This is a genomic window from Nostoc sp. (genome assembly GCF_036917275.1).
Lineage (GTDB): Bacteria > Cyanobacteriota > Cyanobacteriia > Cyanobacteriales > Nostocaceae > Nostoc.
Map to the genome: position 1 here is coordinate 1 of NZ_JBALDF010000022.1, position 115,343 is coordinate 115,343.

Annotated in this window: 89 protein-coding genes and 2 pseudogenes (1 of these 91 running past the window's edge); 51 read left to right on the forward strand and 40 right to left on the reverse strand. The window is 42.5% G+C overall.

All coding sequences use genetic code 11. From position 1 onward, the window contains the following. Nucleotides 1-277 precede the first annotated feature (277 nt). Nucleotides 278-1,336: an N-acetyl-gamma-glutamyl-phosphate reductase gene (argC, locus tag V7K35_RS08000; RefSeq protein ID WP_335077830.1), complete on the forward strand. Its 1,059-nt coding sequence runs from the start codon at nt 278-280 to the stop codon at nt 1,334-1,336. A gap of 53 nt (nt 1,337-1,389) precedes the next feature. Here argC and eno read toward each other — a convergent pair whose 3' ends face one another. Beyond that, entirely contained in the window at nt 1,390-2,679 is a 1,290-nt protein-coding gene (gene eno / locus V7K35_RS08005) for a phosphopyruvate hydratase (RefSeq protein ID WP_335077832.1), read from the reverse strand. A gap of 265 nt (nt 2,680-2,944) precedes the next feature. Here eno and gloA point away from each other — a divergent pair, with 265 nt between their 5' ends. The 4 genes from gloA to rpmB all read left to right on the forward strand — a co-directional run bounded on the left by gloA (nt 2,945) and on the right by rpmB (nt 9,461). Then, nucleotides 2,945-3,379: a lactoylglutathione lyase gene (gene gloA / locus V7K35_RS08010; RefSeq protein ID WP_335077834.1), complete on the forward strand. Its 435-nt coding sequence runs from the start codon at nt 2,945-2,947 to the stop codon at nt 3,377-3,379. Nucleotides 3,380-3,940: 561 nt separating this feature from the next. Continuing rightward, nucleotides 3,941-6,583 (forward strand): ATP-dependent chaperone ClpB, encoded by a 2,643-nt coding sequence (gene clpB, locus V7K35_RS08015; protein ID WP_335077836.1) that lies wholly within the window; start codon nt 3,941-3,943, stop codon nt 6,581-6,583. A 506-nt stretch (nt 6,584-7,089) separates the two neighbouring features. Continuing rightward, a complete protein-coding gene (gene htpG, locus V7K35_RS08020; RefSeq protein ID WP_335077838.1) occupies nt 7,090-9,081 on the forward strand; it encodes a molecular chaperone HtpG in 1,992 nt (663 codons plus the stop codon). Nucleotides 9,082-9,224: 143 nt separating this feature from the next. Further along, nucleotides 9,225-9,461 (forward strand): 50S ribosomal protein L28, encoded by a 237-nt coding sequence (gene rpmB / locus V7K35_RS08025; RefSeq protein ID WP_273766461.1) that lies wholly within the window; start codon nt 9,225-9,227, stop codon nt 9,459-9,461. A 119-nt stretch (nt 9,462-9,580) separates the two neighbouring features. Here the strand turns inward: rpmB and V7K35_RS08030 are convergent, their stop codons facing one another. The 6 genes from V7K35_RS08030 to V7K35_RS08055 form a co-directional block, all read right to left on the reverse strand. Then, entirely contained in the window at nt 9,581-10,930 is a 1,350-nt protein-coding gene (locus V7K35_RS08030) for a deoxyguanosinetriphosphate triphosphohydrolase family protein (RefSeq protein WP_335077840.1), read from the reverse strand. A 114-nt stretch (nt 10,931-11,044) separates the two neighbouring features. Next, a complete protein-coding gene (locus V7K35_RS08035; protein WP_335077842.1) occupies nt 11,045-11,707 on the reverse strand; it encodes a hypothetical protein in 663 nt (220 codons plus the stop codon). Nucleotides 11,708-12,105: 398 nt separating this feature from the next. Then, a complete protein-coding gene (locus V7K35_RS08040; RefSeq protein ID WP_335077977.1) occupies nt 12,106-12,753 on the reverse strand; it encodes a Uma2 family endonuclease in 648 nt (215 codons plus the stop codon). Nucleotides 12,754-13,060: 307 nt separating this feature from the next. Beyond that, nucleotides 13,061-13,333: a hypothetical protein gene (locus V7K35_RS08045; protein ID WP_335077844.1), complete on the reverse strand. Its 273-nt coding sequence runs from the start codon at nt 13,331-13,333 to the stop codon at nt 13,061-13,063. A 384-nt stretch (nt 13,334-13,717) separates the two neighbouring features. Beyond that, nucleotides 13,718-15,235, reverse strand: a complete 1,518-nt coding sequence (locus V7K35_RS08050; protein WP_335077846.1) for a M16 family metallopeptidase — start codon at nt 15,233-15,235, stop codon at nt 13,718-13,720. A gap of 35 nt (nt 15,236-15,270) precedes the next feature. Then, nucleotides 15,271-16,866: a M16 family metallopeptidase gene (locus V7K35_RS08055; protein WP_442939702.1), complete on the reverse strand. Its 1,596-nt coding sequence runs from the start codon at nt 16,864-16,866 to the stop codon at nt 15,271-15,273. A 336-nt stretch (nt 16,867-17,202) separates the two neighbouring features. Between V7K35_RS08055 and V7K35_RS08060 the strand changes: the two genes are divergently transcribed. After that, entirely contained in the window at nt 17,203-17,817 is a 615-nt protein-coding gene (locus V7K35_RS08060; protein WP_335077848.1) for a TetR/AcrR family transcriptional regulator, read from the forward strand. 40 nt (nt 17,818-17,857) lie between these two features. On the opposite strand, the gene V7K35_RS08065 is transcribed toward V7K35_RS08060, so the two are convergent. After that, the gene (locus V7K35_RS08065; RefSeq protein ID WP_334794679.1) at nt 17,858-18,298 is read right to left on the reverse strand and encodes a DUF4332 domain-containing protein; all 441 of its coding nucleotides are present in this window, start codon (nt 18,296-18,298) and stop codon (nt 17,858-17,860) included. 719 nt (nt 18,299-19,017) lie between these two features. On the opposite strand from V7K35_RS08065, the gene V7K35_RS08070 reads away from it, so the two are divergent. After that, the gene (locus V7K35_RS08070) at nt 19,018-19,167 is read left to right on the forward strand and encodes a hypothetical protein (RefSeq protein ID WP_335077850.1); all 150 of its coding nucleotides are present in this window, start codon (nt 19,018-19,020) and stop codon (nt 19,165-19,167) included. Between the two features lie 8 nt (nt 19,168-19,175). Here the strand turns inward: V7K35_RS08070 and V7K35_RS08075 are convergent, their stop codons facing one another. Then, nucleotides 19,176-19,976: a PhzF family phenazine biosynthesis protein gene (locus V7K35_RS08075; protein ID WP_335077852.1), complete on the reverse strand. Its 801-nt coding sequence runs from the start codon at nt 19,974-19,976 to the stop codon at nt 19,176-19,178. Between the two features lie 227 nt (nt 19,977-20,203). Here V7K35_RS08075 and V7K35_RS08080 point away from each other — a divergent pair, with 227 nt between their 5' ends. The 3 genes from V7K35_RS08080 to V7K35_RS08090 all read left to right on the forward strand — a co-directional run bounded on the left by V7K35_RS08080 (nt 20,204) and on the right by V7K35_RS08090 (nt 22,673). Continuing rightward, entirely contained in the window at nt 20,204-20,437 is a 234-nt protein-coding gene (locus tag V7K35_RS08080) for a hypothetical protein (protein WP_334794683.1), read from the forward strand. Between the two features lie 213 nt (nt 20,438-20,650). Beyond that, nucleotides 20,651-22,033 carry an aminopeptidase P family protein gene (locus V7K35_RS08085; protein WP_335077854.1) on the forward strand — a complete coding sequence of 461 codons (1,383 nt, stop codon included), beginning with the start codon at nt 20,651-20,653 and terminating at the stop codon, nt 22,031-22,033. Between the two features lie 154 nt (nt 22,034-22,187). Beyond that, nucleotides 22,188-22,673, forward strand: coding sequence for a hypothetical protein (locus tag V7K35_RS08090; protein WP_335077856.1), 486 nt, complete (start codon nt 22,188-22,190; stop codon nt 22,671-22,673). A gap of 195 nt (nt 22,674-22,868) precedes the next feature. Here the strand turns inward: V7K35_RS08090 and V7K35_RS08095 are convergent, their stop codons facing one another. Continuing rightward, complete coding sequence (locus V7K35_RS08095) at nt 22,869-23,237, reverse strand: hypothetical protein (RefSeq protein ID WP_335077858.1); 369 nt, start codon at nt 23,235-23,237, stop codon at nt 22,869-22,871. A 264-nt stretch (nt 23,238-23,501) separates the two neighbouring features. Here V7K35_RS08095 and ffh point away from each other — a divergent pair, with 264 nt between their 5' ends. From ffh to V7K35_RS08120, 5 genes are all read left to right on the forward strand, one after another. Then, on the forward strand, nt 23,502-24,968 hold the full coding sequence (gene ffh, locus V7K35_RS08100) for a signal recognition particle protein (protein WP_335077860.1): 1,467 nt from the start codon (nt 23,502-23,504) through the stop codon (nt 24,966-24,968). A gap of 198 nt (nt 24,969-25,166) precedes the next feature. Further along, on the forward strand, nt 25,167-25,427 hold the full coding sequence (rpsP, locus tag V7K35_RS08105; protein ID WP_012409382.1) for a 30S ribosomal protein S16: 261 nt from the start codon (nt 25,167-25,169) through the stop codon (nt 25,425-25,427). Beyond that, a complete protein-coding gene (locus V7K35_RS08110; protein ID WP_334794693.1) occupies nt 25,390-25,824 on the forward strand; it encodes a KH domain-containing protein in 435 nt (144 codons plus the stop codon). The genes rpsP and V7K35_RS08110 overlap by 38 nt, the downstream gene beginning before the upstream one ends. 270 nt (nt 25,825-26,094) lie before the next feature. Then, a complete protein-coding gene (locus V7K35_RS08115) occupies nt 26,095-27,048 on the forward strand; it encodes a PhoH family protein (RefSeq protein ID WP_335077862.1) in 954 nt (317 codons plus the stop codon). A gap of 37 nt (nt 27,049-27,085) precedes the next feature. Continuing rightward, on the forward strand, nt 27,086-27,490 hold the full coding sequence (locus V7K35_RS08120; protein WP_335077864.1) for a ChuX/HutX family heme-like substrate-binding protein: 405 nt from the start codon (nt 27,086-27,088) through the stop codon (nt 27,488-27,490). A gap of 5 nt (nt 27,491-27,495) precedes the next feature. Here the strand turns inward: V7K35_RS08120 and V7K35_RS08125 are convergent, their stop codons facing one another. Next, nucleotides 27,496-27,834 (reverse strand): carbon dioxide-concentrating mechanism protein CcmK, encoded by a 339-nt coding sequence (locus V7K35_RS08125; protein ID WP_335077866.1) that lies wholly within the window; start codon nt 27,832-27,834, stop codon nt 27,496-27,498. Between the two features lie 305 nt (nt 27,835-28,139). Between V7K35_RS08125 and V7K35_RS08130 the strand changes: the two genes are divergently transcribed. Beyond that, nucleotides 28,140-28,937, forward strand: coding sequence for a DUF6816 family protein (locus V7K35_RS08130; protein ID WP_335077868.1), 798 nt, complete (start codon nt 28,140-28,142; stop codon nt 28,935-28,937). A 91-nt stretch (nt 28,938-29,028) separates the two neighbouring features. Then, nucleotides 29,029-30,837 (forward strand): ABC transporter ATP-binding protein, encoded by a 1,809-nt coding sequence (locus tag V7K35_RS08135; RefSeq protein WP_335077870.1) that lies wholly within the window; start codon nt 29,029-29,031, stop codon nt 30,835-30,837. Between the two features lie 639 nt (nt 30,838-31,476). On the opposite strand, the gene V7K35_RS08140 is transcribed toward V7K35_RS08135, so the two are convergent. Both V7K35_RS08140 and V7K35_RS08145 read right to left on the reverse strand, forming a co-directional pair. Beyond that, nucleotides 31,477-32,385, reverse strand: coding sequence for a hypothetical protein (locus V7K35_RS08140; RefSeq protein ID WP_335077872.1), 909 nt, complete (start codon nt 32,383-32,385; stop codon nt 31,477-31,479). A 403-nt stretch (nt 32,386-32,788) separates the two neighbouring features. After that, entirely contained in the window at nt 32,789-32,914 is a 126-nt protein-coding gene (locus V7K35_RS08145; protein ID WP_335077874.1) for a hypothetical protein, read from the reverse strand. A gap of 262 nt (nt 32,915-33,176) precedes the next feature. Between V7K35_RS08145 and V7K35_RS08150 the strand changes: the two genes are divergently transcribed. Further along, nucleotides 33,177-35,288 carry a M3 family metallopeptidase gene (locus V7K35_RS08150; protein ID WP_335077876.1) on the forward strand — a complete coding sequence of 704 codons (2,112 nt, stop codon included), beginning with the start codon at nt 33,177-33,179 and terminating at the stop codon, nt 35,286-35,288. A gap of 427 nt (nt 35,289-35,715) precedes the next feature. On the opposite strand, the gene V7K35_RS08155 is transcribed toward V7K35_RS08150, so the two are convergent. From V7K35_RS08155 to uvsE, 3 genes are all read right to left on the reverse strand, one after another. After that, entirely contained in the window at nt 35,716-36,171 is a 456-nt protein-coding gene (locus V7K35_RS08155; RefSeq protein WP_335077878.1) for a pentapeptide repeat-containing protein, read from the reverse strand. A gap of 291 nt (nt 36,172-36,462) precedes the next feature. After that, nucleotides 36,463-37,326: an alpha/beta fold hydrolase gene (locus V7K35_RS08160; RefSeq protein WP_335077880.1), complete on the reverse strand. Its 864-nt coding sequence runs from the start codon at nt 37,324-37,326 to the stop codon at nt 36,463-36,465. A 146-nt stretch (nt 37,327-37,472) separates the two neighbouring features. Continuing rightward, on the reverse strand, nt 37,473-38,429 hold the full coding sequence (gene uvsE / locus V7K35_RS08165) for a UV DNA damage repair endonuclease UvsE (protein ID WP_335077882.1): 957 nt from the start codon (nt 38,427-38,429) through the stop codon (nt 37,473-37,475). 137 nt (nt 38,430-38,566) lie between these two features. Between uvsE and V7K35_RS08170 the strand changes: the two genes are divergently transcribed. From V7K35_RS08170 to V7K35_RS08185, 4 genes are all read left to right on the forward strand, one after another. After that, the gene (locus tag V7K35_RS08170) at nt 38,567-38,677 is read left to right on the forward strand and encodes a DUF1206 domain-containing protein (protein ID WP_335077884.1); all 111 of its coding nucleotides are present in this window, start codon (nt 38,567-38,569) and stop codon (nt 38,675-38,677) included. A gap of 33 nt (nt 38,678-38,710) precedes the next feature. After that, a complete protein-coding gene (locus V7K35_RS08175) occupies nt 38,711-39,856 on the forward strand; it encodes a glycoside hydrolase family 10 protein (protein ID WP_335077886.1) in 1,146 nt (381 codons plus the stop codon). 12 nt (nt 39,857-39,868) lie between these two features. After that, entirely contained in the window at nt 39,869-40,300 is a 432-nt protein-coding gene (locus tag V7K35_RS08180; protein WP_335077888.1) for a DUF2358 domain-containing protein, read from the forward strand. A gap of 185 nt (nt 40,301-40,485) precedes the next feature. Then, entirely contained in the window at nt 40,486-42,057 is a 1,572-nt protein-coding gene (locus tag V7K35_RS08185) for an HNH endonuclease family protein (protein ID WP_335077889.1), read from the forward strand. A 74-nt stretch (nt 42,058-42,131) separates the two neighbouring features. On the opposite strand, the gene uvrA is transcribed toward V7K35_RS08185, so the two are convergent. Further along, nucleotides 42,132-45,020, reverse strand: coding sequence for an excinuclease ABC subunit UvrA (gene uvrA, locus V7K35_RS08190; protein WP_335077891.1), 2,889 nt, complete (start codon nt 45,018-45,020; stop codon nt 42,132-42,134). 244 nt (nt 45,021-45,264) lie between these two features. Between uvrA and V7K35_RS08195 the strand changes: the two are divergent. Beyond that, nucleotides 45,265-45,477 (forward strand): annotated as a pseudogene (locus tag V7K35_RS08195) (Uma2 family endonuclease); the annotation flags it as partial. Nucleotides 45,478-45,796: 319 nt separating this feature from the next. On the opposite strand, the gene V7K35_RS08200 reads toward V7K35_RS08195, so the two are convergent. Further along, nucleotides 45,797-49,963 (reverse strand): nSTAND1 domain-containing NTPase, encoded by a 4,167-nt coding sequence (locus tag V7K35_RS08200; protein ID WP_335077893.1) that lies wholly within the window; start codon nt 49,961-49,963, stop codon nt 45,797-45,799. A 69-nt stretch (nt 49,964-50,032) separates the two neighbouring features. On the opposite strand from V7K35_RS08200, the gene V7K35_RS08205 reads away from it, so the two are divergent. Next, a complete protein-coding gene (locus tag V7K35_RS08205) occupies nt 50,033-50,368 on the forward strand; it encodes a CU044_2847 family protein (RefSeq protein ID WP_335077895.1) in 336 nt (111 codons plus the stop codon). A 108-nt stretch (nt 50,369-50,476) separates the two neighbouring features. On the opposite strand, the gene V7K35_RS08210 is transcribed toward V7K35_RS08205, so the two are convergent. Together V7K35_RS08210 and V7K35_RS08215 are read right to left on the reverse strand one after the other, a co-directional pair. Further along, nucleotides 50,477-51,073: a transposase gene (locus V7K35_RS08210; protein ID WP_335077897.1), complete on the reverse strand. Its 597-nt coding sequence runs from the start codon at nt 51,071-51,073 to the stop codon at nt 50,477-50,479. 515 nt (nt 51,074-51,588) lie between these two features. Beyond that, nucleotides 51,589-52,062 carry a hypothetical protein gene (locus V7K35_RS08215; RefSeq protein ID WP_335077899.1) on the reverse strand — a complete coding sequence of 158 codons (474 nt, stop codon included), beginning with the start codon at nt 52,060-52,062 and terminating at the stop codon, nt 51,589-51,591. Nucleotides 52,063-52,237: 175 nt separating this feature from the next. Between V7K35_RS08215 and V7K35_RS08220 the strand changes: the two genes are divergently transcribed. The 3 genes from V7K35_RS08220 to V7K35_RS08230 all read left to right on the forward strand — a co-directional run bounded on the left by V7K35_RS08220 (nt 52,238) and on the right by V7K35_RS08230 (nt 57,216). Continuing rightward, entirely contained in the window at nt 52,238-54,664 is a 2,427-nt protein-coding gene (locus tag V7K35_RS08220) for a GH116 family glycosyl hydrolase (protein WP_335077901.1), read from the forward strand. Between the two features lie 267 nt (nt 54,665-54,931). Next, nucleotides 54,932-55,369, forward strand: coding sequence for a cysteine peptidase family C39 domain-containing protein (locus V7K35_RS08225; RefSeq protein ID WP_335077903.1), 438 nt, complete (start codon nt 54,932-54,934; stop codon nt 55,367-55,369). Between the two features lie 1,457 nt (nt 55,370-56,826). After that, nucleotides 56,827-57,216: a HetP family heterocyst commitment protein gene (locus V7K35_RS08230; protein WP_442939703.1), complete on the forward strand. Its 390-nt coding sequence runs from the start codon at nt 56,827-56,829 to the stop codon at nt 57,214-57,216. An 856-nt stretch (nt 57,217-58,072) separates the two neighbouring features. Here the strand turns inward: V7K35_RS08230 and rpe are convergent. After that, nucleotides 58,073-58,780: a ribulose-phosphate 3-epimerase gene (gene rpe, locus V7K35_RS08235; RefSeq protein ID WP_334794719.1), complete on the reverse strand. Its 708-nt coding sequence runs from the start codon at nt 58,778-58,780 to the stop codon at nt 58,073-58,075. Nucleotides 58,781-58,977: 197 nt separating this feature from the next. On the opposite strand from rpe, the gene V7K35_RS08240 reads away from it, so the two are divergent. Both V7K35_RS08240 and V7K35_RS08245 read left to right on the forward strand, forming a co-directional pair. Further along, nucleotides 58,978-60,573: a S8 family serine peptidase gene (locus V7K35_RS08240; protein WP_335077905.1), complete on the forward strand. Its 1,596-nt coding sequence runs from the start codon at nt 58,978-58,980 to the stop codon at nt 60,571-60,573. A 424-nt stretch (nt 60,574-60,997) separates the two neighbouring features. Next, the gene (locus V7K35_RS08245) at nt 60,998-62,329 is read left to right on the forward strand and encodes a serpin family protein (RefSeq protein ID WP_335077981.1); all 1,332 of its coding nucleotides are present in this window, start codon (nt 60,998-61,000) and stop codon (nt 62,327-62,329) included. Between the two features lie 79 nt (nt 62,330-62,408). Here V7K35_RS08245 and V7K35_RS08250 read toward each other — a convergent pair whose 3' ends face one another. Further along, nucleotides 62,409-63,584, reverse strand: coding sequence for an AI-2E family transporter (locus tag V7K35_RS08250; protein WP_335077906.1), 1,176 nt, complete (start codon nt 63,582-63,584; stop codon nt 62,409-62,411). Nucleotides 63,585-63,693: 109 nt separating this feature from the next. Between V7K35_RS08250 and V7K35_RS08255 the strand changes: the two genes are divergently transcribed. Together V7K35_RS08255 and V7K35_RS08260 are read left to right on the forward strand one after the other, a co-directional pair. After that, complete coding sequence (locus tag V7K35_RS08255; protein ID WP_442939704.1) at nt 63,694-64,119, forward strand: hypothetical protein; 426 nt, start codon at nt 63,694-63,696, stop codon at nt 64,117-64,119. Between the two features lie 286 nt (nt 64,120-64,405). After that, complete coding sequence (locus tag V7K35_RS08260; RefSeq protein ID WP_335077908.1) at nt 64,406-65,830, forward strand: LCP family protein; 1,425 nt, start codon at nt 64,406-64,408, stop codon at nt 65,828-65,830. A gap of 223 nt (nt 65,831-66,053) precedes the next feature. Here V7K35_RS08260 and V7K35_RS08265 read toward each other — a convergent pair whose 3' ends face one another. From V7K35_RS08265 to V7K35_RS08280, 4 genes are all read right to left on the reverse strand, one after another. Then, on the reverse strand, nt 66,054-67,127 hold the full coding sequence (locus V7K35_RS08265) for an anthranilate phosphoribosyltransferase family protein (protein ID WP_335077910.1): 1,074 nt from the start codon (nt 67,125-67,127) through the stop codon (nt 66,054-66,056). An 85-nt stretch (nt 67,128-67,212) separates the two neighbouring features. Beyond that, on the reverse strand, nt 67,213-68,160 hold the full coding sequence (locus tag V7K35_RS08270) for a LysR family transcriptional regulator (RefSeq protein ID WP_335077912.1): 948 nt from the start codon (nt 68,158-68,160) through the stop codon (nt 67,213-67,215). Nucleotides 68,161-68,459: 299 nt separating this feature from the next. Beyond that, a complete protein-coding gene (locus V7K35_RS08275; protein WP_335077982.1) occupies nt 68,460-69,758 on the reverse strand; it encodes a HEAT repeat domain-containing protein in 1,299 nt (432 codons plus the stop codon). A gap of 17 nt (nt 69,759-69,775) precedes the next feature. Then, on the reverse strand, nt 69,776-70,189 hold the full coding sequence (locus tag V7K35_RS08280) for a QcrA and Rieske domain-containing protein (RefSeq protein ID WP_335077915.1): 414 nt from the start codon (nt 70,187-70,189) through the stop codon (nt 69,776-69,778). Nucleotides 70,190-70,708: 519 nt separating this feature from the next. Between V7K35_RS08280 and V7K35_RS08285 the strand changes: the two genes are divergently transcribed. The 7 genes from V7K35_RS08285 (at nt 70,709) to V7K35_RS08315 (ending at nt 81,352) form a co-directional block, all read left to right on the forward strand. Continuing rightward, nucleotides 70,709-72,256 (forward strand): ferredoxin--nitrite reductase, encoded by a 1,548-nt coding sequence (locus tag V7K35_RS08285; protein ID WP_335077917.1) that lies wholly within the window; start codon nt 70,709-70,711, stop codon nt 72,254-72,256. A 322-nt stretch (nt 72,257-72,578) separates the two neighbouring features. Then, entirely contained in the window at nt 72,579-74,081 is a 1,503-nt protein-coding gene (locus V7K35_RS08290; RefSeq protein ID WP_335077919.1) for a NarK family nitrate/nitrite MFS transporter, read from the forward strand. Between the two features lie 539 nt (nt 74,082-74,620). Next, nucleotides 74,621-76,837, forward strand: coding sequence for a molybdopterin oxidoreductase family protein (locus V7K35_RS08295; RefSeq protein ID WP_335077921.1), 2,217 nt, complete (start codon nt 74,621-74,623; stop codon nt 76,835-76,837). Between the two features lie 399 nt (nt 76,838-77,236). Continuing rightward, a complete protein-coding gene (locus V7K35_RS08300; protein ID WP_335077923.1) occupies nt 77,237-77,689 on the forward strand; it encodes a phosphate-starvation-inducible PsiE family protein in 453 nt (150 codons plus the stop codon). Between the two features lie 382 nt (nt 77,690-78,071). Beyond that, nucleotides 78,072-78,524, forward strand: coding sequence for a nitrate reductase associated protein (locus V7K35_RS08305; RefSeq protein ID WP_335077925.1), 453 nt, complete (start codon nt 78,072-78,074; stop codon nt 78,522-78,524). Nucleotides 78,525-78,918: 394 nt separating this feature from the next. After that, the gene (locus V7K35_RS08310) at nt 78,919-79,521 is read left to right on the forward strand and encodes a DJ-1/PfpI family protein (RefSeq protein WP_335077927.1); all 603 of its coding nucleotides are present in this window, start codon (nt 78,919-78,921) and stop codon (nt 79,519-79,521) included. A gap of 451 nt (nt 79,522-79,972) precedes the next feature. Next, entirely contained in the window at nt 79,973-81,352 is a 1,380-nt protein-coding gene (locus tag V7K35_RS08315; protein WP_335077929.1) for a PrsW family glutamic-type intramembrane protease, read from the forward strand. 325 nt (nt 81,353-81,677) lie between these two features. Here the strand turns inward: V7K35_RS08315 and V7K35_RS08320 are convergent, their stop codons facing one another. The 4 genes from V7K35_RS08320 to V7K35_RS08335 all read right to left on the reverse strand — a co-directional run bounded on the left by V7K35_RS08320 (nt 81,678) and on the right by V7K35_RS08335 (nt 87,601). After that, nucleotides 81,678-82,325, reverse strand: a complete 648-nt coding sequence (locus tag V7K35_RS08320) for a hypothetical protein (protein ID WP_335077931.1) — start codon at nt 82,323-82,325, stop codon at nt 81,678-81,680. A 149-nt stretch (nt 82,326-82,474) separates the two neighbouring features. Continuing rightward, nucleotides 82,475-84,064, reverse strand: a complete 1,590-nt coding sequence (locus V7K35_RS08325) for a CHAT domain-containing protein (RefSeq protein ID WP_335077934.1) — start codon at nt 84,062-84,064, stop codon at nt 82,475-82,477. A 139-nt stretch (nt 84,065-84,203) separates the two neighbouring features. Then, nucleotides 84,204-86,483: a protein phosphatase 2C domain-containing protein gene (locus V7K35_RS08330; RefSeq protein ID WP_335077936.1), complete on the reverse strand. Its 2,280-nt coding sequence runs from the start codon at nt 86,481-86,483 to the stop codon at nt 84,204-84,206. A 758-nt stretch (nt 86,484-87,241) separates the two neighbouring features. After that, on the reverse strand, nt 87,242-87,601 hold the full coding sequence (locus V7K35_RS08335; RefSeq protein WP_335077938.1) for an NAD(P)H-quinone oxidoreductase subunit M: 360 nt from the start codon (nt 87,599-87,601) through the stop codon (nt 87,242-87,244). 890 nt (nt 87,602-88,491) lie between these two features. On the opposite strand from V7K35_RS08335, the gene V7K35_RS08340 reads away from it, so the two are divergent. Next, nucleotides 88,492-88,776 carry an Npun_R1517 family heterocyst differentiation transcriptional regulator gene (locus V7K35_RS08340; protein ID WP_335077940.1) on the forward strand — a complete coding sequence of 95 codons (285 nt, stop codon included), beginning with the start codon at nt 88,492-88,494 and terminating at the stop codon, nt 88,774-88,776. Nucleotides 88,777-89,618: 842 nt separating this feature from the next. Here the strand turns inward: V7K35_RS08340 and V7K35_RS08345 are convergent. The 6 genes and pseudogenes from V7K35_RS08345 to ctpB all read right to left on the reverse strand — a co-directional run bounded on the left by V7K35_RS08345 (nt 89,619) and on the right by ctpB (nt 93,444). Continuing rightward, a complete protein-coding gene (locus tag V7K35_RS08345) occupies nt 89,619-90,314 on the reverse strand; it encodes a response regulator transcription factor (protein WP_273766533.1) in 696 nt (231 codons plus the stop codon). Beyond that, complete coding sequence (locus V7K35_RS08350; RefSeq protein ID WP_335077984.1) at nt 90,315-90,578, reverse strand: WD40 repeat domain-containing protein; 264 nt, start codon at nt 90,576-90,578, stop codon at nt 90,315-90,317. It abuts the gene before it with no gap. 9 nt (nt 90,579-90,587) lie between these two features. Beyond that, complete coding sequence (locus tag V7K35_RS08355) at nt 90,588-90,803, reverse strand: WD40 repeat domain-containing protein (RefSeq protein ID WP_335077986.1); 216 nt, start codon at nt 90,801-90,803, stop codon at nt 90,588-90,590. Beyond that, nucleotides 90,801-90,878, reverse strand: a pseudogene (locus tag V7K35_RS08360) (hypothetical protein); the annotation flags it as partial. The gene V7K35_RS08355 and the pseudogene V7K35_RS08360, both read right to left, overlap by 3 nt. 103 nt (nt 90,879-90,981) lie before the next feature. Next, nucleotides 90,982-91,971, reverse strand: a complete 990-nt coding sequence (locus V7K35_RS08365; protein WP_335077942.1) for a glycosyltransferase — start codon at nt 91,969-91,971, stop codon at nt 90,982-90,984. Nucleotides 91,972-92,103: 132 nt separating this feature from the next. Beyond that, nucleotides 92,104-93,444: a carboxyl-terminal processing protease CtpB gene (ctpB, locus tag V7K35_RS08370; RefSeq protein ID WP_335077944.1), complete on the reverse strand. Its 1,341-nt coding sequence runs from the start codon at nt 93,442-93,444 to the stop codon at nt 92,104-92,106. 309 nt (nt 93,445-93,753) lie between these two features. Between ctpB and V7K35_RS08375 the strand changes: the two genes are divergently transcribed. Then, nucleotides 93,754-94,479: a YdcF family protein gene (locus V7K35_RS08375; RefSeq protein WP_335077946.1), complete on the forward strand. Its 726-nt coding sequence runs from the start codon at nt 93,754-93,756 to the stop codon at nt 94,477-94,479. Nucleotides 94,480-94,608: 129 nt separating this feature from the next. Here V7K35_RS08375 and V7K35_RS08380 read toward each other — a convergent pair whose 3' ends face one another. After that, the gene (locus tag V7K35_RS08380; protein WP_335077948.1) at nt 94,609-95,811 is read right to left on the reverse strand and encodes a 3-dehydroquinate synthase; all 1,203 of its coding nucleotides are present in this window, start codon (nt 95,809-95,811) and stop codon (nt 94,609-94,611) included. A 574-nt stretch (nt 95,812-96,385) separates the two neighbouring features. On the opposite strand from V7K35_RS08380, the gene V7K35_RS08385 reads away from it, so the two are divergent. The 8 genes from V7K35_RS08385 to V7K35_RS08420 all read left to right on the forward strand — a co-directional run bounded on the left by V7K35_RS08385 (nt 96,386) and on the right by V7K35_RS08420 (nt 105,902). Then, nucleotides 96,386-97,282 (forward strand): EboA family metabolite traffic protein, encoded by an 897-nt coding sequence (locus V7K35_RS08385; RefSeq protein ID WP_335077950.1) that lies wholly within the window; start codon nt 96,386-96,388, stop codon nt 97,280-97,282. Between the two features lie 68 nt (nt 97,283-97,350). Then, a complete protein-coding gene (locus V7K35_RS08390; RefSeq protein ID WP_335077952.1) occupies nt 97,351-98,259 on the forward strand; it encodes a TatD family hydrolase in 909 nt (302 codons plus the stop codon). 102 nt (nt 98,260-98,361) lie between these two features. Further along, on the forward strand, nt 98,362-99,291 hold the full coding sequence (gene eboC / locus V7K35_RS08395; RefSeq protein ID WP_335077954.1) for a UbiA-like protein EboC: 930 nt from the start codon (nt 98,362-98,364) through the stop codon (nt 99,289-99,291). Nucleotides 99,292-99,442: 151 nt separating this feature from the next. Beyond that, nucleotides 99,443-100,669 (forward strand): metabolite traffic protein EboE, encoded by a 1,227-nt coding sequence (eboE, locus tag V7K35_RS08400; RefSeq protein ID WP_335077956.1) that lies wholly within the window; start codon nt 99,443-99,445, stop codon nt 100,667-100,669. Between the two features lie 15 nt (nt 100,670-100,684). Then, nucleotides 100,685-102,061 (forward strand): alkaline phosphatase family protein, encoded by a 1,377-nt coding sequence (locus V7K35_RS08405; RefSeq protein ID WP_335077958.1) that lies wholly within the window; start codon nt 100,685-100,687, stop codon nt 102,059-102,061. 375 nt (nt 102,062-102,436) lie between these two features. Next, entirely contained in the window at nt 102,437-103,927 is a 1,491-nt protein-coding gene (locus V7K35_RS08410; RefSeq protein WP_335077960.1) for a catalase, read from the forward strand. Between the two features lie 237 nt (nt 103,928-104,164). After that, a complete protein-coding gene (locus V7K35_RS08415) occupies nt 104,165-104,347 on the forward strand; it encodes a hypothetical protein (protein WP_335077962.1) in 183 nt (60 codons plus the stop codon). Between the two features lie 367 nt (nt 104,348-104,714). Further along, nucleotides 104,715-105,902, forward strand: coding sequence for an FAD-dependent oxidoreductase (locus V7K35_RS08420; protein WP_335077964.1), 1,188 nt, complete (start codon nt 104,715-104,717; stop codon nt 105,900-105,902). 580 nt (nt 105,903-106,482) lie between these two features. Here V7K35_RS08420 and V7K35_RS08425 read toward each other — a convergent pair. The 3 genes from V7K35_RS08425 to leuC form a co-directional block, all read right to left on the reverse strand. After that, the gene (locus tag V7K35_RS08425) at nt 106,483-108,054 is read right to left on the reverse strand and encodes a calcium-binding protein (RefSeq protein WP_335077966.1); all 1,572 of its coding nucleotides are present in this window, start codon (nt 108,052-108,054) and stop codon (nt 106,483-106,485) included. Nucleotides 108,055-108,873: 819 nt separating this feature from the next. Next, entirely contained in the window at nt 108,874-109,482 is a 609-nt protein-coding gene (leuD, locus tag V7K35_RS08430; protein ID WP_335077968.1) for a 3-isopropylmalate dehydratase small subunit, read from the reverse strand. A gap of 172 nt (nt 109,483-109,654) precedes the next feature. Beyond that, nucleotides 109,655-111,058 (reverse strand): 3-isopropylmalate dehydratase large subunit, encoded by a 1,404-nt coding sequence (gene leuC, locus V7K35_RS08435; RefSeq protein WP_335077970.1) that lies wholly within the window; start codon nt 111,056-111,058, stop codon nt 109,655-109,657. A gap of 351 nt (nt 111,059-111,409) precedes the next feature. Here leuC and V7K35_RS08440 point away from each other — a divergent pair, with 351 nt between their 5' ends. The 3 genes from V7K35_RS08440 to V7K35_RS08450 form a co-directional block, all read left to right on the forward strand. Continuing rightward, nucleotides 111,410-112,759, forward strand: a complete 1,350-nt coding sequence (locus V7K35_RS08440) for an ATP-binding protein (protein WP_335077972.1) — start codon at nt 111,410-111,412, stop codon at nt 112,757-112,759. A 150-nt stretch (nt 112,760-112,909) separates the two neighbouring features. Beyond that, nucleotides 112,910-113,098 carry a hypothetical protein gene (locus V7K35_RS08445; RefSeq protein WP_298904329.1) on the forward strand — a complete coding sequence of 63 codons (189 nt, stop codon included), beginning with the start codon at nt 112,910-112,912 and terminating at the stop codon, nt 113,096-113,098. Nucleotides 113,099-113,159: 61 nt separating this feature from the next. Next, on the forward strand, nt 113,160-115,343 hold part of the coding region annotated (locus V7K35_RS08450; protein WP_335077975.1) for a WD40 repeat domain-containing protein (this coding region is incomplete at its 3' end). The annotated region continues 1,612 nt past the right edge of the window; 2,184 of 3,796 annotated nt are visible.

A 115,343-nucleotide genomic window follows, 5' to 3' on the forward strand; every position in this document is an offset into this window, starting at 1 on the left:
AACCCAATGGGGTTATCTCTCAAATGTCACTCATCCCTGAATATTTATACTCATTTCGAGTGAACGAATCGCACCTCAGGTCTTAAGACACTGAGTTTCTCACTTTCCGAGTTATTTTATGATTTGATAACGTGGCAAAAATTTTCACGTCCTCTTCCCTGTTTGCGTCCGAAAAAAGTAGAGGGGTTTCAGATGTTTTGTCCGCTGTGAGTCTAGTCGCTGATATTGTTGATAGCTGAGAACGAATTAATCATTCATGGGATAAGGATTTCAGATCATGGGCAAATTTAGACGCGTACCCGTTGGGATTGTTGGCGCGTCGGGCTATGGCGGAGTACAGTTAGTACGACTACTGATGGATCATCCAGAAGTTGAACTGGTTTATTTAGGTGGTGAGAGCAGTATCGGGAAATGCTTTGGAGATATCTACCCGCATCTGGCTCATGCAGCTAACCTGCCAATAGAGGCAGTAGAACCAGAAATAATTGCTCACCGCTGTGAAGTAGTTTTCCTGTCTTTACCAAATGGTCTGGCTTGCCAAATCGCGCCTAAACTATTAGAAAAAGGATGTAAAGTACTGGATTTGAGTGCAGACTATCGGTTCAGTGATTTGGCAACTTATACAAGTTGGTATGGGACACAGAGAAACGATCGCTCAACTGCTGCTACAGCGGTTTATGGATTACCAGAACTGTATCGCGATCGCATTGCTGAAGCTCAACTCGTTGGTTGTCCTGGTTCCTATCCCACTGCTAGTCTCCTTGCACTTTCGCCACTCTTAAAGCAAGGTTTAATCGTCCCAGAAACAGCTATTATTGATGCCAAGTCCGGCACATCTAGCAGTGGACGGCAAGCTCAAACCAACTTATTACTAGCTGAGGCGGATAACTCCATAACAGCTTTCAATATCGGCCGTCACCGTCATACCCCAGAAATTGAGCAAATTTGCAGTGATTTAGCTGGTCACGAACTCATGATCCAATTTACACCCCACCTTATCCCAATGGTGCGCGGTATTTTGGCAACGGTATATGCCACACTGCGCGATCCTGGTCTAGTGCGAGATGACTTAATCACAATTTTCTCAGCCTTCTACCGCAACTCTCCTTGGGTGAGAATCTGCGGTAGCGGCGTTTACCCCCAAACGAAGTGGGCAAACGGCAGCAATCTTTGTTACATCGGTGTGGAAGTTGACCCGCGTACAGGTCACGTGATTGTCATGTCAGCAATTGACAATCTAATTAAAGGACAGGCGGGGCAAGCGATTCAGTGTCTAAACCTGATGATGGGCTGGGATGAAACCTTGGGGTTACCCAAGTTGGGGTTTTATCCTTAATTGGGCATGGGGCATTGGGAAGAATTCTTGCCCCAGTCCCCAGTCCCCAGTCCCTACTTCGGTCCTAACCCCACAGCACCAGCATAAACGGCGCGATCACCTAGTTGATCTTCAATTCGCAGCAAGCGATTATATTTTGCTACGCGTTCGCTGCGACAGAGGGAACCTGTTTTGATTTGACCGGCACGGGTTGCTACGGCTAAATCAGCGATCGTTGTGTCTTCTGTTTCACCAGAACGATGGCTAATTACTGAACGAATACCGTTGCGAGTTGCCAAATCAATTGTTTCCAAGGTTTCGGTGAGAGAACCAATTTGATTGAGTTTAATCAAAATTGCATTAGCAGCTTTTTCCTGGATGCCTCTTTGCAAGCGTGTGGCGTTGGTAACAAACAAATCATCTCCTACCAACTGCACCCGCGAACCTAACTTCTGGGTGAGTAATTGCCAATTTTGCCAGTCTTCTTCGTGCAAGCCATCCTCAATTGACACAATTGGATATTGATCAACCAATTGTCCTAAATAATCAATAAACTCAGCCGGGGCATGAGGTTTACCATCGTAAACATATTGACCATTCTTATAAAATTCGCTAGCTGCCACATCCAATGCCAAAGCTACTTCTTCCCCTGGCTTATAACCAGCTTTCTTAATGGCAGCAACCAGCAATTCCAAAGCCACCTGATTGGATTCTAGGTTAGGGGCAAAGCCGCCTTCATCGCCTACACCAGTCAGCAAACCCTTTTCATCCAACACCTGACTGAGGGTAGCAAACACCTCTGCACCCCAGCGCAACGCTTCCCGGAAGGAAGTTGCCCCAATTGGGACAATCATAAACTCTTGAAAATCCACGTTATTTGAGGCGTGTGCGCCACCGTTAATCACGTTCATCAACGGCACTGGGAGCAAATTCGCTAAAGGGCCACCCAAATAGCGATATAGAGGAATTTCTAGAGACTCAGCACCAGCTTTGGCTGCTGCCAAGGAAACCCCCAAAATCGCATTAGCCCCCAAATTCGATTTGTTAGCAGAACCATCTATAGCGATCATTGTGCGGTCTAGCAATTCTTGGTTGAGAGCATCCAAGCCCAATAATTGAGGTGCAAGTGCTTCTTTGACGTTTTGTACTGCCTTGAGTACGCCTTTGCCCCCGTAACGGCTTTTATCGCCATCACGCAGTTCGTGAGCCTCAAAAGTGCCAGTAGAGGCACCACTCGGAACCTGCGCCAGTCCGACAACACCGTTGGCTAAATGCACCTCGGCTTCAATTGTCGGTCTACCCCGTGAATCGAGAATTTCACGAGATGCGATCGCCTCAATGGCAGTATCTAGAATGTTACTCATCTGTACTTTATCCTTTATTCAAGTCTGTTACGCACACAGTCCAGTTGCCTAACCCAATCGCTAGCATAGGCGTTTAAGAGACTTTATTGGCTGAGATTAAAGAAGATTTCCATTATATGAATCGGGAACAATGCCAAAAATGGGTAAAGTCACATTTATCTTGTCCTTTACCTTTTAATTCTTTCCCTGATGGCATTTTTACTTTAGACTTTCAGCTAGGTAAAATATTGGCAGAGAACACTAAATCAATTACAGAGAAAAGCTCATGCGATTACTACACACAATGCTGCGGGTGGGCAACCTCGAAAAGTCCTTAAAGTTCTACTGTGAAGTTCTGGGAATGAAATTACTGCGCCGAAAAGACTATCCAGGGGGAGAATTTACCTTGGCTTTTGTTGGGTATGGTGAGGAAAGTGACAACACGGTGATAGAACTAACCTACAACTGGGGGGTGGAAAAATACGAATTGGGTAATGCTTATGGTCACATTGCCCTTGGTGTTGATGATATTTACGCTACGTGTGAGGAAATCCGCAATCAAGCCGGTAAAGTCGTGCGCGAACCAGGGCCAATGAAACATGGTTCGACAGTAATTGCTTTTGTGGAAGATCCAGATGGGTATAAAATTGAATTGATTCAACTGGGAACTCAAGGGTCAGCAGTCAAACAGGAATCACAAGAGCAACTTGTGAGTCAGTAATTCTTATAATTAAGAATATAGGTGATGGATCTAAGCTTCAGTAGTGCTGAATCTTGAGTGCGGAGGAAAACCCTGTCTAAGGCAATAAAGGGATAAGAAAATCCACACCGATGTCTTAAAAACTTGAGCTAGATACGGAGAAACTAGTTTTTCCGCACACTGGCGTCTCGCACTCCTGTTACCCAGACGCGCGAGACTTTTCGCTTTTTGCCTGCCATTTTTAGGCGGGCTAGGGGATCTCCTCTGCGTAAATCCTATTAGTATTATCTCCATACTGTCGTGATGAGCAGCACTAATAGTAACGCCGAATAGCCCGTCGTCAACATTGCTCCAATAGTACCATTTGGCAAAGTCCGCTCAGAACATTGTTTTCGTTTTAAATTAGAAAATAGGTAATAGAGTGAACTATCACCAAATAACCAATCCTAAATTGCCACCGGAGATACACGCGGATATACGCTGAGAATGTCTGGATAATTAGTGACTAAGGAAGAGTTTTTCCAATCCTCAATCCCCAATACCCAATCCTAAACTAAAAATCAAAATTCCAAAATTCTAAAGATGCAACCTACAGATCCGAATAAATTTACTGATAAAGCCTGGGAAGCGATTGTTAAATCTCAGGATATAGTCCGTGCTTATCAACAACAGCAATTAGATGTTGAACATTTAATTCTTGCCCTGTTAGAAGAACCCACTAGTCTAGCAATACGTATCCTGGCTCGATCTGAGGTCGATCCAATCCGCTTGCAACAGCAGCTAGAAGCCTTTACCCAACGTCAACCCAAAGTTGGTAAAAGTGATCAGCTTTACCTTAGCCGCAATTTAGATGTTTTACTAGACCGAGCCGAGGAAGCTAGAACCAGGATGAAAGACTCCTACGTTTCTGTGGAACACATCCTCTTGGCATTTGCTGAAGACGATCGCATTGGACGAAAGATACTCAAAGGCTTTAGTGCGGATACAGAAAAACTAGAAGCTACCATCAAAACTATTCGCGGTAGCCAAAAAGTGACAGATCAAACCCCAGAATCCCGCTATGAAGCCTTACAAAAATTTGGCAGAGATTTGACAGAACAGGCAAAATCTGGAAAACTTGACCCAGTAATTGGGCGGGATGACGAAATTCGGCGGGTAATTCAAGTTTTGTCTCGTCGGAGCAAAAATAACCCGGTATTAATTGGTGAACCTGGGGTAGGTAAAACTGCGATCGCCGAAGCTTTGGCACAACGGATGGTAAACGGTGACGTTCCCGAATCTCTGAAAAACCGCAAACTCATTTCTTTAGATATCGGTAGTTTGATTGCTGGGGCCAAATTGCGAGGAGAATTTGAAGAACGCTTGAAAGCAGTCCTCAAGGAAGTTACAGAATCTAACGGTGACATCGTACTGTTTATTGACGAATTGCATACTGTAGTCGGTGCCGGTTCCACCCAACAAGGGGCAATGGATGCCGGAAATCTGCTCAAACCAATGCTGGCGCGGGGAGAACTGCGTTGTATTGGCGCGACTACCCTCGACGAGTTCCGCAAACACATTGAGAAAGACGCTGCCCTAGAACGCCGCTTTCAGCAAGTTTTTGTGGATCAGCCAAGTGTGGAAAATACTATTTCCATTCTCCGGGGATTGAAAGAACGCTATGAAGTGCATCACAACGTCAAAATTTCTGATTCGGCTTTGGTAGCAGCAGCAACTCTATCAGCACGTTACATTAGCGATCGCTTTTTGCCAGATAAAGCCATTGATTTAGTGGATGAGGCAGCAGCACAGTTGAAAATGGAAATTACCTCCAAACCAGCAGAATTGGAAACCATTGATCGCCGCCTCATGCAGTTAGAAATGGAAAAGCTGTCATTAGCTGGCGAAGAAAAGGGTACTCCCCAAACTAAAGAACGTTTGCTGCGAATTGAGCAAGAAATCGCCAGTTTAACCGGAAAACAGAAAATATTTAATGAGCAATGGCAAGGTGAAAAGCAGATATTGGAGGCGATAAGCGCCTTAAAGAAAGAAGAAGATGCGCTGCGAGTGCAAATTGAACAGGCGGAACGTGCTTATGATCTAAATAAAGCTGCCCAACTGAAATATGGCAAATTGGAGGGAGTACAGCACGATCGCGAAGCCAAAGAAGCGAGCCTTTTAGAAATTCAAAACCAAGGTTCCACGTTGCTGCCAGAGCAAGTCACTGAAGCCGATATTGCCGAAATTGTCGCTAAATGGACAGGAATTCCCGTCAATCGCCTGTTGGAATCGGAACGGCAAAAATTACTCCAACTAGAAAGTCATTTACATCAACGAGTCATTGGGCAAGAAGAGGCTGTAGAAGCAGTAGCAGCAGCCATTCGCCGTGCCCGTGCAGGGATGAAAGACCCCTCTCGTCCCATTGGATCATTTTTGTTTATGGGCCCCACAGGTGTGGGTAAAACCGAACTCGCCCGCGCTTTAGCTCAGTTTCTCTTTGATTCTGATGACGCATTGGTGCGCTTAGATATGTCTGAGTATATGGAAAAACACTCAGTTTCTCGCCTTGTGGGAGCGCCTCCAGGATACGTAGGATATGAAGAAGGCGGTCAACTTTCCGAGGCGGTTCGCCGCCGTCCCTACTCAGTGGTGCTATTGGATGAAGTGGAAAAGGCGCATCCCGATGTGTTCAATATTTTATTGCAAGTGCTAGATGATGGGAGAATTACTGACTCTCAGGGGAGGACAGTAGATTTTCGCAACAGCGTTATTGTCATGACCAGTAACATTGGTAGTGAACATATCTTGGATGTAGCTGGTGATGATTCCAAATATGAAAAAATGCGCGTCAGGGTAATGGAAGCTTTGCGATCGCATTTCCGCCCGGAATTTCTCAACCGCGTTGATGATATTATTCTCTTCCATACCTTAAATCGCACGGAAATGCGGCATATCATCCGCATTCAACTCAAACGGGTAGAAAATCTCCTCCGAGAGCAAAAAATCTTCTTTGAGATATCCCAATCTGCTTGTGATCACCTTGTCGAATCAGGCTATGACCCAGTTTACGGTGCCCGTCCACTGAAACGGGCAATTCAGCGAGAAATAGAAAATCCTTTGGCCACCAAGTTATTGGAAAATACTTTTATCTCTGGAGACACGATTATGATTGACAAAAATGAAAACGGTCTGTCTTTTAGTAAAAAAGTGCCAGTGAAGGTGTCAGTACCACAGATTGCTACGTAGTCTGATAAGGTGATTATAAATGGCAGCTACGCAGATAAAACCCACCTCCGTGGGTTTATTTTTCTTATTTTCTACGAGACATTGTGCGATCGCAGAAGCGCTAATGTTAAATAGGACTTACGCAAAAATTACCAAAAAGCTTAATTTATCGAACCGCCAAGACGCCAAGAGCGCCGAGAATTCGTAGAGTGTGCGTAAGTCCTATTAAAGACATTAAATCAGTGTCTAATACCAGTTTAATTTTTACAGCTTGGTTGGAGAATGCGGGCTAATAGACCTGCGGTGAAAATCGGGAGTAGGGAAATCCGAATCAGAAAATGGGGGCAAACAATCCTCAAAAAAGGAGCGTAGGCGCAGCCCGTCGTAGACATCGCCTAAGTTATGGTTTTAAAATCCTAATTGCTTGATACCTTTCTGTGTTCTCCGGGTTTATCCTGGAAAACAGAGGGTTAGGCTGTATTAGCCACTATCATCATTTCAGATACTAACGTCGAAGATTACCAATTATGCTAGAACAAGGCACTATCAGTATCCATACTGAGAATATTTTCCCGATCATTAAGAAGTCGCTTTACTCAGATCATCAAATCTTCTTGCGGGAACTGGTATCCAACGCCGTAGACGCCATCCAAAAGCTGAAAATGGTATCCCGCGCTGGAGATTACGCTGGAGAAATTGGCGAACCAGAAATTGAAATTGCCATTGACAAAAATAACAAAACCCTATCCATCTCCGATAACGGTATCGGGATGACCGCAGAAGAAGTTAAGAAATATATCAATCAGGTTGCCTTCTCTAGTGCTGAAGAATTTATTCATAAGTATGAAGGCAAATCAGATCAACCGATTATTGGTCACTTCGGTCTTGGCTTCTACTCCTCATTCATGGTGGCGCAAAAGGTAGAAATTGATACTCTATCCTACCGAGAAGAGGCACAGGCAGTTCACTGGACTTGTGATGGTTCCCCAGCATTCACCTTAGAAGAGTCGCCCCGGACAACTCGCGGCACTACTATAACTCTCAGCCTGCAAGGAGAAGAAGAGGAATTTCTAGAAGAAGCACGAATTAAGAATCTTGTCAAGACCTACTGCGATTTCTTGCCAGTACCGATAAAACTAGAAGGTGAAGTACTAAATAAGCAAATAGCACCGTGGCGAGAGTCTCCGAGTAATCTCAGTCAAGAAGAATATTTAGAGTTTTACCGCTACCTGTATCCTTTTCAAGAAGAACCGCTGTTATGGGTACATCTAAATACTGACTATCCGTTTATCATCAACGGGATTCTGTATTTTCCCAAAATGAGGCCGGATGTAGATGTTACTAAAGGGCAGATCAAGCTATTTAGTAATCAAGTTTTTGTTAGCGACAACTGCGAAGAAATTATTCCGCAATTTCTAACTCCAATGCGGGGTGTGATTGATAGCAGCGATATTCCTCTGAACGTATCGCGCAGCGCTTTGCAAGGCGATCGCACCGTGCGACGAATTGGTGATTACATTGCCAAGAAAGTAGGCGATCGCCTCAAAGAACTTTTCCGCGATAACCGTGAACAATACATTAGCGCCTGGAAGGATCTTGGTACTTTTGTAAAATTCGGCGTTCTCAACGACGAGAAATTCAAAAAACAAATTGAAGATATTATCGTCTTTCGCACCACCGCCAAGCTGACAGAAAAGCCTGCTGCTGAAACTCCAGTAGTCGAAGTCCAGTCTTCAGACGGAGATGCTTGGCAAGATGTCACTCCTCCTTCAGCCAGTCCTGATTTTTCAGAACCCAGCGCTCCCTATACTACGCTCAAAGAGTATCTAGAACGTAACAAAGAAAGTCACGAAAACCGGGTTTTCTACAGCACCGATGCAGCAACCCAAGCTACCTATATAGAACTACACAAAAATCAAGGCTTGGAAGTCCTGTTTATGGACTCCTTCATCGACACCCACTTTATCAACTTCCTAGAGCGGGAATATCAGGATGTCAAATTTACGCGGGTAGACTCAGATTTAGATAATACCCTGCTAGAACAAGACAAAGCTACGGAAATTGTTGATCCCAAGACGAACAAAACCCGGAGTGAGAGCATCAAAGAGTTATTTGAGAAATCCCTCAACAAACCCAAACTCAACATCCGCACCGAAGCTTTGAAATCAGACGATCCTCAAGGGACACCACCTGCGATCGTGCTTTTACCAGAAATTCTCCGCCGGATGCGAGAAATGAACGCCATGATGCAGCAGCAGACAGTAGATTTTCCTGAAGATCACGTTTTGCTCGTGAATACTGCTCACCCGTTGATTCAAAATCTGGTAAATCTTAACCAAGGTAGTATTATTCAAGGTGATGGTCAATCGCCTACAGATCAGTTAGTAAACTTGATTTGTCAACATGTCTACGATTTAGCGCTGATGTCTCAGAAAGGATTTGACGCTGAGGGGATGAAATCTTTTGTCGAGCGATCGAATGAGGTACTCACCAAGCTGACGGAGCAAGCTAGTAAATAGTGCTGAGTTTGGAGAGAGGCGATTAATCGCGTCTATATTTCTCCCCCTGTCCCCCATCTCCCCTCTCCTTCCTTTCCTACTTCTGTTGCCTAAGACCTAAAATGGAAAGGCTGTATTAAAATAACAATCTGGAGATACTTGCTATGTCCCGTCGCTGTGAACTAACTGGTAAGAAGGCAAATAACGCCTTTGCTGTTTCTCACTCCCACCGCCGTACTAAACGCCTTCAGCACGCCAATCTGCAAAGCAAGCGTGTTTGGTGGGCAGGCGGAAATCGCTGGGTAAAATTAAAGCTGTCTACTAAAGCAATCAAAACCCTAGATATTAAAGGGTTAGAAGCAATGGCAAAAGAAGCTGGTATTAACTTGAATCATTACTAAGTAACATGGATTTATAACCTGAGACTTTCGTAAGGTCGAATACAGGTGATTTGTTGGGGCGTACAGCTAACTGTGCGCCCTACTGCTTAATATCAAAATCTAGAAGGATAAACATTTAACTAGACTATATAGTCCATTACAGATCCATGATCTATACCTGTAAATCTACGGAACATCAGAATTGCTTCCATTTCACTAAAACTGGCAACTATATCAACTGCTATTCTTACTTTTTGATGTTTCTGGTCTCCCGTTGTTAATAATCTTTCCAAAGAGCCATGTTGTAAGAAATGAGCAGGTATCAAATTAACTTGATTAGTTTCAACTGCTTCCTTATAAACATCAAACAGTGTTTTGATAATTTTTCTTTGACCATATTGTTGAGTCGCAAGTCGTGGATTAAGGATCACATATTTCCATACGATTCGTTGTAGGAACTTTAGCTCTATTTCTATTTTTATTGGACGCTCTAGATAACCGTGTTCACCATAATCTTCTTTTAAGCTAACAGATTGAACATAGTTCTGAATTAAATTAGAACTAACGCTTTTTATATATGCAATTTGTTCAATAGAACCAGGATTATCTCCTTTCTTATTACTATATAAATTGAGTAGGTTTTTTAAACTAATTTTCTGTTTTGATTCATTAATTTGCTCTTTCAATTTGTTGTCTGATATGGTTTTTACCCAGTCATTTAAAAACTTCTCAAACTCATCTTCATTATTGATAATAGTTTCTAAAGGAATTAATCCAGCAAAATAAAAATCTTCTAGGTCATGAACACTATAGGTTACGTCATCAGCAAAATCCATTATACTGGCTTCAAGACTTTGTTGATAATTTTGCAACCCAGTTGCTGAAACTTCCCTCACAAACTCAAATGCTTTTCGATCTTGATCATAGATTGAGTATTTTTTTGATCTCTTTTTTGACTGAGTATTCCCATTATCTCTCTCACAAAACCAAGGATATTTTAAAGTTGCATTTAAAGTTGCTCTAGTTAAATCAAGCCCAGGATATTGAGGGCGGTGAGGTTCAAGCAAGGTTAATATCCTAAAAGTTTGTGCATTTCCTTCAAATCCATCAGATAGTCCATGACTCCTTGCAAGTTGATCAAGTTCTTTTTCAGCAATATGTCCAAAAGGTGGATGACCTAAATCATGTGCTATTGCAGCTGCTTCAACTACATCAGGATCAAGACCACCATATTTATTGATCAGGTTTGAATTTGAATTATTTAGTTCCTGTAACCTTTCTGCAAGTCGCCTTGCAACCTGTGCAACTTTTAACGAATGGGTTAAACGGTTATGAAAAACATTGCCCTCACTTGCACTTACAACTTGAGTTACTTGTGCAAGTCTTCGGAAATATGCAGAGTAGATTAGACGGTCTCGATCTATTTGAAAAGCTCGTCTTTGATCACCTTGCTTACCTGAGTTATACTGACGAATTTCTCTATAATTCATTTTCTGATTTTTTATACATTTACTACTTAATGTAGCAATTTATATATAAAAGGCAATGATTATCAGACGACCTTCAGCTGCAATATGATATTGGGCTGCCTACTGTGTAACTACTTAAACTGGCTGAGACACTTCCCAAAGTTGAAAGAATAATCGTAAGAAACAGTCATAGAACTCACCACCACGACGATGTTTGATTATGCGAGAATCTTTACCATGTGTATGTGCTGAGTATGGAGTGAAGTAAACAACTCGATCAGTGATTATGATTCTACCAATGTGAGGATAGTTAAAAAGTCTAAGTTCAATTTCTCCATTGCTTATATAGTTTTCTAGATACTTAATTGTCATCTCGATTTGATTGTGAAGTACCCCCCTTCCAAATGCAGGGTCGAAAGTAGCTAACTCTTTTTCCCGTTGCATTATCCAATCAGTACCAGCCGCGTTAGGTAAAGGTAACATTACTTTAAACTCAGACAATTTTCCACGTGGCTTGCGATGCAACACTTTACTGAATAACCCTCGTTGAATATCATTCCCTCGACCTGTTATCAAGTACACGAATGAAGCCTTTTCAAGTTCTCTTGTAATGTCTTCGTCAGCTTCCACTTTTGATCGAAATACATACTCAATATCAATATCAAGTAGCCGTCCTAAAACTCCAGTGAGCAACCATCTTATGTACCGCGAAACCAAACCACCAAGGACAATTAGGATGATGCTGCCTACAATAGATGCCAATACGCCATTAATAAGAAAATTAGCTATAGTTTCCACAAACTCTTAATTACCTCTAATTCATTAGTATTAATTGTCCACCGACAACCTAGAAATACTGTCCTCAACTGTAACCTAGCAGCCTAACTAATTAGTATATACAAAACTTTCCTATATCTACGTTATTTGGGATGATATCAAGGATTTATCCGTATATCAGTAAGGGATATTCAGAATTTTTTTGAATAACATTCTTCTCAGGGTATTTTGCAGTATGTTTCTATATATCATTTACTTTGTCGTGAAGCTGCCACGCTTCAAAAATAAAATATTTTGTGATCCACACCTGCAAAGTCTGGGTTGAGACTGATGGTGTCATTCATAAAAAATACCATCAATCTCCTAACTTACCTGCGGAATGTGGGTTTTAATGCTGATGGTAGCAAGAAACAAATAAGTCATTGCTGTTGGATCTGCTTTTGTAGCCAAAGACGAAAAGCTTTGAGTGTTGCATTTCTGCCTGCTGTTGTACTTTGCTCCAAATTTTGGGGAATCGTTTCAATTAGTGGGAATAGAGGAAAATTTAGGCTTTGCAAAGACTCTATATAATGCCCATCTCGTAGAACATTAATTTGCAAATTTCCTTTATTAAAACGCCAAAGCTCAGGTACTTTTAAAGCTTCATAAATATTAGGATGAGTGCGAGAAGTAATATCAATTTCTAGAGCTAAATCTGGAGGGGGGTCTACTGTTAAATCTAGTCGCTTCTTCGGGCGAATCTTAGATTCATTTTTTATATAAAAACACTGGTCAGATTCTATACCTTGAGCCATTGCTTGATTTTTGAAAGTGGTAGAACCAAGGCTGATGAACTCAGTATTTAGCTTTTCCAAAAGCGCTTTGACTAAATCGCCAATAATTTCTTTGTCATATTCATGTTCTGGCAGTGGTGCCATAATCTCCAGTATTCCCCTGTCATAAGCAATTCGTGCAGCACGATGTTCCCCTAAATCTTCTAGAATTGTTTCCAATTCCTGCCAGGTTACATCTCGCAGTAGCACTCTTTGTCCTGGTGGAACATGAATGCGCTTTAATTCCAACAACATCATCTCCACTCCCAGTAGCTCAAACCTAAATTTAGCTTACTCCAGTTGACTAATGCGCTACGACAATTTTTGCTGCTTCATCATTAAAATTGTTGGATGGTTGTACACACAGCAGCTTGTCGTCGGACATCAGCTGCTTAAAAAACCTCTTAGAGAAGTGTATACGGGAGCGCAGGGGCGATCGCTCCTACATAAATAAGTGTAGTTTAAAGAAAAACCTCTGGAGTTCCCAGAGGTTTTGGTTCCTGATTTAGTTTCTACTTGTTACTCCACCTTGTCCTCAGTCATTTCCCGATAATGAAGGAAATTATTTTATTTGAGTAGTTAGGGACTTCCAAGCAATTTCCTTACCAGAAAAAGCCTTGAGTGAACCCTGAAAATTACCATCAATGCTGCTGTAACTATTTAAATCATTTGTAAAATGTGCTGGATTTAGCTGAAAATGATTCTCTAGCTTTTGTCGCAATTGGTTTGTAATAGTCCATAACTGCTCAAATACAGATGTATTATCTGAGTTGAGTTTTTGGTAAATCATTGTTTTTTTACTGCGACATTGAGCATGAATAATAAAAACATTCATGATTGCTTCTTAATTTTAAGAACAAAGCAATCTAAGAGGATGTTTTAAAAGTCCATAATGATGTAGAAAATATTTTTTACCCCTCCCTAACCCTCCCCTTATAAAGGGGAGGGAACCGGATTTTTCTTGTTTCCCCCCAATACATCGGGGGGATTAAGGGGGGTAAGGATGTACTTCATTTAGATGCAAAATGCTGTATTAGAAAAAATCGTGTGAACCCTTGGTAGATAAAAGCTCTAGAATTCAGAAATGGCAAATCTTTTCGGAGAGTGACAGAACAGGGTTAGAGCCTAGTAAGGATGCTCAAGTAAGGAAACACTATCAAATTCATCATCGGCATTCGCTATCTAAAAGCAGGCTGAATTTCTGGCTCGCAATTTTTGATTAATTCTTCGCCTGCGATCGCAAACCAGGAATCGTTACATCTATTGGTGTCACCTGTGCTGCTAGCTGCGTCAATGGCGGTTGAATGGCGGTTTGATTCCCCACGACTAGAGTTACAATCCTTTCTGGCTTGAGGTATTCTCGTGCTACCCGTTGCACATCAGCGACGGTGGTGGCGGCGACGGCCTTTTGATAGCGAAAGAGAAAATCAGCCGGATAGCCGTAATATTCGTATCGCATCAACCGTGATAAGGTTTGGCTGGGGTCTTGAAAGTTGAATACAAAAGAGTTGAGTGTAGACTCTTTGGCAAAAGCCAGTTCTTTTGCTGTTACTCTTTGAGTTTGGATGCGCTTGATTTCAGCTTGTAAAGCTTTGACAAACTGCACAGTAGCATCCGATCGCGTTTGTCCACCAGCAATAAATATGCCAGGATAGTCGTAGCGGGGACTCCACTGGCCATAGACAGAGTAAGCTAAACCTTGACGCGATCGCACTTCATTAAATAAGCGTCCACCAAACCCATTTAACACCCCATTTAATACATCCAGCGCCGCATAATCGGGATTGTCGAACCGTCCGCCTAAATGCCCGATAAGCACACTACTTTGTGTTAGTTGTGGCTGATTTACAAAAAATACTCCACCTGTATTAGCTGGCGAAACCTTTGGTAATTTGGGTTTAGCAATACCTGGGTTGCGGTTCCAGTCGCCAAACTTAGCTTGAACGAGCGATCGCATTTTCTTCGCCTCAAAATCCCCCACAATCCCTAAAATCATATTATTGGGGTGGAAATATTGCTGATAGAACTTGAGCAAATCCTCACGGGAAACCTGATCTACCGTTGCATACTCTATCGTGCGAGCATAGGGACTATCTTTCCCATAGATCAATTTCTTAAATTCTCGACTAGCAATACTATCTGGATCGTCATTGCGACGAGCAATGCCACCCTTAGCTTGTGTCTTAGCTAAGTCTAGCTTTTCTTGAGCAAATACTGGCGATCGCACCACCTCGGCAAATAGCCCAAACACTGTTTCTAAATCTTCACTGAGTGCGTCAAAGCTAGCACTACCAGAAGCTTCAGCTATACCAACTTCTACAGATGCCGCCCGTTGTTCCAATATCTCGTTGAGTTCATCAGCCGAATGCTTCTTAGTTCCCCCAGTTCGCATTACTGCGCCTGTAAAACCAGCTAAACCGACTTTTTCCAGTGGTTCTAAGCGATTACCTGTCCGCACAAACGCCGTCCCATTCACCAACGGTAACTCGTGATCCTCCATTAAATAGACAACCAAGCCGTTTTGGAGAACAAACCGCTCATACTTGGGTAACTTAATCTCAGGTAGGGGTGGCAACTGCAACTCACTATAATGCTTTGCTTGTGCCGTCGCCGCTAGAGAAAAATTACAAGTTAAAAGTAAACACGCAAAAACTGCAACCAAAGCATAAATAAACCCCTTGCCATTTTGAATCTTGAACACCATCCGCTTTTTACCCTTCACCTTGTACCTCTGCATATCTCTCTACCTTTGCGTTCTTTGCAGTTCGTTTTTCATCCTTCTTTCGACAACAACTTACCAATCGAGCGATTTTCAGCTGTAAACGTCTGTTTCGCCACCCGTTGAATATCAGCCGTTTTTACCGCTGCAATATCATCCAACTGCTTAAACAAATTCCGCCAAGAGCCAGTTTTCACCTCATATTCCAACAATTGTTGAGCCATCCCCATATTTGAATCGAGGGTACGTAACAAACCCGCTCGTGCTTGGGTTTTCACCCGTTCTAAATCAGCCGCTTCTACAGGCTCAGTTTTTAATTTGTCAATTTCTTGACGCAAAGCTACCGCCAACTCATCAACTGTATGACCAGGAGCTGTGAGAGCATAGAAAAATATTAGGTTTGGGTACTTATCTCCAGGAAATCCACTGTAACCTTGAGCATTTAGCGCCAAACGCTGCTTTTCTACCAAAGACTTATACAACCGCGATGTGCGCCCATCACTTAATAAACTGCCAATGATTTCATAGACTGCATTATCTGGATGGGTAATTGCCGGACGATGATAACCTTCTAAATACCAAGGTTGAGAAGGTAGTTGTAAAGTAACTTCCCGTGTTTGTTGTTGTGGCGGTTCCGTCGGGATTTGTTCAACAGCTTTGGTTTTTGCTTGATAGCGGCCAAAATAAGTTTGCGCCAGTTTTTTCACCTCAGCCGGTTTAACATCTCCGACAATAGCGATCGCTAAATTACTTGGTACGTAGTGAGTATCAAAAAAATTTTGGACATCTTCTGGTGTTAGATTGCGGATATCTTCGTCGTAACCAATCACTGGACGCCTGTAGGGATGAACTTTATAAGCAGTATCAATAAACTTTTCCACCATCAGTCCAATGGGTGAGTTCTCCACCCGCATCCGGCGTTCTTCTAAAATTACATCTTTCTCTTTATAAAACTCACGACGAATTACAGGATCAAGAAATCGCTCCGACTCCAGCGACATCCAAAGCTCCAACTTATTGGCAGGAAAACTGTAAAAATAACGGGTGGCTTCAGTAGAAGTATTGGCATTTAAACCCACGCCTCCCGCTTGTTCCACAATTTGCCCCAGTTCGTTTTGCTTGACTAGTTTACCTGCTTGTGATTCTAGTTGCTTAAACTCAGTTTCTAACCGAGCAACTTCATCTTTTTTGCCATCGGCTTTCGCTGTTTTAATTTGAGTATCTAACTGCTGCAAGCGCTCTAGTAACGGTTTTTCTGCTTTGTAGTCTTGTGTGCCAATGCGCGTTGTCCCTTTGAAGGCCAAATGCTCAAGAAAATGAGCTACGCCAGTTTTACCATCTGACTCATCCACACCACCGACATTGGCATAAGTAAGAAAGGAAACCACGGGCGCTTGATGTCGTTCCAAGACAATGAATTTTAAACCATTGTCGAGGCGAAACTCCGTTAACTGCTTAATCACTCGATCCAGATAAGGTTGGATCGAACTTTGAACTGGCGGGGTTTGAGTTTTGACTGTTTGAGGAAGTACCGTTTGAGTTTGAGCTAGAGCAATTTCTGGCAGTAATCCGCACCAAAGGACGATCAAAGTCAACAAAGTAACAAACAACCGCCGCAATCTGACAAATACTTTATCTAACCAATCCAAAATCGTTCGATGGTTCCTGAGCGTACCTCTACGGGGAAGCAAGCTACGCGTAGCGTCTCGTAGAGAAGTCGTTCGCGTAGCGTCCCGCAGGGAAGTCCTTAATCTGTTTTGGAAAGTTCTAATCGCCGGGAACCAGCGCTCAGACTTTCCGCAAAATCTTAAAATTGACCGACTGATCTGGTTCATAAGCAAAAATTAAAATAAAGTTACACTACCTAAGAAACAGGATACTTAGCAAAAGGACATTAATCTTGTATTAAGCTTTCACTAGCTTTTTAACTTGATGTTAGACAATAATGCTACAAATCGTGTTCCGCAAATTTCACCATAACTGTTATGCGAGTTTTTAATTCTTCCCCACCCTCAGAGACTCAGACGCGCACCCGGATTTTACAGGCAGCACAACGATTGTTCGCCGCTCAAGGATTTGACGGCACTACTACTCGTGATTTAGCACAGGCGGCAGGTGTAGCTGAAGGCACTCTATTTCGGCATTTTCCCAATAAGAAGGCAATTTTGGTGGAAGTAGCTACGAGTGGCTGGGTAGAGATTCTTACAGATTTGCTGACAGAATTGAGTGAAATGGGCAGCTATAAAGCCGTAGCTCAAGTGATGCGTCGCCGGATGTGGAACTTCCAAAAAAATGCTGATTTGATGCGTGTTTGTTTTATGGAGGTGCAGTTTCACCCCGATTTGCGCGATCGCATCCAATTAGAAGTTATTACTAAAATGACCGATGTGGGTGAAGCGTTCTTTCAAACAGCGATGGACAAAGGCATTTATCGTCAAATGGATGCCAAGCTGGTTGCTAAAGTTTTCTTGGGAATGTTTGCGATCGCAGGTTTTTCTAACAACACCCTTATAGAACCTGACGCTTCCCCCCAACAAATGCAGCAAATGGCTGAAGGACTCGCTGATATCTTCCTTAATGGAGTCTTAGCCAAAGAGTGAAGAATTATAAATTATGAATTATGAATTTTACTTCTTATTCCTAACTAATGATTGCTTTGGCTTGCTGACTCCACTGTTGTACTAGCTCAATCGCTGGACACAAATCTCGTCGCTGCATTGTTGCTACTTGCAAACGCATAATTTGTTGGTGCAATCTATGAGTGGGAGTCTGAGCCAACTGTGCTACAGAACCGATACCTGCATGAAGCAATAAACCACAATATTGGACGCCTACACTGGGAATACGCGCCAAGTCAGCTAAAGCCATCCATTTATTTACATACTGAAGATGAATCTGTAGTTTATTTGCTAACGCCAGCCGTGCCTCAAGAGTCTTGCCTTGTTTGACTAGCGCTACTGTGCTAGTAATCCCACAATTTTGTAGTTGAGATTGTTCTTCGTGGCTCAGTCCGGGTAATTGCTCGATTGGCCAGTCACAAGATGTGAGCAGATTTCGACTATTTGTATTTTTAGCAGACATTTTTAAAACTAAATATAGACTTCTTTTAATATTCTGACAAATGAAAAAACTTCATCACATATATAGCAATCTTAAATCAAAAGCGTAGAAACAAGATCCCCGACTTCTCTAAGAAGTCGGGGATCTGAGCCTTTCAATTTTGGCATTGTTTTGCTGCTACCCTGCGGGAATGTTTCATGAACATACATCTAAATGCAATCTCCTGCAATGCGATTGTATTGACTGACAATGCGATTGTATTGACTGACAATGCGATTGTATCGAATAACAATGCGATTGTATCGAATAACAATGCGATTGTATCGACTGACAATGCGATTGTATTGACTAACAATGCGATTGTATCGATTAACAATGCGATTGTATCGACTAACAATGCGATTGTATCGAATAACAATGCGATTGTATCGACTAACAATAACATTTCACCATGTTAGTTTATTAATAGGACTTACGCACACTCTACGAATTCTCGGCGCTCTTGGCACGGCAGTTGCTTCAAGTCGGCAGAGCCGCCCAACGCACTGCCTCGTCTTGGCGGTTCGATAAATTAAGCGAAGTTGGCAATTTTTGCGTAAGTCCTAATTAAAATGAAGCGGTAATGAACTTATAGCAACAGCCAAGGTGGTTACGACATTAACAGATGATAAAACTTAGACACAAAAAAGCTTTTCACCCAGTCCCCAGTCCCTTGCTATATCTCGCATAACATTTACGGTTTGTCCGGCGAGAAAGACGCGATCGCCTCGTCCCCTAACGTTAAGATGGGTGTAAAAGATTTCAAATCTAGCTCGTTGATAGTGGAATGTCCTTATCCCATTGCCCAAGTTATCGATGCTGAGTTTTTGCCGGATACGATTGATTTGTAATATTAGGTTTATGCAGTAATTAACTCACCTCGCATAACAGTTACAGCTTGTCCGGCGAGAAAGACGCGATCGCCTCCTGTATAGCGTACTTTCACTACCCCACCGCGACTCGATGCTTGATAAGCCAATAACTCATCTTTGTGCAAGCGATCGCGCCAAAAGGGAGCGAGACAACAATGAGCAGCCCCAGTAACGGGGTCTTCATTAATACCTACTCCTGGTGCGAAGAAGCGAGAGACGAAATCATAATTTAAATCTGAAGAAGCAATGCTGGTGACTATGACATCAGAAACAGGCAACGTTTTTAGTAATTGAAAATTAGGCTGTATTTGCTGCACCAAGTCTTCCGATTCCAATTCCACTAAATAACCTAGTGAATTCTGCAAGGCAGATTTGTATGGTACACCCAAAGCCTTGCTCAGTTCTGGAGGAGCGATCGTTTCTTGTGAGTGATTCACAGGAAAATTTAACTCAATCCACTCACCTTGCAACTTTGCAATCAGCACTCCACTTTTGGTGTAGAAACGCGCAGCTTCATTCGGTGACAAATGTCCCTCTGACCAAAGTACATGGGCGCTAGCTAAGGTTGCATGACCACAAAGCGGTACTTCCACCGTCGGCGTAAACCAACGCAGATTGAAGCCATCATCCTGTCTAACTAGAAAAGCCGTCTCAGATAAATTCATCTCCTGCGCTACGTTCTGCATCCAGCGTTCGTCTTGGGGAGTAGGCAAAACACAGACAGCAGCAGGATTACCTGCGAAAGGTATATTCGTGAAAGCATCAACCTGAGTAATGATTTGTCTCATTAGAGTCGCTTTAAAAGTTAGACAGCATTATATTTCTCAGGAGTGCGTTGAAGATTTATGCCGACCGTTACGATTATTCTCAGACGGCTAATCGTTCGTAGGTTAGCACAGCCGTGTTAAAGCGCGTGTTACATCCAAATGAGAACCCCCATATACAGTACCTTATAAATTAGGAATACAATCTCCAAAAACTGGGGTCAATGTTCAAGCAAAACGAAAACATGAGGATGAAAATCTTCAGAAGCATCTTTGCAGCTGTCAACTTAGCGCTAATTTCTGGAGGATTAGTTAGTTGTGTTGTTGAGGTACCGCGGCCATCTGCTCCAACTGAGCAACAAAAACCAGTCCTACAACCTACCCAACAGCCTAACCAGACTAACCAGAAGGACAAAAATGGCGACGACAAACATCGCGATCGCAAGAATGATAAAGACGATGACGATAAAGAAGATAACGACTAATTGAAGAAGAATTCAGAAGTCAGAATTCAGGGGTCAGCAATATTTCAGTGGGGATCTGAATCCCCCACTGAAATATTGACCACTAAATCAGAGATTTAGTGGGGGTTTTAAACCCGTTTATTCATCCGCTCTTATCGTACAGAAAACATTTCTGAATTCTGACTCCTGAATTCTGTTTGATAAAGACAAAACTATAACCTTGAGTTTCCATTTATGCTTATCCAACAAACTTCTACTTCCCTCGTGGATACTTTACGTCTCCGACGCCAACAACTAGCCAACCTCATTGATTTTCCAGTAATTCTGTGGTCAGGTAGTAACAGTCCGCGCAACTTTGCCGCAAATCTTCTTCCGTTTCGCGCTAGCAGTCATTTCCTCTATTTTGCCGGACTGCCATTATCAAAGGCGGCAATTCGTCTAGAAGCGGGTAGGCTAGAACTATTCATTGACGATCCATCACCCAGCAGCGCCCTTTGGCATGGAGAAACGCCAACACGCGAGGAAATAGCCCAGAAGATTGGCGCGGATGTGGCAAGACCAATGGCAGAATTAGAATCTTTGGTAGAAGATGCCGCCACAGTTGCTGTACAAGATGCAGCTACTTGGACGCAACAATCGCAGCTATTAAATAGATGGGTGTTACCACAAAGTCCTCCCCAAGGAATTGATTTAGAGTTAGCTAAGGCGATCGTTTCTATCCGCCTTACTCACGATGATGCTGCATTAACCCAGTTGCGAAAAGCGGCGGCTGTCACTATAGAGGCGCACAAAGCTGGGATGGCAGCAACACCAAAAGCGAAGCTAGAAGCAGAAGTTCGGGCAGCGATGGAAGGGGTAATTATTGCCCACAACATGACCACCTCATACAACAGTATTGTTACAGTTCACGGTGAAGTTTTGCATAACGAACACTATCACCACCCTCTACAACCAGGTGACTTATTGCTTGCCGATGTTGGCGCTGAAACTGAGATGGGTTGGGCAGGTGATGTCACTCGCACTTGGCCAGTTTCTGGTAAATTTTCATCGACCCAGAGAGATATTTATAATGTCGTATTAGCAGCCCATGATGCTTGCATTGCCAAAATACACCCTGGTGTAGAGTATGAAGATATTCATTTGCTAGCTGCCACAGTTATCGCTGAAGGTTTAGTAGAGTTAGGCATTTTACAAGGAAATCCCCAAGATTTAGTAGAAATGGATGCCCATGCCCTGTTTTTCCCTCATGGAGTCGGTCATCTACTGGGTTTAGATGTCCATGATATGGAAGATTTGGGCGATTTAGCAGGGTATGAAGAGGAACGGGAAAGGAGCGATCGCTTTGGCTTAAGCTACCTGCGTTTAAATCGTCCTTTGCGTCCAGGAATGTTAGTCACAATTGAACCTGGTTTTTATCAAGTACCAGCAATTTTAAATGATGCTAATGTTCGCTTAAAATATCAGAATGTAGTGAATTGGCAACGTTTATCTGAATTTGCCGATGTCCGCGGAATCCGCATCGAAGATGATGTATTAGTCACTGAGGTAAGTAGCGAAGTTTTAACAGCCGCATTACCAAATAGTGCCAGTGATGTGGAAGATTTAGTGAGTTGTTAAAAAATATCGGCGTTGCTGATTAGATTAGAGACGTTGCAATGCAACGTCTCTACAAGAGTTTTGAAATCACTTGAATCTGTGCATCATGCCTTGCTAATTCATACTAATAAGATATAGTATTTGACCTCGTGATATCTAAAATAATTCCAAATTCATGATCAAAAACCCCATAGGATTACTACTCAACGGAGTTATTGTCAGTTTAGGACTATTGCCATTATTAGCTCAAGCACAACAGCCGATTTCTGATACCCAAGTTGCGGCGATGGTAGAGGCGTTGCGACAGGCTGCACCGCAAACAAAAAATCCCAACGATGGACTTTACAGCGAATGGCAAGTTAAACCAGAAACCCTCAAAGGCTGGTCAAAAACTTGTCTCAAACGAGAATTAACACCGACGCAGTTTGAAAACAGCCCTGCGATCGCTCGTCAAGTTGTATCCTGTATTACGCGCCGTGAGTTAAGCAATCAATTTCGTGCTACCAACAATAATGAAATTACATCTGTGCGTGGCGCAGCTTGTTGGTGGATGACTGGTAGTTATACAGGCTGTGACAAAGGTTTCACTGCTGAGTATGTGCAAAAAGTTGTCCGCTTTTATAAACAACAGCTCTCAAAACCAGGAGCAACTCAATCATAAAAGGGCGATTACAACAGTTTTCAAATCGATAAGCCATGCGTAAAGCTCTCTTTTACAGGACTTACGCAAAAAAATCATGATAAAACGTAGACGCAAAGCGGCTTGCCGCAGGCTACCGCAAAGGACGCAAAGGAATAAGAGTTTCAGAGAGTTATTACGTGAGTCCTGTTTTAGAAAAAGAGTGGCTTTATCCAGTCAAAGAGAAAGGCTTTCCCAGTAATTTAATGCCCATTCAAATGAACGCTTGTCAAACCTTTTACCAATTTGATATATCTCTTCCCAAGAATATACTTTTTTTGAAACCCTTTCCTGTGTAGCTGCTAAGTTGGAGATTATTATGTAGTATTTGCCTTGTCCATGAACCTGCTGCTTGACTGTATCTACTACTCTACCTGCTGGTCTAAAAGTCATTTGAACATCATCAACTGCTGGTTCCTTTTTGAGCATTACTGCGGGATGACCTTCTAAGCATATACAGTCTCCTTCATCTTCAGGGTCTTGTTTATCCTTAAAAATAGACCACTGATGCCCAAAGTCGCACATATATGCTCTATATTCTTTCATATATTTTTGCTCTCCTGCGCTTTCTCAACTATTCACACTAAAATCCTTAATTTATCTGTAGTGCTGGCATTTTTCCCTTTGAAAAATCAAAATTTACACCCAAAGGACGGTTTACTACTTCAATAAAGGTAGGTATCTGGTTGCTACAGTCGCGGTGAAAAATACTAAGCTGGTAGATAGCACGTTTAAACTTTAGCGGAAATTCCAAATCGCATTCATCGGCGGTTCAAACTTCCTCATTGACGAACTACCTGTAATTACATTATGTTTGATGCATTATCTGATCGTTTAGAATCCGCCTGGAAAAAACTGCGGGGACAGGACAAAATTTCTCAATCCAACATTCAAGATGCATTGCGCGAAGTGCGCCGCGCCTTGTTGGAGGCAGATGTCAATCTCCAGGTAGTCAAAGATTTTATTAGCGAAGTCGAAGCCAAAGCACAGGGAGCCGAGGTGATAACCGGGGTGCGACCTGACCAACAGTTCATCAAAATTGTTCACGATGAACTGGTGGAGGTGATGGGAGAAGAAAATGTTCCCATTGCAGAAGCCAAGGCACAGCCTACTATTGTGTTAATGGCTGGGTTGCAAGGTACTGGTAAAACTACAGCTACCGCTAAATTAGCCTTACATCTCCGTAAATTAGAGCGTAGCTGCTTGTTGGTGGCGACAGACGTATATCGCCCAGCAGCGATCGACCAGTTGGTGACGTTGGGTAAGCAAATTGACGTACCAGTATTTGAACTAGGAAGCGACGCAGACCCAGTAGAAATTGCAAGGCAAGGTGTAGAACGCGGCAGGGCAGAAGGTGTAAACACAGTAATTATTGATACTGCTGGACGCCTGCAAATTGACGAAGACATGATGGCGGAATTAGCCCGGATCAAAGCAACTGTCCAACCCGATGAAACTTTGTTGGTGGTGGACGCGATGACTGGTCAAGAGGCAGCCAATCTTACCCGCACCTTCCATGAGCAGATAGGAATTACTGGGGCGATTCTCACCAAGCTGGATGGTGATAGCCGTGGCGGTGCAGCGCTTTCGGTGCGAAAGATTTCGGGAGCGCCGATTAAGTTTGTGGGCGTGGGTGAGAAAGTCGAGGCACTGCAACCGTTTTATCCCGATCGCATGGCATCGCGGATTCTGGGAATGGGCGACGTTCTCACCCTGGTAGAAAAAGCCCAAGAAGAGTTTGATTTAGCAGATGCTGAGAAAATGCAGGAGAAAATCCTGTCAGCGAAGTTTGACTTTACTGACTTTCTCAAGCAGTTGCGGATGCTGAAGAACATGGGATCTCTGGGAGGCTTCATCAAGATGATTCCGGGGATGAACAAGCTCTCAGATGATCAGCTCAAGCAGGGAGAAACGCAGCTGAAGCGCTGTGAGGCAATGATTAACTCCATGACTCGCCAAGAACGCCACGACCCCGATTTATTAGCCAGTTCTCCTAGTCGGCGGCGGCGGATTGCTTCTGGCTCAGGCTATAGAGAGTCAGATGTGACTAAACTGGTGGGTGATTTCCAAAAAATGCGATCGCTCATGCAGCAAATGAGTCAAGGTGGCTTCCCTGGAATGCCGGGAATGTTCGGCGGTGGCGGTATGGGCAACGCCTTCGCAGGTGCAGGTAATCGTCCCGCAGCCCCAGGATGGCGGGGTTATGGTGGTGACGCCACAGGCACGAAAAAGAAAAAAACCAAAGATAAAAAGAAAAAAGGCTTCGGCAATCTTTAGTCATTAACTAAGGACTAATGACTAATGACTAATAGCAGCAAATGCTAGGCAGTGCTAAAATTAGCATTTCGACCTCAGAATTAATCAGCACAGGAAGCTGACCTTCAATTTCTCGGCAGCAGCCAGATTTAGGTTACTTCCTAATCAACTAGTTACTAACTAATATCTAACAACCAATAGGAGAATGATTCTTCAACCATGATCAAACTGCGCTTGAAGCGATTCGGTAAAAAGCGGGAAGCAAGTTACCGCATTGTCGCCATTAACAACCTCGCTCGCCGCGATGGCCGTCCCCTAGAAGAGTTGGGATTCTACAACCCCAGAACCGATGAAGTGCGATTAGACGTTCCCGGCATCGTCAAGCGACTACAACAAGGCGCTCAACCTACTGACACCGTCCGTCGCATTTTAGTAAAAGCCAATGTTTTTGAACAGGTCAGTGCCACAGCCGCATCATAATTCCGGAACAATATCCCCAACAGCTAGTCCCAACTATCTTGGGCTGGTTCAGTTTTTGGTGGAGCCGTTTTTAGAATCTCTAGAGACTTTAAGCGTCGATTGTGAAATTTCTCAAACCCTTAATCGGGTTTGGGTTCGCATCGCCTTTGATAGCACAGATAAAGGAAAAGTGTTGGGTCGAGGGGGACGCAATATTCAAGCGATTCGTACAGTAATTGCCGCAGCAGCTGCTGCTGCTGGGCAATCAGTATACCTGGATATCTACGGCAGCACCACGCCGGGCCGGGAGGGTATGTCTTTTGATGAAGACACAGAAGAGCGATCGCCACCGCCAACTAGGAGAGAACCTCGGGCAAATGATGGGCCTAAACCCATTGTTAAACCCCGTCTCCGCTAGGTTAAAACTACAGATATCTGAGCGGTTGTGATCACAACCGCTCAGAATTTTTGTAAAGATGGAAAGTAGCAAAAAGATTTTTGGATCTTTTTTTGAACTCTTCACCAGTACCATACTGCTGATAGTAGGGGCGTACAACTGTACGCCCCTACAGCCGATTTATTTGTTGCCAAGATTTTTTCAAAATGTAAGTAATAAAAGTTTAATTTCGCCGTTAGTGAGAAAAATTAACCTTTGTCAAACACAGATCCTCACCAATTAAGAAATACTATGGCAGGTGCCTTAACAATTCAGCTGCCGAATATTCCCAGTGCGATCGCTCTTGCCGGAGATGGAGAAGAAAATCTCAAAACCCTATCTCGACAAACAGGAGCCAGTTTAGTGCTACGCGGACAGGAATTACTGATTTGTGGTACCCAAGGGCAAATTGATCTGGCTTCTCGATTAGTGCGATCGCTTGAAGACCTCTGGATTAAAGGCAATGTCATCTCTAGTGCCGATATTTCAACAGCCCGTCAAGCCATAGAAAGCGATCGTCAAGGGGAACTGCAAGATTTACAGCGAGATGTCCTTGCTAAAACTCGTCGCGGTGAAGAAGTCCGTGCTAAAACCTTTCGCCAGCGCCAATATATCGACGCACTCCGTAGGCGTGACCTCACCTTTGGGATTGGGCCTGCTGGTACTGGCAAGACTTATCTCGCCGTTGTTGTCGCCGTGCAAGCACTCCTTGCTAACCAGGTTGAAAAGCTAATTTTAACTCGTCCTGCCGTCGAAGCCGGTGAAAAACTTGGTTTTTTGCCTGGAGACTTACAACAGAAAGTTAATCCCTATCTTCGCCCACTTTACGATGCTATTTATGAATTTATCGACCCAGAAAAAGTACCTAGTTTAATGGAACGTGGTGTGATTGAAGTCGCACCACTCGCCTATATGCGGGGACGCACCTTAAATAACGCCTTTGTAATTGTGGATGAAGCTCAAAATACTACACCCGCTCAGATGAAAATGGTTTTGACTCGTTTGGGCTTCCGTTCTCGGATGGTGATTACAGGCGACATGACACAAACTGATTTACCACTTCATCAACAATCGGGTTTAGGAGTGGCTTTACAAGTTTTAAAACAGGTTGAAGGCATTGCCTTTTGCGAATTTTCCCAAAAAGATGTCGTGCGCCATCCTCTAGTTCAGCGCATTGTCGCTGCTTATGAACAATACGAAAAATAGACATAGGGCATCAAAAAATAACAAAGGATAACAATTTATGAGTACTACTTTAAAAGAATTTTTAGCAGCTTGTGAGACTCTTGGAACATTGCGTCTAATTGTCACTAGTAGCGCTGCTGTATTAGAAGCAAGGGGTAAGCTAGAAAAGTTATTTTATGCAGAATTACCAAAGGGTAAGTATGCGAATATGCACACCGAAGGCTTTGAGTTTCACTTGAATATGGACAAAATTACTCAAGTGAAATTTGAAACAGGTGAAGCAAAAAGGGGTAATTTTACAACTTATGCCATTCGGTTTTTAGATGAGAAACAGGAGCCTGCTTTAAGCCTATTTTTGCAATGGGGGAAACCGGGAGAATATGAACCAGGTCAGGTTGAAACTTGGCAAGCTTTACGGGAGCAATATGGAGAGATTTGGCAACCTTTACCAGCAGAAATTTAATCCGGCTAAACTGATAGGGGTGGAGGAAATCGGATATCTGCACTGAACTGCTCTACATTAACGCTGCGATGAATCGGTAAAACATATTCTAAATTTTCGTGGGTGCGAGGAATAATATGATAAGAAAGTACCTCGCCGCCATTAACTCGTAGAACCGCCTTTAATGCTGCTGTTATCGCCACATTTACCTCACCTACAACCCCCCGGATTAACACGGTAATTCTTCCCAAATCAGTATTTTCATAACCAACAAGGGTGATCCGGGCAGCTTTACACATGGCATCTCCCGCTTCTACTGCTGTGGGAACGCCATAAACTTCAATCATACCTAATGCCAATGTCATGCTGTTACCATAATTTTGGATTGTGGAGTTAAGTATCTTTAACTATGTTGGCTTTTTGTGATGGTAAATTAGTGACTAAATGATATTCTGTGGGTGAATAGCTAGCAAAATAATACACAATAGCTGAAGTTCATTATTATCTCATAGATTAAGTAAATTGGCGCAAATCAATTCAACTGGACAAAAAAAAGTAAAAATCTGTGATTAGTTTTTAGTCAGCGCTTGAGTGTTAAACCACTTACTACAAAGTTTTAATTTTTTAAAAAAACTTACTTGATTTTTAATCGATAAATACGAAACTGCTAATGCGTACAATGAAGGTAATTTGGAGTTTTTGCTTGCTGGTTTTATTCCTATTGTGGAGTGGCGAAGCTTTTGCAGGAGAGTTATCTGAACGATTAGCAAATTTTCCCCAATGGGAAAAATTAACTTCAGTGCAACCGGCTTCGGGTGATTTGGTTTACCCTGAATGGATGGCTGGTTATTGGCAAGTTACAAGTACATTGGTAGATTTAGTTGCGCCTTTAGCACCAGATATCGTAACTCCAGGGTTTGAAGGTAATCGCCGACAATTAAATCAGCCTGTGAGTTTTGTAGTAAGATTTGTGAAAGAGCAACCACATGCTGCCAGGTTAAAAATATTTCCTCAGATAGATAATAAATCCCCAATTTTAGTAGCAGATAGAGCGTTTAATAGCTTAAATTTGGCACGAGCTTATTTAGGGGATAAAGTAGTGTTATTAGTTAAAGTAGATCCAGATTCACCTAATCGTCAGATTACTTTTTTGCGTAGCAGTCGCCAACTAGTTTCCATTGTGACTGCACGGGCCATAGAAACTACTCCTGATGACAAGTTCATCACCACAGAAGTGTTTCAACAACTATTTAAAGGTGGTTCACGCCCCTATTTAAACTCTGTAGAATCTACCACCGCTTATCATAAACTTCCAACAGGTAATCCGGCGATTGAGGCAGATCAAGTTACTGCTGTCTATCTTTCACCCCAAGATCCAGATTACTTTAAAGCTGGTTTTCAACCAGTTGCTCTCTATCGCTATCGCCTAGAATTTGTCCCCGCACAAATGCCTACTACTCCAAAGTAGTGATTTAAACCTATAACCTTTGACTATTCTGTACTACAAACGTAATACAAAAATTCCAAGCTTCCGATCGCGTCCTTGGACAGTGTGCATCATGGCAAAATTTAGAGATATTCTCAAATACTACGATCGCTATCGAGCGCTGATAATTTTCAGTATTACCGCAGCTGGCGTTTTTGAAATAATTGATTTGGTGGTGCCCTATGCCACAGGGCAAATTTTAAACGTACTTTCGGGACAACCCCTAGATCGTCCCATAGAGAATGCGATCGCTGCAATTAGCAACCTCACGCAACTACCACAAAATCGATTATTATCGCTAGGGGTACTAATAAGTATAATCTTCTTAGTAACCGTTGCCAGAGCACCGATTCAAATCTGGTCAACTTGGTGGTTTCATTGGGATATTGCTTTACGTACCCGACGAGATAACTTCACAAAGACGGTAATAAAAATACTCACTCTCCCTTTAGAATTTTACGATGAAAATAACCCAGGACGTGTTGCCGGAAAAATTTCTAAAGGTTTAGAAAATCATACCTGGGCTTATTCAGAAATTGCCGGACAATTAATTCCCAAGCTAATGCGAATATTGGGAATTTTTGTAATTATCTTGTTGATTGAGTGGCGCATTGCCATATTCTTTCTGATTTCGCTCATAGTCATTCTCCGCTTTACCCTCAGAAATTTAAACCAGCTGATGGAACGAGAACGACGGCTAGATAAATACATGGAAAATACCCAAAGCCGCAACTCAGAAATTATCACCAATATCAAAACAGTTAAAGCATTTGCAACAGAAGCGCTAGAACTAAAACGGCAAAACCAAAGGCTTAACCGAGAGTTTAAAGTAGTAGTTTTTCGCATCCATCTTGGTTACATCAAGCTGAGTACTTTCACAACGACAATCATTCAGTTTTGTGTGTTTATAGTGCTAGGTTTGACCCTTGCGGCTACACTAAAAGGTCAGATTTCTTTAGGACACTTTATCACCACTTTAACAGTTTCCAGCATGGCTTATGCCGAGTTGGAACCGATCAGCAACCTGGCTGAGATTTTTGCTCGTCGTTATGCCTCAATGTTGGGGTATCACGAATTTATGCAGCAACCAACAGGGGTAGATGCAGTCAGTTTAGAAGAAAGTACATCAGCCTATAGTTTCACTGGGAAAGTTGAGTTATCGCACGTCAGTTTTGGATATGATGCTAACCGTCAAGTTTTGCAAGATATCAACTTGTTGATTGAGCCATATCAAACAGTTGCATTAGTGGGGCGTTCCGGTTCTGGGAAGTCTACTTTAGTGAAATTGCTGTTGCGATATTTTGAACCTCAAGAAGGTCAAATTTTGATTGATGGTCAAGATATTCGCACTTTGGATGTGAGTAAGTATAGACGGAGGCTAGCGATCGTTCACCAAGAAGTAGACGTTTTTAACGGTACTATATTGGATAATCTCACCTACGGCAGACCAGATGCCAGTTTGGAGCAGGTTCAAGAAGCCTGTAGAATTGCCAGAGTCGATGAAGTAGTGCAGCACTTACCCCAAGGTTATTACACCATCGTGGGGGAACGAGGTGTCAGGTTATCTGGAGGACAAAGACAACGCTTGGGAATTGCCAGGGCGTTGCTAGTGGAACCAGACGTACTAGTTTTTGACGAAGCCACCTCTAGCTTAGATTATGAGTCTGAACGTTCGATTCAGCTAGCGATGCGATCGATTCAAGGTACTTGCACCACCATCGTCATTGCTCACCGTTTAAGTACAGTACGGGAAGCAGATAAAATTGTGGTTCTGGAGCAAGGAAAGATTGTAGAAGTGGGTAGTCACAATGAACTCTTGCGTCACGAGGGCATTTACCACCGCTTGCACTCCCTGCAAGAAACAGGAGAACTTCTGAGTTAATTTATATCTTGCACCTGCTCAATCTCCAGCCAAGAAATTTATTTCTTGGCTGATAGCCTTAGAGGTTGTTTGAAAAGTGGTTAACTGTGATTTTAATTGCGTTGTTACCCCCCTTAGTCCCCCCTTTCTAAGGGGGGAAACAAGAAAAATCCGGTTCCCTCCCCAATACATCGGGGAGGGTTAGGGTGGGGTAAAAAATATTTGATACATCAATCATTACTTTTCAAACATCCTCTTAGTAGACTTAAGTGGATTGAAATCCATGTTATCAAAAAGTTTAAATCCATTTTAGAGAAATGCAAGTTATCAGCCATAGGTTAGAAAGCTATGGCAGTTTTTGATCCTGGTGGAATATCTAAGTTAAGGGACTTGCAAATAGCGTTAAAGAACTGCTGAAAATCCAGCAACAAAATAAGATGCCAGGAGTTCAATTTCGCACCTATTCTGCGGCAAAATTAATATTACAATATGGGGAATTTGCTCCATTTTCCAAGAAAAGGGTCAGCTAGAATCGAAGCAGTGACATATTGAAATTCGTTTTCCGCGCTTAGGTGAAGTGCGAAAAGTAAATAAAATAAATAATCCATTCACCACTGCTAAAATACTAATCAGTACTCGAAGTCTTCCAATAATAAAAAACTAAGATTTACTCTTATCTGCTTCTTTCTGCGCCGCCTCACTGTATTTCTTATATAGTTGAGTACGAATCTTAGCTTCCTGATAACGGCTATGGTTTTGTGGCACCGTACCCATTAAATCTGAAGCTCGTTGCCACTTAGCAGCTATCTCTAACCACTGAGTTGAGGTTGTGGCTGTTTTACCGGATGCAGAAGCAAGGTTTGCAATTCGCACAGATATTGCAAATGGGTCATCAGATGGCTCAGAAAGGCTATTGTTAGCAGCACGGGATGGTGTCTGGGCTTTATTATCGTTAATATTTTCTGTAGTTAAAGATTTGGAAGTTTCTAGTTGCATTAGGTTTTTCAGGTTATTACCTAATTGGGCATAAACAACCCAACCAAGCAACAAAAGTGAGCATAAGCCAGCCGCTGCTAATATCTTTTTTTTCGGTTTATTTTCATGTTTTTCTTTATTGATAAGTACTAAAGGACGAGAGGCTGGAGCTTTAGGGAAATTTGGTTTTCCTAGTTCAGCTTGAGCTTCTGTGAAATCTTTAATTAGTTGCTTTAGAATATTGGGCTGAATTAATGTAATTTCCTGTGACCAAAGCAGTTGGTTATCGCGATCGCTATCTATTTCCTTTAACCAAAGTAATTGTTGTTCTCGAACAATCCGACTGTTGATATTGACTAGGCGAATGTGACGCGGGGCGATGGACTCAAGAATTTGCTGGATTTGTTCTACTAGGGGAGATTGCTCAAGTTGCTCTACCCTAGCCGCCTCGCACAGAAGTTGTAAGACACCATTAGAAAAAATGGCTCTAGTTCTGACACCAGACTTGGCTAGCTTTTCGTTCAATAGCTGAATAATCGCAGCAACGCTACCTTGGTGAGCCTGCCAAACGATATCATTTATCCGATCTACCATCTGAAATTTAATAATAGATCTTCCACTGTGACTGATTAACGTACTCATTAATTTAGGGACTCTTTTCTACTGACCTTGATCTTGTCTTCGATTTTACGAGTAAAAAGATGAGTTGCCAAATAAAATCATAAAAGTAGAGCCTCCCTTCTCGGTTCGGCAGAAACGGTTGATCACGCTAAGTTAATTGGACACTCTCACGCCTTGAAAGCGTGGGATTCTTGGACTGAAACTGTGCTTTCAGGGTAACGCCCATACTGGCGAATGAGCTACCTGTTTGACATAATACGTTATGATCTTTTTTAGCGATCGCCTTTGGTCAGGTTGAGGTAGGTGAATGGACTCTGCGATCATGCGAAGCACCCGCTAAGAGTGATCGCAAATCTATGGCTAAATAGTATCAGGGTCAACACCAAGCGATTAAAGTTGCCAGTAAAGCATATAAGTGAACATAACTTTCTGCTAAAGGTTCACCATCCGAGCTTGGGTAAAATACTTCTATTGGTTGAGAACTGGGTAAGAGGCTAATCATAATTAGCTAACTGGTTGAGAGGATGAGTGCATGATTATATTATTTCAGAGACTTTCGCTGATATTTCTGGAACTGTTACCTGTCAGGTATCGTTCACAAACCAAACAAAATAGCTGTATCAAGATAATTTTCTGAGTAACTCTCGTTTTTTTTGCTATATTGCCAGAATGACAAGACTATTTAGCACAGCGATCGCTACATTAGAAGATATATAAATAAAAATCATTATTGATTTTTATTCATCCGCAGTTCACACAAAACCATGAGTGCAAGTACTATTATTTCCGACAATCCCCTACTCCAAGGCGTTGGTTTACCTCCCTTTGCAGAGATTAAACCAGAACGAGTAGTACCAGCCTTCAATCAGTTGCTGGCAGAACTTGACCAGCAGCTTGCCACCTTAGAGGCTAATGTAGAGCCGACTTGGAGTGGTTTAGTAGAACCCTTAGAAAAGCTGACTGAACAGCTTACCTGGAGTTGGGGGGTGGTGAATCATTTAATGGGTGTTAAAAATAGCCCCGAACTGCGCGAAGCTCATGAAATCGTACAGCCACTAGTCGTACAGTTTATCAACAAGCTCGGTCAAAGCCAACCCATCTATAATGCTTTTAAGGCACTCCGTACCAGTGATAGTTGGGCAACTTTAGAATTAGCTCAACAGCGCATTGTAGAAGCCGCGATTCGAGATGCTGAACTTTCTGGTGTTGGCTTAGAAGGAGAGGCAAGAGAGCGTTTCAACGCCATACAGATGGAGTTAGCAGAACTTTCTACCAAATTCTCTAACCACGTACTTGATGCCACTAAAGCCTTCAGCCTAACCCTAACAACACAAGCGGAAATTGACGGTTTACCACCAAGCTTAGTGAGTTTAGCAGCCCAAGGTGCTCGTGCAGCTGGCGAAAGCAACGCCACACTTGAAAATGGCCCCTGGCGGATTACTTTAGACTTCCCCAGCTATGGCCCTTTCATGCAGCACAGCACCCGTCGAGATTTGCGCCAAAAGCTCTACAAAGCTTATATCACCCGCGCTTCTGGTGGCGATTTAGATAACAACCCCTTAATTGAGCGCATTTTGAAGTTGCGCCAAGAACTCGCAGATATACTAGGCTTTAAAAGTTTTGCTCAATTAAGCCTAGCTAGTAAAATGGCTCCCAACGTTGAGGCAGTCAACGCCCTGTTAGAAGAACTACGCCGCGCTAGTTATGATGCTGCTGTCAAAGACTTGGCAGAACTCAAAGCTTTTGCCGCGGCACAGGGAGCAGCAGAAGCTACGGATTTAAAACACTGGGATATCAGCTTTTGGGCAGAACGCCAACGAGAAGCAAAATTTGCCTTTACCGCTGAAGAATTGCGTCCCTACTTTCCCCTTCCCCAAGTGTTAGACGGCTTATTTGGACTAGTCAAGCGGCTGTTTGGCGTCACTGTCACCTCTGCCGATGGTCAAGCGCCAGTATGGCATGAGGATGTCCGTTATTTCCAAATTGCTGATGAAACTGGTTCTCCCATAGCCTATTTCTACTTAGACCCCTACAGCCGTCCAGCGGAGAAACGCGGTGGTGCTTGGATGGATGTGTGCATCAATCGGGGTAAAATCACTGAAAATGGTGTCACTACCATTCGCTTACCTGTAGCTTATTTGGTGTGTAATCAAAGTCCTCCCGTAGATGGTAAACCTAGTTTGATGACTTTCTATGAAGTAGAGACTTTGTTCCACGAGTTTGGTCATGGATTGCACCATCTGCTCACTAAGGTTGACTATCCCGGAGCCGCAGGCATCAATAACGTGGAGTGGGATGCAGTGGAACTACCTAGTCAATTTATGGAAAACTGGTGTTATGAGCGACCCACTTTGTTTGGAATGGCGAAGCATTACGAAACTGGTGAAGCCCTACCGGAGCATTACTATCAAAAGCTGCTAGCGGCGCGTAATTATATGAGTGGTAGTGCCATGTTGCGGCAGATCCACCTGAGCAGTCTTGATTTAGAACTACACTACCGTTATCGCCCTGGTAGTAATGAAACTCCGTCAGATGTGCGTCATCGCATAGCTAAGACTACTATGGTTTTACCACCACTTCCAGAAGATTCAATTTTATGTGCTTTTGGACATATTTTTGAGGGTGGTTACGCAGCAGGCTACTACAGCTATAAGTGGGCTGAGGTACTGAGTGCTGATGCTTTTGCCGCTTTTGAAGAAGCTGGGCTAGAAGATGAAGAAGCTATAAAAGCTACAGGTCAGCGTTATCGGGATACGGTGCTGGCACTCGGTGGTGGTCAGCATCCAATGGAGGTGTTTAAAACTTTCCGAGGTCGTGAACCAAGTACGATCGCTTTGCTCAGGCATAATGGTTTAGTCAGTGCTGCTGTAAACTAAACAACACTTCTGTAGGGACGTTGCATTGCAACGTCTCTACTCGTATCAAATCTTTCTAAACAATCCTTAGCTAGACATGGTTTTCCAACCTGCCAGACCTGATGGTGGGGTTGGTTAAGATTATAGGATATGTTTTGGGCTGCTGATTTGATTACACAACTACTTTAAAAGATGTTGAATAAGGCGTTAAAAAGGCTTGCTCTAGTTCGCTCCTTTTTAAGGAGGGTTAGGGAGATATCGGCTCAATTTCAATAAGAAACCCCCTCTGCTTTGATTATAGTAAAGTGATTACTAGGCAGAAGGGGTTCATTTTTTATTTTTGTTTAGGCAGATTTTAAGGATCATGCTGGCAAAAAACCAGTTTCTCTGATTTAAAACCCGCAAAAACCTATGTTGTGTTTATTTTAACCTGCCTACTATGTTCAGCCTATTTCCAATCGGGAATCTCGGCATCTTCTCCACCAATCCCGATTCCAGTGTTAAATATTTCAGCACCAGTGAGATTGAGATCATTCATTGATGCTTTATACACATTAGAATCGTGAATCGTCGCGCGAGTAAAATTTACTCCGTTGAGATTGGTTTGCTTCAAATTCACATTGGTTACGTAAGCTGATGTTAAGTTAGCACCTGCTAAGTTTGCACCAGTTAAGTCAGCACCTTCGAGGTTAGCCCCTACAAGGTTAGCTCCTTGCAGCTTTGAGCCTCTCAAGTCAGCACCAATTAAATGAGCGCCACTGAGGTTAGCTCCCGATAGATTACACTGGACACATTCCCCAGTTGAAAGCAGTTTTTGTAAGTCCTGCGGATTCTCGGCTCTAACCGAGCTAGCGAAAAATAGGGGAGTTGCTAAGGCCATGGCCGCTAATAGCTGGAGTTTCATAATTTTCCCCCTTTAATAATCAAGTTGCGTCCGTTCTGTCCCTCACAACTCTATTATCTCACTAAACTTTGTGAGGTCAATCTATGCCTTCACAAGTTGGTTGTGATATGAAACAAGGATAAAAGTGAGATCACAAATGCCATTAATTCTGATTTTTGGCGATTTTTACTCGATAAACCCTAAAAAACTGCCAGTGTTAAATCACTGTTAAATTTTTTTAAAAGCTTACACTACTCGCCATAATTTGGCTAATTTGATAAGTATTTATACTTTTTAGCAAATACTATTAGCTTAAGTCCTCAAAAATTCTCGCATATGCTGATTAACTAACTCTGGCTGTTCTTGCTGCACCCAATGGCCACAATTGGGAATGTATTTGATTTGAAAGTCCCTGACATAGGCTGCGGTGTCGTAGGTTAGTTCCTTGCCGAGTGCAGTGTCATTTTCTCCCCAAATCATCAGTGTTGGCACTTCCAGAACGCCCCAACTTGGATTTAGTATTCTCTGTTGAAAAATATTGCGGTAGTAGTTCAACATTGCTGTGAGGGCACCGCGTTTAGCAGCAGCATTTTTATAAGCGTCAATATCCGCTTTGGTGAAAGCACTTTTGTTAACTGCTGTACCTTTAAAAGCTGTTTCAATTGCTTGGTAGTCTGAAGATTGTAAAAGTAATTCTGGTACCCACGGTAGTTGAAAGACAAATACGTAGTAACTACGCAGCAACTGTTGGGGAGTACGTAAACCTTGGGCAAATTTGGCAGGATGAGGCAGGTTAAGAATAATTAATTGTTCTACCATTTCGGGGTGAGCATAGGCGAAATTCCACGCGATCGCACCGCCCCAATCATGTCCAACTAAAACACATTTTTGGTATCCTAATCCTTTAATTACTCCCTCAACATCTTTGATAAACTCATCCATTACATAAGCTGATTGCTCATTTGGTTTATCACTATCGTTATAGCCACGCAAGTCAAGGGCAACAACTTTAAAATCTTGGGCAAATTCTGGTATTTGATGCCGCCAAGAGTACCAAAACTCAGGAAAACCATGCAGCATCAACATTAAGGGGCCTTCACCTTGGGTAACGTAGTGTAGTTTCACCCCATTAGTAATTATATAATCGTGTTTCCAATAACTTTCTATTAAAGACATAATTAATCAAATATCAACATTATCAAATACTAAATAATCATACTGCACTTAATAAGTGTAATATTATTTTGAGCAGCCTCACATCTATTGGAAGACAGTATTATGATAGTAATGTACAGTGACAAATTAAAAAACTTCGTGTTAATTTAAATACAATTATTTTTCATTAACCACCAAGAGCGCAAATATGCGATCGCTTTTTCTTTTTGTTTGGCTTCGACTTCGATCCACGGTGCTTGGTGGTAGACGTTGGGCATATCGGTAATCAAGTCGCTGTGTTTTCTGTCATTGAAAGCTTGTTCACCATTGGAAATATGGACTAATTGCCAATCTGGATTTGTCCAAGTTTCTTGCGCTGCATAAAACATGGATGCTACACTCGGATGATCGTAGCTATCTAAATTTTCGTGGCAAATATGGTGATGGGCATCAAATACCATCGGCACGCCAGCTTGCTGACATACTGCTAAAATTTCATTAGCGTTATAAGCATATTCATCATTTTCTAGAGTCAAGCGGCTTTTGATATTTTCTGGTAGTTCGGAAATTACTTTTACTAGTTGTTCAGCACGTTGAGATTTGCCACCATGAATATTCATCAATGACCAAGGCGATCGCGGTAAGCCCAGTAAATCAAGTGTGTGGGAATGTCCTGCTAGATTATTGATACTTGCTTGTACCACTGAGGAAGAATCAGAACTCAACACTACAAATTGATCTGGATGCAACACCATTCTTATACTCAATGCATTTGCTCGTTGACCAATTATTGCTAAATCAGCGCTCATTGCCTCTAATATATTTGCACCGATTTCGTCTTCTAAGTCACTTAGAGGAAATAAATTAGAAGACATCCGATACAGCTGAATTTGATTCTGCTGACAAAACGAGAGGGCGTCATGCAAGCGTTGTAAGTTATGCCGATACAGTTCACTCAGGGCGCTTTCACGTTCAATAAGGGAAAGTTTTAAGTAACGTGTGCGCGTCATTGTCCGAAAGCGCACTTGTTTGTCAGAAGTGATGCAAACTAGCCCTAAGTTGGGCAGTTTAGTTTTTTGACACTGGTGTGGATTAGGTAAATTTTGGAACTCGATTACAGCCATTAACTATATTTACTAATTGTTGTTTATTTTGAATATTTTTTAATTTAAACAAGTTCTGCCATTGACTTACGACTACCTAAAGAATGAACTTTTAAGTCACGGCACTCTACTAATTTGACTTTGGTAAATAAAGTCCAGTGCTATCATTGGGACAAGCATGGCTTTTGGGTATTGTGGCACTAGGTTTAGTTGCCTATGGGATTTACACAATAATACAGGCGCGGTATCGTTGGCTAATCAATGTTTAGATAGTGCAGCGCCGAGAATTTCAATTTATAGAAATGGCAATAATAGAAACACGTGGTATCTGGCTGACCACTACTGATAGTAAAGTTCTCAGGTCAAAACAACGCATTGCTGAGGCGATGGATTTGCTTGCCGAGACAGGATTTAATGTGGTATTCCCCGTTGTTTGGAACAAGGCAGTAACTTTATATCCTAGTCAAACAATGCAGCAGACATTTGGAGTCGAAATTGACCCGATGTCTGTAGGCCGCGACCCTTTAGAAGAAGTGGTAGTTGAGGCGCGGCGAGTTGGGTTGAAAGTAATTCCTTGGTTTGAATACGGTTTTGCCAGTTCCTACAATTTGAATGGTGGTATACTTCTACAGAAAAAACCGGAATGGGCTGCTCGTGATTGTAAGGGCAACTTACTGAATAAAAATGGCTTTGACTGGTTGAATGCATTAAACCCGCAGGTGCAGGAATTCTTGTTGAACTTGGTGCTGGAGGTTGTGAAAAATTACGATGTGGATGGTATTCAAGGTGACGATCGCTTCCCAGCATTCCCCTGTGAAGGTGGTTATGATCAAGTAACTGTAGCACGTTATCATCAGCAATTTAATCATAATCCGCCACAGAACCCCAAAGACAGACAATGGTTACAGTGGCGGGCAGATATTCTCACTGAGTTGTTGGCGCGTCTCTACCGGGAGGTGAAAGCAGTTAATCCTAACTTGCTAGTAGCGATCGCACCTAATATTCATGATTGGGCATTCCGGGAATATCTGCAAGACTCGCCCGCATGGCTGAAGCGGGGAATAGTTGATATGATTCAGCCGCAGATTTACCGCCGTGACTTTAGGAGTTATCAGGCGATCGCTGATAAACTAGTAAACCAACAGTTCACAGATGCAACATTGCCAAAGTTAGCACCGGGAATTTTGATGAAGCTTGGTAGTTATTGTATTAGTCCAGAATATTTAGTGCAGGCAATTGAATACAATCGCCAACTTGGTATTCAAGGAGAGGTATTCTTTTTTTACGAAGGTTTGCGCGAGAATAACAATACCTTAGCTAAAGTTTTGCGAAATGGCCCTTATGCTAAATCTGCATCATTTCCTACTCTGTCTGATTTGAGTACGGATAGCGTGAGTAACAAGAGAACATCTTCAATTTGCCAACGGTTGTTAAAAAAGATTTTTTAAGGAAAAATGCGCGTGGAATCTCAATTATCGGTAGAACAAGTAATTAAAACTTTAAAAGAAGATTTACCAACACTTTTTAAAAAAGATATTTCTTATGACATTTATACAGACGATATCTACTTTAAAGACCCAGTAAATACATTCAAATATAAATTTAACTATCGCATTATATTTTGGACATTACGATTTCACGCTCGGCTGTTTTTTACCCAAATTTACTTTGATGTGCATGAAGTTTCTCAGTCAGCCGAAGATACGATTTTAGCAAAGTGGACAGTGCGGGGAGCGTTGCGGGTTCCTTGGAAAGCAGGTTTGCTTTTTAATGGCTATTCAACGTATAAATTAAACCAAGATAATTTTATATACGAGCATATCGACACATGGGATCGTAAACCAGGCGAGATTTTAAAGCAGTTTTGGCAAAGGGGAGAGATGGCTAATTAGCTGTTTTTCCCAAAAAAACTCGATTGATATTTACCCAAAATATTTGCCTGCACTGCCTCTTGGCGTTTTTTAGTTTCCTTGAACTTACGTTTAGTTACATCCCAACGATTTGCCTTATAAAAATTGTAATATTTGTAATGTATAATAAATTACTAGACCAATTTTATACTTAAAGAGTAGCGGAGATGGTAAAAGATAGCCCAAAAGTTAGCCTAGATGCACTTATACCTAGAGAAGCATTTGAGGTTCAAGGACAGCAATCTCAAATTATACTCAGTAATATTCCTATGATACAAATTCGTAATTTGGAGCAAAAAGATTTTTTCTATCCATTTTTACGAAAACCCGATTTTCAACGAGAAACCAATGAGTGGGATGCTCAGAAAATATGTGATTTTATTGAAAGTTTTTTAGATGGTGATTTAATACCGGCTGTTATTCTTTGGAGAAGTAATAGTGGTTATTTTTTCGTAATTGATGGCTCACATAGGCTAAGTGCTTTAATAGCCTGGATAAATGATGATTATGGCGATAGAGATATTTCCAATAAATTTTATGATGCATACATCACAGAAGAACAAAAAAATGCTGGTCAGGAAGTTAGAACACTAATTAAGAATAAGATAGGCTCTTACCAAGATTATGAATTATCAACACAGCACCTAGACAAAATAGATCAAAAAACACTTGAGAGAGCAAGAAATTTGGGTAGTTTGGGTATCCAACTTCAGTGGGTTGGTGGTGATGCATCTAAAGCAGCAGATTCATTTTTTAACATTAATCAAAAAGCAGCACCTATTAGTCCAACTGAAATGCGTTTATTAAAGGCTAGGAATAAACCTAATGGTGTTGCTGCTCGTGCAATTATGAGAAGTGGTAATGGTCATAAATATTGGTCAGAGTTCTCACAAGATAAACAAGACAAAATTGAAAAACTAGCTCAAGAAATACATCAACTGATTTTTGAGCCTAAGCTTAAAAATCCTATAAAAACTACAGATGTTCCAATGGTAGGAAATCTATCAACTTCACAGAAAAATGAATTTATCTTAGAATTCGTCAATATAGTTAACAATATAGAAGTAGAAAATGAACTTGATTTGAATGATGATCCAACAGGAGAAAATACTGTAAAATTCTTAACGAATTGTCAAAAATTAGCCCAGAGAATAAATGCTAATGATCCTTCATCTCTTGGACTTCATCCGCTCGTATATTTCTATACTTGTGATAGTCGATATAGAGTAGGTTCATTTTATAGTGTTGTTAGCTTGGTATTACATTTAGCAAAAAATAAATCTTATGATAAATTTATAAAATGCAGAAAAGATTTTGAATTTGTGATTTGGCAACATGATGATATAGTTCCACAAATTGTAAGTAAAAGTAGTGCAGTCAAGGCACGAGAAAAGGTTAAAGATTTTTATTTAACAATAGTTGATAAATTAACACAAGGTGTAGATAAAAAAAATGTTATGAAGGAAATCATAGCCGAAAAAACTTTTGGTTCCTTAAAAATGAAACCTAGAGTTAACACAAGTGAAACTCAAAGTAAAACTTTTTCACGAGAAACCAAAGCAGCAGCTTTTATCAGAGATGCTTTACCTAAAGTTCAAAGATGTAAAATCTGTGGTGGCTATCTTCACAGTCACTCTATATCTATAGATCACAAAACAAGAAAACAAGATGGTGGCTTAGGTAATTTAGCTAATGCACAATTAACTCACCTATACTGCAATACAACATTCAAAAATTAAATATTCTCAAACTAGGCATAAAAATTAGAGATAAGATTCTTTAGTTTTATGCAATGCAAATTACTTGGAAAAGACTAAGATTTAATTGCCGGATACTGTTTCAAAACTTGCTGCAAATATTGCCCAGTATAAGACCTGGGATTTTTTGCAACTTCCTCTGGTGTACCCACAGCAATCAATTCTCCGCCTTTGTCGCCACCTTCTGGCCCCAAATCTATTACCCAATCAGAACAACGAATTACATCTAAGTTGTGTTCAATTACTAATATTGAATTGCCTTTATCTACTAATCTTTGCAACACATCCAATAATTTATGGACATCGTAAAAAGATAACCCTGTTGTCGGTTCATCGATTAAATAAAGTGTCTTACCTGTGGCGCGTCGAGATAGTTCTGTTGCCAATTTCACCCGTTGCGCTTCACCACCAGATAAGGTAGTCGCAGGTTGTCCTAGTTGGACATAACCCAAGCCGACATCAAATAAAGTTTGCAAACGCGCGATCGCTTTGGGTATATTCTGGAAAAAGTCTAAACTTTCCTCAACTGTCATTCTCAGAACATCAGAAATAGACTTATCTTTGTACTTCACTTGTAAAGTTTCGCGGTTGTATCTTGCACCTTTACAAATTTCGCATTGCACGTAAACATCTGGGAGAAAGTTCATTTCAATCACATTCACACCCTGTCCACTACAAGCTTCGCAACGTCCACCTTTAACGTTGAAGGAAAATTGCCCGGGTTTGTAGCCCCTAGCTTTCGCTTCTACTGTTTGAGAAAATACATCCCGGATCGCATCGAAAATTCCTGTGTAAGTTGCAGGGTTAGAACGTGGTGTGCGTCCAATGGGAGATTGATCGATAACGATCGCTTTATCAATCGCATTCAATCCCTGAATTTTATCCAAATGTCTCGGTAAAGGAACTTTCTTAGTTAAATGGTGTTGCAGAGATGGATATAGTAATTCGTTAATCAGCGTAGATTTACCAGAACCAGACACGCCAGTAATAGAGACAAGTTTACCTAATGGAATGTCTACATCTATATTTTGTAAATTGTTGCGATGGGCATTTTTAATTCCCAAACTGCGCCCATTTCCTTCTCGACGTTCTGCTGGTGTGGTAATTACCCGTCTTCCTGATAAATATGCACCCGTCAAGGAATCTTCTGCTGCTAATAACGCCGGAAAATCACCTTGGGCGACAATATTTCCGCCGTGAATTCCTGCACCAGGGCCAATATCAACTATGTAGTTAGCTGCACGAATTGTTTCTTCATCATGCTCAACGACAATTAATGTATTACCCAAATCCCGTAATTTAGTTAAGGTTTTAAGCAATCTGCCATTATCTCGTTGATGCAAACCAATACTCGGTTCATCTAAAACGTAGAGAACTCCTGTTAAACCAGAACCAATTTGTGTTGCTAGACGAATTCGTTGGGCTTCGCCACCAGAAAGGGTCATGGCGGGACGGTCAAGGGTGAGGTAATCTAAACCTACATCTAACAAAAACTGCAATCTAGCTTTGATTTCTCTCAGGACTAAATCAGCAATTTGCAACTGGCGATCGCTCAACTTTAATTGCTCAATTCTCTCTCGACAATCTCGAATTGATACTCCAGTTAATTCTAAAATTCCATATTGTCCCAACTTCACCGCTAAAGCTTCCGGTTTTAACCGTTTTCCCTGACAAACCTCACACGGTTGATCAATTAAATACTGCTCTAATTTTTGCTTAACTAATTCAGAACCACCCTCATACTGCCGTTGCAAAATTGGAATAGCACCTTTAAAACTCTGTTTCCTCTGTGCCTCTGCGGCTTGTTCATCTTTGTCTCCATACAAAATAATTTGTTGTTGTTCTCCTGTCAGCTTGCTCCAATTTGTCTGTAACTCAAACCTATAAATCTGTCCCACGCTATAGAGTAATTCCAGATAATAAGAATTATCTTTTTCTGACCAAGGCGCGATCGCAGCATAAACTGGGGCTTCTGGGTCAGGTATGATCAAGTCTGGCGCAAATCTTCTTAAAGTCCCGATTCCATGACAGTGCGGACAAGCACCATAAGGTGAGTTAAAGGAGAACAATCGCGGCGATAGTTCCTCCATTACCGCGCCATGTTCTGGACAAGCAAAGTTTTCTGAAAATACTAATTCTTCTTCTTTTTCTTGTCCGTCGTCACCAAGTAGACTCACCAGAATGGCTGCAATCCCACCCGATTGCTTGAGACACGTAGACAGGGAATCAACCAAACGCTCCTGAATATCAGCCTTTTTCACCAAGCGGTCAATTACCACTTCGATGCTGTGGGTAAAATTTTTATCCAATTCAATGGAATCTGACAGTTCGCGGATCTCGCCATTGATCCGCACGCGGACAAAACCTTGAGAAGCCAGACTTGACAAAAGCTTACGGTGTGTGCCTTTTTTCCCTCTAACAACGGGTGCAAGAATTTGGAAGCGGGTGCGATCTGGTAATTCTATGATGCGATCGCACATCTCATCGATTGTCTGGGGTGCAATACAGCGATCGCATATGGGACAATGGGGTTCGCCAGCTCGACCAAACAACAGCCGCAAATAGTCGTAAATCTCCGTCACTGTACCCACAGTGGAACGAGGGTTATGAGACGTTGACTTTTGGTCAATGGAAATTGCTGGACTTAAGCCTTCAATCGCTTCCACATCCGGCTTATCCAGTTGTCCTAAAAATTGCCGTGCGTAGGCGCTGAGGGATTCCACGTAGCGACGTTGCCCTTCAGCAAAAATGGTGTCAAAGGCGAGAGAAGACTTACCAGAACCAGAAACGCCAGTAAAGACAATCAGGCGATCGCGTGGCAATTCTAAGTCAATATTTTTCAGATTATGCTGCCTAGCACCCCGAATCCGAATGGTATTCTGGCTGTTGTGGCTGGGGTAGGGAAGATGTCCATTCAAGGATGCTGCTAGCTGTTTGTCTGACATATTGGGGGGCGAAGAGGGAGTTTCCTGTGAAACAGTCCTTAATAATACTATCTTTAATCAGTTTATAGTAGAACAATCGTACTGTTATAGATAGTTATTCCTCCAGATTCATCCCGCAGACATCCTTAAGAGTCTGCTAATTTGGAAGCATCCCGATTTAAATCCTTCTGAGGGTGAAGCTATGGTATCGCAAATCCAACCGCTGACCCAGCCAGAGGTCATCTACCCCGATAGTGACGGACTTTTAGGCATTTGGCAGGGAGAGCGAGAAAATCGCACAGGTTATTGGTTGCGTTGGTGGAATGAAAATGGAGAGTTATTGTTGTGGGGTTCGGAGTTAGCAGCAAAAGTACAGCAAGAGAAAAATGCTGCTCAAGAGCGTGCAGAACAAGAACGTCAGCGTGCAGAACAATTAGCAGCCCAGTTAAGAGCCTTGGGAGTCGAACCGGAAGTTTAAGATATTACTTGCAGTTCAGAGGTCGGAGTTCCGAGTAAAAAGGTCGGAGTTTCGAGTAAAAAGGTCGGAGTTTCGAGTAAAAAGGTCGAAGTTTCGAGTTCAAAGGTCGAACTGCTAAGTAAAAAGGTCGAAGTTTCGAGTTCAAAAGTCGAACTGCTGAGTAAAAAGGTCGAAGTTCCGAGTTCAAAGGTCGAACTGCTGAGTAAAAAGATGGGACTGCCGAGTAAAAAGGTCGAATTGCCGAGTTCTGAAGATGAAAACTGGAGTTCTGAGCTTCAACATTGAAGATTAAAGGTTTATTTATCCTGTTTCCTTCTGATTAATCCTCGCTTTTAACTTCTTCTTTACTCCAAACATATTTACGGCAGACTTCGCAGGCGGCTTTTGCCTCCTCAGTTTGCGGATTGGTGAAGATGGGATGGTAACGCAACCTGTCACAGCAGACTTGTAACCATCCACGCCAGTCAGCTTGCCACAATCGCACAGTGCCGTCAAGACCGCCACTGACAATCGTCTGCCCATCCCGGCTGATGGCGACAGAATAGACTACACCCTCATGACCACAGAAGGGTTCAGCCAAGGGCAGACCTTGGAGATTCCACAAGCGCACAGTGCCGTCACTACCGCCACTGACAATCGTCTGCCCATCCCGGCTGATGACGACAGAATTGACCCCACCCTCATGACCACGGAAGGGTTCAGCCAAGGGCAGACCTTGGAGATTCCACAAGCGCACAGTGCCGTCATCACCGCCACTGACAATCGTTTGCCCATCCGCGCTAATGGCGACAGAATAGATTTTATCCTGATGACCACGGAAGGGTTCAGCCAAGGGCAGACCTTGGAGATTCCACAAGCGCACAGTGCCGTCAACACCGCCACTGACAATCGTCTGCCCATCCGCACTGATGGTGACAGAATAGACCCAATGCTGATGACCACGGAAGGGTTCAGCCAAGGGCAGACCTTGGAGATTCCACAACTGCACAGCGCCGTCAACACTGCCACTGACAATCGTCTGCCCATCCCGGCTGATGGCGACAGAAATGACTCCACCCTGATGACCACGGAAGGGTTCAGCCAAGGGCAGGCCTTGGAGATTCCACAAGCGCACAGTGCCGTCAAAACCGCCACTGACAATCGTCTGCCTATCTCGGCTGATGGCGACAGAATAGACCCTATCCTGATGACCACGGAAGGGTTCAGCCAAGGGCAGACCTTGGAGATTCCACAACCGCACTGTACCGTCTTCACCGCCACTGACAATCGTCTGCCCATCTGCGCTGATGGCAACAGAATAGATTCTATCCTGATGACCACGGAAAGGTTCAGCTAAGGTCTGACCTTGCAGGTTCCACAACCGCACAGTGCCGTCAACACCGCCACTGACAATCGTCTGCCCATCCGGGCTAATGGCGACAGAATAGACCCAACCTTGATCACCACGGAAGGGTTCAGCCAAGGGCAGACCTTGGAAATTCCACAACCGCACTGTGCCGTCTTCACCGCCACTGACAATCGTCTGCCTATCCCGGCTAATGGCGACAGAACTGACCCAACCCTGATCACCACGGAAGGGTTCAGCCAAGGGCAGACCTTGGAAATTCCACAACCGCACTGTGCCGTCATAACCGCCACTGACAATCGTCTGCCCATCCGGGCTAATGGCGACAGAACTGACCCCACCCTGATCACCACCAAAGGGTTTAGCCAAGGGCAGACCTTGGAAATTCCACAACCGCACAGTGCCATCAACACTGCCACTGACAATCGTCTGCCTATCCCGGCTAATGGCGACAGAATAGACCCCACCCTGATCACCACGGAAGGGTTCAGCCAAGGGCAGACCTTGGAAATTCCACAACCGCACTGTGCCATCAACACTGCCACTGACAATCGTCTGCCCATCCGGGCTAATGGCGACAGAATAGACCCCACCCTGATGACCACGGAAGGGTTCAGCCAAGGGCAGACCTTGGAGATTCCACAACCGCACAGTGCCATCAACACTGCCACTGACAATCGTCTGCCCATCCGGGCTAATGGCGACAGAATTGACCCTACCCTGATCACCACGGAAGGGTTCAGCCAAGGGCTGACCTTGGAAGTTCCACAACCGCACTGTGCCGTCTTCACCGCCACTGACAATCGTCTGCCCATCCGGGCTAATGGCGATAGAAATGACTCCACCCTGATGACCACGGAAAGGAATTAAGACCTCCATCGCTTGTTGCAGGCTATTCTGAACTGGAGTGAGAATTTGCTCCGGCATTTTCTCCAGATTCTCACCTATGACTTGTATTGCCATAACCGAAGCTTTGAGGGGTTGGACAGGGAGTATGTTCTTGATAGTTGCTATTTTCTCTTGCAAAGATTTTTTAATGCTGTCTTGGAGAACAAATTGCCGTTCGGCACTCCGTTCTTCTTCATAAGCAAGGCTGCGCTGATAAAATTTCTGGGTTGGAGATGATAAATCAGGCTTTAACTTTTCCCAATTTTTTTGCACCTCTGCGAACAATCCTCTTGGCATGAGGTATTTTTCATCTTCTTCCTTGTGCAACCATTCTTGGAAAACATCTGCTAATCTATCACTCAACAGCCGCAAGTCTCGATCTTGTTGTCGCCATTCTCGCAACCTCCGCCAACCATCAATTAAGGCTTCATGGGCTAAATCAATCCAAACTTCTTCTCTGGCTTCTGTGTCAATTACTATTAAGCGTCCTTGGATCAGCTTTTCTATAACTTGTTTTATCACTTGCTGCTCATCTGGGTTTTCACCAGCAAGACTTAACAATTCCTGTTTTGGTTGTCGCTGTCGGGTATCCTTACCTTCTGCACCAGTACGCACCAATTTTAAGAAAATTCGCTTTACCCACGCTTGCGGCTGCTCTGTAAAACTTACATACAGCTTTTCTGCATGACGCTCCAATGCCCCAATGACTCCACCAAGTTCGTTAAACTTAGCAATTGTTAACTGGTGAGTTTGTTTATCGCGCTGTTCCCAAAGTTCAGTCAGCGCAAACTGCAACAGAGGTAAGCAGCCTTTCTCTTGCCCCACTACTTCTTGCCGGATCGTTCCGAGTAAACCTCTTTGTAACTGATAACCTTGTAAGTTGGCTGGGGATTCGATCGCTTCTTCTAATTCTGCCCCTAGTAATGGCGGCATATACACAGCCTGTTCCTGAATTAGTTGTGTCAGCGATTTATATTTCAAACAGTATTCCAGAAAATCAGCTCGCATCGTGGTGACAATTGCTAACCGCCCTTCAGAAACTTGGGTTAACAACTCAATGAATCGCTGTCTTTCTTCTTCCTGAGAACCAAGGGTAAAAATCTCTTCAAATTGATCTACCACCAACAAGCAACGCTCAGAACCAGTCAGCCTAGAAATTACTGGAGATAAACCTTCTGTGTCAATGAGAGCCGAGATTTCCCTAATTTCCGTGCGTTCAAATAACTGTGTAAAGGCTCGTTTTAACTCTGCTAAAGGTTGAATTCCAGGCAAAATTGGTTCTAAGATTCGCCAACCATTTTTTTCTAACACTGGAATTAAACCTGCCCGTACTACGGAAGATTTACCACTCCCCGAAGCGCCAATGATCGGAATAAAGTTAGCTTGAGTGAGTTTTTGTTGAATTAAGCTAACTACTTTTTGCCGACCAAAAAAGAACTTGGCGTGTTCTTTGTCAAAAGCTTGTAATCCCCGATAGGGAGATTCTTCACTCACCACCCCAACCGCTACCGGATTCTTCGGTGGATACCAAACCAAAGGAATTGACCTACCGCCACCCATGTAAATTGCTTCTTGTCCAGTTTCCTTGAGTTCCCGCGATACAAAGCTTATCAAGTCGTTGACATTAATTTCCCCGGTAGCTTCATCAGCTTTATCTTCAGCAAGTCCTTTGAGAATTGCTTTGGTGAAAATCCCACCTTCGGCATCTTCCCGCGCTCTTTCAAAGGCACGAGAGGCTGTAATTAAGCTGTAGTCTTGTTTGCTGTTGAAAATAGAGAAACCAGAGTTGATAAAACTTCTTTCCAGAAAAGACCCAGCATAGCAGCAGTCCAGCAATACTACTAAGCTGCTGAGTTGAGATTTACTGATTAAAGTGTTGAAGTCATCAAAGGCGATCGCATTTTGCCCATCCTTGTTACAATCTGATGTTGCCAAATACCCTTTGGCTTCACCTGTCAGGCTGGGTGCTTCAAATCCATGTCCGGCAAAATAAATTAATGCCTCCGCACCTTTGGCTTTTTCTAACAAAAATATTCTCAGTGCTTGTCCGAGTTCTTTACCAGTTAACTTTTTATCAGGTGTGATTTGCCAGCGATTCTCACTCTCGATTAACTTGCCAGGTAAAGGCTGAACATCGAATCTACCTTGTTCGCGCAGCAGTTGGGCGATGTGTTCAGCATCATTGACAGCCTTTGGTAGGTTGGTGAAATTGTCATATTTAGCAATTCCCAACACCAATGCATATCTAGCCATATAATCTAACCTGGCATCCGTTTTGGCCTAATCTTACTAAGAATAACTTCAAGAGTAACTGAGGCTATTATGTCAGAAGTGCAACGTTTAATTATCAAAGAAGACGATCAAGAGTACGAAATCTATGTAGAATCAAATACCGCTCCTGAGATTCCAGAGGAAGAGGAACCGGGATACCGTGATGGTTTACCCACGCTAAACATTCAAGAATTTCAGGGCAGAATTCGTAATTATGCCAAGTTAGCTGTTGGTGCATTCAAGAATTTACCTGACGCTGAGGAGGTAACAGTTAAGTTTGGCATCAAGCTGGGTGGGAAAACTGGCATTCCGTTTTTAACTGAAGGGTCGGCGGAAAGTAATTTTGAAATCGAGGTTAAGTATAATTTGGCAAATAAAAAGCCGTAACTCGACGCATTACACATATTTATTATCAGGGCACGGCATTGCCGTGCCCCTACTATGTGTGGCATCTTCACGCGAATTGATATTGATGAAATCACACAGGATTTTTAATTAAAAAGGGATATCAAACAGGAAATATTTAATATCAGAATTATGTTGTGGCTTTTCTGGATCATCTGCCCAACGCTGGGGATTATTTAAAATATATTCTCGGATGTTATCTAGAGACTTTTCTTCTCTACCAATGTGTTCGTAAAAATTGCGTTGCCAGATTGATTGTCCTTTGGTCTGCCAAATTATATTAATGCCTTTGCTGACAACGCCTTTATAGCTACTAATAACTGTAGAAATGGAACCCCTTATAGGTTTACCGAATTTTTCTATGTTGTGGGTGAGATGTTGATTGAGGGCACAACAATGTTGTGCCCCTACAGGTTTGTCGGTGATGATTAAGATGCCATGTAGATGGTTAGGCATGACCACAAAGGTATCTAATTCAATGTGTGGAAAATGATCGGGTATTGCTTGCCAGCAGTTGAAGGCAATATGACCTAAAGAATTTAATTGCATTTCGCCATTGACCACATTACCAAATAAACATTGCCGCGCTTTGGTACAAATGGTGATGAAGTATGCACCAAGTTGGGTGTAATCATAACCTTTTAAGCGAATAGAACGGCGATGATGTATTTGTGGATTGTAAGGCATTTATTTATATATCCAGTTACTAGCAATGTATGTCTATTTGAATCAATAATTTTTACCTTTACCCATATACACAACGTAGGGGCACGGCATTGCTGTGCCCTCCTACCCATTAGGCATCCTGATGTGAAACAATATTGTTTTACACAATATCTTTTACATTAAAATGTTGCTAATTCCTCTAGGGAAAATTACAAACAAATTCTTGGCTGTGGTGAACATTTCTATCAGGGCACGGCAATGCCGTGCCCCTACGCAAAATATTTGTGGTGGCTTTATTTTTTAGGTTTATAAAGAGGGGATTTTAAGGAAAAGATTCGCCTTTTTTTCACCATCATTTACCTTTGGATCTCGGACGTTGGTGTTCAGAGCTTCAAGTTTCGTGTTTTCATCTCGAAACTTCATGTTCTGAGGGTGAAGCTTCGAGTTCAGAACTCGGAACGTCGAGCAATTTACTCCAACATCCGAGTTCTGAGCCTCAACATTGCACCTTTGAAGTGCAATCACCAAGCTATTTTCTACAACGCTGCTGCTTGAGGCTTGGATTTTCGTGATTTACGGGCGAACCTTTGCCCCATTTCCTCAACTACTCCATCTAAACCAGCGCCTTGTCCACTAGCTTTGGCATAGTTATACACCTGCAAGGCGGCTGCATAAGCTTCACTACCCACCGCTAGCGAAGTATCATCCAGCAACTCTTGTAATTGTGACAAAGACAGCAATACTGGATATAAAGCTTCAAATAATTGAACGTCTTTCCGCATCTCATTAAGGTCAAACGATCGCGGTAAAAACTCTGGATTCTGTGTCGCCACCTCCAATGCTTTGCTTACAAAGGCGCGGCTTTTATCTCCCATTTTGGGTAAAGCTTTCCGCTCCTCGCTACTCAAATCAATCAAAAATGGTAACTTTTCTTTAATTGTGGCGATCGCTTGTAACACAGCATCTCTCTCTGATTGCGCTAGTGCTGCACTAATTGGGGCTGTGGACATAAAAATTAATCTCCCGTAGGTTGCCTAATTTTAGAGTGCCCACATATACAACAAAACTACCAAGTTATAAGGTTCAACAACACGACGTAGGGGTATGGCAATGCCGTGCCCCTTGAGAAAAATCGCACATCGCGCTAGTCTTCATTGACGTAACTGCACGCTGTAACATTAGGCGATGACAAATCAACTCTCTCCAGAAATTCCCTCTTGCACTTGGAGCCGTCCCATCGGTTTAGGCTGGGACAAACCTTATACCGTCCGCTACGCAAGTAATGTCGATGATGGCCCTTGGCATGGTATGCCTTTAGGTGGCTTTGGTGCAGGTTGCATCGGTCGTTCTTCACGGGGAGATTTTAACCTGTGGCACATCGACGGTGGTGAGCATACCTTCAAAAATGTTCCTGCTTGTCAATTCAGTGTATTTGAATCCAATGGCACATCTTCCCAAGCCTACGCTTTATCTACGCAAGCGCCCGAAGATGGCACTCTCAAGGCTTGGCAATGGTATCCGACAGTTACCGCTACAAAAGGGACGGGCAATTATCACGCGCTCTACCCACGTAGCTGGTTTATGTATGAAAATATCTTTCAAGCACAGTTGACATGTGAGCAGTTTTCCCCGATATGGGCAGGAAATTACCAAGAAACTAGCTACCCTGTGGCAATATTCCTCTGGAATGCCCACAACCCAACAGATGCACCAATCACTCTTAGCATCATGTTCACTTGGCAAAATATGGTGGGCTGGTTTACAAATGCTCTCAAATCTCCCGAAGTGCGGGTACGCGATGATGGGAGTCCGGTTTACGAATACCAACCACGCTGGGGCGAAAGTCAAGGAAACTATAACCAAATAGTTGAGAATACACAACAGTTTGGCTGTCTTTTAGGTCGGGTTGGTAGTGATCAACCTTTGAAGGAAGGAGATGGAACTTGGTGTATTGCAACGCTGAAGCATCCCCAGGTGGAAGTATTTCACCATACCCATTGGAATCCTGAAGGTACGGGTGATCAGGTGTGGCAAAGCTTTGCGAAAGATGGTTCTTTGCCCAATAATATAGATACAAATCCAGTAGCAGAAGGTGAATTAGGGGCTGCGATGGCTACGCCGGCCGCAGGCATCGCACTCCGTTTCACTCTCCAACCAGGCGAAACTCTCGAAATCCCCTTTGTCCTCGCTTGGGATTTGCCCATTACAGAATTTGCCGCTGGAGTCAACTATTATCGCAGATACACAGACTTTTTTGATAAAAGTGGAAATAATGCTTGGGCGATCGCATCCACTGCGTTACAAGAATACCAAAGCTGGCGATCGCAAATTCAAATTTGGCAAAAACCCATTCTCGACCGGGAAGATTTACCCAACTGGTTTAAGATGGCTCTATTTAATGAGCTTTATGACCTCACTAGCGGCGGTACTCTCTGGAGTGCAGCATCAGAACTTGACCCTATCGGTCAGTTTGCAGTGCTAGAGTGCTTAGATTACCGTTGGTATGAAAGTCTAGATGTGCGGCTGTATGGTTCTTTTGCCCTGCTGATGCTGTTTCCAGAACTAGAAAAGTCGGTGATTCGGGCATTTGCACGGGCGATTCCTGAAGGTGATGACACACCCCGAATAATTGGCTATTACATGACAATCAAAGCTGAAAGTCCGATCGCCGTTCGCAAAGTCGCAGGTGCAACACCCCACGATTTAGGCGCACCCAATGAACACGTTTGGGAGAAAACCAACTACACCAGCTATCAAGACTGCAATTTATGGAAAGATTTAAGTAGTGATTTTGTCTTGCAAGTATACCGTGATTTTCTGCTCACGGGTGCTGACGATGTAGAATTCTTAGCAGATTGCTGGCCTGCGATCGTTCAAACCCTCGATTACTTGAAAACTTTTGACCTTGATGGCGATGGAATTCCTGAAAATTCTGGTGCGCCTGATCAAACCTTTGATGATTGGCGGTTGCAGGGTGTCAGCGCCTATTGCGGAGGGTTATGGTTAGCGGCGCTAGAGGCTGCGATCGCAATTAGTGATGTTCTATTAACTCACAACCTTGGCGACCTTGGCGTCTTGGCGGTTCAAAAATCCATCTATGAAGCTTGGTTAAAACAATCTCGCCCCATTTACGATGAAAAACTTTGGAATGGGCAATATTACAAACTCGATAGTGAAAGTGGTTCCGATGTAGTAATGGCAGATCAATTATGCGGACAATTCTACGCCCGTCTGCTGGATTTACCTGATATTGTACCGAGCGATCGCGCCCTCTCTGCCTTAAAAACTGTTTATGATGCGTGCTTTTTGAAATTCTGCAATGGTGAATTTGGTGCTGCAAATGGTGTTCGTCCTGACGGTTCACCAGAAAACCCCAAAGCTACTCATCCCCTGGAAGTCTGGACGGGGATAAACTTTGGGCTTGCGGCTTTTCTTGTGCAAATGGGAATGCAAGATGAAGCGTTTCGGTTAACGCAAGCTGTGGTGCAGCAAATTTATGACAATGGTCTGCAATTTCGCACGCCTGAAGCTATCACCGCAGCTGGTACTTTCCGCGCTAGCACTTACTTACGGGCAATGGCGATTTGGGGAATTTATTTAGTTATTAATTGATTAGCTTATCAAAACGCTTCTCGTTTTGATGCAACACACGTAGGGGTGTACAGCTACCCCTACTAACGGTCATATTCCACGGATGGTGTGTGGGTTGGCAAATTTAGCCTGTCTTCATCTGAGAAAGCAGAGTCTAGATTTGTGATTTTATTTTCCGAGTGTTTCCGGAAGCGAAGGAAAATTTCAGTAATCGTAATAGTTGAAGGATTGAGAATTCAAGACTACTGTTTCAAAAAATGCAAATATTACTAGCTTTATTCATAAATCTTGCTAATATTTCCCAGACTACATTCACAATCAAAAACTAGGCTATGGCGTGCCTATCCTTTTATACAACAGCAAAGTTCATCAGATTGTCGCGCTGCGTACTGGGCAATGACTAGCCAATACTGCCATATACGCTTAAACCACTACAATTTGCGTAACCTAGCACAGGTAGGTCGTAGAGGTGCATTTCTCCAGGCTTTAGCAGAAGCAGCCCAAGCTTTAAGATATGAAGTGCTACTAGTGAGGGCGAATCTTAGTAAGCTGGACTCATATTATAACCCGTGGGTAGCTCATTTGCAAGGAATTGATTATATAGTTGTCTGGCTTAAAGGCGATCGCATATTGATTAGTGATCCAGCCATCAGCAAGGACTGGCTTTCGCGTCCAGATGAAACTAGCTGGACAAGATATGTCCTACTTTTATACCCCCAAAGGTGAGAAACTCTTCTTAGAGGTTGTTTGAAAAGTGGTTAGCTGTGATTAAAGTCACCCCCCTTAATCCCCCCTTGTCAAGGGGGGAGACCGGAAATCTAGTTCCCTCACGCCACATGCTTCAAGTCGGGCATTGCCCGCCCAACGCAGTGGCTCCCCAATCTTCGGGGAGGGTTAGGGTGGGGTAAAAAATATTTGATACATCAATCATGACTTTTCAAACATCCTCTTAGATTGCTATGAGCAAAGCACTCATCCATGACTCATGGCAATTGGTGGTTTTTATTACCACTTAGCCCAACTACAACTACATTTGTAATCTCATTTATATAAATCTGTTAGATGTTAATACACAGACAAAATCTTACTGAATCAACTTAGCATTATTCTCTGTTAATTAACTTTCACTATATTAGAAAATTATTTAAATTTATACAGGTTTAGCCGGCTAAATTTTTGAAACCATTCCATAACTGATGTTTTTTAACTTAATTAATAATAATAAAAACCATATATATTACTATTAAAGGTTGTTTGAAAAGTGGTTAACTGTGATTTTAATTGCGTTGTTACCCCCCTTAGTCCCCCCTTATAGAGGGGGGAAACAAGAAAAATCCGGTTCCCTCCCCTTTATAAGGGGAGGGTTAGGGAGGGGTAAAAAAATATTTTACACATCATTATGGACTTTTCAAACATCCTCTTAAACACTAATTATTTTTCAAAAGTAGGCTATTTGTGATTTCTCAATCATGCTCATGAAATATTCATGAGCAGTTTATAGCGATTTCATTTAGATAAGCTAAAGCTATCATCTTTATAAATCAATAGAATCAAAGGTAATAAATTAAATTGTAATCTAATTGAAAATATTTAAATATTTTCAATCTACATAGCTGCTCAAATTTTTTCAGTCTCTATATATTACTATTTTTATAAGTTGTTTTACTTTCTGGTTAATGGTAATATTTTCTAGTGACTCAACAATAATAAAGGGTTTAAATTGATGTTGTGTGGGGGGTCAGACCCCTCATTAATTAGCAAAGAAGGACAAAATTAAAAGTTGCACAATCCACAAGTATATATCGAAATACATTCAGTAAATTTAACTTATAAATCTGCTAATCTAGAAAATGACATTAATAACAGAAAATAGTATATATACAAATAGTGTTGTTAACGCTTAAAGGTAAATAAATTTTCTCTACTAGCCCAAAAGAATATGTAAAATTCCCGGAAAATGCTTAATTGAACAGTAGTAAGAAATACAAGCAGGTAAACAGATAAAATTTATTGAATTAGGAGTTTAAAAAGTTTAAGAGGACAAATTTATATTTACCAAGAGCCATACGAGAATTTTGTCCTACCAGTCATCTGACAAGACCAAAGGTAAATTTTTACCTTTCACTCACTAACAAGCAAAAGCTATAGTTTCCTCTTTACTTCATCCCAGATCCCTAAAAACTATGATGAATCAAGACATGGCGGGCATTAGTAGTAACATAGATAAGACGGTGAAAGCTCAACAATTTGACAAAGTAGTTGAAGCAATTCTTGCTGGAAAATATTCCTGGGCATGTGTTTTAATGCTGCGATTTACTGGCTATAACCCTCTCCATTACATTCCATATCGCACCTATAATCGATTGCTAAAAGAAAACTCTAAAGCCAGTAGGACAAATCAACAGCAAAGTGAAAATCTCAAAATGTTGAAACATGCTAATGATTCAATATCTGATAGTAATAGCTCATCAAGCTGCTTAAGCAAAATTAAAGACCGAGCTTATCTGGAAGTAGTTGGAAAGCAAAAAACAGAAATTCGTGGTGGTAGTTTAGATCATAGATTGGCACAGTAAATTAACGATCATTAATCAATGAAATCGCAATTAAAACCAGAAAGCACTCAAGACATTTTCTTGAAACATTGTGGATCTAATTAAAAACTATTTGGAATCAATAGATTCTACCCTAAAGTTGATTGAGAGCCTGCTATGCTAATTTAAAATTTTTAGCATGGCAGGTTTTCTCTAGCAATGATTAATTTAATATTTTTTTAAAAAATCTGCCAAAATGGCAAATATATATTAATGAGATTGGTAAACTAATAAAAACTACAACTTCAACAGAAATAGAGGTGATTGGCAAGCAAGTTAATTTTAAAAAATAAAATCAATGATTAGTTCTGACTATGAAAGAAATCAAACTGATTATAAAAGTAGTCAGCATTTGATGGAGTAAATAACTCCTACACCAAGACCAATGATGCAACCGTTACTACTGGTGGTTTTATTTTCGAGGAAGTCTGAGCAAAAGAATTTGGAGCGGTAGCTTCTCCCAATCCAAACTTCACACAGCTTTCACCGACTGCAGAAGGTGCAAGTAATGCTTATAAAGCTTTCTATACTGTGGTTGGTGTTGCTTTAGTTAATAAAGCAAACGCTTAACACCAATACCAGAAACGGAAATAAAAAAGTTTCGGTGAAATCGTTGTCCTGGCTGGTAGAACTAGTAGCTCATACGCTTCTCTTTCGACTATTGTAATCCTAGTCCTCCCAACCTGGATTATCTCTGCTTTCTAAACTTTCAATTTATATAGCAACTACTGGAAGTTCAAAACTTGAATAGCTTCCAGTTTTTTTATGTGTAAATAAAAATAAGGTGGGCAATTTACCCACCTTACTTTTTGTAGAGAATAGTTAATCCAAAAATGAATTAAACCTTAGCTAATTCTGGGGTAGGACGCTTGCTGCTGCGAATTGATGTAATAGCCTCAGCATAATCCTTAGCGTTAAATACAGCTGAACCAGCGACAACTGCATTAGCTCCCGCTTCCAAAACTTGCCAGGTATTATTTGCCTTGAGTCCCCCATCCACTTCAATCCAAGGGTCAAGACCACGTTCATCACACATTTGACGCAGCTTGCGGATTTTGGGTAATACACCAGGGATAAAGCTTTGACCACCAAAACCAGGGTTGACGCTCATAATCAGTACTAAATCGCACAAATCTAGAACGTATTCAATTAGCTCTAGAGGGCTACCAGGATTAAGTACAACTCCAGCTTTCTTACCAAGTTCTTTAATTTGTCCTAACGTGCGGTGCAAGTGTGGGGAAGCATTATGCTCGCAGTGTACGGTGATATGATCGGCACCAGCCTTAGCAAAATCCTCTACATACTTTTCTGGCTCCACAATCATCAAGTGGACATCTAGTGGCTTGGTTGTAATCGGACGAATCGCCTCCACAATCAGAGGACCTATCGTAATATTGGGTACAAAACGACCGTCCATTACATCAACATGAATCCAATCTGCTCCAGCCGCGTCTATGGCGCGAATTTCGTCACCCAGACGACTAAAATCGGCTGATAGGATAGATGGAGCAATTACAATGGGCTTTTGAGATCGGTTTTGGGTCATGGCTAGTGGGTTTTAAGCGTCCTCGTCTGTACGCATTGTAACAAAACATTGAGCAAGACTCATAACTTTGATCCCGGCTTTTTTGGGGAGATGGGGAATAGGGGAGAATAAAACTCCTAATTCAACTCCTATCTCCTAACCGGAACTTCGGAAGCTTCCGGCTGCGCTCTTAACTTATAACTTCTAACAACTGATAAATGACTAAAAAACTAACCTGGATAATTTGGGGATTAAGTGCTTCTTGTCTGAGTGCGCCGGTAATTGCTTCAGTTTTAGAATCTTCTCTGGGAACTAACGGTATTGATGCTCTGAAGCTACACCAATCTCCTTATAATTTAATCGGTCGTAAGATTGCTATTGGTCAAGTGGAAATTGGCCGACCCGGAATGTTTGGTTGGGATAAGGCGGTGTCTAAAAATCGCGCCATATCTTTAGCGGCAGTATTTTTACGCGATGGGCCAGCTAAATCAAATACTGGTGTTGATCCTCACGCTTACAATGTCGCTGGTGTGATGGTGAGTCATGACAAAGCTTTGCCGGGAGTTGCTCCGGGAGCGCGACTGTATTCATCTGCGGTGGGTTCCACTAAAAACATGGGTCAGCCAGAAGAGTGCTTATCGGCCCAGCACATAGCGCTACAAAATAGTGGCGATGTCCGTGCGATTAACTTTAGCTTTGGTGAACCTCTGAGCCGCGATCCTAGACCAGAGGCGACTTTAGACGGCAATGCCTTACTAACTTTATGTGTTGACTGGTCTAGTCGCGTTCATGATGTTTTGTATGCGATCGCAGGTAATCAGGGTAAGGGCGGTATTCCCATTCCTACAGATAATTTTAACGGGGTGAACGTGGCTTTTTCATCCCGCAGAGGGGGAGTTTTTAACAAAGTAGACGTGGCTAATCTATCGGGTGCTAACCAAGGAGTGAGTGGAAAGTTAGCTGGAAGAGAATTTGATCTTAATGGGCGTCGCGCTATCAGTTTAGTTGCTCCTGGTAATAACATTCCCTTGCTTAATCCAGATGGCAAATTGAATAAGGTCACGGGGACAAGTTTTGCAGCGCCTCAAGTTACGGCTACTGTTGCTCTGTTACAGGAATTTGCTGACCGACAACTCCGAGCAAAACAACCCCACTGGAGCATTGATTCTCGGCATCATCAAGTGATGAAAGCTGTATTGCTGAATTCAGCAGACAAAATCCAAGATAGCGGTGATGGCTTGCGGTTGGGAATGAGCCGGACGCTGATTGATAAACAAAATCAAAACTGGCTAGATTCAGATGCTTATAAAGATCCTAAGATTCCCTTGGATGCTCAAATGGGAGCGGGTCATTTGAACGCGTTTCGCGCTTATCAGCAATTTAGTGCTGGTGAATGGCCGCCATTAGCTGCGGTGCCAGCTATTGGTTGGGATTATCGCACAGTCGATGTGGGAGCATCTGTTGACTATATTTTAGCAAAACCGTTAAAGCAGGGAAGTTTTGTTGCTATTACCCTAAGTTGGGATCGATTGGTGGAACTCAACGATAAAAATAAAAACCAGGAATATGACGTGGGCGAAAATTTTCGCGATCGCGGTTTGAATAATCTCGACCTATATTTAGTAAAAGCTGATGCTCAAAATTCAGATGCTGGTGCTGTTTGCTCCTCAATCAGCCAAATCGATAGTGTAGAACATATTTTCTGCCCGGTTGCTGCTACTGGCAATTACAAAATCCGTGTCCAGTTTCGGCAAAAGCTCAATGAAGCGACTCAGCCCTATAGTTTAGCTTGGTGGAGTGTACCTGTTAATTGAAATAGGGGCGCACAACTTTTATTTGTGTCAACTTACAGTCTTTTTCATCTATTTGAACAACACTCTCCTATTGGGGCGCATACTTGTGCGTCCCTAAAAAAATTGGTATTTCGTGAACTGAGAAAGGTGATTTTATCTTTAAAAACAAAAAAAGGTGGTTATTTTGTGATTAGGTAATCTACAATACTTTTATTGATAAATATAAAAATCGAGATTTTTTATAAATCGTCTGCATAGCCGCCTCAATTATGAATTAGCAGCTTTAATACGTTGTGTTTAATTCTTCTGAACTACTAACTTGCTGTTACAAAAACTGTAACAGTCCCATTTTTCTATTGGAGCAAATGCAATAGTTAATCATTGACACAGTGTCTGCGTCAACTCTGACCACAGATCGGGAATCTTTCGCAACTGAGGTAGTATGATGATTCGGCAAAAATATAGTAGTATGAGAGAAAATTTCATGCAAAGACGTTATGGTGTCAGTCTGGGCAGACGTTATGCTCTAGCAGCTGCAAGTGTTGTTCTATTTAGTGTATTAGGGTATTCTCAAATCGATAGTAATAAAAGTGCCCTTGCCCAATCTAGTTTACCTCAGCCAGAAACTCCATCGCAAAAAAAAACACTCAAGACTGATACAAAAATCCTTGAGTCTAGCAATAAGTTTGGCTTCAAACTATTTTCACAACTTCTGAAAAGTGATAATGGTAAGAAGAACGTTTTTATCTCACCTACGAGTGTCGCGATCGCTCTAGCTATGACCTATAATGGCGCGAGCGGCACGACTCAACTAGCGATCGCAAAAACCCTGGAATTACAGGGGGTAAATCTGGAAGAAATCAACTCTTCTTACAAGGAAGCATTAAAGCAGCTTTTAGACAATTCAGATCCAAACGTACAACTGAAGATTGCTAACTCACTTTGGGCAAATAAAAATGTTAGCTTTCGGCCAGACTTCCTCCAGAGAACGCAGGATTTCTATCAAGCTAAGGTCAGCAATTTAAATTTTAAAGATCCCGCAGCGCCTAGTATTATCAATAACTGGGTAAAAGAGAATACTAATGGCAAAATCGATCAGATAATTGGAAAAATTGAACCAAGTCAGGTGTTGTTTCTGATTAATGCCATATATTTTAAAGGAAAATGGAGTAAGGAATTTGATAAAAGTCAAACTGCTCAATACCCTTTTTACATCACATCTGGCAAACAAAAACAACATCCGATGATGTCACAAAGTGGTGACTATAGATATTATGAAAGCACACAATTTCAGGCAGTTAGTTTACCTTACGGCAAAGATGGCAAATTCAGCTTTTATATATTCTTGCCGAAACAGAACTCTAATCTCAAAGCCTTCTATCAAAACTTGAATGTTGAGAACTGGGATAAATGGATGACTCAGTTCGACAAGCAAAAAGGGTTTATTCGCCTACCCCGCTTCAAAACAGATTATGACGTTACACTCAATGATGCCTTAAAAACTTTAGGCATGGAAGAGGCTTTCAGCAGCAAAGCCAATTTTTCTGGCATGGGTAAAAATTTTGCCATTAGCGAAGTTAAGCATAAAACTTTTGTGGAAGTGAACGAGGAAGGCACCGAAGCGGCTGCGGCTACTTCAGTGGGAATAGTAGCAACAGCTTTGAGACAGGAACCAGAACCATTCCGAATGATTGTTGACCATCCATTCTTCTGTGCCATTAGAGATAATCAGACGGGAAGGGTTTTGTTTATGGGTTCAATCCTCGATCCGCAGTAAAAAATTCAAAATGAAGGAATTTTGAATTTTGTAGACAGCTGAAGGGCAGCTGATTGGAGAGTATTTTGAATTTTGAATTTTAGGGTAATGTCGCTTCAGAAATACTCAGAGTGTTGTTGGCATCAGCTTTCAGGGACTCGTTTGCTGCAACGGTTGCAGTTATTTCCCCAGTGGCGATGTCTTCCGTCTGACTGATTAACCCTCCAGGACGCAGGGCACTTAAAGCAGTCTTAATCACAACAGCTGTAGGTACTGCCACAATTACACCCAACAGTCCGCCAATTCTTGCCCCTGTTAAGACTGAAATCAAAATCCAAACTGGATTTAAACCAGTAAAACTGCCTAAAATTCGGGGGGCAATTAAGTTTTCGAGAATTTGCTGTACAATTACTGCTGCTATCAACACTCTCACACCCATTGAGAAATCTTGTAGCGCTACCAATAGTGTAGTTAAGGCGATGCCTACAGAACCGCCAAAGGGGACGAGAGCCATCAGGCCAATAGTTAGACCAAATAGCAGCCCAAATGGCACTTTCAGCCACAAAAAGGTAGGAATGAGGGCTGATGCCATGCAAGTAGACAAAATCAGCTGGGTGATGAAGAAGTTTTGGAAGCTGAGGCGGACTGTTTTGGAGAAAGGATCGCGAAATTTATTAGGTAGCCATTCCACTAAACTTTGCCAGAGTTCACCCCCATGCTGTAAAAGGTAGAAAGTCAAAACCATCGTCAAGAGAATATCTAGGAGACTCGTGACTGTAACTACCGCCAGATTTAAAACTTGTCCAGCGATCGCTTGTAATTGTCCCTTGACGCGATCATTGATTTGCACTACCAGAGCATCGAGATTAATCGGTAAGCCGAAAGTCTCGGCTTTTTCGTTTAATATCATTAACTGGGAGCGTCCAGAGTCGATCAACTCTGGTAAACGAGCCACCAGTTGTTGAGCTTGGGTAAGGGCCAGCGGAATAAGTGTAACACCCAACGCCAATAAAATTGATAAAGCCAAGAGAAATACTAGGATAGCGACTTGCTCTCGCCTAGCACCTTGATGCTCCATCCAGCTCACGGGGTAGTTGAGCAGAAATGCTAGCACTGAGGCTCCAACTAAAATGACTATGAGAGAATGGAAATAATTAAAAAATACCGAAAGTGCCCAACCATTTAGAACTAGCAGCGGTAGGAATAACGCGATCGTTACGATTCGCGCTATTGGTGTGAATGTTTGCCACCAGTCGAGTAGCTTGCGTGTCTGCATTTTGAGCTGATTGCGGGATAGAACTAAGTTAAATCTTTCTTTACAGCTTATTATCTCTGACTATATGAGACTTATTCATCCTTCTAATTTAGGAGTTAGACTAACCTACATGGAAAATTTTGAACCGAAAGAGAATAGGGAGTGGAGACAAGGGGGACAAGGGGACAAAACCATACCCGATGCCCGATGCTCCATGCCCAAAACACAGTTGCTTTTATATTTGATTCCGATCATCGGCTTTTTTCCATCCTTGTGGACTCTCTATCGGGGCCAGGGTAGTCGGGAACAACTTGCGATTAGTCGTTTGTCTATTACTTTGGCGCTTACTTGGCTGTTGGGATATCTATTATTATCTACCGGTGCAGCAACTTCAGATTTTTTAACGCTACGTCTATTTATCCTCAATAGCTTTCTCACATCAGGTTACTTTTTAGTAAGTGTCTGGTTGATTTTGCGCCTGATGCAGGGCAAATCTGGGCGTTTACCAGGGTTTAATACTTTAGCAGAACGAGTGCTGGGTAAGTATTTATCTTAATTTTTGCGGATGCTCCTTTTCCAGTATTTTTACTTATTTCCTAAAAAAATCTGGTTGATTTATCTATATATCTAGTCAAATCCAGTTTATTATTGCCATACTTCAGTAAAACATCTCTAGATTGGCCCAAAAGAAGGAAAAATGTTGCTATAAGTGTTGTGGTTGACACTACATTAAAAAAGTTAGCACTGATAATTAAGAGTTAGCTATTATGGGTTGATTTGTCTGCATGTTTTTAGTCTGCAAATTTACCGAATTTGATTAGTGAGTAAGTGTGAGGAAGTCTGTGACCATTCAAAGAAGTTCGGCAGAAGAAAACCAGTCGGGAAAAGCCTCTAAGTCCAGTAAAAAAATTTCTCAGAACTCGAAATCAGGACGTTGGCTGTGGTTTTGGGTAGGGATGAGTGGTATTGCTATGGTGTCAGCAACAGCAGGGGCGCTTTTGGCGGTGTCTTTAACCAGTACGCCTTTGCAACAAGCCCAGCTAAGTCCAAAGGATGAGGCGGCTTTTGATGGCGATCGCATCTCTGGAAGTGGGCTACGATTTTCACAATTAACTCGCCCAGTGAATCTCTTAGTTTTGGGGATGAGCGTACTTCCCCCGGATATCCAAAACCCTCCCCCAGAAACCAAAAACCTCAAATACCAGCCCCAGGTAAACTCCTTTGATGGTCTTTCCGATGTGATGCTCTTGCTCAAATTTGATCCAGAGACGAAAAAAATAATCATGCTCTCCATTCCCAGAGATACCCGCACAGAAATAGAGGGGTATGGAGTGAAAAAAATTAATGCTGCCAATGTTGACGGTGGGCCAGCTTTGACTGCTAGAACCGTCAGTAATCTCTTAGGTGGGGCGGGAATTGATCGCTATATCCGAATTAACGTTCTGGGAGTTGCCAAGCTAATCGATGCTTTAGGAGGCGTAACAGTCTACGTCCCCAAAGATATGAAGTACCAAGATGATTCCCAGCATTTGTACATCAATTTGAAGGCGGGTAAGCAGCATCTCAACGGCGATAAGGCATTGCAATTGCTGCGTTTCCGCCATGACGAACTTGGAGATATTGGCCGGATTCAGCGGCAGCAAATGGTTATGCGTGCTTTGATGGATCAAACACTCAACCCAGCTACTGTGGCTCAATTACCTAAAGTTCTTGATGTAGTGAAAGACCACATTGATACCAACTTGACGGTTGAAGAGTTGTTGGCGCTTATGGGTTTTGGGGTGCAGACAAATCGCTCTAATATGCAAATGTTAATGCTGCCAGGTCGCTTTAGCGAGAAGAATGAGTTTGATGCTAGCTATTGGTTGCCCAACAAAAATGGTATTGCCAAACTGATGGCTCAACACTTTGGGTTGGAATCAGAACAGGAACAGCAGGCGACTGCAACTGATCCGCGCTCTTTACGTGTAGCAATTCAAGATAGTACAGGTGGCGATCGCTCTAATCTCCAACCATTAATTAGAGCCTTGGAAAAATCTGGATATCGCAACATCTATGTAGCCAAGGCATGGGGTGAACCTCTAGACGTAACTCACATTGTCGCCCAGCAAGGAGATGGTGACACTGCCGAATCAGTTCGCAACACTTTAGGATTTGGCGAAGTGCGTGTGGAAAGTACTGGCAACCTCGGCTCGGATATCAGTATCCAAGTGGGTCAGGATTGGTTGCAACAAAAATCTATTTTAGAGGAGTCGCTGACCAAATAATTACTAATTTGTAATTTGTAATTAATAGGACTTACGCACGGGTAACGGAAAACGAACCACAGAGGGCGCAGAGAAGCCAGTGCGTCCTTGCGGTTCCCCGACTTGGAGCAACTGGCGCGTTACGAAGGAATGAGAGTTTGAGAGGGTTTTTGCGTAAGTCTTAATTAATTAGAAGTATGTTGACACCCTAAAGTGATCAGATCAATGTTTCTAACTGAACTGTTTACACTGGCACAAATGCTGCTGACAGTGAATTTACTACCTGGTTGAGTTCTTGAAGTTTAGCTGCTACCACACCATTGGTTAATAATTCTTCTGCCTTAGCTAAACCCTTTGACATATCTGGACAAATACCACTCCGCCATAAGTAAAATCCGCCATTCCACAAGGCTGTTTGCATCAATTCGCCTGGTTTACCTGCTAAAACCGCCTGAATATCCGCCATTAGTTCTTCAGTAGTTCCAAGGGGTACGTTCTTGGTAGTAAAGCCGTAATCACGCGGTACGAGATGCAATCGTTCTACCTCTTGGGATGCTACGGATGAAGATAAGCTGATGATCGCAGTGCGATCGCGCGGTAAGTCGCAACTACCTTCCAATCCTTTCACTAATGTAAATTTTGTTACTCCCCGCAGCCCCAGAGCTATCTGAAACATCCCTTCTGTCGGCGGATGCACAAACCCAGCAATTACGTGAGCATTCCCAGCATAAGGACACCATATTAGCTCCATTGTTGCCAAAGGCGGACGCTTGCCGAGTTGGTCGCGATACTCCCAAATGCTTTTAGTTAAGGGGAAATGCTGAGGTAGATAAATAAAGCCGATTCCCGTTTGCTCAAACACCTGCTGGGTTTTTGCTAGTGGTAGCGTAGTCCAATTGACTCCTAAACCCTGCCAAATCTCTATTAGGGGTAAACCGTATTTCGTTGGGAGGCGATCGCCACCGTGCATTACCACTGGTTGTCCAACTGCGGCGAGTAGTAAAGCTGTTACAGGACTAATTGGTGCTGTACGTGTTCTGCCATCATAAGGTATACCAAAAGCGATCGCTGGTCGTCCAGAAACCATTGGTTGTAGTTTTGGCCCCAGTTCATCATAGGCATCCAACATTCCCGCTAACTCTTCCCCCGTGGGACGCTTGATTCGATGAGCAATCAAAAATGCTCCGATTTGGGCTGGTGTCGCTTCACCTAGCAGCATCATTTTTGTAGCGGTGGCTGCTTGGGCGCGAGTTAAATTTTCAGATGTGTGATTTCCGCTACCTACTTTTTGCAGGAATTCCCTAAATACATTGCTCATTTGTCCTTTGTCCTTTGTCCACTGTCATTTGTCCATTGTCCTTTCTGAAAATGACTAATGACTAATGACTAATAATTAATCACAGTTAAGAAGCCGATCGCTGCTGATCAATTTGTAATGGTATATTTTCGCGCACGAGTTGCCAAAAGTGGTTAATAGGGGGGATTTGGAGCCGATCTTGAGTTGTTACCATAACTACCCGACGAGTCAAACTGGAACCATCTCCTAAACCACTAGTATTATTGCTGGCTAAGGAACGAATCGCCAGGGTAGGGTCTTGGCGTGCTTCTACTAATGCTGATTGAGGTAGCAAAGCTATCAGTTCTCCTTGGCGTACCACTCCCCGGAAGGCATCTAGGGTATTTACCTCTAAAGCTGCCTGGAGTTTAGCTTCCATTCGCTCAAATCTATCTTTTATTAAGCGCTGCATCCCATAACCATCTTTGAAAACCACTTGAGGATAGCGAATTAGCTCCGACCAAGGGATGCATTCATATTGGGCTAGTGGATGATTGGCTGCGGTTAGAACTTCTATAGGTTCATCATAAAGTACTTCTACTACCATTTCTCTACCAGTGGTTAAAAAGCGATTATTCATCACAATTGCTAAATCCACCAATCCATCTTTGAGGACTTTGAGGGCGCGATCGCTTCCCAATGAAGTTACGCGCAATTGCACATCTGGATAATCATGACAAAATTTTTGCAACACTGGTGGTAAGTAAGATCCACAAACAGAGTGAATCGCGGCAATGCATAGTTCTGGCTGCTTTCCGGCGATTAAATCAGCTAATTCTTCTGTAGCTGTCTGCCACTCTTGGCAAATTTTGCGGACACGGGGTAGTAAACATTCACCTCCGAGTGTCAATTTTCCATGACTTGTTCTGTGAAACAGTTCTACACCTAAATCTGCTTCCAATGCCTGGATTTGGCGACTAATCGTCGATTGGGTGACACCACATGTTCGCGCTGCTTGTTGAAAGCTACCGGTTTGGGCGATCGCTAGAAAGGCTTGCAACTGCTCTAGGCGCATTTTTATGTAGCCTGAATTACATTTATTGGTTTCATTAAGTTAACGGATTTTTAACCAAAGTTTGGTAGGGTTTGTTACAGGTCTTTTCCTGAGATTTATATTTGTGTAAATTAGGTTTTACTGCCTTTGTCGTCAATTATCACTTATACCAATTTAATGTGAAGCTGCACTAAATAAGTAACTCTCTATTCTTGGCGCTCTTGGCGTACTTGGCGGTTCGTTTAATATTCTGTGCATCTTTAGACAAAATTGGTATTAATACTGAACGCACACAGATAGCGCATACTCTTTGAAAAAATTTACCATTCAGCCAAAGCGATCGCTATTCCTTGCTGTAAATCTGGTGTGAGTGTGGCGTTATTTGCTAACTGCTGCAATTGTTGATGTGCGGCTTCCCTATCCAGATTTTTCAGTGCAGCGATCGCATGTAGTCTCACCGATGCATTAGAATCAGCTAGCAGCGAAATCAATGGTTCAATAGCTTGCATTTCGCCTAACTGTCCTAAAGATAAAGCGATCGCACAATTGATGCTGGCAATCTCTGTGGCTGAATGTTGCGATTGCAGTATTTGCAGTAATATTTCTGCGGCTGGTGTAGTTTGCGGCTTTTGCACTCGCCCCAAAACTGTGACAATTTCTTGCCAAAGTGGCTCGGATGTGATTTGGTTAAATGCTGTTTGTAAATATTCCAAACTGGATGGCGTCCCCATCCAACTTAAAGCGCGAATGGTTTCTAATTGCAGCGTTATCGATGTATCGGGTGAAATCAGCAAATCAAATAAGTATTTGGTAGCGTCATCACCACCCATTCGAGAAAGGGCAATTGCGGCTGCACAACCAACCTCAAGGTTAAAGTCGTACAGCTTAGGTTGCAATCTCGTTACCAAATCTAATGCTTGGCGTAAGTCGGGGCGAAAACCTAAACCAAGCACTGCTGCACGCCTAACTGTGGCGGCTGTATCATCTAAAGCGTTTAACAATACTGGTGGTACACGTTCGTCATGAAAACTGCTAAGGGCTTCAATTACGGCGACACGAATTGCTGCTTGTGAATCTTGCACTACACTCAATAGCGGTGCAATGGTTTCTGGCTGCGGAATACAAGAAAGCGATCGCACTGCTAAAAGCCGTGTATCTTCTTGTTTTAGGAGTTCAGAGAGGGCAGCTATCGCAACAGTACCCATTTGCCCCAGTGCTGTAGTTGCGATCGCTTTGAGTTCTTCATCCTCATCGGTTTTCAACAATTCTACCAAGGGGGCGATCGCTTCAGGGTGCTGAAATTCTCCCAAAGTCCGCGCTGCATACCAGCGTAATTCTTCTTCTGCATCTTCATCTTTTAAGATGTCAATGAGTGGTGGGATGGCAATTTTCCCCAAGTGAGTCAGCACTTTGGTAATTTCCCAGCGTTGTTGAAAATCTCCCATCTCTAACATTGAAAGTGTTAATGTCAGCAGATATTCTTGATTTTTAACTATCTCTGGATGTTTAGAATCTGTCCCTAAAATTAATTGTTGTAAATATTGAATTACTGATGACCAATCAGCTGCATCGTATGCTGTTCGGGCTTGCACCAAAAGCTGGTTGATATTACTCACGATACCCTGAATTGTATTGTTTAACTTGGCTTGACTACAACTGAATTACCCTCAATCTTGGCGGCGTAAGTTTTAAGCGCTTCTGTAGCTGGCCCTTTTTGGACTTTACCATCAACCCCAAATTCCGAACCATGACAGGGACAAGCGAATTTTTTTGCCTCAGCTTTCCATGCTACGGTGCAACCTGCGTGAGTACAGGTAGGGTTAACAGCTGTCAGATTTGCAGCTTTAGATGTGCCAACTACCAACACAGGCCCAGCAGGTGAGTTTTTAGCCAGCAATTGGCCAGTCTTATCTAATTCTGCCGAGGTGCCTACTGTTTGCCAATCCCCGGATGCTGAAGTTGTTTGAGAAGAACAGGCTGCGATCGCTACTGGTAGACAACTCGCTATCCAACCCAAACCTACCCAATTAATAAAATCACGACGTTTCATAGCTGTTGAAATAATATCTAAGTTTTAGTTAACATCTGCCACTCAATTTTAGATTTTGGATTTTGAATTAATCTATGGCAGTCCAAAATCGCTTCAGTTATTTCAAATACTCTTCATCAAAGGCTTTTTGTGGCTTATTTAGTGACTTTGATGCAAAAAATGCATAGGTTTCATACTTTTTCAGCAATTTTACCAAAAAATCGTAACATTTTATACGATTTTAACAGAAATCTCCCTTTAACTTATGAGTATCGAAATTGTTACATGAACAGTATCTAAAGCTGCTTGACAAATTTTCCAAATGTAAATAACGACAAGTTTTCTTTAATTAATCACGGATTGGGGTTTCGCTTTGGAATGCTCTTAAGTAAAAATAATCAACCGTAAGCAAATAAATATTAAGTTTTTATTCCTAAACCCTCGTAGATACAACACCTGATGGAACTACGGGTTGGTTGATGTTGGGTAATTATCACCACAAATTATCACTATATTCAGTAATTTGCAACGAACAGACTCATGACAGACACAGCAACTACCACCAGCCTTAATAAGTTTGAGAAATTAAAAGCAGAAAAAGATGGACTCGCCGTCAAGGGTGAGATAGAGAAATTTGCTGCCCTCGGCTGGGAAGCAATGGACGAAATCGATCGGGATCATCGATTCAAATGGGTGGGTGTATTTTTTCGCCCAGTCACTCCAGGCAAGTTTATGATGCGGTTACGGATGCCCAACGGTATTCTCACCAGCAGTCAAATGGGTGTTTTAGCCCAAGTGGTGCAGCGCTATGGAGATGATGGCTGCGCTGATATTACTACCAGACAGAATATCCAATTACGAGGGATCAGAATTGAAGATTTACCAGATATTTTTAATAGATTTGACACAGTTGGTTTAACTAGCGTTCAGTCAGGGATGGATAACGTCCGCAATATCACAGGCGATCCTGTGGCGGGGTTGGATGCAGATGAGTTGTACGACACACGAGAGTTGGTACAGCAAATTCAAGATATGATCACCAACAAAGGGGAAGGAAACCCAGAGTTTAGCAACTTACCACGGAAGTTTAATATTGCGATCGCAGGTGGAAGAGACAATTCAGTTCACGCCGAAATCAACGATTTAGCTTTTGTTCCAGCATTTAAGGAGGGGACTGAGCAAGAATTTTCAATATTTGGCTTTAACATCCTTGTGGGTGGCCTTTTCTCAGCTAAACGTTGTGAGGCGGCGATTCCTCTAAATGCTTGGGTGGCTCCAGAAGATGTGGTAGGTGTATGTAGAGCGGTTTTGGAAGTCTTTCGTAATCATGGGCCACGTGCTAATCGGCAAAAATCGCGGCTGATGTGGCTAATTGATCAATGGGGTTTAGAAAAGTTTCGAGCAGAAGTAGAAAACCGTTTGGGTAAATCATTGTTACCCGCAGCAGCAAAAGACGAAATCGACTGGGAAAAACGCGACCACATCGGGGTATATAAACAAAAACAACCGGGATTAAATTACGTAGGCTTGCACATTCCCGTCGGGCGACTGAATGCGGAAGATATGTTTGAAATCGCACGTGTAGCACAAGTTTACGGCAGTGGTGAGATCCGCTTCACAGTTGAACAAAACATCGTTATTCCCAATATTGCTGAATCGCGCTTAGAATCATTTTTAACAGAGCCTTTGCTGGAAAGGTTTTCCATTGAGCCAGGTTTGTTAATGCGATCGCTTGTTTCCTGTACAGGCGCACAATTTTGCAACTTCGCCCTGATCGAAACCAAAAACCGCGCTCTGGCAATGATTAAAGCCTTAGAAGAAGACTTAACCTTCACCAACCCAGTGCGAATTCACTGGACAGGTTGCCCTAATTCTTGTGGACAGCCCCAAGTTGCAGATATCGGCTTGATGGGAACTAAGACTCGCAAAAATGGCAAAACCCTGGAAGGCGTTGACATATATATGGGTGGCAAAGTCGGCAAAGATGCTCATTTAGGAACTTGTGTTATCAAAGGCATACCATGCGAAGACTTGCAGCCAGTATTGCAAGATTTACTAATCAAAAACTTTGGGGCCAAACCCAGGTGAGAAGCCTCAGTAGTTAGTAACTGTTGCTTATCGGCGGTATTAGTCAAAGGCTTAACGTTCAAGCTTTAAGACTTAACGTTCAAGCTTTAAGACTTAACGTTCAACCTTTAAGGCTTAACCTTCAAGCTTTAAGGCTTAACGTTCAAGCTTTAAGGCTTAACGTTCAACCTTTAAGACTTAACGTTCAACCTTTAAGACTTAACCTTCAACCTTTAAGACTTAACCTTCAACCTTTAAGACTTAACCTTCAAGCTTTAAGGCTCAACTTCCCCCTGCTCCCCCTACCTCTTCTCCGTATTTTATCCAATTTAGATAGATTGAAATGCTTAAAAATTTATTTTCATTCAGCGATCGCTACCGAATTTTACATCAGACTTGGTTTGCTTTTTTTCTCACCTTTGTTTGTTGGTTCAACTTTGCCCCCTTCGCTACAACCATTGGCAGAGAATTACATTTAGCACCAGAGCAAATCAAAACTTTGGGCATCTGTAACCTCGCCCTCACAATCCCCGCCCGATTAATTATTGGGATGCTTCTGGATCGTTTTGGCCCCAGAATCACTTATTCAATCTTGCTGATGTTTGCGGCTATTCCTTGTTTAGCGACAGCGCTAGCACAAGATTTTAATCAATTAGTTTTCAGTCGTTTGCTGATGGGAATTGTCGGCTCTGGGTTTGTTGTCGGTATCCGCATGGTGGCAGAATGGTTCCAGCCGAAGGAGATGGGAATTACTCAAGGCATTTATGGCGGTTGGGGCAACTTTGGGGCTTTTGGTGCAGAGTTTGTATTGCCGATACTTGCAGTTTCTACTAGCATTTTCGCTGGTGGTGCTTCTAACTGGCGGTTAGCGATCGCACTTACAGGGATTATTGCAGCTATTTACGGCGTAATTTATTACAACAGCGTCCAAGATACACCCGCAGGTAAAGTCTACAAGAAACCTAAAAAGAATGGTTCTCTGGAAGTCACTAGCATCAAAAGCTTCTGGGCGATGATTGTCTCGAATTTTGGTTTGATTTTCGCTTTGGGTTTATTAGCTTGGCGCTTAGAACAAAAGAATATTCGCTTCTTAACTTTGAGTCAAATGTATCTGACTTGGTTGCTATTAGCAGGATTGTTTGCTTATCAAAGTTACAAAGCTTGGCAGGTAAACCGAGAACTTCTAATTGGCAAAAAAACCTATGCTCCATCTCAACGCTTTCAATTTGGTCAAGTAGCTTTACTCGAATTCACTTACACAACTAGCTTTGGCAGCGAACTGGCAGTTGTTTCTATGCTCCCAGCATTTTTTGAGAAAACCTTTGGTTTAGAGCATGTTATAGCTGGGATGATTGCTGCTACCTATCCCTTCCTTAACTTAATTTCTCGTCCCAGTGGTGGTTTAATTTCTGATAAATTCGGTTCGCGTAAGTGGACAATGACAATTATCAGCGCTGGTATTGGTGTTAGTTATTTCATGGCACATTTCATTAATAGTAACTGGCCGATTCCGCTAGCGATCGCAGTTACAATGTTTGCCGCTTACTTTGCCCAAGCTGGCTGCGGTGCAACCTACAGCATCGTACCCTTAATTAAAAAGGAAGCTACTGGACAAATTGCCGGTAATGTGGGAGCTTACGGTAATTTTGGCGGCGTGGTTTACCTGACAATTTTTAGTTTAACTGACGCATCTACACTATTTAGCACAATGGGTTTAGCTGCTATAGTCTGCGCTTTCATGTGTGCCTTCTTCCTCAAAGAACCAAAAGGCTCCTTTGCTGCTGTTTATGAAGGTGAATTATCAGTAACTGCAACTGAAAACCCTACTTTTTTAGCGGAAGAATAGATTTATTGCATAAATCAAAAATAAGAATCCCACCTTGTTTTTGATTTACATCGAAGTCTCCTCTCCCCGTTTGCCTACAGTGTGTCTTGATCTACAATGCCAATGTATCGACCTGTAATAATTAACCCACCCTACGCAGTAGTAATAGGACTTACGCAAAAATCGCCCAAAAGCTTAATTTGTCGAACCGCCAAGACGCCAAGAACGCCAAGAGTTCGTAGAGTGTGCGTAAGTCCTAAGTAAATTGGGTTGAGGAAGGAATTCAACAATTAGCGTTTAATTTTGGGATGAGAGGAGGGAAACCCAACTTATAGCGCTTCTCGGTTTATTGGGGGGAGAAATAAATCTAGTTCCCTCCCCAATATATCGGGGAGGGTTAGGGTGGGGTATTTTTGTCCCTCACCAACTCGCAATCTGCTGTATATCCTTAACCCAAGCGTTATTGATATGTTTATCCAGAATTGGCGTGCAACACAGGAATTTCTGAAATCGCTACATCTGAAGTTGCACAACCAAAATAACAAAATAGTATAACTGCCATGAGTGAATTTATCAAAACTCTCTGTCCTTACTGTGGTGTTGGTTGTGGTTTAGAAGTTTCACCCCCAGCCCAACATGGCAAAGCAACTAATCGAGATAGCCAAGGAAATCCAAATTGGCGGGTGCGGGGCGATAAAGCCCATCCATCCAGTCAAGGTATGGTTTGCGTCAAAGGTGCGACGATCGCGGAATCTTTAGATAAAAATAGATTACATTACCCAATGGTGCGAGACTCCTTAGATCAAGAGTTCCGGCGGGTTAGTTGGGATGAAGCCTTTAATATAATCACGCAGCGCATTCAAACTGTGTGCTTTACCCAAAGACCAGAAGCCTTATGTATGTATGGTTCCGGTCAGTTTCAAACTGAGGATTATTACATAGCTCAGAAACTCATGAAAGGGTGTCTGGGTAGCAATAATTTTGATGCTAACTCTCGCTTATGTATGTCTAGTGCTGTCGCTGGCTATATTCAAAGCTTTGGCTCAGATGGCCCCCCATGCTGTTACGATGACTTGGAGTTAACTGACTGTGCATTTTTAATTGGTACTAATACAGCTGAATGTCACCCCATTGTTTTTAATCGACTGGAGAAGTATCACAAAAAGAATCGCAAAGTCAAAATGATTGTGGTTGATCCCCGTTGCACACCAACCGCAGAAGCCGCTGATTTGCATTTAGCGATTCGTCCCGGTACAGATATCGACTTGTTAAACGGCATCGCTCACTTGTTGATGCGCTGGAACTACATTGATACCATGTTCATGGACGATTGCACCAGCAACTTTCCCGCTTATGCTGAAGTGATTCGCCACTATCCCCCAGAAATAGTAGCTAATCAATGTGGAATCAGCATTGAAGATTTAGAAACAGCAGCTCGCTATTGGGGTGAATCAGAGCGAGTATTGTCTTTGTGGTCAATGGGTGTGAATCAATCCTCAGAAGGGACGGCTAAGGTCAGAACTATCATTAACCTGCACCTGATGACTGGACAAGTTGGCAAACCTGGCGCTGGCCCTTTTTCCCTCACTGGTCAGCCAAACGCAATGGGAGGACGGGAAGCCGGAGGTTTGGCGCATTTATTACCAGGTTATCGGACGGTGAAAAATCCTCAGCACCGCGCAGAAGTTGAGGAGTTTTGGGGACTCAAGCCAGGAAAGATTTCGCCCAATCCCGGTTTGAGTGCTTGGGACATGATTACTGGCTTGGAAAATGACGCTGTAGAGTTATTGTGGATTGCAGCTACAAACCCAGCTGTAAGTATGCCAGATTTGGAGCGGACGAAGAAGGCATTATTGCGATCGCCTTTTACCATTTACCAAGACGCATATTATCCCACAGAAACTTCTGCCTACGCTCACGTTTTGCTACCAGCAGCGCAGTGGGGTGAAAAAACTGGTGTGATGACAAACTCCGAACGAGTGGTAACTCTGTGTCAAGCATTCCGCCAACCGCCAAGAGAAGCTAGAGCAGATTGGGAAATTTTTGCAGAAGTTGGACGAAGGTTAGGTTTTGAGAGAGAGTTTGCTTTTGCTAACTCTGCTGAAGTTTATGCCGAGTTTGCTAAACTAACTAGCGATCGCCCTTGCGATATGACGGGTATCAATCACGCGCAATTACAATCGCAAGGCCCGACTCAATGGCCTCATCCTGAAGAAAGCAGAGGAGTAGGGGAAGTAGGGGGAGAAGCATTTGCCGATCGCTCTGGGAAACGGTTATACACTGATTTGCGCTTCCACACCCCTGATGGACGCGCTCGATTTGGGGCATATTACTCAAAGGGATTGGCAGAACCAGCAGACCCAGATTATCCGTTTGTGCTAACTAATGGACGCCTTTACGGACACTGGCATACGCAGACGCGTACCGGACGGATTGAAAAAATTTGCAAAATGCATCCCGAACCTTTTATCGAAATTCATCCTCGTGATGCGGCTAACTTAGGTATTGTAGATAAGCAGTATGTAGAAGTGCGATCGCGTCGAGGGAAAGCTAAGTTTCCGGCAAAGGTGACAAAAGCGATCGCGCCTGGTACAGTTTTTGTCCCCATGCACTGGGGTTCGCTATGGGCAGACAATGCCGAAGCTAATGCCCTCACCCATCCCGAATCTTGTCCTGATTCGCTGCAACCAGAATTAAAAGCCTGTGCAGTGCAGCTGATACCAATTTCTGTGCAAGTAACAGTCAAAGATTATCAACTCCAGTCCTCACAATCGTAAGCTTTTAAGTGTACCGCTCAATAAATAATTTCTAACCAGCAATAGGTAATTTAGTCAATAATCAATAGTCAATAGTTATTATCATTTTTTCTGACTATCTAATTTTGCCTGTTACCAATTACTATATCTAAAGAGGTTATACCAATTTAATGTGAAGCTGCACTAAATGAGTAACTCTCTATTCTTGGCGCTCTTGGCGTACTTGGCGGTTCGTTTAATATTCTGTGCATCTTCATACAGAATTAGTATTAAATATCTCGTAATAAGAGGTTTTACTAATATCTATTTTAGCTATGGATAAAGAATAAAAAACTTACAAAGTTTTAGCAACTCCTCGTTTTTTAATCCTTTAGATTTATCTATAGGATTTTCTTTTATTTGAGAATTGGGTGCAGCATTATGAGAAAGCTACTGAGGCAAATTAGAGAAACTACCAAAGATGAGAACTTCATGCACATCATCGAAAACATAGAAGTGCTAGTTTCTAAAACTCTATCTATTTTCATGGTAATTGTAATTCTGGTAGCGATCGCAGATTTAGGAATATTTATTTTAAAAGAGCTATTTACAGCGCCTTATGCAAGGTTTAACACAACATTGTATAAAATTTTTGGGCTATTTTTGAATGTTTTAATTGCTTTAGAAATCTTAGAGAATATCACAGCTTATTTACGAAAACACGTTTTTCAAGTTGAATTAGTTATTGTCACATCTTTAATCGCTGTTGCCAGAAAAATTATTATTCTTGACTTAGAAAAAGTTCCAGGTCTTGATATAATTGGTTTAGGAATTGCTATTCTTGCCCTCTCAATTAGTTATTTAATAATTCGTCTAAGTAATTCTAAAAATTGACGTTAAAAATAAAGATGTAACCATCTGTTTCAGGCATCAATATAGTTAGATATAGCAGTCCTAAATCATTTGTGAAAATTATATGTCTCTTTCTTCTTTCTTCCCTTTGCGTCCTTGGCGTTCTTGGCGGTTCGTTTCATTATCTACATTTTTCACAACTCAGATAGGATTGCTATATAAGTTATAATAAGATTTTTGTCTATAACATAATATAGTATACTTGATACTTAAAATTAGCATAAACTGTATTTTGGACAAATAATTAATGTGCGATCGCTAGAAAAGTATTATTTTTAATTCATAATTTATATAAATGAGATATAAAAATTATCGATGATTAAAAACCCTTAATTTTGAATGCTCAAATTTTGAATACTTACTTATGGCAGATTTCTTTGAATTTGAAGCAGACTTTGTTGATTCCCTGCGTTGCATCCCCATGCAGGTGCGTTGTAAATTAGATACTTGTGGCATCAAGCTAAAATTGTCTGATTGGAATCAAATGACTACAACAGAGCGTCAAGCTTTAGTCGAATTACCTTGCACTACAGAAACGGAAATTCAGTCTTACCGCGAGTATATCCAGCAATTAATTTTACAACGCACGGGTCTAGCAACTACAAAATTGCCCATCGAGCCTCATCCTGCATGGCTAGACTCTGCCACTGTACCACCTAGCATCCAGGAAAAAACTCAAGAAATAGGTGTAACGCTGACACAGCAACATTGGGCAGCTTTAACGCCCTTACAGCGTTTTGCCTTGATTAAACTCAGCCGCCCCGGACATGAAAATAAAAACTTTCCTAAAGCGATCGCAGAATTCCATCTGCTTTAATTAGTCAATAGTCATTAACAGAACAAATCTGTAAAATGAATTACACTTTGTTAACTTGCCGCCCTTAAATGATACATTACAGCATAGCTAGTGCCGTAATGTATCAGAAATTACCGCATAGGCTAACGTTTAACATAGCTGACTCTAAATTAATATTTACTTTTTGAAGAAGAATTCAGAAGTCAGAATTCAGGAGTCAGAATCAATCAGTCAGGGATTCAGACCGCGCAGGAATTGAAGACCACCAAATTTTCAATTTGGTGGGGGTGCAAAAACGCCGATTATTCATCCGCCAGTCATACAGAAAACATTGCTGAATTCTGACGACTCACGCCTCTATTCTGTTCGATAAACAACTATTAACTATTGACTAATAGGTGAGGGTAACAAAAATATGGCTGCAAAAAAACTTTTGATGCTTATTGGGGACTATGTAGAAGATTATGAAGTAATGGTTCCTTTCCAGGCGTTGCAAATGGTGGGACATACTGTCCATGCAGTTTGCCCCGACAAAAAAGCTGGCGACAAGGTGCGGACAGCAGTTCACGACTTTGAAGGAGACCAGACTTACAGCGAAAAACCCGGTCACAATTTCACTTTAAATGCTACGTTTGCAGAAGTAGAAGCGGCAACCTATGATGCTTTAGTCATTCCCGGAGGACGAGCACCAGAATATATCCGTCTGAATCAGCAGGTGCTAGAAATTACCCGTCACTTTGCCCAAACGAATAAACCGATTGCTGCCATCTGCCACGGCTTGCAGTTATTGGCTGCTGCTGATGTACTGCAAGGCAAGAAATGTACAGGTTACCCTGCTTGTAGCCCAGATATCAAGAGTGCTGGAGGGATTTATGTCGATATCCCTGTTAATCAGGCAATAGTTGATGGTAACTTGGTGACAGCACCAGCTTGGCCTGCTCACCCCCGTTGGCTGGCAGAATTCCTCACAGTACTTGGAACTAAGATTGAACACCCAGAACTGGCTACAGTTGTTTGAAGCAAGATACGGGAAATCTTTTGATTCAATCTTCGGAGCAATTTCTTTCACTACTCCCTGCCCCGAATCAGCTTAGTCAATTATTAGTCGCAAAAACAACAGACAACAGACAACTGAAAATCATATAGTTTTTTGATGAAACTATATGCAGTAAAAACTACTATTTTTTGATAAATTGCCGTGGGTTTAATTTGCAACTAGAATGTCAAGAGTACAGCACCGATACAATCTGATTTATCCCCCTAGCAAGCCAGGTTGAGGAGAAACTCTCAGCAAATGGAATACTTATTTACATTAGGTGAAACAATTTGAAATTTTGCATCAGAAATTTTAAATTTCTTAGCAGGAAGTGAAGCTATAGTGGATTTAGCAATGCTGCTGTTAATGTGGCTAAGGTTAGTCCTGCTGCCAAATTATATGAAGAATTAGTTTAGAAACGCACTTCTTATCGATGACAGGCAAAAACGCAAGACATAATGCATTTCTGCGGCTAGTGTCTGGTAATGGGGCAGCTTTTGAATCAGAATCTCGCTACTCGCTGCCCCCCAGTAAAGAGATGGTAATTGGACGCGACCCCAGCTGCCAAGTTGTCTTGGATGCCATGACGTATCGAATGGTATCTCGTCGTCATGCAGTGGTTCGTCCCCTCTCTCTATCCCCAGATAGCAAATTCAGCTGGGTGCTTTGTGATTTAAATAGCGCTAATGGCACTTATTTGAATGGACAACGCTTGTATGAATGTCAGGAACTGCACCCAGGCGATCGCTTTTCTCTAGGTGCTGATGGTCCACAATACGTTTTTGAGTACGAGTTTACCTACCAAACCCCGGCCACGACAGTTAACCAAGTTACACCATTACCTTCGGCAACAAACTACCACAACCACACACAATTAAAGCAGCCAGATTCTGTTAGCTTCACTCAGCTTTTTCCGATTATTTCTACTGGTAAAGATTTAACTCGTAAAGCTTACCTCATACCGGGAATACTGACCGTAATTTTTGTAGTGCTAATGTTTGCTACAGTTGGTCAGCCCCGAGCTAATCAAGTGATCGTAGCAAGTTACATCGCCTTCGCTGCCTACTATTTTGTTTACCAACTTTGCGGTAAAGAGAAACCTTGGTGGGTGCTAATGGGTGCGGCATTGGGTACAACGCTGATTTTACTCAGTCCGCTGTTGGATTTATTTATCTTTGTGTTTCGCATCCTACCTAGAAGCTTGCCCTTACCCCAAGAATCTATTACCTTCACAGAGTTGCTGGTGCGGATGTTTTTTGGGGCTGGGTTGATGGAAGAATTGCTCAAGGCATTGCCTGTACTAGCGGCGTTTGCCATCGGTAGAATGTTGTCTTCACCTTGGCGGGAACGGATAGGCGTCTGGGAACCTCTAGATGGTATTCTCCTGGGAACAGCTTCTGCTGTAGGTTTCACTTTATTAGAAACTCTCGGTCAATATGTACCCGATATCACTCAAAATGTCGCGCAACAGGTGGGTACAGGCGCTGCTGGTCAACTGGCGGGTTTACAGCTGCTAATTCCGCGAATTTTAGGCTCTGTAGCCGGACACATGGCTTATAGTGGCTACCTGGGTTATTTTATCGGGTTAGCTGTCCTCAAACCCAGTAGAAGTTGGCAAATTCTTTCTATTGGTTATCTTAGTGCCTCTGCTCTCCATGCCCTGTGGAATGCTACAGGATCAATTAATGCCTTGCTGTTGGTAGTTGTAGGGGTGTTATCTTACGCCTTTTTGATGGCGGCAATTCTCAAGGCACGGGCGCTGTCACCGACGCGATCGCAAAATTTTGCTACCCGATTTCTGGGCCCAAAATAAGAGGGGAGGGAGGGAGAAATAATCAATGTCTAATGATTATTGAATATTTATCTCTTAGGATAGATGACCTAGTTTCAAAATTAGCCCACTGTAAATTTATACTGGTATAACTCTACCTAAAAAATAAAAATCATTAAACCTCTTGCAAAAGTCTTGATTTTCGACTCTTTCTTTGCGCCTCTACGTAAGACAAATCAACATCTTTCCAAGAGACGCCTCTGAACAGAGTGAGTACAAAGGGCGGGCTACGCAAATACAGCGCCCGATGAAAAAATTTAGCTTTCTCTACTTTTCTATTCCCTGTCACCTGTCACCTGTTCCCTATTTATGGTTCAGACTGAGACTTGTTGAGTTGAGTAAAAGCACAGTAAGCGATCGCCAAACTAACCTTTGCTTTCTCTACTTCTGATAAAGCTGTCCACTCACTATTGTTAAGATTACTAATCGCAGATGACGCGTTTTGTGATTCGCTACTCCGCATCGCGTAAGCAAAAGGACGAGCTAAAACTAAAAGATCCTCTGTTCCCCAAGTTGGTAGTACTGTCTGAACGCACTCAACCAGTTGCTCACCCATTGATTGCTGGGCAGCAAAAATTTCAGCAGCTTTGGTGGCGATGGTGTTGAGCAATCCTTGGGGGATACAGGCGGCAAAAGTAGTGCGTAATGTTTCTTGAAGATTAAGCACTACTATTTGTTGTAGGTTGCTATTGTAGTCTGGGGTAGAAGCAATACCAGACCAAAGTGTGTCTAGATGGCTATAAAAATCTTGCGATCGCGTTGTCAGTTCTTCCTCAAGCAAATCTTGCATTCCAAACTGTTGTTCTAACTCGTGAAAATAAGCTTCTGACTCTTCATCTGCTGGATTCCAGGGATAAGTAGCATCGTCTGGTTCCAGTAACGCTTCCAATAACTCTAAATCTATTTGAGACGGCAAAGAAGAGTAAGTGTCTGAGCCGTTACTTTTATTAGCCATTTTTCTTGCCTCACAAATATTTGGTGGTATTGACAGCTACAATTCCCAAGAAGAGATTTCCGCAAAAACAATTGATTTTTTATCTATTAAAAATCAATTGTTTTAAAGGCTGATGCTAAAAACCAAAATGCATTTATGCAATAGCTCTGCTAGGAGTTTTCAATAATAAACTCCCAGATTTCACCTCTAGCACTTCCAAACTTTAACTGCATTCCTGATTTCAAAGGGACTTCCTCTCGGAGGATTTGTTGCCAGCCATTAGGTCCTAAAAACCAGGTTGTTCCGTAAGTGGAAAAATCTTCTAAATAATAAGTTCGCACCAGTGTAGCATCAGTAAGAGTGTTGCGGCAGAAGATTTCGGCGTGGCGTTTAGATACTGATGGTTCGGGGATGACAATCTCATTATCTCTCGTGCGGCCGATGCGGGTGACTCCATAAGGCAGTAACCAGGTTTTCCCTTTTGAGGTGAGCGATCGTAAACTTGCAGTCGGAAGCGCGGAACCTACATCAGGGATGGCTGTGTCTGGTAGTTCGGTAATTCCTTCATCCAGATTTTTAATGAGTTCGCCGTCAAAATCTGGATGCAGGTAGAGAACAGGCAAAGTCCAAGCAGGTTGATTAAATTTATACAATGTTAATAACTCTTGCCTAGCCTGTGCTACCGCTTCATCAATTGGTTTGTGCGATCGCAAAGCTTCGGTAAAGGCTTGAATAAAACTGTGGCTTTCGTGGTCAGCGATTTCATCGCGCATCCCCAAAACCGCAGGCACACCATGACGAATAAGTACTTCTGCTAAACTGCTCGCAGGTATAGCTTGATGATTGATAGCAGCTGGTTGTGCGCCCCAACAGGCGTTGAAAACCGCTAGTTTCACACCTGTACGGGTCAATACTTGCGCCAATTCTATCCCATTCAGGGGCATGTCTGGTCGCAAAAATAGTAACCCCCCGTCTGGGTCTGGCAAACCATGTCCAGCATAAAAGAAAACATTGTATGCTCTGGTTTCTAATTCTTGAATCAACTCTTGTGGAGTTGGTTGTATGAGTTGATTCACTATACAAGGTGCATACCTTTGGGAATTACCACCCACAGGCGTATCTGCAAGAGTTTGCTGTAAGATAGCAGCTTCTTGTTCCAGTTCCAGGTTTTCATCATGACCTAAAACCAGCAAGATACTTAAAGCCTGGTCAGTTCGCAAATACTGTAAGGCATCAACTTCACTGCTGGTGCGACTAAAGAGCAAATCTGGGGAGAGAGACATAGCCGATTGACCAGGCTGACGCTGCATAATTTCCCAAGGCAGAGCAATCAGATCCGGATCACGAATTTCTAGTCGAAAGCGCAAACGTGTATTCTTACCCATAGCAATACCGAGACTGCGTTCTAGGCTATTAAGAATTTGCTCGTCGAATACCCAGCGCCATAAATTCATTCCTAAGTGTTGCATCAGACGACTGCTGTAGGGGCTAGTAGTTTGACCTGAAGGTGGTGAAATCCAATCTATGGGCAATGGGTTGGACTTTTGAGATGTTAAGTTTGGGGAAATATCTAGGCGACTATGACCAGCAAACATCTGCTGCCATTCTTGCCAGACTTGATTGACTTCAACAGACCATACACAGTCACGTAAAACGTAGCCACTGGGATATGGAGCCTTGACCACCCAAATGGCGAAGTTGTCAGTGCCAGTGTTTAGGAGACGGGCGATCGCCAAATTCAGGGTATGGCATGAATTCATTAAATTAAAAGCTAAAACAAATAATTTAAAATAACAATTCTTCAAGGTGAAAATTTTCTACTTTTTGACCTTGTAAGTTTTTCATTTTAGTTGTTACCTGTTATTATTCCAGGTTTTTACCAGTTTATCGAGTATTTAACTAAGTTGGACTGGTGTCAGGTGCAGGTGATGGAATCGCTGGTGGTGGGGTGACGGTTCTACATGGATTTGGTGTGTCTGATTGTAAAACTAAGACCCCAAAGGGTTTCAGTTGAGATAAGTCCAGCAATACTGTTTTCTCTGTTGACGGCAAAGGTATTGAATTTGGTGAAATTGAGGAAGTTACTGCTGGGTTAGTAGTATTAGCTGGAGTTTGCGTGCTTTTATTGCCACAGACTCGCATAGACACCGAATTACCAGAAGCAGGTTTGGGATTTGGTTTTGTGTTAATAACTTCTAAAAAAGCTCCAGGGGGAAGCGATTGGTTGTTTCCCAAAGAGATTTGATTGTTGGTTTTAATTACCCAGCCAGGAGAAAGGTTAGCAAGCGATCGCGGTACAGGTGTCGCTTTGATGGTAGGGTTTGGAGTTGTTGTCGGATTGGAAAAAAATGGAAATTGCCATGATTGCGATCGCAGTTGCTTCACGAACAATCCTAAAAAACCTGCTGCTACCACAAATATTAACGGAACTATCAACTGTAGCGGTATGCGAGTTTTAGCAGGCTCAGTGTCTGGAATCACCTGAGTTTTGTGGTTGGGGCGATCTAAAAGTGTCGGAGCTGCCACTCTCGAAGTTAAATCAACAGTTTTGGCAGAATAACTCTCTGGAATGACGACCTTGATCGTGATTTCTGGTTCCCAGTACTGGACTTGATAGTGGACTAAAGCGACGGTGACATTATCGTGTCCATTTTTAGCATTAGCGATTTCGACTAATCTATCCGCAACATCTGCTATACTTGCTTCCCCAACTAAAATCGGCAAGATTTCTGTTTCCCAATATTCTTCCACCCGATCAAAATCACTCAAACCATCAGATGTGAGCAGAAAAACAGCATCTTCGTCGAGCATAAACCGTCCAGATGTAGGATGCAATGAAGTGCTCGGTCCCATGCCCAAAGCTTGAACTAGAGAGCCAGCAGCACTCTGTTGTACAGCCTCACGATAAATGGCATAACCTAGCCGCACCTCGCGGGAAGCAACATCATCGTCGAGGGTAACTTGATAACAGCCGTGGCGGGTAATCCAGTAAGCACGACTATCGCCAACGTGGGTAATGTACATTTCATGAGCAACTGGCAATGCCATTACTAAAGTCGTACCCATGCGTTGACGCCCTTGACGATTTTCACCGTCATTGCGCTGACTAATTTTGTCATTAGCAATTGCCACTGCCTTTTCTAAGTCATTAAGCAGGAGTGAGGGGTCTATGTGGTCATAGGGAACTTTTGTTAGTTGCTGTACCTGCTGCTGGATCGTTTCAATCGCCAAATTTGAGGCGACATTGCCACCCTCGTGTCCACCGATGCCATCACAGACAATTGCTAAGGCTGTTGGCTGGGGTGGTTTGCTGACAATAGTTCCACTGGGTGGGCTACAGGCATCTTCGTTCCGTTGGCGACTTGGCCCAGTGTCGGTTTTGGTGATAATTTTGATCGTGGGTGTTTGCGATCGCCCTAACCCAGCTAGTCCCCCATCTAAAACTGTGATTAATTGATCGGTTGAATTGATCTCTCCCTGAATTAAGGAAAGGCTAACGTGATCAATAAATTCAGCTATGGCTGGTTTGGCATCACTAACCAACTGCTGCCAGAATCCACCTAATTGGGGCAATTCTGGTGATGTTGCGGCGTCAAAACGCAATTCCAACAAACGGACTAATGATCCTTCTACCCGTAATACATAGGAGTCAAGCAAGCTAGAGGCGACACCTTCACTCACAAGAGGTTGCCACAGATGAGCTATCTGCCATAACCAATTGAGTTGGCGCATCGATGTAGCATCACGCCAAGCCGTAGTTAACTCGCTGCCTAACTGCACCTGTTGGATTGTGTCATCTACTAATAGTGGCGGTTTTTCTAAGAGTAATATTTCTTGATTGGGGAGGTCATCAGCTCGAAATAGCACTCCATATACCTGCGGTACGTGTAAACGGTAGGGAATGAGTCTCAGGTAAGCTTTTAAAGGCTGTAAATTATCTAACTCAGGCGTTAGCGCTAATAAACCAGGCTTCGTATCTAAAAGAACAGATTTCTCAAGGACTAAATAGCGATCGGCTAATATTTCTCCAGGGCTACCCACACTCGGGCCATCTACTACAGCCCAGAGGTAATTTTTCGGTAGGGGCGTTGAGCATCGCTGGCAAAACTTGTGAGTCAGGGGGTTGGCAGCCTGACAATTTTCATTTGGACAGTAGAGCGTTGCCGCGTCATTTTCCATAGTTTTCGCACCGATCAGCGATTGGCAATTTCTTTAACAGCATTAGTAGGGACAATCTAGACCGCTCATCTTTCTTAAACTTGACATACCCAGACTTTAGATGATGATTTTAGCTGGTGGATATCAGCAGGTGCAAATACTTACTTATCCAAAAAATACGCTCCCAAGTCAACCCTACAGCCTCATCATAGCTTCTATTGCTCTGTGACTCTCTATCGCCAAAGCAACTAACTCCAACCCTGTTACCAAAGCATAACCCAAGCATAACTGCGCTATTTGCTTTTGCTGAATTACCCGATCATCAAGAAGCAGATGATGTTGGTATTTATTTAGTTTATAAGTAGGATAGCAACAATTAACTTTAATTAAGAATTAAGAATAGCAAATATAATAATTTTGGCAAAAGTACCGGACGAATCAAGAAAACCTCACTTATATTTCTCTCTCCTACCAGGAGGAGCCACTGCGTTAGGCAGCCAGCGCTCTGGAGAGGGGGTTTCCACCCCACTTGACGGCAGTTGCTTCAAGATAGTCGAAGAAACCGCAAAGGCGCACTGCCTCCTTTATGCCAACCCGTCCACCGCAGTGGCTCCCCATGAGCCACTGGCGTCCGGCGAGCCACTCGTGGCGTCAGAGATTTGAATTTTCTCCCTTAGAGCGTTGGGAAGGGGGTTAGGGGGCTAGGTTTTTTGTGGGCTTTTCCAGATGACCTATTGTCAAAAGGGTTCAGCCAGTCAGCCTGCTACTAACTCATTCGCTTATTTTTTGTCGTTAATTGCAACTTGGGGGACTCCCATGCTGTAGTTGGTAACGCGGGCAGAAAGATTGTAGCTGAGTTCGCCGAGTTGTAGGAGCGATCGCAGATAATGCTCTAAATCTGACCCCACACGGCGCAAGTTATAGTCTGTGAGGTCTGCGCCACTAGATGCTTCTACTAGTTCATCAAATTTTCGATAAACTTTTTGCAGCGCATCTTCATTCCAGTTAAATTCGTTATCTGGGTCAATATCTAACGTTAAGACCTGTTGACTGGGAATCAGTTCGCCATCCCGGTCAATTTCGCCTGCAAAAATGCGGACATGCCGGGTTGTGGACTTGAGCAGCATCGGGTTAGCCATAAAAGGGTGTAAGATTTGGGTGGATTACACTGAAATTATTGTAGCCGCTATCTCTGAGCTTGAATGCTCTCAATTTACAAGCTTTGAACGCAGTTTCAAAAGGGTATATTGAATGGGCATAAGTAAAAATATCACCTGTACTGACTAATTTACTACTTTTGTTAGGAGTTGAAGACGCAGTTAGCTGTTAGTACTGACAGTAGTCCAATTATTTTCCTGTAAAAATTATTGGAGAGAGTGTTTTCATTTGAGGTATACAAACAAGTCAAAGCGGTCTACTAATCTTACCTACTGCTAAGATTTTTGTACTCCTCAAGCCCAAAAGCCAGTAGGGAAAAGCACTCACCAGGAATAATTTGATCTGTGTACGTTTTTTTATGGAGAACAAAAGTTTTTACCTTGATAATTATGCTCATCAATTTTTTCGGAATTTTCTATTGCAAAAAACGTACATCAAGTAATTTTACTGAATAGCGCTACATCCACCTCTGGCTTTAGTAAATTCAAAAAAATTAAGCGGTTTTACTTACGTATAAACACCAAAATTAGAGTAACAAGTAAACATATTATTGACGCTAACATAAAGTTGATGTAAAAACCTTTAAAAAGGTTGCACAACTTCTTACAGAAACTTTATTGTGTAGAATCTTAAAAACTGAATAATAGTTATGGCTTACCATAAGTTACATCTGGCACAGTTACATCAAAATCTAGACAGTGAAAATTTAGCTTGTAAATACAGCACAGGAGAGTGAAATGGAATACAAAGGTGATTGATGAAGAAAAATTCTTAATTCAAGCACTTTGGATTCAAAAGAGATATAAAGAATTTTTGCTTACCATCTACCTCCTTACCCTCATGACAACCAAGTAAAGGAATCTCAATAGCTATGAACTCCAAAGTATTACCACGCCAGATAAATAATCTTGAAGTAGGTGTTTATGAGTGCGAAATCCATCTCAAATTCCGGTTGATTGAGGAAAAGAGTCTATTAGGCGATCGCGAACAACTCTTACAGGTGCTACTTGATGCCTTGACTGTGGGTTCGGACGACTTTCTAGAGACGTTACAAGCATCCGTTAAAGCGCAGGAAGTGTCTGAATTCAAAGCCTCACCTCAAATGCGACGCCAGCTAATGCGCTTGCGTAATGCTGCCGAAAGCACTCAAGATTAAGGGTATAATTTAACTAGTGAAAAAACATGAGTTGGACATCAAATCAAATGTTGATCTCACACCCCAGTTGCAATAAAAACTAATCAGTAAGTAGAATTCATAAAATATTATGATTTCTACTTTGTGAAAGTCTTATTTAGCAGCACAAAGTCTCAGGAACAGTTTCCTTTATTAAAAACTTTGTAGCAAAGGGTACTGGTAGAATCAGAGAGCAAATTCAGCCGGGTGCATTTTACCGAGTTTTTATCAAAACATTGCAGGAATAACAAAACCCTGTGTCTTTACAGATGGAAAATTGGACAACAGGCGCGAATCCAATGAAAACCTAAAAGACCAAAGTAAAAATAAATAACCTTTCTTTTAGCTTTTTACTTTAGCTAAGTGCCTGATTTGCTGAAATACGTATGTTTTATCTATTACTGGTAATAGGTGACAGTTTAGCAGCCAGTTACCTATTACCAATTACCTACAGTCAAAAAACCTCTAAGAGGTTTTGCCAGGCAAAATTGTCCCTCTCTGAGTTCCAGAGGTACAGACTTGAACTAAAGTTAAAGGCAGCGAGAGGTTCGTCGAACTTACGTTGACGAAGTGGACGCGGGGAATACCAGAAGCGGGACGTAAGAAAAAAAAGGACAAGGGGAGCAAAAAAGATGAGGGAGTGGGGGAGAAGATTAATAACCAATGACACCAGTTGCGTCTCCTGTCGGAGTTGCTACGCGAACAACGGATAGCGTCCCTTGCGCGTCCGGTAGAGAAGCGTAGCGAGTCAGACGCTACGCGCAGTCGCTAACGCAACGCTTACGAGCGTCGGGAACCTCCGCAACGCACTGGCTCCTCAATGTCTATTTAGCCAGACCGTGTTCTAGAGCAAAACGAACTAACTCTGTACGGCTATTGGTGCCAGTTTTACTAAATAAGCGGCTGACGTACTTTTCTACATTGCGGACGCTGGTTTCCAAACGACGGGCGATTTCTTTGTTCATCAACCCTTCAGCGACCAAGTTTAAAACACTTTGTTCTCTGGGAGTCAAATCAATTTTGAAAGGGGCTGGCGATTGGGAAATGGCATTTCTTTGAGTTAACAATGCCTTAATTTGGGCAATCTGATTGGCTAGTTCAGCAAGATCGGGGGTTTCAGCGTCATCTCCGGTAGTTGCGGCCTTAGCGGCGCGGCGGGCTAGTAAATTTTCGACTATAGCCACTAACTCGTCTGGATCGAAGGGTTTGGGTAGATAGGCGTCAACGCCAGCATGATAGCCTTGGATGCGATCGCCTGTCATACCCTTAGCAGTTAAAAATACTACCGGGAGTGCTTGGAAGCGGGGGTCTTCTCGCAGTTGCTTCAGGAACTGATAGCCATCCACCTGGGGCATCATGACATCAGAAATCACCAAATCAGGTGTATTCATCTGCATCCATTCCCAACCTTCAAGGGCGTTACTGGCGACTTGAACGCTGAAACCGCTCTCTTGCAAATAGTCTTTCACGGCTTCCCGTATCCCTGGTTCATCATCCACCAGTAACAATTGTGCTGACATTTAAAATTCCCTTGAGTTTACCTTTTTCCAATTTAGCGAAAGTTGACATGTATTGAACAATCTGAATTCATCTCTACGTTTAACTATCTTTTCATAGCTACTGCTGATCAGAGTTTTGCCGTCTGGGCTAAAAGCGATCGCCAGCACACAACCAGGATGTCCCGGCAATGTTTGCAGACATTCACCAGAATGCACATCCCAAATCTTTACTGTGCGGTCATAGCTGCCACTAGCAAGGAAGTTACTATCTGGACTGAATGCGATCGCCCAGACCTAACTACCATGACCATACAAGGTTTTGAGGCATTGTCCTGTATGGGGACTCCAGAGTTTAATGGTGCGATCGGCACTAGCGCTAGCTAGGAATTGCCTATCGGGACTGAAAGCAACACTGAAGACACGATTGCTGTGTCCGTGGAGTACACGAAAAGGCTGGAGGTCAACTTTTAAACGTTGTGGAGCATTCAGGTTGACATCCCAAAGTTTGATTGTCTGGTCTTCATGTCCACTGGCTAGTAAGTTTTGTTGCCAACTGTGGGCGATCGCGTAAATAATATTGCTATGCCCTGTAAAATTGACTTTTTTACGTTGAACTCAGGTTAAAAATGAGCAATTATATTGCTCATTACGAACCGCGCAAAACTCATTACACAGACTACTAGTATTTTTACAGCCGATCAATTATCTTGGCATTCTCTGGCAGCTTGGCGTTTCGTTGCCCAGCAGTCCGCGCTCTAGCAGTAAATAGACCAATAGGAGTATTTAATAAATCTACAAGGGTAGCTTGAGCCGCGATGCCTGCGGCGGGCTGCGCCAACGCCTTTTTAATACTCCTTGGTACTTCTTTCAATAACCAGCGTCCTAAACGATAGCCGCATTCTTGGGGTGTCATATCTCGCATCAAATCTACACCGTGCAGTTCGTGTAGATAGCGATTTGAGCGTCCATAGCGCCGCCATTGACTTTGCAGTTCTTTAAGTGTGGCGCGGTGGCGATGCCCAACGATCGCATTTGCGGCAAATTCCAAACGCCCGATGTTTTCCCCCAAAATCCGCCAGCAAATGTCTGCATCGCCACCAGTGGTAAGATAGGGACGAAATAAACCCGCTTTTTCTAAGGCAATGCGTCGAATCGCCAAATTGGCGGTTTGACCATAGGGACGAAAGGAATGGGCAAGGGTATGCTTTTGCGACAAAGTTTCTTGACGGTCTGCGTGTTGTTCTAGCAAAGTTGTGCCTGGTAATGCCAAAATTTCACCAGGGACAATTACCACTTCTGAGTTGACAAAAGGCTGAATTAATGCATCTAACCATTGCGGTTGCGGACGGCAATCAGCATCGGTAAAAACTATAATTTCGCCTACAGCGGCGCGAATCCCAGTATTGCGAGCAGCATAAGAGCTTTGAATTTGGTTTTCGCTCAATGGGTGAATTGTAATTGGGCAATTTTCAGCAGATGTTTTGAGAATGGTGAGAGTGCGATCGCTACTGTTATTATCCACCAACAAGTATTCTACCCGGTCTTTTGGGTAGGTTTGAGACAACAGACAATTGATTAACTCTGGTAAATCTGTCTCACCGTTATAAATAGGAACAACCACCGACACCATTGGTAAAAAGCTGGTGGCGGTGGTTGCATCAACTGGCTGATGATTCATAAATCTGAAATTTTGGAGATGGGATTAGTAGCTAGTATTCCCAATCCAAAATCCTAGAACGGTATATCAAGCAGTTTTCATAACTCCAAAAATTTGGATTTGGGAATGACGTAAGATGAATTTTTGTTTTAGCTAAAATTTCAGGTTATCAGCGCTGCTCATGGGTCGAGTGGGTTGAGTTGCTGGTGGCCGGGCAAAGTTGTTACTTGATAGAATTGTGATCGCCCGGGCATATTGCGGATCACTCTTAGTTCCGATTAAATCTGGATTAGAAGCCAACTGACGCTCTTGCGCCTCTGTCAAGTCTAGCTTGATATCTGGCGTAATCCCTTTATGGTTAATATCCGTTCCCGCAGGGGTGTAGTAATGGGCAATGGTAACTGCCAAGCCGGAACCATCTGCGAGTTTATGAACTGACTGGACTAAGGCTTTACCAAAGGTTTGACCACCTACAACTACCGCCCGCTTATTATCCTTGAGTGCCCCTGTGAGGATTTCGCTAGCACTAGCTGAATTTCCATCTACTAATACCGCCAAGGGACGATTTGTCAGAGAAGTGCGATTGGCTTTAGTTTCTTCACTGCTGCCCACACGGTCTACTGTCTTGACAATCGCGCCGTTATCATACCACATCCGGGCAATTTCAATGCTCGCGTTCAACAACCCGCCAGGATTTCCCCGCAAATCCAAGACATAAGAATCTACTTTCTTATTGTTCAAATCGCGGATGGCTCGTTGCATTTGATCTGCGGCGTGGGCGCTAAATTCCCGCAAACGAATATAGCCAACGCGGCGATTCCCTTCTTGCCTAAGGGTATAACGTACTGTTGGCACTTCAATCCTTGCCCTTGTCAGCTTCAAATCAAAGGCATTTAGCCCTGTCCGTCCCACCCGTAGCTTGATGGGAGTACCCACTTGGCCACGAATTAACTTGGAAGCATCATCCACTTTCATTTTGAGAGTGGGTTTGCTATCAATTGCCAAAATTTCATCGCCTGCTTTGATCCCAGCTTTCAGTGCTGGAGAATTTTCTATGGCTTCGACAACAGTGAGCCGCTGAGTTTTTTGGTTCACTTCCATCCGAATGCCAATGCCAGAGACTTCCCCATCTGTTTGGCTAGTCAGGGCTTCAAACTGTTTGGGGTCCATAAATCGAGTGTAAGGATCTCCCAACTTTTGTAAAGCTTCGCGGATGGCAGTATAAGCTTCTTCCCGAGTAGAATAGTCTTTGCTCAACAGGCTTTGTCTGGTTGCTTGCCAATCTTGTTGATTAAATTTGGCATCAACATATTCACGATTTACCACTTGCCAAACTTGGTCAACTATCACTTTCGGGCTGTCTTGTAGGGCTAGAGCAGCACGGACACCACGAGTCCAAACGGGGCCGAACACAGACATAGTAGCAGTAGTGGCGATCGCTCCACCAATCAAGGCTACTTGGAGCGGCGAGTAACTTTTCGGAGATTTGTTCATGTATATTAGCTGGAATAATTGTGTTTTTGACAGTTTAGCAATCAGGCTTTCCAGAAAATTTTAAGTTTTTATACCCCAAACTAAGCTATGCTTCCTTCATCATTTTTATCGTTGAATGATGCCGAAAATACTGCATTATTAACAACCATTTCTCGGTTTGTTAGCCTTCTCCGGAAGGCTCTTCTGACCATGTGACACTTTGATTAGCGTCATGTTTACACTTATTCATTACTTTTACAAGATAGCACTTTGTTCACTCAATTGCAGCACTGTTAGATAGTCATTAAATCAGCTTTTATTACCTAAGTCATGAAACGCAAATTTACCATCAAATCGTTAATTTCTATTAAAAAAATTTTTGCTAAACCGTGGCAATTATTACAAAAGCTAACTGGCGGATTGTCCGTTGTCCTGGGTGCTTGGCTGATTTTTACTACTATAACCTTAGTTTTTGCTTCTTCGCAGCCAGTAGATACCTTCTTTGTACTTGGTGGCAGTATTCATCGAGAAACTTATATTGCCCAACAAGCAAAACAATACCCGCAAACCCCAATTTTAATTTCTCATGGTTCTCCAGACCCCTGTATATGGTTAATTTTTCAGGCAGAATTAGCAGGGTTACAAAACGTTTGGTTAGAAAAGTGCGCGAATTCTACATTTGAAAATTTTTATTATGGTATACCGATTCTGCGGCGTTGGGGAGTGCATAAAGTCATGTTGATTACCTCGCCAAGTCACTTACCCAGAGCTAAATGGATGGCACAGATTCTTTTGGGCGCTCATGGTATTTGGGTAGAGACAGAGATTGTTCAGGAGTTGGGTGTTCCTGGTAATCGTGAATCTTGGCCCAAAACTGGATTAGATTTAACACGCAGCCTATTTTGGGCGATTGTAAGTCAAATTATTCAACCGCAATGCTCGAATGTGACAAAGCTTACCCAAGTAGATATGCAAGCTTGGAAGAATCGAGGTTTTCATTGTGAACACCAAGTGGCGTGGGTTAAGGAGATAACAGATGAGAGTTCCAAACTATAGACCCCGATCACATCCAGGTGAAATATTACTTAAAGATTTTCTAGACCCAATGGGAATAATTTTATCTATGTCTGGTACGACTGCCTTCGTCGATTGGCAGGCATTCAGCTGATTGCATCCAAATGAGAATTAATGCGAAAGTTCACAATCTTGCAATATCAAAATAGCATCTCTATACAAAGACAAATCCACCTGATGAACTTCTATTCCCTGTCCGATTCCTTGTAGAAGGGTGATTGTCAATTTTCCTCCCAAGTGTTCACGGAACTCGGTAAGCCCCCTAAATAGACAATGGGGATGGTCTAATTGATCTAATTGCTCTGTCAACGCTGATACGTACAAGGTAAAACCTAATTTCTTCAGTGTACTTATAACCTTTTGCCACTCAGATTGTAAGAGTTGCCCTGTTAAATATGAATAGGTCGTATCTAAAGCAATGCCAATCGCTACAGCTTCACCGTGACGTAGGCTGTAATTAGTTAAAAGCTCCAGTTTGTGAGCAGCCCAGTGTCCAAAATCCAAAGGACGCGATGAACCCATTTCAAAGGGGTCGCCGCTACCAGCAATATGCTCTAAATGCAATTGAGAACAGCGATAGATCAGCCTTTCCATGATGTCCATGTCTCGATTAGCCAATTTCTCGGCATTAGTCATAATGAAGTCGAAGAAATCTGCATCTTTAATCAACGCTACTTTCACTGCTTCTGCAATACCCGATCGCCAATCTCGATCGTCAAGGCTAGTAAGAAAATCAAAGTCATTCAAGACAGCATAAGGTGGCATGAATGTACCCAAAAAGTTTTTCTTGCCAAAGGCATTAATTCCGTTCTTTACCCCTACACCTGAATCGTTTTGCCCTAGTACTGTTGTCGGTACTCGTAATAACCGAATTCCTCGGTGAGCCGTTGTTGCTGCGTATCCTACCATGTCTAAGACGGCTCCACCTCCAATTGCTAAGACGTAGGAGTGACGGCACAATCCAGTTGCATTGATCCGTTGATGAATTTGCTCTATAAATCTAGAATCGTTCTTGACTACTTCTCCACCCGGAACTACTATCGGCTCACCGCTCAGTGTTAGTACATCTTCATAATACTGGGCATAGACTGATAATTCTTTGAGTAACCCATCCTGGTACTGTAAAAATCCTGCATCTACCACCGCTAACACTTGTTTTGGGGTTGTCCCCCCATCCGCGGCAATCACTTGTGCCAGTAAAGGATTATCTAACTGAAACAAACCTCTAGTGAAGTGAACATCATAATTGAAGGTCACACTGACACATTGGTTAATTGGTTGCAGATCAAGAACATTTTTTTGTTGAATAGCCATTTGAATATTATTACTTTTTAACTACTTGTAAATTGATGCACTACTGCAATTATGCTTAACAGTAAATTAAACCCAATAAATCTATTGTAGGACTTACGCAAAAATTGCCAAAAAGCTTAATTTGTCGAACCGCCAAGACGCCAAGAGCGCCGAGAATTTGTAGAGTGTGCGTAAGTCCTACATTGATAACTTTAACTTTCAAATAATTTGCTAGACCAATTTAGCTACTCAATCAATCATACTTTTAAAGTTTATTCACTTTAATATAGAAAGTTTAAAATAATATGATTTCATAATTTTATTGATGTTTAGTTTTTATATATAAAATTGACAATAGATATCATGATTACATAATATTTTAATTTTTTTCCGTATGATAATTCGATGATTTATCTAATCAAAATGATATCTTTACAGTATCTTATTTAAAATCGGGAGATTTTTATAGTTTCAGTGAAGTTATGATCTCAGTAGTATATTATCTAGCTACCTCAATCACAAAATATCAAGTTTAGTGCTAGATTTTATACTTAGTTGTCACAAAAAAGTTGGGCAACTTCTCCTGAAATTCATCATGAGTAAAGTAAACAAATTACTGCATCACTGGCTGTTAAAATCTGTTTCAGAGAAAGCTTTTGCTTGGCTGGAACAGAAGCAGGCACAAATTGCTAGCGGCGCTGCTGAGAGAGTGTTTTTCACGGCATTTAGTGCTGTACCGCGTTATTTAGGCAAACAGGATTTGCAGCTAACATTCCAGGACTTGGAAGCAGCACAGGATGTGATTCCCGGTTGGTATCCTGGTCATTGGAGTGTAGATCAAGCAGGTCGTACACTCTTGCTTTTAGCGTTGCCCCACGATGATGCCCAGGGGTATGTGCGATCGCTTGATCAAGTCTTCTCCACTGCCGATATGGGGGAGTTAGTTGTCCTTTATCAAAGTTTGCCGCTATTACCATATCCAGATTTACATCGCCATCGTACTGCTGAGGGAATTCGCAGCAATATGAGTAATGTATTCCAAGCGATAGCACTACGTAACCCTTATCCAGCGGATTATTTAGATAATGCTGCTTGGAATCAGATGGTGCTGAAGGCTGTGTTTGTCGGCAGTCCGTTGCATCTAATTTGGGGTCTGGATCGGCGTGCTAACCCAGAATTGGCGAGGATGTTGGCAAACTATGCCCATGAACGTTGGGCAGCTAAACGCTCAGTTACACCAGAACTTTGGCGACCGGTAGGGCGGTTTGCGGATAGCGCAATCATCACAGATTTGGAAAAAGTACTGGCTAATGGGGATATAGACGAACAACAAGCAGCAGCGTTAGCTTGCGCCCAATCGCCTTTACCCCAAGCAGAAGCATTACTTTCCCGTTACCCAGATTTACAGTCATCCATTCAACAAGGTAATCTGACTTGGAGTAGTTTTAGCCGCGATGCCTGCGGCGGGCTGCGCGATCGCCTCTTTGTTTAAAAATGAAAGGGACTGAGTTTTCCAAGTACCTAATCCCTAATAAAATTTATTACTCATTAAACCCCACCATGATGTTTATCGATCCTCACATTCACATGTGTTCCCGTACTACTTACGATTACTTAGTAATGCGAGAATATGGAATTGTTGCCGTTATTGAACCAGCCTTTTGGTTAGGACAACCTCGAACCAACGCTGGCACATTCAAAGACTACTTCAGTAGTCTTGTGGGCTGGGAACGGTTTCGTGCTAGTCAGTTTGGCATCCAACACTATTGCACAATTGGTCTAAATCCGAAAGAAGCTAACAATCAAGCGCTAGCAGCAGAAGTTATAGAACTGTTACCACTTTATGCTTGTAAAGAGGGAGTTGTTGCCATTGGCGAAATTGGCTACGACGATATGACAGAAGCAGAAGATAAATACTTTTGTCAACAGTTAGCATTAGCCAAAGAACTCGATATGTTAGTGCTAATTCATACCCCTCACCGCAATAAAAAAGCAGGTGCTAGTCAGAGTATGGATCGCTGCATTGAATATGGCTTAGATCCCTCACAAGTAATTATTGATCACAACAATGAGGAAACTGTTGAGGAAGTATTAGGACGGGGCTTTTGGGCAGCTTTCACGATTTACCCACAGACGAAGATGGGTAACGCCAGGATGGTAGAAGTTGTCCGCAAGTATGGACGCGATCGCATCATTGTAGATAGTAGCGCTGATTGGGGTATTAGCGATCCTTTAGCAGTCCCAAAAACTGCTCAGTTGATGTTAGATAGGGGCATTCCTGAAGAACATGTGCGAGCAGTTTGTTATGAAAATGCCCTAGCTGCTTACAGTCAAACTGGGCAGATGAAAGCATCAGACTGGCTCAATCCCCAATCTGTTGATCAGCGTCAGATGTTCAGTGGTAATTCTGTATTGCGGGGACAGGAACCAGGAATCAAATCAGTTTCAGATTATGTGTTGATTGAGTAGAAAATTGGGAGTGGGGAGTGGGGAAGAGGAATTACATAAATATCTGATTCATCTATAATATGCGGTTTTTTTTGATAAATTACTCGGCAATGAGGCAGACGAATGAATGTTGCAAGCTTAAATTTTCAAGGCTGGAGGGGTTATCTAGAATTGATGCGTCCTGCTAATATTGTTACTGCTTGGGCGGATATTCTTGTTGGCTTTGCTGCTTCTGGTGGGATGATTTTTGCTAAATTAATCAATGGAGAAGCAAGTTTTTCGATACTAATTCCATTAGCTTGGTTGTTGTTAGCTACAACTGGTTTATACGGCGGCGGGATAGTTTTTAATGATGTTTTCGATGCTGAATTAGATGCAAAAGAGCGACCAAATAGAGCAATTCCCAGTGGTCGCGTATCTCGCCAAAATGCTACTTTATTGGGGAGTATACTGTTTGCAATTGGAATTATAGCTGCTTTTCAAGTATCCTGGTTGAGTGCTGCGATCGCTATATTTATCACTCTTTCATGCCTCCTGTATGACGCACTCGCCAAACATCATCCTTTTTTTGGCCCACTTAATATGGGTTTATGCCGTGGTAGTAACTTATTGTTAGGCGTAAGTGCTGTACCTGCAATCATAGGAGAACGTTGGTATTTAACACTGATTCCTATTCTTTACATTGCTGCTATCACCGCAATTAGTCAGGGTGAAGTTCATGGAGGTAAGAAGATTACCGGAGTCCTAGCATTACTACTAATTTCGATAGTTTTGATGGCAGTTTTAGCTTTAGGATTATTGGGAGAGTATACAGCGATCGCAGCACTACCATTTGCTGTTCTATTAGCTATCCGAGTGTTACCTAATTTTATCAAAGCTGCGCGTCAACCAGTAGCCGAAAATATCCGAAATGCTGTAAAAATAGGCGTGTTATCTCTAATTGTCTTAGATGCAACAATTGCATCTGGTTTTGCTGGTTTGTATTACGGTTTATTAGTTTTAACCTTGCTGCCAATTTCGATGAAATTAGCACAACTATTTGCCGTAACTTAAATTTGAATATACATATCCAGTAATACCATGAATCGGATGTATGGGCGTATAGATGTGCGCCCATACCCATGAATATGTAGTAGGTATTTTGTGAAATTGTATAAATCGAAGAAAACAGATTATTAGCATGTATAGGGTATAAAGCTAAAAAATGAAAATTACAAAAGACAGCAACTTTCATTTAACTTATTGCAGCAATATTCATCCTGGTGAAAGTTGGCTAGAGGTTTTCGCCAATTTAGAAAAATATGTTCTCAATCTCAAGTCACGTTTATCACCTACAAAAACTTTTGGGATTGGTTTGAGGTTAGCAGATATTGCTGCCAAACAACTTTTAGAAAGTAATAATTTAGCTCAATTCCAAGCTTGGCTGACTCAAGAAGATTTATATGTTTTCACCTTAAATGGATTTCCTTATGGCGGATTCCATCGACAGGTGGTAAAAGACCAAGTTTATGCACCAGATTGGTCTATACAAGAAAGGGTAAATTATACATTAAACTTGACACAAATTTTAGCTGCTCTGTTACCAGAAGGACTGGATGGCGGAATTTCTACACTGCCATTATCCTATAAACCTTGGTGGGGACAAGACCAAGCAACTTTTCAAACAGTTATGAAAAAGAGTTGTTTGAATATAGCATCAGTTGCCGCAGAAATGATTCGCATCTGCGAAAAAACAGGAAAGATCCTCCATATTGATTTAGAACCTGAGCCTGATGGATTAATTGAAAATACCTCAGAAATAATTGATTTTTATCACAATTGGTTATTACCAATTGGTGGAAATTACTTATCAGAAAGATTAAATATTGAGCAGAGTTTAGCAGAGACTAAATTGCTAGAACATATTCGGGTTTGCTATGACACCTGCCATTTTTCAGTTGAATATGAGCAGCCTCAGTCTGTGTTTGCGCGTTTGCAATCGGCAGGAATTAAGATTGGCAAAATTCAAATCAGCGCTGCAATTAAAGTAAAAATACCTGCTGAGGTTGAGAAGCGTAGTTTGATAGTTGAGCGTTTACGTCCTTTTGCTGAATCTACTTATCTTCACCAGGTAATAGAACGTCGCAGTGACGGTACACTAGCTCACTATCCTGACTTAATAACTGCATTACCAAACTTAGAAAAATCTTTAGCTGAAGAATGGCGCACTCACTTCCATGTGCCAATTTTTATTCATGATTATCAAATTTTGCAGTCTACACAAGATGATATTGCTACTGTTTTGCATCTACTTAAAACAAACAATGCTTGCCAACATTTAGAAATTGAGACTTATACCTGGGATGTATTGCCATCAGAAATGAAGATAGATTTGCTGACTTCTATTCAGCGGGAATATGAGTGGGTATTAAAAGAATTTACCGCCAATTAAGAGGAAATTAATTTTATGCAGAAAACGGTTGTTCTAAATGTCGTGGGATTAACACCCAGTTTACTAGGAGAAAACACGCCGTTTTTATCTTCTTGGGCAGCTATTGGGCAGGTGGTTCCGATCGCAACAGTGTTACCTGCTGTGACTTGTTCGGTTCAGGCTACTTATTTAACAGGAAAATTGCCTGATGAGCATGGAATTGTCGCTAATGGTTGGTACTTTCGCGATGAATGTGAAGTTAAGTTTTGGCGACAATCTAATAAATTAGTACAGGCTCCCAAAGTTTGGGAAATAGCTAAATCAATAGATCCAAACTTCAGTTGTGCCAACCTTTTTTGGTGGTACAATATGTATTCCTCAGTCGATTATGCGATTACACCGCGTCCGATGTATCCCGCAGATGGCAGAAAATTACCTGATATTTATACCCATCCTAGTGATGTGCGATCGCAAATTCAATCTGATTTAGGTAACTTCCCTCTATTCGATTTTTGGGGGCCAAAAACTTCTATTAGTTCTAGTCAATGGATTGCCAATTCGGCAAAATGGATTGAGGAACGTTATAGCCCGACTTTATCACTAGTTTATCTGCCACATTTAGATTACTGTTTGCAACGATTTGGCAATAATCAAACACAGATTCAAGCTGATTTGCGAGAAATTGATGCTGTTTGTGGCGATTTAATTAAATATTATCAAGCACGAAATATCCAGGTAATTATTCTTTCTGAGTATGGCATCACGCCAGTCTCCAAAGCAGTCGATATCAACCGCATATTAAGGGAAAACGGTTTGATAGCTGTGCGGGAAGAATTAGGACGAGAACTGCTCGATTTTGGTGCTAGCATTGCCTTTGCTGTTGCCGATCACCAAATTGCTCATGTATATGTGAATGATCCGGCGTACATCCCAAAAGTGCGATCGCTTTTAGAAGCAACTGAAGGTGTGGCGCAGGTATTGGATGAAGAGGGTAAGCAAGCCTATCACCTTGCTCATCCTAGATCGGGAGAGTTGGTGGCGATCGCTCGGCCTGATGCTTGGTTTACCTATTATTATTGGCTCGATGATGCCAAAGCGCCCGATTTTGCTAGAACTGTAGATATCCACCGCAAACCTGGTTACGATCCTGTAGAACTTTTCCTCGATCCGCAGCTAAAATTGCCTCAGGTAAAAGTTGCTCTCAAGTTACTTAAAAAACAACTAGGTTTTCGCTACTTAATGGATGTGATTCCTCTGGATGCTTCCCTAGTACGTGGCTCTCATGGTCACATTACCACTTCTTTAGCTGAAGGGCCTCTATTTATCACCCATCAAACTCACTTAGTTAATGAAAATCAAATTGAGCCTACAGATGTTTGCTCGTTGATTCTCAAACATTTAAATCAGGAGTAAAAAGGGCGGTTATAAACCGCATCTACACGAAACTTTAACCGCGCAAATGGTTTCCACACAAGGGGCTTAAGTCCTTTGTTCAGTGTAGGCAGACTACCCTTCTCTTTTAGGAAAAGGGCTGTAGGGCGAACGTTTGTCTGAGCCGCGAATGAACTTTGCTCTGGCTTTAAGTTGACAAATATGCACAAATATGCATAAATATACATTCCAAAATACAAAAGAATTTTGTAGCAATTTGTAGTCATATCGAGTATGCTTTGTATGTGAACTCGTCATGACTATGAATTAATTTGCTCTATCAGTAGGAAACCATCTATCTACTGACTAAAATTTACTTTTTCAATTCCAGTAACTTAACGCAGAACTTCTTTACCCATGACTGAACCCCAAAACTTGACAACTGCTGACGGTATCCCTGTTGCCAATAACCAGAACTCCCTCACAGCCGGCCCGCGTGGCCCTTTATTAATACAGGATTTCCACCTGATAGAAAAGCTGGCTCATTTCAATCGGGAACGTATTCCTGAGCGCGTTGTCCACGCCAAAGGTGCGGCTGCTCATGGTACTTTTACTGTTACCAATGACATCACTAAGTATACGAAAGCGAAACTTTTTTCTGAGATTGGCAAAAAAACCGAAGTCTTGCTGCGCTTTTCTACAGTTGGCGGAGAAAAGGGTTCAGCAGATGCCGAGCGTGACCCTAGAGGGTTTGCCATCAAGTTTTATACTGAAGAGGGCAACTGGGATATTACAGGCAACAATACCCCTATTTTCTTCATCCGCGACCCCCTGAAGTTTCCAGATTTCATCCATACCCAAAAGCGCAATCCTCAAACCAATTGCAAAGACCAGAATGCAAAGTGGGATTTTTGGTCACTTAGTCCAGAATCGCTTCACCAGGTGACGATCCTGTTTTCAGACCGGGGAATCCCAAAAACCTTTCGACATATGGACGGTTTCGGTAGCCACACCTTCAGTTTGATTAATGCTCAGGGCGATCGCGTTTGGTGCAAATTTCATTTTAAGACTCTGCAAGGGCATCAAACCTTGACGGAGGAAGAATCGACCCAGATCAAAGGAGAAGATCCCGATCATGCAACTCATGATCTGTTTGAAGCGATCGCTCAAGCAGACTATCCCAAATGGCGGATGTGTATTCAAGTGATGACAGAGGAGCAAGCGTCAAAACATCCAGATAATCCCTTTGATTTAACGAAAGTTTGGAAGCAAGGAGAATATCCCTTAATCGAAGTCGGGATATTAGAGCTAAATCGGAACCCTGAGAATTATTTTGCCGAAGTTGAGCAAGCCGCTTTTAGCCCTAGTGCGGTAGTCCCAGGTGTTAGTTTCTCTCCAGACAAAATGCTTCAAGCTCGCATCATCTCTTACTCAGATGCTCAACGCTATCGTTTGGGTGGTAACTATCAGCAACTACCTGTCAACCAGCCCAAATGTCCAGTGATGCATTACCAGCGAGATGGTTTTATGGCGTCAGGAAACAACGGCGGTAGCACTCCTAACTATGAACCAAATAGTGCTGAGGGTACGCCTAAAGAGAATCCAGCCTATGCAGAGCCACCTACCCATCTGGGTGATGTCACCGTTGATCGTTACAATCATCGTGAAGGAAACGACGATTACACCCAAGCAGGTAATCTCTATCGGTTACTGACTCCTGAGCAGCAAAAGCGTCTTGCTCATAATATCGTCGGCAGTCTCAGTCAAGCAAGGCTGGACATCCAAATGCGTCAACTTTGCCACTTCTTCCGAGCGGATGTTTCCTATGGTCGTCGTGTAGCTGAGGGGTTAGGCATTTCAATTGATCCGTCAATGCTGGGTGCTACTGCTCAACCTGTAGGTATTTAGTACCGCTAGGCAAAAGTTAATTAGAGGCAGGGGCTTGTACTTAAAATCGTTTTTCTCTCTTGCCCCTTGCCTCTTTTTGTCAACAACTTAGTACAATTTGGTGTAGAAGCGTAGCGTTTTTAATGCAGAGGAACGCATTGGCATTGTATCGGGATGCATTGGCATTGTAGGGGAACGCATTGACATTGTGTCGGGATGCATTGGCATTGCAGGGGAACGCATTAACATTGTGTCGGGATGCATTGGCATTGTAGGGAACGCATTGGGATTGTATCGGGATGCATTGGCATTGTAGAGGAACGCATTAACATTGTATCGGGATGCATTGGCATGATACCAATTCTCTATGAAGATGCACAGAATATTAAACGAACCGCCAAGTACGCCAAGAGCGCCAAGAATGGAGAGTTACTCATTTAATGCAGCTTCACATTAAATTGGCATAAAACTTAATACTTTTGGTTAACCCAGCACTTGAGGAGGGCGTTTGTTCATTAACCTATTGCCTACTATAGTTGTCCTAAATAACTTATGAATTTTTCTGTTTCTTTTCTTGGTGTCTTCTCTGCGATCTGCTGCATGTTGGCGGTTCATTAATTTTCATAACTCAGATCCGATTGCCATCTCTCAGAAAAGTACTAAGAAATATTTATGCTTCTAACGTAAGATGTAGTCTCTTAATAAGACTTATATAATCAATCTGCAAAAATCTAATGTTTTAAAATCTTTATCCAGGATTTGATATAATTTGCTGAGATTTTTTAGCTCATAGAATTAATCTCACAATATGAACACAAATCTAACTCAGAAATTATCCAAACCGATAGTAAAGATTGCCATTGTCGGTGCTGGACTAGGCGGTTTGGCTGCTGCTATAGCACTGAGAAGCCAAGGGATAAACGTTCAAGTTTATGAAAAAGCCCAAGAATTTCGTCCAGCTGGAACTGGATTAGGACTGGCTCCTAACGGCTTGAATTTTTTAGATGCGATCGCGCCGGGAATAGTCGAAACCCTCAAAAGTTCAGGATGCGAGGTTTACCATACGGTTTTAAAGAATATTCAGGGAGAAACAATCCGAACTAATGCAACCAAATTCTTGGAGCAATACGGACAACCGTTGTTGACTGTTTGGTGGTATCGTTTGCAGCAAGTTCTAGCCTCTAGATTGCCATCTGACATCATTCATCTCAATCATCGCTGTATCGGCTTTAAGCAAGATGAAAACGGTGTGGAAATTCATTTTGATGGCGAAAAATCGGTATATGCAGATTTGCTGATTGGGGCTGATGGCGTTAACTCTGTAATTAGAGAAACTTTATTTGGCGAGGGTAAGCCTAATTATATTGGTAGTATGTGTTGGCGTGCCGTCATCAAGTATCATCACGAGCTATTTAATGATTATGAACTAGTTTTTGTTAAAGGCAATAAACAGTTCATGTACATTCTCAATGTGGGTGGCGGCTATACCAGTTGGATTAGTCGGAAGTTATCACCTGAGTACTCTCTTTCCCACAATGCTGATCAAGTGAAATCTCGTATTCTCCATGAATTAGCCGACTGGGATGAATCCTTTCGGGCAGTGGTCGAAGCGACACCAGCCGAACAAATTTGGGAGGGGCCGATTTGCCATCGCCCACCGTTAACTCACTGGAGCCAAGGCAGAGTCACACTTTTAGGCGATGCTGCTCATCCAATGGCACCTGCAATGGCACAGGGAGCAAATACCACTTTTGAAGATGCATACGAACTGGGAGAGTGTTTTTCCCAGTCAGCTAATCTGCAAGAAGCTCTCATCAGCTACGAACAGCGTCGCATAGAGCGGACAAAAATCATCCAAGCTCGTAGTGCTTTGGGTGAGATGCGCTACTATGACGACACATCGACATCTCCTGGACAGCCAGAGCAACGGCAAATGCCGCTCAATGAAGATTTTTCTAAATGGTTGTATAATTACAAGCCATCTCTAACAAGTTAAATCTTAGTGATATAAATTGAGATTGCGAAAGAGATCGCTAGTTTTTTTCAAAATAGCAACAATCTGAGTAATCACCCAAAAAAGTTAAACTTGGTGCTAATCTTATCGAGTAACTTGAGGATATCAAAAGTGAGTGTTTTTAGTCAAGTCCTCAAACACAACAAATTCGTTGGATAGTTGAGAATTATTCGCGCAAACTTAATACAACTTAATCAAAGTATGAATTTTTGTAAAATAAGAAATTTCTATAATATAGCAACAGCCAAGGTGGTTAGGACATTAACAGATGATAAAACTTAGACACAAAAAGGCTTTTCACCCACTCCCCAGTCCACAGTCCCCAGTCCCCAGTCCCCAGTCCCTTGCTATAGTTGAGTTTAAAATACTCCAAATCAATATCTTTGTAATGAAACACCCATGTACGCAGATCAACGCGAATAAATTATAATCCTCCCCGTACTTGAAGTACGAGGAAGATTCAATTACCCCTACTTAGCAATGTTGATGATTGCGGCTATTGGAATCTAACTGCAAGCTTGCAGACATGCCTTAGATTCTATGGATTTTGAGAGAAGTCTGATTATGCAACGATCTCAAAGTTCGTAACTGCTAATACTGGTGGTAATGTGTATATATTGTTATCATTATCAATGTTGGCAAATTTACTACCTGTCCCAAAGCCTGGTGATGTCAAGTTTTGGTTGAAGAACAAGTTGCCAGTTCCAAGACTGTAAGTAATGAGTCCAGAGCTACTTGCTGCTGCTGCATCATTAGCTACTATCTTAATCTGGAGGGGACTATAGAGTCCGATGAAAGTTGACTGCTCCAGTACAATTTTGTCATTGGGGCTGAAGTCAGTAATTCTATCTACACCCAGATCAGCACTATAGAACGGAACGCCTGAGCTGAACACGAAGCGATCGCTACCACTACCGCCCGTCAGGATATCATTACCTTTTCCACCTTGTAAAATGTCATTACCAGCGTCACCATAGAGGCTGTCATTGCCAGCACCACCATAGAGAATGTCATTGCCAACACCGCCAAAGCCGCTTAACGGTGTAGCTGTGCCACGACCACTAAGCAGGTCATTTCCAGCACCGCCTGTGAACGATACTGTACTTACGCCAGTTCCCGCCAGGTTGTTAACATCGAAGATGTCATCGCCTCCACCACCATTAACTTCAAACCTCTCTACGCTGTCTACAGTCAGGGTGAAGGGAACTAGGTTGAGCCGATCAAAGATTGCTCTTCCTTGTGCGTCTCGTTGCAGGCGGAAACTGTCTCCGGCAGCCGCCGCGCCGTTGATCTCAACCACGTCATAGCCAGCGTTACCACTGATTCTGTCGCTACCGTCACCGTTGTTCCAGATCAGTCGGTCGTTGCCGGTTCCGCCAATGAAAGTGTCGTTGCCGCGATTTCCTAGTAGAGTATCGTTACCGTCCCCACCGAATAAAAAGTCGATACCATCGCCACCTCGTAAGAGATCATTACCAGCGTCACCATAGAGAATATCATTGCCAGCACCACCAGAGAAGCTGTCATTGCCAACACCACCAAAGCCAATTAACGGTGTAGTTGTGCCAGTACCATCAAGCAAGTCATTTCCAGCACCACCTGTAAACCGTACGGCACTTACGCCTGTTCCTGTCAGGTCGTTGACATCAAAGATGTCATCACCACCACCACCATTTACTTCAAACCTCTCTGCGCTGTCTACAGTCAGGGTGAAGGGAACCAGGTTGAGCCGATCAAAGATTGCTCTTCCTTGTGCGTCTCCTTGCAGGCGGAAGTTGTCTCCTACAGCCGCGCCGTTGACCTCAACCACGTCATAGCCAGCGTTACCACTGATTCTGTCGCTACCGTCACCGTTGTTCCAGATCAGTCGGTCGTTGCCGATTCCGCCAATGAAGGTGTCGTTGCCGCGATCGCCTACTAGGGTATCGTTACCCTCCCCACCAAATAGAAAGTCGATACCACCGCCACCTCGTAAGAGGTCATTACCAGCATTACCATAGATGGTGTCATTTCCAGCATCACCATAGAGGCTGTCATTTCCACCTAAACCACTGAAACTATCAGAAGCGGCATTACTAATACCTATATCTGATCTATAGGTCGGTCCTGGGCCTGGAATCCAATTTACTGCCATGATTAATTCTCCTAATTCTTGATTTCTAAGTGAGTAATGATGTACTAATACTTCATTTATAGGAAAACGTATGAAAGTACTAGTTTCTGTTTCCGAACTACGAAACCTATAGTTTTTAGCTGTTAACTATTATTCAGGGATATATTTTTCTTTTATGCAGAAGATTTGTTTTTGTAAAACTTCTTCACTATGAACTTTGCAGACAGCCCTTATTACATCCTGACTTTTCAGGTCATGGAGAAAAGAAAGAATGGCTCGTGAATGCCTTTTGTAAACCAGCTTTCAACTGATTGGATGATTTTCGCTAAAGTTCAAACAAATGTGAGTAGCTTTGAATAGATGACAATATTAGATAGTAATCCGTGTTCATATTGTGACTTTGGTGACAAACCTTTAAATCGCCAATCAGTATTAATAAGTGAGTGTTTATCGTAAAGTATAGTGAGTCTTTATCCAAAGTATTTAAAAGTATCAGTGACCTAAAGCAGCTACAATACAATCAATTCCTGCTGCTACTAACAAAGGGTTTTTACTGAAGACTGAAGCATTTATTTTGGCATTAACTCTCAAACAAGTATTTATTTAATGAGGAAAATATAATACTTTAATATGATTAAATATTTCTGTTCTAGAGTTAGTTTCAGTGGAGTGGAGCGTAGCGCCACTGAGCGCAGGCAGAACTTAATCGTTGCAAAGCATCTAGAGGTTGATAACCTGCAACTTGGGTTGATAATTCAATTTTTGATACTTTTATGGGGCAGATAGAAAATTCTTGGCATTCGCTCGTTCCCTGGCTAATAACTAGGGAACGAGTGAATCCTAACTCGCGGCTAAATTGCCCCAACCAACGTAGGGTAATTTTGCAGCTATTGCCCGAACTTGGTCAGCATTCGCCACCAACTGACCGCAAGCGTCCCAAGTCCCAGAAATGAACGTGCTTCTAGTCCCTTGTTCGATCGCAACTGAAACAATATAATCATCAATTTGCACTTGCAAGGTTTCCAAATTCACTCTCACAGCAGCTTGAGGATTGGCAGCGACTAACTCTTGTAGTTGTTTAATAGTTGCAGCATCGGCTGTTAGACAAGGTATACCCATCGCCACACAGTTACCGAAAAAGATTTCGGCGAAGCTTTCACCGATTAAAGCTTGGATTCCCCATTTTGCGATCGCTTGGGGTGCATGTTCTCGTGATGAACCACAGCCAAAGTTACGGTTAACTATTAAAATATTCGCCCCTTGGTACTGAGGTTGGTCAAAGGCATGTTTACCTTTAAGTGCTGTCCGGTCATCAATAAACGCGCCTTCACCTAACCCATCAAAGGTAACAGCTTTCAAATATCGTGCGGGAATAATGCGATCGGTATCTATATCATTGCCCACTAAAGGTATACCGCGCCCTGAAACTGTTTTAACTTCACTGACCATAAACTTTATTTACCTATCATTTCAATGACAGCCTGTTGAAAAAGGGATTGGGGATTGGGGACTGGGGATTGGGGATTGAGGATTAGGGACTGGGGAAGATGAAGGGATGGGGAATAGAGAATAGTAATAGGTAAACTTTCAATTACCAATCCCTAGTCCCCAGTCCCCAAAATTACAGTAACTCGCGCACATCAGAGACTTCGCCTTTAATCGCAGCTGTGGCGACCATTGCCGGACTCATTAACAATGTTCGACCGGAGGAGGAACCTTGTCTTCCTTTAAAGTTGCGGTTGGAGGAAGAAGCGCTGATTTGTCTTCCTTGTAGCTTATCGGGGTTCATGGCCAGACACATAGAACATCCCGGTTCACGCCACTCAAATCCAGCTTCTTCAAAGATTTTATCCAGTCCTTCAGCTTCCGCCTCTTCCTTCACCCTTTCAGAACCAGGGACAACGAAGGCTTTGATTCCCTCTGCAACGTGGCGACCTTTGGCAATTTTCGCCGCTTCTCGCAAATCAGTAATCCTGCCGTTGGTGCAACTACCAATAAAGCAGACATCTATTTTGGTACCTTTGATAGGTTGACCGGGGAACAAATCCATGTAGCGGTAAGCTTCTTCGGCAATGAATCGGTCTTCTTCAAGCAGTTCTTCCGGTTGAGGCACTGACTGGTTGACACCGATACCTTGACCGGGAGTAATCCCCCAGGTGACGGTAGGAGAAATTTCAGCAGCGTTGAATAGCACTACATCATCGTACTGGGCATCAGCATCGCTCTTGATGGATTGCCACCAAGCTACTGCTTTATCCCAATCTGCACCAATGGGAGCAAAATCTCTGCCTTTGAGGTAATCGTAGGTGACTTGATCGGGATTAACGTAGCCGCATCTAGCACCGCCTTCGATCGCCATATTGCAGACAGTCATCCTCTCTTCCATATTCATTTGCTCAAATGTCGTACCTGCAAATTCGTAGCCATAACCCACACCGCCTTTAACTCCAAGGGTGCGGATGATATGCAAGATGACATCTTTGGCGTAAACTCCAGGGTTGAGAATGCCGTTAACTTCAATTTTGCGGACTTTCAGTTTAGAAAGGGCCAGAGTTTGGGAAGCGAGAACGTCCCGGACTTGACTAGTACCAATACCAAATGCGATCGCACCAAATGCCCCATGACTGGAAGTGTGACTATCTCCACAAGCGATCGTCATTCCTGGCTGGGTGATTCCTAGTTCTGGAGCGATGACATGAACTATACCCTGACTACCAGAACCAATATTGTAAAAAGTTATGTTATTTTCTTGACAGTTATTTTCCAGCGCCTGGATCATTTCCTCTGCCAAGCTATCGTCAAAGGGACGTGCCTGATTTTCTGTTGGCACAATATGATCGACTGTGGCAACGGTACGCTCTGGAAACAGTACTTTTAGACTTCTCTCGCGTAACATAGCAAAAGCCTGGGGACTGGTGACTTCATGAATTAGATGAAGCCCGATAAATAGTTGCGTCAGCCCTGAGGGAAGTGTACCAACGGTGTGTAAGTCCCAAACTTTGTCAAACAGGGTACCTTTGCTCATACGTCAATCAATATTTAAAGAGTCCGGTCTTAAATAGTATCAAAAAAAAGTCTGGGTTTTTGCAGATTGCTTAATATTACTTACAGCTTCGCACTCTTATTTCTCTGTGCCTCTGTGGTTTTATTCTTCCTTAACGAACCGCAGAGGCAAGGCAGTGCGTTGGGCGGGTTCCCCGACTTGTTCGCGCAGCGTCTCCCTTAGGAGAAGCAACTGCCGCGCACAGATCACAGAGGAAGAGAGAAGAGAGGTAACGAAAATTATCCGAAATATTGAGGTGCAAAGATGTAAATAACTTTATCCTTTTGCACAAGGATATCTAAGACAATACGAGATAATTGCACTACCAGCATTATGCCCATAGATTTACGGGAATTTTATCAGGCTAGCGATCCCAGCAGAACTCTGTTTGTCAACAATAGCTCTGATGGCAAGTATTACATCGATTTCTCTTCAGTCCGAGGTGGTGATATTCTTGGCAAGCTGAAGCAGAAAATTACTTTTTTTAAGCCCAATGAACCCACCTGCACTTTATTTACTGGGCATATTGGTTGTGGTAAATCGACAGAATTATTACGCTTACAGGCAGAACTGGAAAAATTAGGCTTCCATGTGGTCTATTTTGAGTCCAGTGATGACTTGGAAATGACCGATGTCGATATTGCTGATGTGTTGCTAGCGATCGCTCGTCGGGTGAGTCAAAGTCTCGATAAAATTACACTGGAGACACCCAACAAGTTTAATGAGTTGCTCCAAGGTGCTTGGAAGGTCTTAAACTCCGAGGTGACGGGGGTTAAAGTTAAGGTTCCAAATGTCGGCGATTTTGGTGTCACCTCTGAAAAAGAAAAGCTTTCTCTGTCTGTAGGCATTGGGGAAATCACTACCAAGATGAAAAATGACCCGACGCTGCGAGAAAAACTCAATCAGTATTTGGCACCGCAAAAAACTAAGCTGCTGGAAGTGATTAATCAAGAATTGTTGGAACCTGCGATCGCTAAACTCAAACAGCAGGGTAAAAATGGTCTGGTGGTAATTGTTGATAATCTTGACCGCATAGATAATCGTGTCAAAGCTTGGGGTCGTCCGCAGCAGGAATATTTATTTGTCGATCAGGGTGAGTTTTTGACAAGGCTTAATTGTCATCTCCTCTACACCATGCCTTTAGCTTTGAAGTTTTCCAATGATTATGGAATGCTTACCCAGCGTTTCCCAGAAGATCCCAAGGTGTTACCAATGGTACCTGTACAAAAAACTGATGGCAGTGTTCATGTACAGGGAATGGCACTCATGCAGCAGATGGTACTAGCTAGAGCTTTTCCTGACTTGACACCAGAGGAGCGTTTAAATAAAGTTACCGAGATTTTTGATCATGCTGCTAGTCTAGAGCGGTTATGTAAAATGAGCGGTGGTCATGTGCGGGACGTGCTGAGGCTGCTGAATACCTGGATTATGGAAGAAATGAGTCTTCCCCTAACCCGTGCAACCTTAGAGCAAGTTATTCGTTCTCGGCGGAATGAAATCATGTTACCGATTTCTGATGATGAGTGGCAATTGTTACGTCATGTCAAGGAAAGGAAAAAGGTGAGTGATGACCAGGGATATCAAAAACTGATCCGCAGTCGGTTTGTATTTGAATATCGGGATGGTGGCGAGTCTTGGTTTGATGTTAATCCAGTTTTGGCTGAAGCAAGGGAGTTGCAGTGAGGAATCAGATCGTGTACAGACAAGTTGAATTACCCCCCTTAATCCCCCCTTATAAAGGGGGGAAACAGGAAATCTCTTTCCCTCCCCTTTATAAGGGGAGGGTTAGGGTGGGGTAAAACCCAGATTCGTAATTTTAGAACAGGAGGAAATATGAAAACAATCCCAGAGTTAAAGACTCGTATTAAAGAACTCAGTAAACAAGCTGTTGAATTTAGTAGAAAAGCATCTGAAGTGTGTTTAAGTGACCGTCAACAAGCCAAGTATTTTAGACAGCAAGCGAGAGAAGCTAGCAAACGCACTCAAGTATTGATACAGGAGTTAAAACGCCAGGAAGTTTAACTTGTAGTTTTCAATTCTTCCTTTGCCTCCTACACTCTAGATTTACGTCAGCTTATGACTTATGACAGACTCGCAACCACCAGAAGATGACCATGTAAACAGTGATGTCTACGACGGGCTACGCCTACGCTCACTGCAACAATTAGCTTGGGCGATTGAGTCCTCTGTGGGACAGTTTAAGCTGATTTTGGCCCGGTGTAATTATGCTATAGAGCGCGATCGCCTCATCCAGAAACTACGGAAAATTTGTCAAGTTGAAATTCGTGTCTTGACGGTGCAGCAATCCAACAGGACTCTTTATACTGCGATTCAGTCAGAATTCGGCGAAGAAATACCAGCCTGTGTAATGGTTGTGGGTTTAGAATCAGTGCAGAATTTGTCTGTGATGTTAACTTCTGCTAATCAGGTGCGGGAGGAGTTTCGCAAGAATTTTACTTTTCCCTTAGTGTTGTGGATTGACGATGAAATCTACAAACAACTAATACAGTTTGCGCCAGATTTGGAAAGTTGGGCAACTACGAGAAACTTTGCCATATCAACACAAGAATTAGTAAATTTTATTATTGAAACGGCTACTCAATGGTTTGATAATAACTTAAAACTTAGCGTAGCTGTATATATTAAACTGGAAACTGAGTTAGAAACAGCGCAAAGAGATTTACTCAATCACCCAGATGTTTATAATTTAGAAATTCAAGCTAATCTAGAATCTTTATTAGGTTTTGTCAAACAGATAAACAATCACATAGATTCGGCGCTACAGCATTATCACACAGCTTTAGAACTTTGGCAAGAAAGTAATAATTTAGAAAAGCAAGCAATAATCCTCGGTGAGATTGGCGTTTGTTATTATCTCAAAGCTTTTAAACATCAAGATATCAATCATCCAGATTGGCAAACGACTTGGCATTATGTTCAGGAGTATATTAATTTTATTAACCAGTTACAAACTCCAGATTTAACTGACTTTTCACCTAATCTGGAAAAGTTAAAGCGAAACCTAACCCCCCAACCCCCTTCCCTACTAGGGAATGGGGAGAATTCAAAGCCTCTCTCCTTGCAGGAGAGAGGTTTGGAGAGAGGTTTTCCATATTGTCAGCGAGATTTAATTGCTAATGCAGTAGTTAAATTCGGTGATATTTTGCGGAACTTGCAAAAGTGGGAAACGTTGCAGAGTCTTTGTGAACAGGCTTTAGTAGTACATCAAACTAACAATCAGCCAAGGGAATTAGCCAAAGATTACGGCTTTTTAGCTGAGGTGGCTTTGGCTCAAAAAGACTGGGTGAAAGCAAATCAGCTTGTTCAGCAAGCTTTGAAAGTTTTTGCCACGATTCCCAATTTGGGATCAGCGAATATTTCAGGGGTTTTCTCTGATATTCCCGAAAGAGTTTTAAAATCAAAAGATTTGAGCTTGTATCAGTTTATTTTAGGTCGTTCTCAATACAATTTAGGTCAAACTCAACAGGCAACTCTCAGCTTAGAAACTGCTAGGGATGTGGGTAATCTTCTAGAAGATGTCAGGCTTTACTTGGATATTCTCAAGTTTTTGCAGCAGCTTTACTTTGAGGAGAAAGAATATCTCAAAGCATACAAAATTAAACAGCAACGGCGTTCCATTGAACAGCAATTTGGCTTGCGGGCGTTTATTGGTGCGGGGAGGTTAGAAGCGACAAAACAGGCATTTGTAGAGACATTGCGCTCAAACTCCCCCCAAGGAAATATTGCCCCAGAAATTGCTGCATCTGGTCGCCTATTGGATGTAGAACGTTTGATTGAACGCATGGGTCGCCCTGATTATAAGCTGATAGTAATTCATGGGCAATCGGGTGTCGGCAAAAGTTCCCTGGTGAATGCGGGACTGATACCAGCTTTAAAGGATAAAGCGATTGGGATTCAAGATTATTTGCCGGTGGTAATGCGCGTTTACACCAACTGGGTGGAAGAGTTGGGGAGGCTTTTGGGGAGAGATGACGGAGATGAGAGGGATGAGGGAGATGAGAGAGAGTTAGAACCTCAACGTTCAGCCTCAGAAGGTCAACGTTCATCCTCAGAAGGTCAACGTTCACCCTCAGAAGGTCAACGTTCAGCCTCAGAAGGTCAACGTTCAGCCTCAGAAGGTCAACGTTCACCCTCAGAAGGTCAACGTTCATCCTCAGAAGGTCAACGTTCAGCCTCAGAAGGTCAACGTTCAGCCTCAGAAGGTCAACGTTCAGCCTCAGAAGGTCAACGTTCACCCTCAGAAGGT

Excerpts from the sequence above, each read along its gene's own strand:
- rpsP (WP_012409382.1), top strand. The coding sequence starts at position 25,167 with ATGATCAAACTGCGCTTGAAGCGATTCGGTAAAAAGCGGGAAGCAAGT.
- V7K35_RS08425 (WP_335077966.1), bottom strand. The coding sequence starts at position 108,054 with ATGGCAGTAAATTGGATTCCAGGCCCAGGACCGACCTATAGATCAGAT.
- V7K35_RS08220 (WP_335077901.1), top strand. The coding sequence starts at position 52,238 with ATGACAAATCAACTCTCTCCAGAAATTCCCTCTTGCACTTGGAGCCGT.
- V7K35_RS08060 (WP_335077848.1), top strand. The coding sequence starts at position 17,203 with ATGCGAGTTTTTAATTCTTCCCCACCCTCAGAGACTCAGACGCGCACC.
- V7K35_RS08365 (WP_335077942.1), bottom strand. The coding sequence starts at position 91,971 with ATGAATCATCAGCCAGTTGATGCAACCACCGCCACCAGCTTTTTACCA.
- V7K35_RS08290 (WP_335077919.1), top strand. The coding sequence starts at position 72,579 with ATGCTTAAAAATTTATTTTCATTCAGCGATCGCTACCGAATTTTACAT.
- V7K35_RS08320 (WP_335077931.1), bottom strand. The coding sequence starts at position 82,325 with ATGGCTAATAAAAGTAACGGCTCAGACACTTACTCTTCTTTGCCGTCT.
- V7K35_RS08065 (WP_334794679.1), bottom strand. The coding sequence starts at position 18,298 with ATGTCTGCTAAAAATACAAATAGTCGAAATCTGCTCACATCTTGTGAC.
- V7K35_RS08280 (WP_335077915.1), bottom strand. The coding sequence starts at position 70,189 with ATGAAACGTCGTGATTTTATTAATTGGGTAGGTTTGGGTTGGATAGCG.
- V7K35_RS08095 (WP_335077858.1), bottom strand. The coding sequence starts at position 23,237 with ATGAAAGAATATAGAGCATATATGTGCGACTTTGGGCATCAGTGGTCT.
- V7K35_RS08340 (WP_335077940.1), top strand. The coding sequence starts at position 88,492 with ATGAACTCCAAAGTATTACCACGCCAGATAAATAATCTTGAAGTAGGT.
- V7K35_RS08130 (WP_335077868.1), top strand. The coding sequence starts at position 28,140 with ATGCGTACAATGAAGGTAATTTGGAGTTTTTGCTTGCTGGTTTTATTC.
- V7K35_RS08405 (WP_335077958.1), top strand. The coding sequence starts at position 100,685 with ATGCAGAAAACGGTTGTTCTAAATGTCGTGGGATTAACACCCAGTTTA.
- rpmB (WP_273766461.1), top strand. The coding sequence starts at position 9,225 with ATGTCCCGTCGCTGTGAACTAACTGGTAAGAAGGCAAATAACGCCTTT.
- V7K35_RS08125 (WP_335077866.1), bottom strand. The coding sequence starts at position 27,834 with ATGACATTGGCATTAGGTATGATTGAAGTTTATGGCGTTCCCACAGCA.
- V7K35_RS08310 (WP_335077927.1), top strand. The coding sequence starts at position 78,919 with ATGGCTGCAAAAAAACTTTTGATGCTTATTGGGGACTATGTAGAAGAT.
- V7K35_RS08245 (WP_335077981.1), top strand. The coding sequence starts at position 60,998 with ATGATTCGGCAAAAATATAGTAGTATGAGAGAAAATTTCATGCAAAGA.
- V7K35_RS08390 (WP_335077952.1), top strand. The coding sequence starts at position 97,351 with ATGATGTTTATCGATCCTCACATTCACATGTGTTCCCGTACTACTTAC.
- argC (WP_335077830.1), top strand. The coding sequence starts at position 278 with ATGGGCAAATTTAGACGCGTACCCGTTGGGATTGTTGGCGCGTCGGGC.
- htpG (WP_335077838.1), top strand. The coding sequence starts at position 7,090 with ATGCTAGAACAAGGCACTATCAGTATCCATACTGAGAATATTTTCCCG.
- V7K35_RS08045 (WP_335077844.1), bottom strand. The coding sequence starts at position 13,333 with ATGAATGTTTTTATTATTCATGCTCAATGTCGCAGTAAAAAAACAATG.
- rpe (WP_334794719.1), bottom strand. The coding sequence starts at position 58,780 with ATGACCCAAAACCGATCTCAAAAGCCCATTGTAATTGCTCCATCTATC.
- V7K35_RS08315 (WP_335077929.1), top strand. The coding sequence starts at position 79,973 with ATGACAGGCAAAAACGCAAGACATAATGCATTTCTGCGGCTAGTGTCT.
- V7K35_RS08185 (WP_335077889.1), top strand. The coding sequence starts at position 40,486 with ATGGTAAAAGATAGCCCAAAAGTTAGCCTAGATGCACTTATACCTAGA.
- V7K35_RS08080 (WP_334794683.1), top strand. The coding sequence starts at position 20,204 with ATGAAAATCTTCAGAAGCATCTTTGCAGCTGTCAACTTAGCGCTAATT.
- V7K35_RS08420 (WP_335077964.1), top strand. The coding sequence starts at position 104,715 with ATGAACACAAATCTAACTCAGAAATTATCCAAACCGATAGTAAAGATT.
- V7K35_RS08295 (WP_335077921.1), top strand. The coding sequence starts at position 74,621 with ATGAGTGAATTTATCAAAACTCTCTGTCCTTACTGTGGTGTTGGTTGT.
- V7K35_RS08300 (WP_335077923.1), top strand. The coding sequence starts at position 77,237 with ATGAGAAAGCTACTGAGGCAAATTAGAGAAACTACCAAAGATGAGAAC.
- V7K35_RS08440 (WP_335077972.1), top strand. The coding sequence starts at position 111,410 with ATGCCCATAGATTTACGGGAATTTTATCAGGCTAGCGATCCCAGCAGA.
- V7K35_RS08205 (WP_335077895.1), top strand. The coding sequence starts at position 50,033 with ATGTCAGAAGTGCAACGTTTAATTATCAAAGAAGACGATCAAGAGTAC.
- V7K35_RS08330 (WP_335077936.1), bottom strand. The coding sequence starts at position 86,483 with ATGGAAAATGACGCGGCAACGCTCTACTGTCCAAATGAAAATTGTCAG.
- V7K35_RS08110 (WP_334794693.1), top strand. The coding sequence starts at position 25,390 with ATGTTTTTGAACAGGTCAGTGCCACAGCCGCATCATAATTCCGGAACA.
- V7K35_RS08200 (WP_335077893.1), bottom strand. The coding sequence starts at position 49,963 with ATGGCTAGATATGCATTGGTGTTGGGAATTGCTAAATATGACAATTTC.
- V7K35_RS08410 (WP_335077960.1), top strand. The coding sequence starts at position 102,437 with ATGACTGAACCCCAAAACTTGACAACTGCTGACGGTATCCCTGTTGCC.
- V7K35_RS08255 (WP_442939704.1), top strand. The coding sequence starts at position 63,694 with ATGGAAAATTTTGAACCGAAAGAGAATAGGGAGTGGAGACAAGGGGGA.
- V7K35_RS08250 (WP_335077906.1), bottom strand. The coding sequence starts at position 63,584 with ATGCAGACACGCAAGCTACTCGACTGGTGGCAAACATTCACACCAATA.
- V7K35_RS08145 (WP_335077874.1), bottom strand. The coding sequence starts at position 32,914 with ATGATTAGCCTCTTACCCAGTTCTCAACCAATAGAAGTATTTTACCCA.
- ctpB (WP_335077944.1), bottom strand. The coding sequence starts at position 93,444 with ATGAACAAATCTCCGAAAAGTTACTCGCCGCTCCAAGTAGCCTTGATT.
- uvsE (WP_335077882.1), bottom strand. The coding sequence starts at position 38,429 with ATGGCTGTAATCGAGTTCCAAAATTTACCTAATCCACACCAGTGTCAA.
- clpB (WP_335077836.1), top strand. The coding sequence starts at position 3,941 with ATGCAACCTACAGATCCGAATAAATTTACTGATAAAGCCTGGGAAGCG.
- V7K35_RS08305 (WP_335077925.1), top strand. The coding sequence starts at position 78,072 with ATGGCAGATTTCTTTGAATTTGAAGCAGACTTTGTTGATTCCCTGCGT.
- V7K35_RS08140 (WP_335077872.1), bottom strand. The coding sequence starts at position 32,385 with ATGGTAGATCGGATAAATGATATCGTTTGGCAGGCTCACCAAGGTAGC.
- V7K35_RS08040 (WP_335077977.1), bottom strand. The coding sequence starts at position 12,753 with ATGTTGTTGGAATTAAAGCGCATTCATGTTCCACCAGGACAAAGAGTG.
- V7K35_RS08380 (WP_335077948.1), bottom strand. The coding sequence starts at position 95,811 with ATGGCTATTCAACAAAAAAATGTTCTTGATCTGCAACCAATTAACCAA.
- leuD (WP_335077968.1), bottom strand. The coding sequence starts at position 109,482 with ATGGTCAGTGAAGTTAAAACAGTTTCAGGGCGCGGTATACCTTTAGTG.
- V7K35_RS08325 (WP_335077934.1), bottom strand. The coding sequence starts at position 84,064 with ATGAATTCATGCCATACCCTGAATTTGGCGATCGCCCGTCTCCTAAAC.
- V7K35_RS08385 (WP_335077950.1), top strand. The coding sequence starts at position 96,386 with ATGAGTAAAGTAAACAAATTACTGCATCACTGGCTGTTAAAATCTGTT.
- V7K35_RS08075 (WP_335077852.1), bottom strand. The coding sequence starts at position 19,976 with ATGAGACAAATCATTACTCAGGTTGATGCTTTCACGAATATACCTTTC.
- V7K35_RS08230 (WP_442939703.1), top strand. The coding sequence starts at position 56,827 with ATGATGAATCAAGACATGGCGGGCATTAGTAGTAACATAGATAAGACG.
- V7K35_RS08375 (WP_335077946.1), top strand. The coding sequence starts at position 93,754 with ATGAAACGCAAATTTACCATCAAATCGTTAATTTCTATTAAAAAAATT.
- eboC (WP_335077954.1), top strand. The coding sequence starts at position 98,362 with ATGAATGTTGCAAGCTTAAATTTTCAAGGCTGGAGGGGTTATCTAGAA.
- eno (WP_335077832.1), bottom strand. The coding sequence starts at position 2,679 with ATGAGTAACATTCTAGATACTGCCATTGAGGCGATCGCATCTCGTGAA.
- V7K35_RS08030 (WP_335077840.1), bottom strand. The coding sequence starts at position 10,930 with ATGAATTATAGAGAAATTCGTCAGTATAACTCAGGTAAGCAAGGTGAT.
- V7K35_RS08345 (WP_273766533.1), bottom strand. The coding sequence starts at position 90,314 with ATGTCAGCACAATTGTTACTGGTGGATGATGAACCAGGGATACGGGAA.
- leuC (WP_335077970.1), bottom strand. The coding sequence starts at position 111,058 with ATGAGCAAAGGTACCCTGTTTGACAAAGTTTGGGACTTACACACCGTT.
- uvrA (WP_335077891.1), bottom strand. The coding sequence starts at position 45,020 with ATGTCAGACAAACAGCTAGCAGCATCCTTGAATGGACATCTTCCCTAC.
- V7K35_RS08090 (WP_335077856.1), top strand. The coding sequence starts at position 22,188 with ATGATCAAAAACCCCATAGGATTACTACTCAACGGAGTTATTGTCAGT.
- V7K35_RS08215 (WP_335077899.1), bottom strand. The coding sequence starts at position 52,062 with ATGTCCACAGCCCCAATTAGTGCAGCACTAGCGCAATCAGAGAGAGAT.
- V7K35_RS08135 (WP_335077870.1), top strand. The coding sequence starts at position 29,029 with ATGGCAAAATTTAGAGATATTCTCAAATACTACGATCGCTATCGAGCG.
- ffh (WP_335077860.1), top strand. The coding sequence starts at position 23,502 with ATGTTTGATGCATTATCTGATCGTTTAGAATCCGCCTGGAAAAAACTG.
- V7K35_RS08115 (WP_335077862.1), top strand. The coding sequence starts at position 26,095 with ATGGCAGGTGCCTTAACAATTCAGCTGCCGAATATTCCCAGTGCGATC.
- V7K35_RS08415 (WP_335077962.1), top strand. The coding sequence starts at position 104,165 with ATGCATTGGCATTGTAGGGAACGCATTGGGATTGTATCGGGATGCATT.
- V7K35_RS08335 (WP_335077938.1), bottom strand. The coding sequence starts at position 87,601 with ATGGCTAACCCGATGCTGCTCAAGTCCACAACCCGGCATGTCCGCATT.
- V7K35_RS08050 (WP_335077846.1), bottom strand. The coding sequence starts at position 15,235 with ATGCAGAGGTACAAGGTGAAGGGTAAAAAGCGGATGGTGTTCAAGATT.
- eboE (WP_335077956.1), top strand. The coding sequence starts at position 99,443 with ATGAAAATTACAAAAGACAGCAACTTTCATTTAACTTATTGCAGCAAT.
- V7K35_RS08445 (WP_298904329.1), top strand. The coding sequence starts at position 112,910 with ATGAAAACAATCCCAGAGTTAAAGACTCGTATTAAAGAACTCAGTAAA.
- V7K35_RS08175 (WP_335077886.1), top strand. The coding sequence starts at position 38,711 with ATGGCAATAATAGAAACACGTGGTATCTGGCTGACCACTACTGATAGT.
- V7K35_RS08155 (WP_335077878.1), bottom strand. The coding sequence starts at position 36,171 with ATGAAACTCCAGCTATTAGCGGCCATGGCCTTAGCAACTCCCCTATTT.
- V7K35_RS08240 (WP_335077905.1), top strand. The coding sequence starts at position 58,978 with ATGACTAAAAAACTAACCTGGATAATTTGGGGATTAAGTGCTTCTTGT.
- V7K35_RS08210 (WP_335077897.1), bottom strand. The coding sequence starts at position 51,073 with ATGCCTTACAATCCACAAATACATCATCGCCGTTCTATTCGCTTAAAA.
- V7K35_RS08270 (WP_335077912.1), bottom strand. The coding sequence starts at position 68,160 with ATGCGCCTAGAGCAGTTGCAAGCCTTTCTAGCGATCGCCCAAACCGGT.
- V7K35_RS08285 (WP_335077917.1), top strand. The coding sequence starts at position 70,709 with ATGACAGACACAGCAACTACCACCAGCCTTAATAAGTTTGAGAAATTA.
- V7K35_RS08160 (WP_335077880.1), bottom strand. The coding sequence starts at position 37,326 with ATGTCTTTAATAGAAAGTTATTGGAAACACGATTATATAATTACTAAT.
- V7K35_RS08150 (WP_335077876.1), top strand. The coding sequence starts at position 33,177 with ATGAGTGCAAGTACTATTATTTCCGACAATCCCCTACTCCAAGGCGTT.
- V7K35_RS08085 (WP_335077854.1), top strand. The coding sequence starts at position 20,651 with ATGCTTATCCAACAAACTTCTACTTCCCTCGTGGATACTTTACGTCTC.
- V7K35_RS08120 (WP_335077864.1), top strand. The coding sequence starts at position 27,086 with ATGAGTACTACTTTAAAAGAATTTTTAGCAGCTTGTGAGACTCTTGGA.
- gloA (WP_335077834.1), top strand. The coding sequence starts at position 2,945 with ATGCGATTACTACACACAATGCTGCGGGTGGGCAACCTCGAAAAGTCC.
- V7K35_RS08265 (WP_335077910.1), bottom strand. The coding sequence starts at position 67,127 with ATGAGCAATGTATTTAGGGAATTCCTGCAAAAAGTAGGTAGCGGAAAT.